96 protein-coding genes, 1 tRNA gene, 1 pseudogene and 2 riboswitches (2 of these 100 cut by a window edge) are annotated in these 113,143 nt (G+C 71.7%); of the genes and pseudogenes, 56 read left to right on the forward strand and 42 right to left on the reverse strand.

All coding sequences use genetic code 11. The annotated features are described in order from the left end of the window. The 3 genes from ACFVS8_RS13310 to ACFVS8_RS13320 all read left to right on the forward strand — a co-directional run. Positions 1-352: the 3' end of an FAD-binding protein gene (locus tag ACFVS8_RS13310; protein ID WP_387062907.1), read on the forward strand. It extends 1,094 nt beyond the left edge of the window; only the last 352 of its 1,446 coding nucleotides appear in the window; its start codon lies beyond the left edge, outside the window; it ends in the stop codon at positions 350-352. A gap of 301 nt (positions 353-653) precedes the next feature. After that, a complete protein-coding gene (locus ACFVS8_RS13315) occupies positions 654-2,006 on the forward strand; it encodes a DUF4407 domain-containing protein (protein WP_387062910.1) in 1,353 nt (450 codons plus the stop codon). 98 nt (positions 2,007-2,104) lie between these two features. Then, a complete protein-coding gene (locus ACFVS8_RS13320) occupies positions 2,105-3,283 on the forward strand; it encodes a hypothetical protein (RefSeq protein ID WP_387062913.1) in 1,179 nt (392 codons plus the stop codon). A gap of 9 nt (positions 3,284-3,292) precedes the next feature. On the opposite strand, the gene ACFVS8_RS13325 is transcribed toward ACFVS8_RS13320, so the two are convergent. Next, a complete protein-coding gene (locus ACFVS8_RS13325; protein ID WP_387062916.1) occupies positions 3,293-3,685 on the reverse strand; it encodes a hypothetical protein in 393 nt (130 codons plus the stop codon). Positions 3,686-3,823: 138 nt separating this feature from the next. Between ACFVS8_RS13325 and ACFVS8_RS13330 the strand changes: the two genes are divergently transcribed. Both ACFVS8_RS13330 and ACFVS8_RS13335 read left to right on the forward strand, forming a co-directional pair. Then, positions 3,824-4,825, forward strand: coding sequence for an LLM class F420-dependent oxidoreductase (locus tag ACFVS8_RS13330; protein ID WP_387062920.1), 1,002 nt, complete (start codon positions 3,824-3,826; stop codon positions 4,823-4,825). 31 nt (positions 4,826-4,856) lie between these two features. Beyond that, the gene (locus ACFVS8_RS13335; RefSeq protein WP_387062923.1) at positions 4,857-5,774 is read left to right on the forward strand and encodes a hypothetical protein; all 918 of its coding nucleotides are present in this window, start codon (positions 4,857-4,859) and stop codon (positions 5,772-5,774) included. Between the two features lie 170 nt (positions 5,775-5,944). Here ACFVS8_RS13335 and ACFVS8_RS13340 read toward each other — a convergent pair whose 3' ends face one another. Continuing rightward, complete coding sequence (locus ACFVS8_RS13340) at positions 5,945-6,220, reverse strand: glutaredoxin family protein (RefSeq protein WP_387062926.1); 276 nt, start codon at positions 6,218-6,220, stop codon at positions 5,945-5,947. A gap of 331 nt (positions 6,221-6,551) precedes the next feature. On the opposite strand from ACFVS8_RS13340, the gene ACFVS8_RS13345 reads away from it, so the two are divergent. After that, positions 6,552-6,983 carry a YdeI/OmpD-associated family protein gene (locus tag ACFVS8_RS13345; protein ID WP_387062929.1) on the forward strand — a complete coding sequence of 144 codons (432 nt, stop codon included), beginning with the start codon at positions 6,552-6,554 and terminating at the stop codon, positions 6,981-6,983. A gap of 330 nt (positions 6,984-7,313) precedes the next feature. Here ACFVS8_RS13345 and ACFVS8_RS13350 read toward each other — a convergent pair whose 3' ends face one another. From ACFVS8_RS13350 to ACFVS8_RS13360, 3 genes are all read right to left on the reverse strand, one after another. Further along, positions 7,314-10,994 carry a TM0106 family RecB-like putative nuclease gene (locus ACFVS8_RS13350; RefSeq protein WP_387062932.1) on the reverse strand — a complete coding sequence of 1,227 codons (3,681 nt, stop codon included), beginning with the start codon at positions 10,992-10,994 and terminating at the stop codon, positions 7,314-7,316. 81 nt (positions 10,995-11,075) lie between these two features. Beyond that, complete coding sequence (locus tag ACFVS8_RS13355; protein ID WP_387062935.1) at positions 11,076-12,092, reverse strand: zinc-binding alcohol dehydrogenase family protein; 1,017 nt, start codon at positions 12,090-12,092, stop codon at positions 11,076-11,078. Positions 12,093-12,094: 2 nt separating this feature from the next. Continuing rightward, a complete protein-coding gene (locus ACFVS8_RS13360) occupies positions 12,095-12,748 on the reverse strand; it encodes a TetR/AcrR family transcriptional regulator (RefSeq protein ID WP_387062937.1) in 654 nt (217 codons plus the stop codon). A 106-nt stretch (positions 12,749-12,854) separates the two neighbouring features. On the opposite strand from ACFVS8_RS13360, the gene ACFVS8_RS13365 reads away from it, so the two are divergent. From ACFVS8_RS13365 to ACFVS8_RS13380, 4 genes are all read left to right on the forward strand, one after another. After that, positions 12,855-14,384, forward strand: coding sequence for a purine-cytosine permease family protein (locus ACFVS8_RS13365; protein ID WP_387062940.1), 1,530 nt, complete (start codon positions 12,855-12,857; stop codon positions 14,382-14,384). Next, complete coding sequence (locus ACFVS8_RS13370; protein WP_387062942.1) at positions 14,381-15,415, forward strand: agmatine/peptidylarginine deiminase; 1,035 nt, start codon at positions 14,381-14,383, stop codon at positions 15,413-15,415. Before ACFVS8_RS13365 ends, ACFVS8_RS13370 begins: the two co-directional genes overlap by 4 nt. Then, entirely contained in the window at positions 15,412-17,157 is a 1,746-nt protein-coding gene (locus ACFVS8_RS13375; RefSeq protein ID WP_387062945.1) for an amidase, read from the forward strand. The genes ACFVS8_RS13370 and ACFVS8_RS13375 overlap by 4 nt, the downstream gene beginning before the upstream one ends. Before the next feature lie 94 nt (positions 17,158-17,251). After that, a complete protein-coding gene (locus tag ACFVS8_RS13380; RefSeq protein WP_387062948.1) occupies positions 17,252-17,479 on the forward strand; it encodes an RNA-binding S4 domain-containing protein in 228 nt (75 codons plus the stop codon). Between the two features lie 42 nt (positions 17,480-17,521). On the opposite strand, the gene ACFVS8_RS13385 is transcribed toward ACFVS8_RS13380, so the two are convergent. Further along, complete coding sequence (locus ACFVS8_RS13385) at positions 17,522-17,677, reverse strand: hypothetical protein (RefSeq protein WP_387062950.1); 156 nt, start codon at positions 17,675-17,677, stop codon at positions 17,522-17,524. Between the two features lie 147 nt (positions 17,678-17,824). Between ACFVS8_RS13385 and ACFVS8_RS13390 the strand changes: the two genes are divergently transcribed. Beyond that, entirely contained in the window at positions 17,825-18,580 is a 756-nt protein-coding gene (locus ACFVS8_RS13390; RefSeq protein WP_387062953.1) for an SDR family NAD(P)-dependent oxidoreductase, read from the forward strand. Positions 18,581-18,652: 72 nt separating this feature from the next. Here ACFVS8_RS13390 and ACFVS8_RS13395 read toward each other — a convergent pair whose 3' ends face one another. Beyond that, complete coding sequence (locus tag ACFVS8_RS13395; protein WP_387062956.1) at positions 18,653-20,308, reverse strand: molybdopterin-dependent oxidoreductase; 1,656 nt, start codon at positions 20,306-20,308, stop codon at positions 18,653-18,655. Between the two features lie 52 nt (positions 20,309-20,360). Here ACFVS8_RS13395 and ACFVS8_RS13400 point away from each other — a divergent pair, with 52 nt between their 5' ends. After that, positions 20,361-22,637 (forward strand): ATP-binding cassette domain-containing protein, encoded by a 2,277-nt coding sequence (locus tag ACFVS8_RS13400; RefSeq protein ID WP_387062959.1) that lies wholly within the window; start codon positions 20,361-20,363, stop codon positions 22,635-22,637. 70 nt (positions 22,638-22,707) lie between these two features. Next, positions 22,708-23,508 (forward strand): SDR family oxidoreductase, encoded by an 801-nt coding sequence (locus ACFVS8_RS13405; protein ID WP_387062962.1) that lies wholly within the window; start codon positions 22,708-22,710, stop codon positions 23,506-23,508. A 126-nt stretch (positions 23,509-23,634) separates the two neighbouring features. Here ACFVS8_RS13405 and ACFVS8_RS13410 read toward each other — a convergent pair whose 3' ends face one another. From ACFVS8_RS13410 to thiM, 11 genes are all read right to left on the reverse strand, one after another. Next, a complete protein-coding gene (locus ACFVS8_RS13410; RefSeq protein ID WP_387062965.1) occupies positions 23,635-24,396 on the reverse strand; it encodes an alpha/beta family hydrolase in 762 nt (253 codons plus the stop codon). Continuing rightward, entirely contained in the window at positions 24,393-25,547 is a 1,155-nt protein-coding gene (locus ACFVS8_RS13415; RefSeq protein ID WP_387062968.1) for a hypothetical protein, read from the reverse strand. Before ACFVS8_RS13415 ends, ACFVS8_RS13410 begins: the two co-directional genes overlap by 4 nt. A gap of 9 nt (positions 25,548-25,556) precedes the next feature. Next, positions 25,557-27,221, reverse strand: coding sequence for an alpha/beta fold hydrolase (locus tag ACFVS8_RS13420; protein ID WP_387062971.1), 1,665 nt, complete (start codon positions 27,219-27,221; stop codon positions 25,557-25,559). 23 nt (positions 27,222-27,244) lie between these two features. After that, complete coding sequence (locus ACFVS8_RS13425; protein ID WP_387062974.1) at positions 27,245-28,108, reverse strand: tryptophan-rich sensory protein; 864 nt, start codon at positions 28,106-28,108, stop codon at positions 27,245-27,247. Positions 28,109-28,230: 122 nt separating this feature from the next. Further along, entirely contained in the window at positions 28,231-31,302 is a 3,072-nt protein-coding gene (locus ACFVS8_RS13430; protein ID WP_387062977.1) for an aminotransferase, read from the reverse strand. Next, positions 31,302-32,333, reverse strand: a complete 1,032-nt coding sequence (locus ACFVS8_RS13435) for an aromatic acid exporter family protein (RefSeq protein WP_387062980.1) — start codon at positions 32,331-32,333, stop codon at positions 31,302-31,304. The genes ACFVS8_RS13430 and ACFVS8_RS13435 overlap by 1 nt, the downstream gene beginning before the upstream one ends. Positions 32,334-32,337: 4 nt before the next feature. Beyond that, complete coding sequence (locus ACFVS8_RS13440; RefSeq protein ID WP_387062983.1) at positions 32,338-33,009, reverse strand: SDR family oxidoreductase; 672 nt, start codon at positions 33,007-33,009, stop codon at positions 32,338-32,340. 103 nt (positions 33,010-33,112) lie between these two features. Further along, positions 33,113-34,345, reverse strand: coding sequence for an alpha/beta hydrolase family protein (locus tag ACFVS8_RS13445; RefSeq protein WP_387062986.1), 1,233 nt, complete (start codon positions 34,343-34,345; stop codon positions 33,113-33,115). A 94-nt stretch (positions 34,346-34,439) separates the two neighbouring features. Beyond that, positions 34,440-36,041 carry a bifunctional hydroxymethylpyrimidine kinase/phosphomethylpyrimidine kinase gene (locus ACFVS8_RS13450; protein ID WP_387062989.1) on the reverse strand — a complete coding sequence of 534 codons (1,602 nt, stop codon included), beginning with the start codon at positions 36,039-36,041 and terminating at the stop codon, positions 34,440-34,442. Continuing rightward, on the reverse strand, positions 36,038-36,736 hold the full coding sequence (gene thiE / locus ACFVS8_RS13455; protein WP_387062992.1) for a thiamine phosphate synthase: 699 nt from the start codon (positions 36,734-36,736) through the stop codon (positions 36,038-36,040). Before thiE ends, ACFVS8_RS13450 begins: the two co-directional genes overlap by 4 nt. Further along, positions 36,733-37,689 carry a hydroxyethylthiazole kinase gene (thiM, locus tag ACFVS8_RS13460; RefSeq protein ID WP_387062995.1) on the reverse strand — a complete coding sequence of 319 codons (957 nt, stop codon included), beginning with the start codon at positions 37,687-37,689 and terminating at the stop codon, positions 36,733-36,735. Before thiM ends, thiE begins: the two co-directional genes overlap by 4 nt. Further along, positions 37,679-37,792, reverse strand: a riboswitch (TPP riboswitch). Its footprint overlaps the gene before it by 11 nt. A gap of 294 nt (positions 37,793-38,086) precedes the next feature. Here thiM and ACFVS8_RS13465 point away from each other — a divergent pair. The 6 genes from ACFVS8_RS13465 to yicI all read left to right on the forward strand — a co-directional run bounded on the left by ACFVS8_RS13465 (position 38,087) and on the right by yicI (position 46,307). Beyond that, the gene (locus ACFVS8_RS13465) at positions 38,087-39,070 is read left to right on the forward strand and encodes a GlxA family transcriptional regulator (protein ID WP_387062998.1); all 984 of its coding nucleotides are present in this window, start codon (positions 38,087-38,089) and stop codon (positions 39,068-39,070) included. A gap of 275 nt (positions 39,071-39,345) precedes the next feature. Then, positions 39,346-40,368 (forward strand): LacI family DNA-binding transcriptional regulator, encoded by a 1,023-nt coding sequence (locus tag ACFVS8_RS13470; RefSeq protein ID WP_387063001.1) that lies wholly within the window; start codon positions 39,346-39,348, stop codon positions 40,366-40,368. A gap of 150 nt (positions 40,369-40,518) precedes the next feature. Further along, a complete protein-coding gene (locus ACFVS8_RS13475) occupies positions 40,519-41,811 on the forward strand; it encodes an ABC transporter substrate-binding protein (protein WP_387063004.1) in 1,293 nt (430 codons plus the stop codon). A 196-nt stretch (positions 41,812-42,007) separates the two neighbouring features. Beyond that, entirely contained in the window at positions 42,008-42,919 is a 912-nt protein-coding gene (locus ACFVS8_RS13480) for a carbohydrate ABC transporter permease (protein ID WP_387063885.1), read from the forward strand. Beyond that, a complete protein-coding gene (locus tag ACFVS8_RS13485) occupies positions 42,919-43,962 on the forward strand; it encodes a carbohydrate ABC transporter permease (protein ID WP_387063007.1) in 1,044 nt (347 codons plus the stop codon). The genes ACFVS8_RS13480 and ACFVS8_RS13485 overlap by 1 nt, the downstream gene beginning before the upstream one ends. 80 nt (positions 43,963-44,042) lie before the next feature. Then, entirely contained in the window at positions 44,043-46,307 is a 2,265-nt protein-coding gene (gene yicI, locus ACFVS8_RS13490) for an alpha-xylosidase (RefSeq protein ID WP_387063010.1), read from the forward strand. A 297-nt stretch (positions 46,308-46,604) separates the two neighbouring features. Here yicI and ACFVS8_RS13495 read toward each other — a convergent pair whose 3' ends face one another. After that, complete coding sequence (locus ACFVS8_RS13495; protein ID WP_387063013.1) at positions 46,605-47,633, reverse strand: LacI family DNA-binding transcriptional regulator; 1,029 nt, start codon at positions 47,631-47,633, stop codon at positions 46,605-46,607. Positions 47,634-47,798: 165 nt separating this feature from the next. Between ACFVS8_RS13495 and ACFVS8_RS13500 the strand changes: the two genes are divergently transcribed. The 4 genes from ACFVS8_RS13500 (at position 47,799) to ACFVS8_RS13515 (ending at position 53,112) form a co-directional block, all read left to right on the forward strand. After that, positions 47,799-49,097, forward strand: coding sequence for an ABC transporter substrate-binding protein (locus ACFVS8_RS13500; RefSeq protein WP_387063016.1), 1,299 nt, complete (start codon positions 47,799-47,801; stop codon positions 49,095-49,097). Between the two features lie 111 nt (positions 49,098-49,208). Next, complete coding sequence (locus ACFVS8_RS13505) at positions 49,209-50,141, forward strand: carbohydrate ABC transporter permease (RefSeq protein WP_387063019.1); 933 nt, start codon at positions 49,209-49,211, stop codon at positions 50,139-50,141. Continuing rightward, positions 50,141-51,106, forward strand: coding sequence for a carbohydrate ABC transporter permease (locus ACFVS8_RS13510; RefSeq protein WP_387063022.1), 966 nt, complete (start codon positions 50,141-50,143; stop codon positions 51,104-51,106). The genes ACFVS8_RS13505 and ACFVS8_RS13510 overlap by 1 nt, the downstream gene beginning before the upstream one ends. A 2-nt stretch (positions 51,107-51,108) precedes the next feature. After that, on the forward strand, positions 51,109-53,112 hold the full coding sequence (locus ACFVS8_RS13515) for a glycoside hydrolase family 127 protein (RefSeq protein WP_387063025.1): 2,004 nt from the start codon (positions 51,109-51,111) through the stop codon (positions 53,110-53,112). A gap of 84 nt (positions 53,113-53,196) precedes the next feature. On the opposite strand, the gene ACFVS8_RS13520 is transcribed toward ACFVS8_RS13515, so the two are convergent. After that, complete coding sequence (locus ACFVS8_RS13520; protein ID WP_387063028.1) at positions 53,197-54,636, reverse strand: hypothetical protein; 1,440 nt, start codon at positions 54,634-54,636, stop codon at positions 53,197-53,199. A gap of 154 nt (positions 54,637-54,790) precedes the next feature. Beyond that, entirely contained in the window at positions 54,791-55,192 is a 402-nt protein-coding gene (locus ACFVS8_RS13525) for a MerR family transcriptional regulator (protein WP_387063031.1), read from the reverse strand. Positions 55,193-55,272: 80 nt separating this feature from the next. Between ACFVS8_RS13525 and ACFVS8_RS13530 the strand changes: the two genes are divergently transcribed. Then, positions 55,273-56,523, forward strand: coding sequence for an MFS transporter (locus tag ACFVS8_RS13530; protein ID WP_387063034.1), 1,251 nt, complete (start codon positions 55,273-55,275; stop codon positions 56,521-56,523). A 131-nt stretch (positions 56,524-56,654) separates the two neighbouring features. Then, a complete protein-coding gene (gene gap, locus ACFVS8_RS13535) occupies positions 56,655-57,650 on the forward strand; it encodes a type I glyceraldehyde-3-phosphate dehydrogenase (protein ID WP_387063037.1) in 996 nt (331 codons plus the stop codon). A gap of 54 nt (positions 57,651-57,704) precedes the next feature. On the opposite strand, the gene ACFVS8_RS13540 is transcribed toward gap, so the two are convergent. Then, positions 57,705-59,099, reverse strand: coding sequence for an MFS transporter (locus tag ACFVS8_RS13540; RefSeq protein ID WP_387063040.1), 1,395 nt, complete (start codon positions 59,097-59,099; stop codon positions 57,705-57,707). After that, a riboswitch (TPP riboswitch) is annotated at positions 59,093-59,200 on the reverse strand. Its footprint overlaps the gene before it by 7 nt. 90 nt (positions 59,201-59,290) lie before the next feature. After that, complete coding sequence (locus tag ACFVS8_RS13545; RefSeq protein WP_387063043.1) at positions 59,291-59,677, reverse strand: hypothetical protein; 387 nt, start codon at positions 59,675-59,677, stop codon at positions 59,291-59,293. 50 nt (positions 59,678-59,727) lie between these two features. On the opposite strand from ACFVS8_RS13545, the gene ACFVS8_RS13550 reads away from it, so the two are divergent. Both ACFVS8_RS13550 and ACFVS8_RS13555 read left to right on the forward strand, forming a co-directional pair. Next, complete coding sequence (locus ACFVS8_RS13550) at positions 59,728-60,684, forward strand: DMT family transporter (protein ID WP_387063046.1); 957 nt, start codon at positions 59,728-59,730, stop codon at positions 60,682-60,684. 56 nt (positions 60,685-60,740) lie between these two features. Next, complete coding sequence (locus tag ACFVS8_RS13555) at positions 60,741-61,157, forward strand: helix-turn-helix domain-containing protein (protein ID WP_387063048.1); 417 nt, start codon at positions 60,741-60,743, stop codon at positions 61,155-61,157. A gap of 34 nt (positions 61,158-61,191) precedes the next feature. Here the strand turns inward: ACFVS8_RS13555 and ACFVS8_RS13560 are convergent, their stop codons facing one another. Then, positions 61,192-61,800 (reverse strand): ClpP family protease, encoded by a 609-nt coding sequence (locus ACFVS8_RS13560; protein ID WP_387063051.1) that lies wholly within the window; start codon positions 61,798-61,800, stop codon positions 61,192-61,194. Continuing rightward, positions 61,797-62,480: a ClpP family protease gene (locus ACFVS8_RS13565; RefSeq protein WP_387063054.1), complete on the reverse strand. Its 684-nt coding sequence runs from the start codon at positions 62,478-62,480 to the stop codon at positions 61,797-61,799. The genes ACFVS8_RS13560 and ACFVS8_RS13565 overlap by 4 nt, the downstream gene beginning before the upstream one ends. Before the next feature lie 253 nt (positions 62,481-62,733). Here ACFVS8_RS13565 and ACFVS8_RS13570 point away from each other — a divergent pair, with 253 nt between their 5' ends. Then, positions 62,734-64,065, forward strand: coding sequence for a hypothetical protein (locus tag ACFVS8_RS13570; RefSeq protein ID WP_387063057.1), 1,332 nt, complete (start codon positions 62,734-62,736; stop codon positions 64,063-64,065). Between the two features lie 102 nt (positions 64,066-64,167). Here ACFVS8_RS13570 and ACFVS8_RS13575 read toward each other — a convergent pair whose 3' ends face one another. Beyond that, a complete protein-coding gene (locus ACFVS8_RS13575) occupies positions 64,168-65,061 on the reverse strand; it encodes a LysR family transcriptional regulator (RefSeq protein WP_387063060.1) in 894 nt (297 codons plus the stop codon). Positions 65,062-65,301: 240 nt separating this feature from the next. Here ACFVS8_RS13575 and ACFVS8_RS13580 point away from each other — a divergent pair, with 240 nt between their 5' ends. Genes ACFVS8_RS13580 through ACFVS8_RS13595 form a run of 4 tightly spaced genes read left to right on the forward strand, consistent with a single transcriptional unit; the run spans position 65,302 to position 67,641 of the window. Next, positions 65,302-65,700, forward strand: a complete 399-nt coding sequence (locus ACFVS8_RS13580; protein WP_387063063.1) for a PadR family transcriptional regulator — start codon at positions 65,302-65,304, stop codon at positions 65,698-65,700. A gap of 2 nt (positions 65,701-65,702) precedes the next feature. Continuing rightward, entirely contained in the window at positions 65,703-66,077 is a 375-nt protein-coding gene (locus ACFVS8_RS13585) for a DUF1048 domain-containing protein (protein ID WP_387063066.1), read from the forward strand. Further along, positions 66,074-66,880 (forward strand): ABC transporter ATP-binding protein, encoded by an 807-nt coding sequence (locus ACFVS8_RS13590; RefSeq protein ID WP_387063069.1) that lies wholly within the window; start codon positions 66,074-66,076, stop codon positions 66,878-66,880. Before ACFVS8_RS13585 ends, ACFVS8_RS13590 begins: the two co-directional genes overlap by 4 nt. Next, a complete protein-coding gene (locus tag ACFVS8_RS13595; RefSeq protein WP_387063072.1) occupies positions 66,877-67,641 on the forward strand; it encodes an ABC transporter permease in 765 nt (254 codons plus the stop codon). The genes ACFVS8_RS13590 and ACFVS8_RS13595 overlap by 4 nt, the downstream gene beginning before the upstream one ends. A gap of 99 nt (positions 67,642-67,740) precedes the next feature. Here the strand turns inward: ACFVS8_RS13595 and ACFVS8_RS13600 are convergent, their stop codons facing one another. Further along, a complete protein-coding gene (locus tag ACFVS8_RS13600; protein ID WP_387063887.1) occupies positions 67,741-68,433 on the reverse strand; it encodes a cation diffusion facilitator family transporter in 693 nt (230 codons plus the stop codon). Further along, positions 68,430-68,762 carry an ArsR/SmtB family transcription factor gene (locus tag ACFVS8_RS13605; RefSeq protein WP_387063075.1) on the reverse strand — a complete coding sequence of 111 codons (333 nt, stop codon included), beginning with the start codon at positions 68,760-68,762 and terminating at the stop codon, positions 68,430-68,432. The genes ACFVS8_RS13600 and ACFVS8_RS13605 overlap by 4 nt, the downstream gene beginning before the upstream one ends. A gap of 169 nt (positions 68,763-68,931) precedes the next feature. Here ACFVS8_RS13605 and ACFVS8_RS13610 point away from each other — a divergent pair, with 169 nt between their 5' ends. The 3 genes from ACFVS8_RS13610 to ACFVS8_RS13620 all read left to right on the forward strand — a co-directional run bounded on the left by ACFVS8_RS13610 (position 68,932) and on the right by ACFVS8_RS13620 (position 70,957). Then, entirely contained in the window at positions 68,932-69,525 is a 594-nt protein-coding gene (locus ACFVS8_RS13610; protein WP_387063078.1) for a DUF6611 family protein, read from the forward strand. 54 nt (positions 69,526-69,579) lie between these two features. Continuing rightward, positions 69,580-70,134, forward strand: a complete 555-nt coding sequence (locus tag ACFVS8_RS13615) for a dihydrofolate reductase family protein (RefSeq protein ID WP_387063081.1) — start codon at positions 69,580-69,582, stop codon at positions 70,132-70,134. 124 nt (positions 70,135-70,258) lie between these two features. Then, positions 70,259-70,957, forward strand: a complete 699-nt coding sequence (locus tag ACFVS8_RS13620; RefSeq protein WP_387063084.1) for a hemerythrin domain-containing protein — start codon at positions 70,259-70,261, stop codon at positions 70,955-70,957. A gap of 171 nt (positions 70,958-71,128) precedes the next feature. On the opposite strand, the pseudogene ACFVS8_RS13625 reads toward ACFVS8_RS13620, so the two are convergent. The 4 genes and pseudogenes from ACFVS8_RS13625 to ACFVS8_RS13640 all read right to left on the reverse strand — a co-directional run. Beyond that, positions 71,129-71,377 (reverse strand): annotated as a pseudogene (locus ACFVS8_RS13625) (DUF4442 domain-containing protein); the annotation flags it as partial. Positions 71,378-71,386: 9 nt separating this feature from the next. Then, positions 71,387-72,196: an MOSC domain-containing protein gene (locus tag ACFVS8_RS13630; RefSeq protein ID WP_387063087.1), complete on the reverse strand. Its 810-nt coding sequence runs from the start codon at positions 72,194-72,196 to the stop codon at positions 71,387-71,389. A gap of 150 nt (positions 72,197-72,346) precedes the next feature. Beyond that, positions 72,347-74,113, reverse strand: a complete 1,767-nt coding sequence (locus tag ACFVS8_RS13635; RefSeq protein WP_387063089.1) for a S8 family serine peptidase — start codon at positions 74,111-74,113, stop codon at positions 72,347-72,349. A 245-nt stretch (positions 74,114-74,358) separates the two neighbouring features. Next, positions 74,359-75,228 carry an SDR family oxidoreductase gene (locus tag ACFVS8_RS13640; RefSeq protein WP_387063091.1) on the reverse strand — a complete coding sequence of 290 codons (870 nt, stop codon included), beginning with the start codon at positions 75,226-75,228 and terminating at the stop codon, positions 74,359-74,361. Between the two features lie 99 nt (positions 75,229-75,327). Here ACFVS8_RS13640 and ACFVS8_RS13645 point away from each other — a divergent pair, with 99 nt between their 5' ends. Further along, on the forward strand, positions 75,328-75,711 hold the full coding sequence (locus ACFVS8_RS13645) for a winged helix-turn-helix transcriptional regulator (protein ID WP_387063094.1): 384 nt from the start codon (positions 75,328-75,330) through the stop codon (positions 75,709-75,711). Positions 75,712-75,812: 101 nt separating this feature from the next. Here ACFVS8_RS13645 and ACFVS8_RS13650 read toward each other — a convergent pair. Then, positions 75,813-75,884 (reverse strand) — tRNA-Gly (locus ACFVS8_RS13650). Positions 75,885-76,137: 253 nt separating this feature from the next. Between ACFVS8_RS13650 and ACFVS8_RS13655 the strand changes: the two genes are divergently transcribed. Together ACFVS8_RS13655 and ACFVS8_RS13660 are read left to right on the forward strand one after the other, a co-directional pair. Next, positions 76,138-76,878, forward strand: a complete 741-nt coding sequence (locus ACFVS8_RS13655; RefSeq protein ID WP_387063097.1) for a glucose 1-dehydrogenase — start codon at positions 76,138-76,140, stop codon at positions 76,876-76,878. A gap of 78 nt (positions 76,879-76,956) precedes the next feature. Next, on the forward strand, positions 76,957-77,568 hold the full coding sequence (locus ACFVS8_RS13660) for a TetR/AcrR family transcriptional regulator (RefSeq protein ID WP_387063100.1): 612 nt from the start codon (positions 76,957-76,959) through the stop codon (positions 77,566-77,568). Positions 77,569-77,610: 42 nt separating this feature from the next. On the opposite strand, the gene ppk2 is transcribed toward ACFVS8_RS13660, so the two are convergent. After that, on the reverse strand, positions 77,611-78,441 hold the full coding sequence (gene ppk2 / locus ACFVS8_RS13665; RefSeq protein WP_387063102.1) for a polyphosphate kinase 2: 831 nt from the start codon (positions 78,439-78,441) through the stop codon (positions 77,611-77,613). A gap of 55 nt (positions 78,442-78,496) precedes the next feature. Continuing rightward, the gene (locus tag ACFVS8_RS13670) at positions 78,497-79,525 is read right to left on the reverse strand and encodes a LacI family DNA-binding transcriptional regulator (protein WP_387063105.1); all 1,029 of its coding nucleotides are present in this window, start codon (positions 79,523-79,525) and stop codon (positions 78,497-78,499) included. Between the two features lie 165 nt (positions 79,526-79,690). Here ACFVS8_RS13670 and ACFVS8_RS13675 point away from each other — a divergent pair, with 165 nt between their 5' ends. From ACFVS8_RS13675 to ACFVS8_RS13700, 6 genes are all read left to right on the forward strand, one after another. After that, entirely contained in the window at positions 79,691-80,674 is a 984-nt protein-coding gene (locus tag ACFVS8_RS13675) for a carbohydrate ABC transporter permease (RefSeq protein ID WP_387063108.1), read from the forward strand. Beyond that, complete coding sequence (locus ACFVS8_RS13680; protein WP_387063111.1) at positions 80,671-81,633, forward strand: carbohydrate ABC transporter permease; 963 nt, start codon at positions 80,671-80,673, stop codon at positions 81,631-81,633. Before ACFVS8_RS13675 ends, ACFVS8_RS13680 begins: the two co-directional genes overlap by 4 nt. 65 nt (positions 81,634-81,698) lie before the next feature. After that, on the forward strand, positions 81,699-82,991 hold the full coding sequence (locus ACFVS8_RS13685) for an ABC transporter substrate-binding protein (protein WP_387063113.1): 1,293 nt from the start codon (positions 81,699-81,701) through the stop codon (positions 82,989-82,991). A 96-nt stretch (positions 82,992-83,087) separates the two neighbouring features. Continuing rightward, positions 83,088-84,800 (forward strand): hypothetical protein, encoded by a 1,713-nt coding sequence (locus ACFVS8_RS13690; RefSeq protein WP_387063117.1) that lies wholly within the window; start codon positions 83,088-83,090, stop codon positions 84,798-84,800. A gap of 140 nt (positions 84,801-84,940) precedes the next feature. Beyond that, complete coding sequence (locus tag ACFVS8_RS13695) at positions 84,941-87,550, forward strand: ADP-ribosylglycohydrolase family protein (RefSeq protein ID WP_387063120.1); 2,610 nt, start codon at positions 84,941-84,943, stop codon at positions 87,548-87,550. Between the two features lie 74 nt (positions 87,551-87,624). Then, entirely contained in the window at positions 87,625-88,797 is a 1,173-nt protein-coding gene (locus ACFVS8_RS13700) for a hypothetical protein (protein WP_387063122.1), read from the forward strand. Positions 88,798-88,826: 29 nt separating this feature from the next. Here ACFVS8_RS13700 and ACFVS8_RS13705 read toward each other — a convergent pair whose 3' ends face one another. After that, positions 88,827-90,449: a glycosyltransferase family 39 protein gene (locus tag ACFVS8_RS13705; protein ID WP_387063125.1), complete on the reverse strand. Its 1,623-nt coding sequence runs from the start codon at positions 90,447-90,449 to the stop codon at positions 88,827-88,829. 94 nt (positions 90,450-90,543) lie between these two features. Here ACFVS8_RS13705 and ACFVS8_RS13710 point away from each other — a divergent pair, with 94 nt between their 5' ends. Next, positions 90,544-91,266, forward strand: coding sequence for a M23 family metallopeptidase (locus ACFVS8_RS13710; RefSeq protein ID WP_387063127.1), 723 nt, complete (start codon positions 90,544-90,546; stop codon positions 91,264-91,266). 66 nt (positions 91,267-91,332) lie between these two features. On the opposite strand, the gene ACFVS8_RS13715 is transcribed toward ACFVS8_RS13710, so the two are convergent. Beyond that, positions 91,333-92,277 carry a DUF1254 domain-containing protein gene (locus tag ACFVS8_RS13715; RefSeq protein WP_387063130.1) on the reverse strand — a complete coding sequence of 315 codons (945 nt, stop codon included), beginning with the start codon at positions 92,275-92,277 and terminating at the stop codon, positions 91,333-91,335. Positions 92,278-92,378: 101 nt separating this feature from the next. Between ACFVS8_RS13715 and ACFVS8_RS13720 the strand changes: the two genes are divergently transcribed. The 3 genes from ACFVS8_RS13720 to ACFVS8_RS13730 all read left to right on the forward strand — a co-directional run bounded on the left by ACFVS8_RS13720 (position 92,379) and on the right by ACFVS8_RS13730 (position 95,185). Further along, the gene (locus ACFVS8_RS13720) at positions 92,379-92,843 is read left to right on the forward strand and encodes a pyridoxamine 5'-phosphate oxidase family protein (protein WP_387063133.1); all 465 of its coding nucleotides are present in this window, start codon (positions 92,379-92,381) and stop codon (positions 92,841-92,843) included. Between the two features lie 386 nt (positions 92,844-93,229). Continuing rightward, positions 93,230-94,453, forward strand: coding sequence for an RtcB family protein (locus tag ACFVS8_RS13725; RefSeq protein ID WP_387063136.1), 1,224 nt, complete (start codon positions 93,230-93,232; stop codon positions 94,451-94,453). 252 nt (positions 94,454-94,705) lie between these two features. Further along, complete coding sequence (locus ACFVS8_RS13730) at positions 94,706-95,185, forward strand: VOC family protein (protein WP_387063138.1); 480 nt, start codon at positions 94,706-94,708, stop codon at positions 95,183-95,185. Between the two features lie 60 nt (positions 95,186-95,245). Here the strand turns inward: ACFVS8_RS13730 and ACFVS8_RS13735 are convergent, their stop codons facing one another. Next, positions 95,246-96,109: an NAD-dependent epimerase/dehydratase family protein gene (locus ACFVS8_RS13735; RefSeq protein WP_387063141.1), complete on the reverse strand. Its 864-nt coding sequence runs from the start codon at positions 96,107-96,109 to the stop codon at positions 95,246-95,248. Positions 96,110-96,314: 205 nt separating this feature from the next. Between ACFVS8_RS13735 and ACFVS8_RS13740 the strand changes: the two genes are divergently transcribed. Further along, positions 96,315-98,102, forward strand: coding sequence for a hypothetical protein (locus tag ACFVS8_RS13740; RefSeq protein ID WP_387063144.1), 1,788 nt, complete (start codon positions 96,315-96,317; stop codon positions 98,100-98,102). A 24-nt stretch (positions 98,103-98,126) separates the two neighbouring features. On the opposite strand, the gene ACFVS8_RS13745 is transcribed toward ACFVS8_RS13740, so the two are convergent. Further along, a complete protein-coding gene (locus ACFVS8_RS13745) occupies positions 98,127-99,041 on the reverse strand; it encodes a DUF2510 domain-containing protein (protein WP_387063147.1) in 915 nt (304 codons plus the stop codon). A gap of 416 nt (positions 99,042-99,457) precedes the next feature. Here ACFVS8_RS13745 and ACFVS8_RS13750 point away from each other — a divergent pair, with 416 nt between their 5' ends. From ACFVS8_RS13750 to ACFVS8_RS13760, 3 genes are all read left to right on the forward strand, one after another. Continuing rightward, complete coding sequence (locus tag ACFVS8_RS13750) at positions 99,458-99,859, forward strand: YciI family protein (protein WP_387063150.1); 402 nt, start codon at positions 99,458-99,460, stop codon at positions 99,857-99,859. 41 nt (positions 99,860-99,900) lie between these two features. After that, complete coding sequence (locus ACFVS8_RS13755; RefSeq protein WP_387063153.1) at positions 99,901-101,280, forward strand: RNA polymerase sigma factor; 1,380 nt, start codon at positions 99,901-99,903, stop codon at positions 101,278-101,280. Between the two features lie 74 nt (positions 101,281-101,354). Continuing rightward, positions 101,355-102,698 (forward strand): hypothetical protein, encoded by a 1,344-nt coding sequence (locus ACFVS8_RS13760; RefSeq protein ID WP_387063155.1) that lies wholly within the window; start codon positions 101,355-101,357, stop codon positions 102,696-102,698. A gap of 16 nt (positions 102,699-102,714) precedes the next feature. On the opposite strand, the gene ACFVS8_RS13765 is transcribed toward ACFVS8_RS13760, so the two are convergent. From ACFVS8_RS13765 to ACFVS8_RS13775, 3 genes are read right to left on the reverse strand one after another with little or no spacing between them, the layout of a single operon-like run. Next, entirely contained in the window at positions 102,715-104,235 is a 1,521-nt protein-coding gene (locus ACFVS8_RS13765; RefSeq protein WP_387063157.1) for a hypothetical protein, read from the reverse strand. 14 nt (positions 104,236-104,249) lie between these two features. After that, the gene (locus ACFVS8_RS13770; RefSeq protein WP_387063159.1) at positions 104,250-104,954 is read right to left on the reverse strand and encodes a ThuA domain-containing protein; all 705 of its coding nucleotides are present in this window, start codon (positions 104,952-104,954) and stop codon (positions 104,250-104,252) included. Next, the gene (locus tag ACFVS8_RS13775) at positions 104,951-106,015 is read right to left on the reverse strand and encodes a hydroxyacid dehydrogenase (RefSeq protein ID WP_387063162.1); all 1,065 of its coding nucleotides are present in this window, start codon (positions 106,013-106,015) and stop codon (positions 104,951-104,953) included. The genes ACFVS8_RS13770 and ACFVS8_RS13775 overlap by 4 nt, the downstream gene beginning before the upstream one ends. A 231-nt stretch (positions 106,016-106,246) precedes the next feature. Between ACFVS8_RS13775 and ACFVS8_RS13780 the strand changes: the two genes are divergently transcribed. The 4 genes from ACFVS8_RS13780 to ACFVS8_RS13795 form a co-directional block, all read left to right on the forward strand. After that, entirely contained in the window at positions 106,247-109,753 is a 3,507-nt protein-coding gene (locus ACFVS8_RS13780; protein ID WP_387063164.1) for a right-handed parallel beta-helix repeat-containing protein, read from the forward strand. A 350-nt stretch (positions 109,754-110,103) separates the two neighbouring features. Then, on the forward strand, positions 110,104-111,390 hold the full coding sequence (locus tag ACFVS8_RS13785; protein WP_387063167.1) for an ABC transporter substrate-binding protein: 1,287 nt from the start codon (positions 110,104-110,106) through the stop codon (positions 111,388-111,390). Between the two features lie 2 nt (positions 111,391-111,392). Continuing rightward, the gene (locus ACFVS8_RS13790; protein ID WP_387063169.1) at positions 111,393-112,514 is read left to right on the forward strand and encodes a carbohydrate ABC transporter permease; all 1,122 of its coding nucleotides are present in this window, start codon (positions 111,393-111,395) and stop codon (positions 112,512-112,514) included. Then, positions 112,514-113,143 carry the 5' portion of a carbohydrate ABC transporter permease gene (locus tag ACFVS8_RS13795; RefSeq protein WP_387063172.1) on the forward strand. Its footprint extends 213 nt past the window's final position, so the window shows 630 of its 843 coding nt (coding positions 1-630); its start codon is at positions 112,514-112,516; its stop codon lies off the right edge, out of view. Before ACFVS8_RS13790 ends, ACFVS8_RS13795 begins: the two co-directional genes overlap by 1 nt.

Here is a 113,143-nt window from a genome sequence, read left to right on the forward strand (position 1 = left end):
CTCGGCGGAGATCCGCCACCTCGGCGGCGCGGTCGACCCCGACGCGGCGCTGGCCCTTGCGGCCGAGCACGACGTGCCCGTCCCGGGCGTGGTGTCCGGGTTCGACGCGCAGTACCTCGTGTACGCGGTGGGCATCCCGATGCCCGGCATCGGCGACGCGCTCGTGATGTCGCTCGGCCGCCTGTTCTCGCGCATCGAGCCGTGGCGCGCCCCGGTCGAGTACGTGAACTTCGCCGAGCACGCCCGCAGCGCCGAGCAGCTCTGGGGCGATCGCGTGCACCGCCTGCGCGCGGTCAAGCACGAGGTCGACCCCGAGGGTCTCATCCGCTCGAACCACCCGGTTCGCCGCTGAGTCCCCGAACGGCGGATGCCGCGGCCGGCACGCTCTCCCCCCGGGGCGTGCCGGTCGAGGCATCCGCCGTTCGGCACGTTCCGGCGGAGTCGGCCGGGTGGCCGGGGTCGCCGGGTGGCCGGGTCGCCGGGCCGCCGTGCCGCGCGGTCTCCGGGCCGCCGTGCCGCGCGGTCGGCCGGGTCGCGGGTCAGGCTCAGGGTCCGTTCGGGGGATTCCCCCAGTGACGTCGATCGGGTCGCGGAGTATCGTGGCCAGCCGGACGGACCGGGGTGGGCCGATCCGGCAACGGATCGGGGGACCGATGAGTCGACTCGGCGACAGGCTCGCGACGTTCGGCGGGGCGAGGCCCGACGCGCTCGCGCTCGCACCGGGGCAGCGCCAGCGCTACCTCGCGATGGGTCTCGTGCTCATCGCCACGGCGGCCGTCTCGGCAGCTGCCGCGTCGTTCGCGCTCGCGATGGCCTTGCGCGCTCCCGTCTGGATCGCGATCGTCGTCGGCCTCTGCTGGGGGCTCGTGATCCTCGCCATCGATCGCATGCTCGTCGTCGGCATGCCGAGGCAACCGAAGCCCTGGGCGAACGTCTGGCTCGCCCTGCCGCGCGTCGCGCTGGCCCTCGTGATCGGCGTCGTCGTCGCGACCCCGCTCACGCTCGCGGTGTTCGAGCGCGAGATCACCGCCGAGACCGAGGTCATGGCGCTCGAGGCGAAGCAGGCCTTCGAGGAGGAGCTCGCCGCCGACCCCCGCTACGACGAGATCCCGGCGCTCACCGCGAGCGTCGCCGAGCAGCGCGCGCTCATCGCCGACGGGGGGCGGGCCGCGCTCGAGGCCGACGCCGACTACGTCGCCGCGCAGGCCGCGACCGCGGCCGCGCAGGCCGCGTACGACGAGGCGAACCGGGTCTGGCTCTCCGAACTCGACGGCACGGGCGGCACCGGCATCGTCGGCGACGGCCCGATCACCCAGTCGAAGAAGCTCGACCGCGACGGCAAGCTCGCCGCGCTCGACGCCGCGAAGGCCGCCGAGGCCGAGGCCAAGGCGCAGGCCGAGGCGCGCATCGAGGCCGGGTCGGTCGAGGCGGTCGCCCAGGCCGAGCAGACGCTCGCAGACGACGGCGCGAGGCTCGAACGACTGACCGCCGCCCGCGACCTCGAGGCCGCCCGATACGACGCGGCCGCCGACGAGAGCGACGGCATGCTCGCACGACTCGACGCGCTCTGGCGCATCGGCGAGCGGAACGGCATGCTCGCGTTCGCGCACCTCATGATCGCGTTGCTGTTCGTGTGCATCGAACTCATGCCCGTGCTCACCAAGACGCTCCAGAACCTCATGGCTCCGACCGCCTACGACGAGGTCGCGAAGATCACCGACGACACCATCGTCGCCGCCGAGCGCGAGCGTGCGGCCGAGCGTCTCCGCGTCGCGCGCGACGAGTCGGCCCCGCGTCTCGACGTCGCCGAGTACCGCGCAGGCCTCCGGCGGGAGTCGGGCAGGCGGGTCGCGGACGTGTTCATCGCGAAGCAGGAGGAGGCCGAACTCGCGGCCGTCGACGAGTGGGCCGACCAGCGAGCCCCGTTCATCGCGACCCGGGCCGTGCGCGAATGGGAGCACGAGGCCGACGGAGCCCCGATCACGTCGTCGCCCACCCGCGGCTGAGCGACGCTTCGGGCTCGGGGGGTGTCGCGCGACCGCCTCGCTTCATAGGCTGGGTGATGCGACATCGTCGTCGCACGATTCCACTGGGGAGGGAACGAATGACGGTCCATCACGAGCTGCCCACGAGCGCCGACTTCGCCACGCTGGCGGGTCCGCACCTGCCGGCGATCACCATCTACGCGTCGACGTCGCCCGTCGTGAACGAGCGCGAACGTGCCGAGGTGGCCGTCAAGAGCGCGTTCGACCACGCGATCGACCAGGTCAAGCTGGGCGGCGCCGCGGCATCCGAACTCGATGCCCTCCGACGCGAGCGCGACGGCGTGCTGGGCGATCTCGCGCTCTGGGGCGGGCTCTCCCGGTCGCTCGCGATCTTCGTCGCACCGGGATTCACCGAGGTGTTCGTGCTGCCGAACCGGCTCGACGACGCCTGGCACGTCGGATCCCACTTCACGCTCGGCCAGCTGCTGCGCGCGCCCAGCCAGGACCAGGAGGCCTTCGCCCTCACGCTCTCGTCGAACGAGTGGGCGCTCTGGCATGCGACGCCGGCGGCCCGTGCCGCCCGCCTCGAGACCGATCCGACCCACCCGGCGAACCTCGAGGCGGCCACCAACCGCGAGCCGGGCGAGAACAGCCCCCGCGGCGGACAGCACGGCGACCGCGGCGAGGTCGGCGACGAGCGTGGCAAGAAGCTGCTCGACATCTACGCCAAGCGCATCGCCGACGCCACCCGCCACGAGCTCGCAGCGATCGACCCCGACTCGCACGTGCCGATGTTCGTGTTCGCGGCCGAGCCCCTGCTCAGCGCGTTCCTCGATCGTGCACGCAACCATCGCCGGGTGGTCGGCGTGCCGGGCTCCCCAGACCGTCTCGGGTCGTCGGAGATCGACGCGGCGCTGCGCGAACAGCTCGCCAAGCTGAACGTCGCCGAAGCCTCGCAGGCGCTGGGCGTGCTCGCCGAGGGCACTGCGGGCCGCGTCGAACGCGACCTCGCGGCGATCGCCCGGCTCGCCGCCGACGGCGCGGTCGAGACGCTCTGGTTCGACTTCACGACGTCGGTCAACGGCACGCTCGACCGGTCGTCGGGCGCCGTGGAGTTCGCGGGCGCCAACGGCGACGGCGACGCGCTCGCCGACGGCACCCCGGCCGGCGACCTGCTGGCGCAGCTCGCGCTGCTCGTGATCGCGAAGGGCGGCAAGGTCGTCACCGTGCGCGGCGAAGACCTCGGCGAGGGCTGGAACGAGCCCGCGGTGGCCGAGCTCCGGTTCGCGCTCGCCTGAGCAGACCCCCTACGAACCGGCGACGGATGCCGCGGCAGCCCGCCCCGCGGCATCCGCCCATCGCCGGTCGGTGAACCGGTCGAACTCGAGCACCGGGATCACGAAGGGCTCGCGCCACGAGAACCGCACGACGATCTCGGTCGCCCGCTGATCCTCGATGATCGCCTCGACGGCAGTGTCGACGAGCACGCGGCCGCGACCGTGCGGCACGCGCTCGCGCAGCTCGAGCCACAGGCTCTCGGGGTGCGGCACGACACCCGGATTCGACGCCACGAGGGCGAGTTCCCACCCCGCAGACGGGCAGAGTCCGAAGCCGGACACGCGGATCACGCGCCCGGCGGAGTTCGTGAGGGCGGTCGCGGTGAAGTCCTCGGGGGAGAATTCGCAGTGAAGGCCGTTCATCCCGGGCACGTTACGCACGGGCCGGGGGCCCGGCATCAGGGCCAGCGCTGAGAGCGGTCGATGCCCGGCGATGCCGCGGCCGAGCGTTCGCCCGCGGCATCCTCCCCTCCGCCGGCGCACCGCCATAGGCTGGCTGGCATGCGTTTCGGAATGTTCATCCCCCAGGGCTGGCGCCACGACCTCGTCGACATCGATCCGGCCGAGCACTGGCAGACCATGCACGACCTCGCCGCGCACGCGGATGCGCCCGACTCCGGTTGGGAGTCGATCTGGGTCTACGACCACTTCCACACGGTGCCCGTGCCGAGCGCGACCGAGGCCACGCACGAGGCGTGGACCCTGATGGCGGCCTACGCGGCGTCGACGACGCGCGTGCGCCTCGGGCAGATGTGCACGTGCGTCGCCTACCGCAATCCGGCCTACCTCGCGAAGGTCGCCGCGACCGTCGACCTGATCTCGGGCGGACGCCTCGAGATGGGCATCGGCGCCGGCTGGTACGAGCACGAGTGGCGGGCCTACGGCTACGGGTTCCCCGACGCACCGGCGCGCCTCCGCATGCTGCGCGAGGGCGTCGACGTCATGCACCAGGCGTGGACGACCGGCAGCGCCACGCTCGACGGCGAGTTCTGGCAGATCGACGGGGCCGTCGTGCAGCCGAAGCCGTTGCAGGAGGGCGGCATCCCGATGTGGATCGCCGGGGGAGGCGAGAAGGTCACGCTGAAGATCGCCGCGCAGTACGCCTCGTACACGAACTTCAACGGCGGCACCGAGGTGTTCGCCGAGAAGAGCGCGATCCTGCGCGGGCACACCGACCGCCTGGGCCGCGAGTTCGACTCGATCGTGCGGTCGGCCAACTTCAACACGATCGTCGGCACCGACGCCGCCGACCTGGCGCGCCGGCTGGCCGCCGTCGAGGCGCGCGTCGCGCCCCACCTCGGCCCCGACGGCACCGCACGGTACATGGCGCACTACTCCGCCCCGGAGGCGCTCGTCGGCACGGTCGACGAGGTCGTGGCGAAGCTCTCGCAGTACCGCGACCTCGGCCTGGGGTACGCGATCCACGTCTTCCCCGAGGCCGCCTACGACCGCAGCGGGCTCGAGCTCTTCGAGCGCGAGGTCATACCGGCGCTCGCGGAGTAGCCTGAGTCGATCGATGAGGTTGGGGGCGCCGATGAAGTGGCAACCGGACGTGTCGCGCGGAACCTGGATCGGCGAGCGGCTCGACCGCGGGTCGCTCACCGCGTCGATGCACTCGGTCGTGCCGCACGGGTTCGAGGCCTACGCGCGCGTGTTCCATCCGATCGAGGGGCAGCGGCCGATCGGCTCGACCTGGGACGAGATCCGGCGCGATCCCGAGGCGTGGCCGCGCGGCTGGGAGGAGCGGTCGGCCACCTGGCACTCGCTCGCCGACGAGTTCGGCGTGACGTGGCATCCGCTCGTGCAGTGGGGCTCCATCGCCCGCGCGAGCGGCGAAGACGGCAACTGGAACGGCATCCCCGGACCAGACGGATGGCGCTTCTCCGAACCCGATCAGGGTTCCATCGATCCGGGCCTGCTCGCCGCGATCTCGCGGGTGCTCGCGCGGTTCACATCGACACCCGAGGCCGGCCAGGTCGCCGTCTGGGAGGGGCACGGCGGCCTCTTCTCGAACGACGGGTTCGCGAGTATCACGCTCTATTCCGATGACGAGCTGCAACCCGAGACCGGCGCCATCGGCATCGTCGACGTCGAGGCGCAGGTGATCACGCCGCCCCCGCCGCTCGGCCCCGAGGTCGACGCCGGTCCGAGGCTGCTCCTGCCGGGTCGCGCGCATGTGCTGTTCGATGCCGGGATCCGCGAGCTGGCCGACGATGCGTGGCCCGACCGGGCTCCGTGGGTGCGCGAACCGGGCTTCGCACCCGTGACGCCGAGCCTCGTCTGGCCCGAGGATCGCGCCTGGGTGCTCGTCGGCGAGATCGACTACGACTCGACCGTCATCGGCGGCAGCGCCGAGCTCGTCGCGGCGCTGCGTGCGACGCCCGGGCTGGAGGTCGAGGCGATCCCCGAGGGCGCCGACCTGAGCTCGCTCGGCGACCGCCTCAACGCCTGAGCGCGGCGTCGGGGAGCCGGCCAGGTTCCGCCGGATGCCGGACGCCGGATGCCGGTCAGCGGCCGGCAGTCGGCGTCGGCTGGTCGCTGGCGGTCATGTCGCACGAATCGTCGGCATTCCGTGTCGGGTGCGGCGATTCGTGCGACATCACGGCGTGAGCGAGCCCGAGGTTACGCGGCGACGGCCTCGTCGAGCTTCGCGCCGAGCTCGGCGTCGGTCGGCTCGGTGAAGTGCGTGCCGTCGGGGAACACGACCACCGGGATCTGGGTGCGGCCCGAGATCGCCTTGGCGCGGTCGGCGCCGTCGATCTCGACCTCGAGGTCGACGTACTCGTAGTCGACGCCGCGGGCGTCGAGCAGCGCCTTCGAGCGGCGGCAGTCGATGCACCATTCGGCGCCGTACATCGTGATGCGGGCAGGGTACAGGTCAGACGAGGGGGAGGTCATACCGAGAATCTACGTTGCGAGGCTGCACGGTATTCCCAGCTTTCGCGTGAGCCGGGCGCGGCACCCGCACCGCCCGCACCTGCCCGCGCGCCCCGCCCGCCCCTGCCCGCTCGGCTGGGCCGCCTTGGCCGCCCGCGCCGGCCGCCTGGCCGCGCCGCCGCGCCGGCCGCCTCTGCGGCCCGGCCTGAGCCGCCCCGCCCGCAACGCACGGAAACAGGAAGACAGGCCGCCCCCGTGCCAGATACAGGAACGGATGCCGCGTGGCGCGCGTCCGTTCCTGTATCCGAAAGGCGTGCTGGTCGACGCCGCCGCCCAGTGGCAGACTCGCCGCATGCGATTCGAGACGACCATGAGCCAGTCGGGCAACAACACGGGCATCGAGGTACCCGAGGAGGTCATCGAGGCGCTCGGCGCCGGGCGCAAGCCGCCGGTCGTCGTCACGGTCAACGGCTACGAGTACCGCAGCACCGTCGCCGTCATGGGCGGGCGGTACATGATCTCGTTCAGCTCCGACAAGCGCGCCGCGACGGGCATCGGCGGGGGCGATCCGATCGTCGTCGATCTCGAGGTCGACACGGAGCCCCGCACCGTCGTGGTCCCCGCCGATCTGGCCGATGCCCTCGCAGCCGCGGATGCGCGGGGGGCGTTCGATGCGCTGTCGCCGAGCGCGCGCAAGGCGCACGTGACGAACGTCGAGTCGGCCAAGGCTCCCGAGACGCGACAGCGCAGGGTCGAGTCGATCGTCGCGAAGCTGGCCTGCTGAGCGCGCGGCCGTGGGCGCCGCCGAGTGCACCGACCAGAGGCCGGCCGAGGCGACTTCGACGTCCTGAGGAGAGCTCGACCGGCGCCCTGCGCCTCGAACCATCCGCAGACGCGGCGGAACCCTGCACGTGGCGCGCGCTGACCCGCTCGGGCGCGACGGTCGCCTTCCGCAGACGCGGCCGAACCCGGCACGTGGCGCGCCGACCCGCTCGGGCGCGACGGTCGCCTTCCGCAGACGCGGCGGAACCCGGCACGTGGCGCGCCGACCCGCTCGGCCGCGACGGCCGCCGTCGCCAGACGATGCGCGGCCTCAGGCCTCAGGCCTCAGGCCTCAGGCCACGGGCCGGAGCACGGCAGTGCGGTCGGCGGGCGTGCGGTCGGCGGGCGTGCGGTCAGCGCCGACGAGGCGCACGAACCCGCTGAGCTGGGCGACTCCGGCGGGCGTGTGCGGCAGGGTGTCGAGCAGAGCGGGGGAGTAGAGCAGGTACGCCGCCCACTTGGCGCGCGAGATCGCGACGTTGAGCCGGTTCTTCAGGAGCAGGAACTCGATGCCCCGAGGCGCAGAGGCGGCGCTCGACGCGGCGAGCGAGACGATCGCGACCGCGGCCTCCTGGCCCTGGAACTTGTCGACCGTGCCGACCGGAACCTCGGGGAACCCGGCATCGTCGAGTGCCGTGCGCACGAGCGTCAGCTGGGCGTTGTAGGGCGTGACCACGATGAGGTCGCGCTGGGCGAGCGGGCGACCGCGCGCGGCGTCGGCGGCGTTCGTCTCGGTCGGATCGATCCAGGTGCGCCCGAGCAGCGCCTCGACGTGGGCGACGACCGCGGCGGCCTCTTCGGGCGAGGCGACGGTGTTGCCCTCGTGCGCGATGGGCACGGGTGCGAGGCCGGGGTGCACGCCGTCGAGCGAGCGGGTCGCGGCGACCTCGTGCGAGTGCAGTTCGCCGTCGTACGACAGTCGGGAGACCGGCGCGGCGACCGCGGGGTGCATGCGGCGACTCTCGGCGAGGAAGAACCCGAACTCGGCGGGCAGCACGTCGTGGCCGTCGGCGATCCAGCCGAGGGCCGAGGTGTCGACGGCTTCGAGGTGGATGCCCTGGCTCACCTGCGGCAGCTGCTGCGGGTCGCCGAGCAGCAGCAGGTTGCGGGCCGCGACCGATGCCGCGATGGTCGAGGCGAGCGAGAACTGGCCCGCCTCGTCGATCACCAGCAGGTCGAGCGACCCGCGCGGCACGCGGTCGGCGTTGGCGAAGTCCCAGGCGGTGCCGCCCACGACGAAGCCCGTGGAGGCGTGCGCCTCGGCGAACTGCGCGAGTCCGTTGCGCCGTTTGTCGAGCAGCGTGTACCCGTGGTCGCCGGGATCGGATTCGTCTTTCGGCGCCTTGCCGACGAGATCGGGCGCCAGGCCGGCCCGGATCGTCGCGTCGAGCACGTTCTCGACGACCGCGTGCGACTGGGCGACGACGCCCACCTTCCACGCGTGCTGCGAGACGAGCGCCGCGATGACGTGCGACGCGACGTAGGTCTTGCCGGTGCCGGGAGGTCCCTGCACGGCGAGGTAGGAGTCGTCGAGCCGCTGCAGGCCGCCGATGACGACTGCGACGTAATCGGGATGCGCGGCGCGCGATGAGCTCGACCCCGACCCCGACCCCGACCCCGACCCCGAACTCGAGCCCGTGCCGACGTCGACCCCGAGGCCGTGCCCGTCGCGCGTGCGCGGTGCGCTGCGGCGCAGGATGTCGACGGCCGGGTTCTTCGGCCAAAGGGGCTGGCTGCGGGCGACGTGCTGCGCCCAGTCGGCGATCGCGGTCTTCTGCCGGCCGGCGTGCGGCGGCGGCCCGGGCACGATCGCGACGGGCAGCGTCGACCACAGGTCGCCGGCGACGGCGCGCTCCTCGACCACGACGCCGTCGTCGAGCACCTCGACGACCTCGACCGGGTTCGGCACGCGGGCGCCGGGCCGGCTGGCGCGCCTCGCGAACGGGGCGGGCGAGTCGTAGAGCGCGAAGACGCCGCCACCCACCGAGAAGCGCGAGCCGGGGCCGATGCGCCCGCGCAGGCGCACGCGGCGCCGGTCGACCTGCTGTCCGTCTTCGCGGTACCAGGGCTGGGCGATGCCGGATGCCGCGGGGTCGACGACGAGCACGTCGCGCTGCTCCTCCCAAGTTTCGAGCGGCTGCTCGAGGCGGAAGAAGTGGGCCCACCAGAAGCTCTTCGCCTCGCGATCGTGGTAGTCGATCGCGGCGGCGGCGAGGGCGAGCGCCGTGCGGTCGGCGTCGCGCGATGGATCGTCGCGCGGACCGGCGAGCTGCTGCAGGTGCAGGGCGATCGGCGAGGGCTCGTAGACCCGGCCCTCGGCCTTGGCAGCCTCGACGAGCTGCGAGTCGGGCACCGAGGGCACCCCGGCCGCGCGAGCGAGGCCGAGCAGCCAGTCGCGCAGCCGCAGGGTCGAGACGCAGTCGTAGCGGTTGTAGTCGGCGAGGTCGTCGAGCACCAACTGCGCCGCGGCCTCGCCCGAGAGCCCGGTGTCGGGGTCGATCTCGTCGCCCGTCGCGGCGAGGGCCCGTGCGCGCACGTACTCGAGGATCGAGTCGCCGCCCGACTTGACCTCGGCCTCGCGCAGTTCGTCGCCCATGTAGAGCGGCTCGAGCTTCTTGATGGAGTACGAGCGCGTGCCGACGCGGACCGCGCGCTTCACGATCGGGTACAGGTCGACGAACACGCCGTCGGAGAGGAGCTGGTCGACCTCGGCCTCGCGCACGCCGTGCCGGGCGGCGATCGAGAGCAGGTGCGCCTTCTCGTAGTTCGCGTAGTGGTAGATGTGCAGGTTCGGATGCGCTGCGCGTCGCGCGGCCACGAGGTCGAGGAACCGTTCGAGCGCGATCTTCTCGTCGGCGAAGCTGTGCGCCCACAGGGCGGTGAACCGCTCGTCGACGTCGACCATGCCGAACAGGTAGTCGATGCCCCACTCGCGGGCGGGCCCCTCGGTGTAGAGCGGGTCGCCCTCGAAGTCGAAGAACAGGTCGCCCGCATCGGGCTCGGGGATCGCGGCGAGGGCCGACGGCTCGCGGAGTGCGACGGGCGGCGGCAGCGGCGGGTCGTCGGGCGAGCGGGTGCCGGCGGCGTCCGCGGCCAGCAGTGCTGCCTCGGCCTCGAGCTGCAGGCGCGCCTGCACGCGCAGGTTGGCGAGTGTCGCGTCGAGCACGCCGGGCACGGGGGCGTCGGACGCTGCGAGCTCGTCGATCGTCGTGATGCCGGCCTCGGCGAACGGGGTGCGCTGGGTGACGCGGAGCCCGGCGACCAGCAGGACGTCGCGGTGCGCCTGCACCTCGAGGTCGCACGTGGCGCAGCGCCCGTCGAGCCCGTAGCGGGGGTCGCCCCAGGCGACGGGTGCGCTGTCGGCCAGGCGCTCGGCGATGATGCGCTCGAGCCGTTCGCGGCGCAGGCGGTAGACCGGTGCGATGTCGTCGAGGCGGTGCGTGCTCGTGGTGCCGTCGCCGAGCAGCAGCTCGACCGTCTCTGCGCACGGCACGCCGATGCGGTCGAGCTGCTCGGCGTAGGCGGCGAGCTGCAGCAGCGCGGTGACCTTGGCGCGACGGGCGAGCTTGCTGTCTTGGACCAGGTAGCGGCCGTCGGGCTGCCGCACGATGAAGTCGGCGAAGCCGATGAAGCCGTCGTCGGCGAACGTGGCCTGGAACACCACGGGCGCCCCGGCGGCGAACGCGGCGTTGGTCGCCTCGACCGCGGCGGCCACGGCCCCCGCGTCGCGCACGGAGGGGCGCTCGATCTCGACCACGCCCGCGCCGAACTGCTCGCGGTAGCGCTCGAGCACGCGCAGTTCGTGCGCGTCGCCCATGCGGCCCGACCGCTCGAGCATGGCGTCTTCGGGGTCGGGCACGGCCTCGATGCGGCCGAGCTTCGCGTCGAGGGCGCGCAGGAACGCGAACTCGCATTCGGACGCCTTCTTGAGGTCGCTCGCGCTCGTGACCACCGTGCCGTCGACCAGGTACATCGGGCTCCCTCCGACCGTTGCCGTGCTCTCACGGTAGCCGCGGCATCCGACATCGGGGCAGGCCCCGAAGGGGTGGGCGGATCAGCGCGCGACGACGACCTTGCCGATGCTGCGGCCCGAGGCGACGATGGCGTGCGCCTGGCGGAGGCCCGCGGCATCCAGCCCTGAGATCTCGCGCGTGAGGGTCGTGACCAGCGTGCCGTCGTCGAGCAGGCCGGCCGCGGCGTCGAGCAGGTCGTGCTGCCCGATCATGTCGGGCGTCTCGTAGACGCCGCGCGTGAACATGGACTCCCAGTGCCAGGCGATGCTCTTGCCCTTGAGCACGCGCAGGTCCATGTCGGGGTCCTCGTCGATCGCGACGATCTCGCCGAACGGCCGCACGATCTCGGCGAAGAGCGGCACTCGGTCGGCGGTCGAGGGGGTGAAGACCCGGTCCACGCCTCCGGGCGCGATCGCGAGCACGGATGCCGCGAGGTCGCCGTGGTGGTCGACGACGTGGTGGGCGCCCATGCGCCGCGACCACTCCTGCGTCTCGGGGCGCGAGGCGGTGGTGATGACGTCGACTGCGGTGAGCCGGCGCGCGAGCTGGGTGAGGATCGAGCCGACGCCGCCCGCGCCCGCGAGGGCGAGCAGCGTGCCGGTGCTGTCGGCGCGCAGGCCGAAGCGGTCGAAGAGCGACTCCCACGCGGTGATGGTCGTGAGCGGCATCGCGGCCGCCTCGGCCATCGAGAGCGTGGCAGGCTTGCGGCCGACGAGGCGTTCGTCGACGGCGTGGAACTCGGCGTTCGTGCCCTGCCGGGTGATGACGCCCGCGTGGAACACCTCGTCGCCGACCGCGAACAGCGTGACGTCGGGGCCGACGGCGACGACGGTGCCCGCGGCGTCGTACCCGAGCACGACGGGCCCGGCGTCGGTCGCGCGGCGGGCGCGCGTCTTCAGGTCGACGGGGTTCACCGACACCGCCGCGACCTCGACGAGCACGTCGCGCGGGCGCAGCTCGGGCAGCGGCAGCTCGACGTCGACGAGCGCCCGTTCGTCGTCGAGCGGAACCGTCCCGGTCGCGGCGACGGCGTGCATGGTCTTCGGCAGCGTGGTCATGCTCAGGGCAACCGCGTGATCGCCGACGGGTATTCCCGCGACAGCGCGCCGCGCTCGAGCCCGAGCAGTCCCTCGACGGCGGTGCCGATCATGGATCCGCGGCGGCCGGAGTCGCCCCATCTCACGAGCGCCTGCGCGTTCAGGCCGTCGATCATGCCGAGGGTCTGCCAGGCGACGCCCGCCGGGTCGTCGGTCGTGAACGCCCGCGACGCGACGCCCGCCTCGACGATGCCCTGGATGAGGGCCTGCCAGTCGTCCATCTCGTCGCGCACGGCGGCGCCGAGCACCTCGTTGCGGCGGCCCATGGCCCACGCCTCGACCCAGACCGTGGTGACGTCGTCGCGCTCGCCGTCGAGCAGCGTCTCGAGCAGGAGCGCGAGCTGCGCGCGGGGCTCCTCGGCGGCGAGCACGAGCGCGGCGACCTCGCGGAGCTCGGACGAGACGACGGCGCGGAACGTGCGGGCGACGAGGGCGTCCATGTTGGGTTCGTAGTGCGCCACGAGCGCGGGCGCCACGTCGATGCGGGCCGCGACGGCCCGCATGGTGACGGCGAACAGGCCCTGCTCGAGGGCGACGGATGCCGCGGCATCCGCGATCTCGGCCGACCGCTCGGCGGGGCTCTTGCGTTCGGCCTTCTTGCGGACCGGTCTTGACATGGTGACCTCGGATGGGTAGCGTCGCTGCAACTTGTTGATCGTATGATCAATAGTAGATCGAGTCCCCGATCCTGTCGAGAGATCGACCGACAGAAAGCCCTCAACGATGAGCAACACCACCGCGACCACGGATGCCGCGACGACGCCGCAGTCCGCCGCGCACGCCCCCGCCGCCGACCGCGTCGGCCACGTCGAGACGCACGGCACCGAGCACATCCCGGCGTCGGAGCGACACGGACGCCCCTCCGGCCTCTTCTGGGTGTGGATGAGCGCGAACGTCGGTTACCTGTACTTCGTCGTGGGCGGCGTGCTCATGCTGCTCGGCCTGCCCCTCTGGGAGGCGCTCGCCATCACGGTGGTCGGCAACCTCTGGTGGGCGCTCGTCGGCTTCCTCGCGGTGAGCGGCCCGGTGTCGGGCTCGCCGAGCGTGTCGATCATGCGCGCCATGTTCGGCGTCCGCGGAAACAAGGTCTTCGGCGCCGGCCTCGGCGTGCTGATCGGCCTGTTCTACGAGATCATCAACGTCGCGTTCGCGACGCTCGCCGCGATCGCGCTGCTCGGCCACTTCGGAATCACCCTGCCCGCGGGCGGGGAGTGGGTCGCCCTCGCGGTGGTCGGCGTGCTGAGCTTCGTCATCGGCGTCTACGGCCACGCGACGATCATGGCGCTCGCGCCCTGGTTCTCGGCCGCGCTCGCCGTGGTGTTCGTGCTGCTCGCGGTGTTCGTGTTCGGCGCGGCCGACTTCGCCTACACGGCCGAGCCGCTGCCGGTCGCCGACCACTGGGCGCTCGTCATGCTGGGCTTCGCGATCGTCGCGTCGAGCCCGCTGAGCTGGGGCACCGGCGCCGACTACGCGCGCTACCTGCCGGCGGATGTCTCGAAGCGGGCGGTCGCCTGGTGCACCGCCCTCGGCGGGTTCATCCCGGCCGTGCTCATCGGCGGCCTCGGAGCCATCGCGGGCACCGCGATCGACATGACCGACCCGCAGCTCACCATCGGCGAGATCGTGCCGGCCTGGTTCACGCCGATCTTCCTCGCGATGATCGTGCTCTCGTCGATCACGAACAACGTGCTCGTCTCCTACACGACCGGCTTCTACGCGCAGGCGCTCGCCGCACGCGTCTCGCGGGCGGCGACCACCGTCGTCACCGGGTTCATCGCGACGGCGGTCGCGGGCTGGCTGCTCTTCCTCTCGCCGAGCTTCCTCGACACGCTGAGCGCGTCGCTCGAGCTGTCGGTCACCGTGTTCGGTCCGCTCGTCGCGATCTACGCCGTCGACATCGTGCTGCGCCGCAACCGGTACGACGGTGCCGCGCTCGACGACGCACGCCCGGGAAGCCCGTTCTGGTACCGCGGCGGCGTCTTCCTGCCCGGCGTGGTCGCGATGCTCGTCGGCATGACGGTCGCCGTGCTCATGGCCAACACCACGCTCTACGTGGGGCCCATCTCGGCCGCGCTCGCCGGTGCCGACTTCTCGGCACTCGCCGGCCCCGTGCTCGGCGCCGGCGTCTACGCACTGCTCTGGCTCACCACCGACCCGTACCGCGACCCGGCTGAGCGCCCGGCCGCGGCATCCGCTGCCATCATCGAAACGGATGCCGCGGCATCCGACCGAACCGAAGGAGCCCTCGCATGACCTGGCGCATGCCCGCAGAGACCGCACCGCACGAGCGCACGTGGATGGCGTTCCCGACCGCCGGGACCACCCTCGGGGAGTCGGCCGCCGATCACGAGGAGGCGTACACGGCCTGGACCGCGGTCGCCCACGCGGTCGCCGAGTTCGAGCCCGTGACGATGCTCGTCGACCCGACCGAGCGCGAGCGCGCGGCGCAGCGGCTCGGCAGCGGGATCACCCAGGTCGAGGCGCCCGTCGACGAGTACTGGATGCGCGACCACGGCCCGACCTTCGTGGTCGACGACGAGCGCCCGGGCGTGCTCGGCGCGGTCGACTGGATCTTCAACGGGTGGGGCGACCACGAGTGGTCCGACTGGCGCAAGTCGGCCGAGCACGCCCGCATCATCGCCGAGCTCGTCGGCGCCGAGCTCGTGTCGAGCACGCTCGTGAACGAGGGCGGCGGCATCCACGTCGACGGCGAGGGCACGGTGCTCCTCACCGAGACCGTGCAGCTCGACCCGCGCCGCAACCCCTACGCCGACCGCGCGCGCGTCGAGGCCGAGATGGCCCGCACGATCGGCGCGACGAAGGCCGTCTGGCTGCCGCGCGGCCTCACGCGCGACTACGACGACTTCGGCACGAGCGGGCACGTCGACATCGTCGCGACGCTCGCCTCGCCCGGTCGCATGCTCCTGCACCGCCAGGACTCGCCCGAGCACCCCGACTTCGAGGTGACGCGCGACCTGCACGCGCTGCTCTCGCAGCAGACGGATGCCGCGGGCCGCACGTTCGAGATCCTCGACCTGCCCGCGCCCTCCGAGATCCGCGACGACGAGAGCTTCGTCGACTGGAGCTACGTGAACCACCTCGTCGTGAACGGCGGCGTCATCGCGTGCGGCTTCGGCGACGAGCGGGCGGATGCCGCGGCGCGCGACATCCTCGAGGCGGCCTACCCGGGGCGGAAGGCCGTGACCGTCGACGCACGTCCGCTGTTCGCCCGCGGCGGCGGCATCCACTGCATCACGCAGCAGCAGCCGGCGGTGGCGCGATGAGTGCGGCGGACGGCGGCGGTTCGACTGCGTCCGGCTTCGACGTCGTCGAGGCGTCGATCGCCGAGCTTCGCGCGGCGCTCGAGTCGGGCGCCGTGACGAGCGTCGGCCTGCTCGACGCGTACCTCGCGCGCATCGCGGCGTATGACGCGCCCTCGACGGCCACGGCGCTGAACGCGGTCGTCGTGCACAACCCCGAGGCGCGCGCCGACGCGCTCGCCTCTGACGAGCGTCGTGCCCGTGGCGAGGTGCTCGGTCCGCTCGACGGCATCCCGTACACCGCGAAGGACAGCTACCTGGCCCGCGGCCTCACGGCGGCGGCCGGCTCGCCCGCGTTCGAGCACCTCGTCGCCCAGCGCGACGCGTTCACGATCGAGCGCCTGCGCGCGGGCGGCGCCGTGCTCATCGGCCTCACGAACATGCCCCCGATGGCCAACGGCGGCATGCAGCGCGGCGTCTACGGCCGCGCCGAGTCGCCGTACAACGGCGACTTCCTGACCGCCGCGTTCGGCTCGGGTTCGTCGAACGGCTCGGGCACCGCGACCGCCGCGTCCTTCGCGGCGTTCGGCCTCGGCGAGGAGACCTGGTCGTCGGGCCGCGCGCCCGCGTCGAACAACGCGCTCTGCGCCTACACGCCGTCGCGCGGTGTCATCTCGGTGCGCGGCAACTGGCCGCTCGTGCCCACGATGGACGTCGTCGTGCCGCACACGCGCAGCATGGCCGACCTGCTCGAGGTGCTCGACGTGATCGTCGCCGACGACGCCGACACCCGCGGCGACTTCTGGCGCGTGCAGCCGTGGGTGCCGATTCCCCTCTCCTCCGAGGTGCGGCCCGAGTCGTACGTCGGGCTCGCTCCCGCCGACCTCACGGGCAAGCGCTTCGGCATCCCGCGCATGTATGTCAACGCCGACCCCGAGGCCGGCACCGCCGAGCCCGGCCGCGAGCCCGGCATCGGCGGCTCCACCGGGCAGCGCATCGAGACCCGCGCCTCGGTGATCGACCTGTGGGAGGCCGCGCGGCGCGACCTCGAGGCCGCGGGCGCCGAGGTCGTCGAGGTCGACTTCCCGGTCGTCTCGAACTACGAGGGCGACCGCGTGGGCGCACCCAAGATCGACACGCGCGGACTCGTCTCGCCCGAGTACCTGCACCGCGAGATCGTGGACCTCTCGGCGTGGTCGTGGAACGACTTCCTGGCCGCCAACGGCGACCCCGCGCTCGACACGCTCGCGGGCGTCGACGGCGCGACGATCTTCCCGGCCCCCGAGGGCGCCCTGCCTGACCGGTACTTCGGCTTCGACGACGATGTCGTGACGTACCCGACCTGGGTGCGCGAGCACCCCGACGCGACGTTCGACGACATGCCCGAACTCGCCGACGGGCTGCGCGGGCTCGAGGAGACGCGCCGCGTCGACCTCGAGCAGTGGATGGACGGCCTCGGCCTCGACGCCGTCGTCTTCCCGGCCGCGGCCGACGTCGGCCCCGCCGACATGGACGTGAACGAGGCGTCGGCCGACCTCGGCTGGCGCAACGGCGTCTGGGTCGCGAACGGCAACCTCGTGCCGCGCCACCTCGGCATCCCGACCGTGACCGTGCCCATGGGCACCATGGCCGACATCGGCATGCCCGTCGGGCTCACGTTCGCGGGCCGCGCCTACGACGACACCGCGCTGCTGCGCCTGGCCGCCGCGTTCGAGGCGACCGGCTCGCGCCGCACGGAGCCCACGCGCACGCCGCGGCTGGGCTGAGCCGGGCGACTCGCCCGGAATCGGCCGCCCGCGACACCGGGCGGCCGATCCCGGACCTCGCCGACCGCTCCGGCGCCTCGGCTAGCATTCGGGGATGACGAATCCGGGCTCGATCGAAGACGTGCCGATCGGCGGCGACATGATCCGCCTCGGGCAGTTCCTGAAGTTCGCTGGTCTCCTCGACTCGGGCGGCGAGGTGAAGGAGGTCATTGCCGAGGGCATGGTGACCGTGAACGGCGAGGTCGACCTGCGCCGCGGGCGGCAGCTGCACGACGGCGACGTCGTCGAGTTCGAGGGGCATCGCCGGCGCGTCCGCCCGTAGCAACTGGCGTTCAGGCGTTCGGGCTGACCGGCTCGACGCGACTCAGTGCATCGAGTGCCTGGACCGCTCGAGCTCCAGCAGCTCCTCCGTCGCGTCGGCCGTGCGCTCCGACGACTCGCGCATCGCGCGCAGCGAACCCGTGACACTGATCGCGGCGAGCACGAGAACGACGATCACGCCCATGAGAAGGAAATCCACATGGGCACACTATCGGTGCTGCCGGCGCGGTACGGCGCCGAAGCAGTCAGGCTTGACCGGAATCGCCATTCACTTGTTAGATGGTGCCCGGACGGGCCGTCCGCGAAGGGTTCCCGGCCTCGAGCCCGCCCGGATGGGAAAGCTGCAATGGCGCAGTACGACGTGGGAGACCGTTCGGCGATCGTGACCGGGGCTGGCAGCGGCCTCGGCCGGGCCACGGCCCTGCTGCTCGCCGCGAACGGGGCATCCGTGCTCGTGAACGATGTCGACCCCGACAAGGCGAACGCGGTCGTCGACGAGATCCGGGCGGCGGGCGGCATCGCCGAGGCATCCTCTGGCGACGCATCGGATGCCGCGTGGATCGCGTCGTCGATCGAGCAGGCGAACGCCCTCGCCCCACTCCGCATCGCGGTCGACAACGCGGGCATCGGCGGCGCGGCCGCCCCGATCGGCGACTACCCCGACGACAGCTGGGAGGCCGTGATCGAGCTCAACGTGAACGCGACATTCCGCAACCTCAAGGCCCAGCTGCCCGCGATCGCGGCGAACGGCGGCGGCTCGGCCGTCGTCATGAGCTCGGTGTTCGGCACGGTCGCCTTCCCGGCGCAGTCGGCCTACGTCACCTCGAAGCACGCGCTCGTCGGCCTCACGAAGACCGCCGCCGCCGAGTACGCGCCCGCCGGCGTGCGCGTGAACGCGGTCGGCCCGGCGTTCATCAAGACGCCCATGCTCACGGCGCACGCCGATGACGCGCTCGTCGAGTTCCTCACGACCAAGCACCCGATCGGTCGCCTCGGCGAGCCCGAGGAGGTCGCCGCGCTCGTCGCGTTCCTCGCGAGCGACGCGGCGAGCTTCATCACGGGCAGCACGCACGTCATCGACGGCGGGTACGCAGCGGTCTGAAGCCGCGGCGTGCGGCTGCGGCATCCGTTCGCCCACCGGGCGCTGACGTGGAGCGGATGCCGCGGCGGGCCGTCAGCCGACGGTCACGGTGCGCGAGTGCAGGCCCGTCGCACCGTCGGGCACCACGCCCTGCACCTCGGAGGTCTGCACCTCACCGTCTGCGCTGACCGTGCGAACCTTGAGCGTGTGCGAGCCCGCCGTGGCATCCGTCCAGTCGAAGCGCCACTGCACCCACGTGTCGGCCGAGATCGCGGTGGCGAGCGTCGCCGGGCGCCACGGCCCGGAGTCGACCTGCACGTCGACGGCCGCGATGCCCGTGTGCTGGTGCCACGCGACGCCCGCGACGGTCACCGTGCCGGCCTGCAGCGGCTGGCCCGTGCGCGGCACGTCGATGCGGGACTGCAGCTTGATCGGGCCGCGCGGGCTCCAGCCGCGGTCGGTCCAGTAGGCGGATGCCGCGTCGAACCGGGTCACCTCGAGCTCGGTCACCCACTTCGTCGCCGACACGTATCCGTAGAGCCCCGGCACCACCATGCGCACCGGGAACCCGTGCTCAGGCGGCAGCGGCTCGCCGTTCATGCCCACCGCGAGGATCGCGTTGCGATCGTCTTCCTGCAGCACCTGCAACGGCGTCGAGGCCGTGAACCCGTCGACGCTGCGCGAGAGCACCATGTCGGCGTCGGCGGTCGGCACGGCCCGCTTCAGCAGCTCGCGGATCGGAAACCCGAGCCACACCGCGTTGCCGATGAGCCCGCCGCCGACCTCGTTCGAGACGCACGCGAGGGTCGTGACCGACTCCTCGAGCGGCAGCGCGAGCAACTCGTCCCAGGTGATGACGACCTCGTGCTCGACGTCGCCGTGGATGCGCAGGCTCCAGTCGGCCGGCTCGACCGCCGGGATCGCGAGCGCCGTGTCGATCCGGTAGAACTGCGCGTTCGGCGTGACGACCGGCGAGAGCCCCTCGATGTCGAGTTCCGCCCCGGCCGGAATCGCCGCGGGCGCCGTCGGACGCGGTAACCGGATGGTCTGGCGTGCAGCCGTGACCGCGCGGGATCCGGCCTGCAGGGCGTAACCTCCGATGGCGGCGAGCGCGCCGATCGCGGCGGCGCCCCCGGCCCAGCCGAGGAAGCGCCTGCGGTCGATCGCGCGCCCGCCAGCGGCATCCGCTCGCCCTTCGCCGGTCGCGCCCTCGGCGGCGTCGGCGGCTTCGACCGCGTCGGCCTCGTCGACGGTGTCGGCTTGAAGCGCGGCCGGGGCATCGGCGGGAGCGGGAGCAGGCGCGGGCAATCGCTGCACGAGCAGGCGCAGCGCGACGACGCCGGCGACCGCGGCCAGTGCCGAGGGGGCGAACGCGAGCATCGACGCGTTGGCCCTGGTCGTCGCGGCGAGCACCCCGACCCCGCCGAGCACCCAGAAGAACACCTGGCCCCACGGCGGCCTGCGCGCCTCGAGCACCCCGGCGCCCGCGGCGACGGCGAGCAGCACGAGGCCGATGCCCACGAGCAGCGCGGCCTTGTCGGCGGTGCCGAACAGGCCGATCGCGGCGTCTTTCGCCCACGGCGGCGCGAGGTCGATCAGCAGCGACCCGACCACCGCGAGGGGGCTCGACGCCGATGCGAGCAGTGCCGCGGCGAGCTCGCCGACGCCGACGGCCACGACGGCGGATGCCACGCCCGCGCACGCGGGCAGCACCCAGCGGGCGGCGGACGTGCGGCGAGGAGCAGCCATACGCTCAGGCTACGCGCGCGGATGTCGGAAGTGCCTGCCAGAATCGGATCCCATGAGCGAGCACACCGCAGACGCCCACGATCTCATCGAGGTGCGCGGTGCGCACGAGAACAACCTGAAGGGCGTCTCGCTCGACATCCCGAAGCGGCGCATGAGCGTCTTCACCGGGGTGTCGGGCTCCGGCAAGTCGAGCCTCGTGTTCGGCACCATCGCGGCCGAGTCGCAGCGCCTCATCAACGAGACGTACTCCGCGTTCATCCAGTCGTTCATGACCACCCAGCCGCGCCCAGAGGTCGACAGCCTGCGCAACGTCTCGGCCGCGATCATCGTCGACCAGGAGCGCATGGGCGCGAACTCCCGCTCGACCGTCGGCACGGCGACCGACGTCTACGCCCTGCTGCGCATCCTCTTCTCGCGGCTCGGCGACCCGTACGTCGGCCCGAGCTTCCACTTCAGCTTCAATGTGCCCGCCGGCATGTGCCCCCGCTGCGAGGGCGTCGGGCAGGTCAACGACGTCGACCTCGACGAGCTCTTCGACCGCGACAAGTCGCTCGCCGAGGGAGCGATCACGATCCCGGGCTACACGGCCGACGGGTGGATGGTGCGCATCTACTCCGAGGGCGGGTTCCTCGACCCCGACAAGAAGATCCGCGACTACGACGAGACCGAGCTGCACGACTTCCTGCGCAAGGAGCCCACCAAGGTCAAGGTGCAGGGCATCAACATGACCTACGAGGGGCTCGTGCCGAAGCTGCAGAAGAGCATGGGCTCGAAAGACCGCGACTCGCTGCAGCCGCACATCCGCGCGTTCGTCGATCGAGCGTTCACCTTCACGACCTGTCCCGAGTGCGGCGGCGCCCGGCTCAACCGCGAGGCGCTCTCGTCGAAGATCAAGGGCATCAACATCGCCGAGGCCGCGTCGATGCAGATCTCCGACCTCGCCGACTGGGCCTCCGACATCGACGAACCCGGCGTCGCGCCCCTCATCGCCAACCTCCGCCAGAACGTCGACTCGTTCGTCGAGATCGGCCTCGGCTACCTCAGCCTCGACCGCCCGGCGGGCACGCTCTCGGGCGGTGAGGCCCAGCGCGTCAAGATGATCCGGCACATCGGGTCGGCCCTCACCGATGTCACGTACGTCTTCGACGAGCCGACCGTCGGCCTGCACCCCCACGACATCCAGCGCATGAACCGCCTGCTGCTGCAGCTGCGCGACAAGGGCAACACGGTGCTCGTCGTCGAGCACAAGCCCGAGGTCATCGAGATCGCCGACCACATCGTCGACCTCGGCCCCGGCGCGGGCTCGCACGGCGGCGAGATCCAGTTCGAGGGGGATGTCGCGGGGCTCCGCGCCTCCGACACGCTCACCGGTCGCCACCTCGACCACCGTGCGAAGCTGCGCGACGCCGTGCGTTCGGCCTCGGGTGCGCTCGAGATCCGCGACGCCCGCCAGCACAACCTCACCGGGGTCGACGTCGACATCCCGCTCGGGGTGCTCACGGTCGTCACCGGCGTCGCCGGGTCGGGCAAGTCCTCGCTGATCCACGGCAACGTGCCGCGGCACGACCAGGTCGTGGTCGTCGACCAGTCGCCGATCCGCGGGTCGATCCGCTCGAACCCCGCGACCTACACCGGCCTGCTCGACACCATCCGCAAGGCGTTCGCCAAGGAGAACGGCGTGAAGCCGGCGCTCTTCAGTGCGAACTCCGCGGGCGCGTGCCCCAACTGCAAGGGCATCGGCCTCGTGTTCGTCGAACTCGGACCGATGTCGACCGTCTCGAGCGTGTGCGAGGAGTGCGGCGGCAAGCGGTTCACGGCCGAGGTGCTCGACTACCGGCTCAACGGGCTGAACATCGCCGAGGTGCTCGCGCTCTCCGTCGACGCGGCGCTCGAGTACCTCACCGACAAGACCGCCCGCGTCATCCTGCAGCGGCTCTCCGACGTCGGGCTCGGCTACCTCGGGCTCGGCCAGGCGCTCAACACGCTCTCGGGCGGTGAGCGGCAGCGGCTGAAGCTCGCCATCAACATGGCGAAGAAGGGCACGGTCTACGTGCTCGACGAACCGACGACCGGCCTGCACCTGGCCGACGTCGATCGACTGCTCGCGCTGCTCGACCGGCTCGTCGACGACGGCAACTCGGTCATCGTCATCGAGCACCACCAGGCGGTCATGGCGCACGCCGACTGGATCATCGACCTCGGTCCGGGCGCCGGTCGCGACGGCGGGCGCATCGTCTTCGAGGGCACGCCCGCCGACCTCGTGGCCTCGGCGTCGACCGACGGTGCGACGCTCACCGCCACGCACCTCGCCGCCTACGTCGGAGCCTGATTCACAGCTGGAAATCAGTTCCATCTGCTCTTCGAGCGGGGCCCTCCGCGACCCGCGTAGCGTCGAAGGCATGAGCAGAACGTATGTCATCACCGGAGCCGGATCGGGCATCGGAGCGGCCGCAGCGGCCCTCCTGTCGGAGCGCGGCGACCGGGTCATCGGCGTCGACCTCAAGGGCGCCGACATCACCGCAGACCTCTCCACCGCCGAGGGCCGTGCGGCCGCAGCCGCCGCGGTCGTCGAGGCCTCGGGCGGGGCCATCGACGCCGTCATCGCGGCCGCCGGCATCTCGGCTCCGATCCCGCTGACCGTCGCCGTGAACTTCTTCGGGGTCACGGAGTTCCTCGACGCGCTCGCCCCGACGCTCGCGGCATCCGATGCCCCTCGCATCGCCGTGGTGAGCTCGATGGCGAGCCTCCAGCCGAACTCGCCCGACCTCGTCGACGCGCTCCTCGCGGGCGACGAGGCGAAGGCGCTCGAGATCGGCGGCGCACTCGCCGAGCAGGGGCCGGAGGTCGGCTACCTGAACTACTCGTCGTCGAAGCGGGCCCTCAGCCGTTGGGTGCGCCGCGAGTCGATCGCACCGCGGTACGCGGGCGCCGGGATCCCGGTGAACGCGGTCGCACCCGGCACCGTCGTGACCCCGATGACCGCGCCGCTGCTCGCGACCGAGGAGGGCCGCGCCATGGTCGACGCCGCGGTGCCGATGCCGCTGAACGGGCACTCCGACGCGGTCGTCATCGCACGCCTGCTCGCCTGGCTCACGAGCGAGGAGAACTCGCACGTCACGGGCCAGACGATCTACATCGACGGCGGCGCAGACGCGACGCGCCGCGGCGACGACATCTGGAGCGCGCTCGACGCCGAGTGATGCGGCTGACCGGCCCGCGGTCGAACTGCGGGCCGGTCTGCAGTCGAGCGCGGGCAGGTCGCCGGTCGGGATGCAGGCCGGTCCACGGGGCGCAGCAGGCGGGCGCGCGCTCGTGGTGGCGGTTGGTCAGCCGGGCGCGTTCGCGCGCATGAACGCGACGACGGACGGCGCGAGCGAGGCCCCGATCTCGTGCGCGGGCCGCTTGCGCCCCTTGATCTCGAACGAGTGGTTGGCGTCGTCGACCCATTCGAGCCCGACGGCGTGCCCCGTGCCGCCGTCGGCCCCGCGCAGGCGGGCGACGAGTTCGTCGAGTTGGTCGTTCGGCGTCGCGAAGGGGTCGTTGCGTCCCTGCAGGAACAGCATCGGGGCGGCAACGTCGGGCAGGTGCTCGTCACGCGCCTTCTCGGGGCGGCCCGGCGGGTGCAGCGGGTAGCCGAGGAACGCGAGGCCCGCCGCAGGCAGTCCCTCGGCGACGGCCATCGACGCCATGCGCCCGCCGAACGACTTGCCCGAGGCCCAGATCGGCTCGTCGGGTGCGCCGGCGTCGACGGCGCCGGCACGCGCGGCATCGAACGCGGCCCGCCAGGTCGCGACGGCGACGGGCGGTCGATCGGGGAACTTGCGCCCCACCTCGCGGTACGGGAAGTCGAAGCGCAGGGTCGCGACGCCGAGCGCCTGCACGGCCGTGCAGAAGCCCTCGAGGAACGGATGCTCCATGCCGCTGCCCGCGCCGTGCGCGACCACGAGGGTGGCCCACGCGTCGTCGGGCCTGCCCGCGAGCGCGGAGACCGAGGCCACGCCGCCGAGGAGCCCCGCCGCGTCGGCGACCGGCGCGCCCGCGGCATCCGTCGTTCCGGCGAACTCGATGCGCACCGCGTCGTCGGTCATTCGACGATCCTGAACAGTTCGCCGACGCCCTCGGCGAGATCGATCGCGGCACCCTTCACGTCGACGAGGTCGCCGAGGTCCATCGCGAGCCGCGGGCCGTGGGCGAGCAGCAGGTCGAGCGCGTCGAGGTGCACCGCGAGTTCGGCGGCTTCGGCGGTGGAGTCGACCAGGTCGTCGATCGTCGCGCGGTTCGTGCGGTGCAGCTCGCCCAGGTCGAGCCTCAGGGCGGAGATCCACGCCTGCTCGACTCCGAACAGCACGGCGTAGGGCAGGAGGCGCTCGTGCAGGTGGAACCTGGCGAGGGCGTCGCCCGCCGCGGGTCCGGCGGCGGGCGTCGCGGCGGCGGCTGCCGTGGCGGCAGGAACCGTGGAGGCGTGTGCCGCGGCATCCGTCGTCGTCGGCACCGGCACGAGCGGGGCGCCCGTCGGCGACTGCAGGACACGGAGGCGATCGGCCTCGGCGAGCTCGAGGTACTCGTGCAGCCCGTCGAGATGTTCACGGGGCTGCCGTGCCGGTTGCAGGAACCGGCGCCACGACGCGGGCGTCACGACGATGGTGGCGACCGTCACGGCCAGGGCGGCGACCGTCGCGATCAACGCCGGCCAGTCGGCGGCGCCGAGGGAGGCGACGATGAACAGGGCCTCGACGAGCATGCCGAGGTAGGCGAGCACCGTGAGGGTCGTGCCCGGCCACGACATGCGCGCCTCGGCGACGAGCCCGGCCCGGGCGAGCGCGTAGTGGGCGTCGCGGACCACGCCCTTGAGCCGGGCCGACAGTGCTCGCCGATCGGCCGAGAACCGGCGCAGGCGCCCGTTCGTGTGCTCGGGGCCGAACACCGCCTCGAGCACGGCGAACTCGTCGTCGGTGAACGCGACGCCGGGCTGCAGCTCGACGCCGATCGGGTCGCGGTCGGTGCCGTTCGCGATGATGCGGATGCGTCGGGAGACCGCCAGGTCGACGAGCACCGCGGCCGCGGCGCGCCGGTCGGCCTCGACGAGCAGGGCGTCGTGCAGCACCGATGCGCCGCGCGCCCGGGTGTACTGCACGACGGGAGAGTGCACGCGCTGACGCGACGCGATGCGTGCGACGACCCCGAGAGCGAAGATGACCAGCGCCGGGGCGATGGCGAACACGATGACGGTGGCGAGCACGCGCCCAGTCTAGGGATCGCCGTGGACGGCCTGCGGGAGGGCCTCGCCCTGCGTCTGCGTATGACGGGCGAGGTCGGCGACGGCATCGATCACGGCACGATGCGCTGCGGGCGACCCGGTCAGGCGGAAATGCCCGGCCGCGGGCACGATCACGTTGGTCGCGCCGGCGAGCGCGCTGCCCTCGGTCACATGGGCGTCGAGCGTGCCGAAGATCGAGACGATGCGCGCGTTCACGGTCGCGTCGCGCTGGAGTTCGACGATGGTCGCGTCCGTCGGCAGGAAGGCCCGCATGCTCGGATCGAGGAACCAGCGGGCCCGCGCCGAGCCGGAGTACGGCGCGGCGAGGGTCACGGAACCGCGAACGTCGAGTCGGGTCGCGCCCTCGGCGCCGAGCGGTCCGGTGCCGCGCTCGAGGTCGGTGAGCAGGTGCTTGGCGATCAGCCCGCCCTTGCTGTGCGCGACGATCACCCGACCGGCGGGCGGGGCGGGCACCCTCGCGAGCGCGCGCTGCAGTCGTCGAGAGGTGTCGGGCACGGGTCTGCGGTTCATGCCGAGGCCGCGCACCACGGTGATGCGGTGCCCCGCCCCGTTGAGCGCGTCGGCCAGACGCGTGAGGAAGCTCCAGTGCTCGTGCACGCCGGGCACCAGCACGACGTCGGGCAGGTCGGGGTCGCCGTCGCGCCATCGCGCCGGGGGGTCGCCGGCCACGAGCTGGGCGAGCCGCCAGCGGATGCCGTAGCCGTAGTCGCGCAGCACCCATCCGATGCGCGCCGTCGTGCTGCCGCCGAGCGACCGCGACAGCGCCAGTCGGCGCTCGTGGGGCGCGAGCACCCGCCCGGGCGAGTCGCCGCGTGCGTGCGCGGCGATGAGGGGGCCCAGCGGGCCGGCGTGACGGGCGACCACCTCGTGTCCCCGGCCCGGCACCTCGGCGTACCGCGCGCGCGGCGCCAGCGAGGCCACCGCCTGCGCCCAGGCGCGCGGCACGACGCGGTCGTCCTCGCCGCGGATCACGAGCACCTCGGCGCGCACGTGGGGCAGCACGAGCTCCATCCGGTGCTCGAGCATCGGGCGCAGGTTCGCGAGGACCCAAGACGGGCCCGCCTCGGCGTAGGCCCGTGCGCCCCGAGCGAGCGCGATCGGATCGACGACGGCGATGTCCTGCAGCAGGCGCGCGGTCTGGCGCGCCAGGGTGCGCTCCCGCGGGTTCACCGACGGGTCGACCAGCACGATCCGGTCGACGAGCTGCGGATGCCGCGCGGCGAGGTCTGCGACGACCTGCGCGCCCGAGGAATGCCCCACCAGCACAGGGGCCCGGCCGACCGTGTCGAGTCCGTCCTGCTCGAGGAGTTCGGTGAGGAGTTCGGCGATGAGGTCGGCGCTCTCGGGGATCGTGAGCGGTCGTGACGGTTCGGGTGCGTCGCCGAATCCGGGCAGGTCGAGCGCGAGCACGCGGGCGTTCGACGAGAGCCGTTCGGCGAGGTCGCCCCAGTACTCGGCGGCCATGCCGAGGCCGTGCACGAGCACGAAGACCCGTTCGTCGTCCGCGCCCGGCGCCGTGCCGGGTTCAGCGCCGCGCGGCACGACGGATGCGGCGGGCGGCCGGCCCGCGGTCGCGCGCGGCGTCTCGTGGACGACGATCGTGCGATCGCCCCGACTGAACGCGCGAGCGGGCATCCCCGCAGCCTACCCGCGCCTCGTCAGCGGGCGCGCGCTCGCACCGCGACGACGCGCATCGCCGCGGTCGTGAGCACGACGGCGATCACGGCGATGATCGCGGTGATGCCGGTGACCGGCGAGTACGGTTCGTCGGTGAGACGGGCGACCGCGATCCACGCGAGCCCCCAGCTCAACGTCAGCGCCGGGGCGATGCGGCCGTGGTCCCACACGGCGAGGGCCATGCCGAGGAGCCCGGCGATCGCGACGAGTGCGACGGCCCACGTCTCGGGCGGCAGGCCGAACCCGTCGAACCCTGCGGCGACGAGCGCGGCGGCCGTGTTCGCGATGGTCGCCACGCACACCCAGCCGAGGTACAGGCCGAGGGTGCCGTCGGTCGCGATCGCGTCGATCACGCCCTTCGGCGGAAGCGCGAGGCAGATCCGGAACGCGACGACGAGCACCGCGAGGAGCGCCACGATGATCGGCACGCTGAGCCAGAGCAGGTCGGCCTGCACGCTGAGGATCCAGGCCGCGTTCAGCAGCATGGACGCCGCGACCCACGGCCCGACCCGTCGGTGCCGCTCCGCGGCGCGCTGTGCGGGCAGGAACTGCCACACCGCGTAGGCGAGCAGCCCGAAGTAGATGAGCGACCAGACCGCGAAGGCGCCCCCGCCGGGAGCCACGAGCGTCGCGTCGGCCGCGAGCGCCCCGCCCGCGGCATCCTGCACCCGCTGCCCGCCCGCTGCGCCCGACCCGACGAACGACCCGACGACGGCGATCACCGCGCTCACGGCGACGGCGACCTGCCTGGCCAGGTCGGCACCGCGCGTGGCGGTGCCGCGCGAGGCGGTGTCGTGCGGTGCGGGCTCGCTGGGCGCGTGGCCCGTGCGTTCGCGGTTCGTCATCGAGGCTCCTGCCGTCGTCGTCGGATCCCGGTCGGATATCCCCACCCTAGGCAGCGCGCCCGTCACCCGGCGTCGAACTCCCATCTGACGCGCGGGGCTTGACAGGCACGGCAGGCGACGTGCTACCAGCCTTCGGCGAGCACCCGGTCGAGCATCTCGACGAAGAAGTCGGCCGAGGCATCGTCGAGGCAGAGCGGCGGCTTGGTCTTCAGCACGTTCTGATGGTCGCCCGTGGGCTGCATGATGACGCCGAGGTCGCGCAGGCGGTCGCAGATCGCCGCGGTCTCGGCGGTCGCCGGCTCGAGCGTGTCGCGGTCGCGCACGAACTCGACGCCGAGGTACAGGCCGAGCCCGTGCACGGCTCCGATGAGCGGATGCCGCGTGGCGAGCGCCTCGAGCCGCCGCTTCAACCGTGTGCCAACCTCGAGCGCGTTGCGCTGCAGGCCCTCGTCGCGGAACGCGTCGAGGACGGCGAGGCCCGCGACGCTCGACGCGGGACTGCCGCCGGTGGATGAGAAGAAGTACCCCTGCGTGCGGAACCGCGCCGCGATCTCGCGCGTCGTGATGACCGCGCCGAGCGGGTAGCCGTTGCCCGCGGCCTTCGCGACGGCGATGACGTCGGGCACGACGCCCTGCTGCTCGAAGCCCCAGAACCAGTGGCCGAGGCGGCCGAACCCGGCCTGCACCTCGTCGGCGATGGCGAGGCCGCCGGCCGCGCGCACCGCGGCGTAGACCTCGGCGAGGTATCCGTCGGGCAGCGGGATGCCGCCGGCGTTGCCGAAGAACGTCTCGGCGATGAACGCGGCCGGCGGACGTCCGGTGGCGGCGAGCTCCGCGATGCGCGCCGCGGCCTCTGGCGCGTAGCGCGCGGCATCCGCCCCCCGATGCACCCCGCGGAACGGGTTGGGCGCGTCGACGCCGTGCACCCAGTCGGGTCTGGTCTCGAGCGCGTTCGGGTTGTCGGCGACCGACGTGCTCACGGCGTCGGAGGCGTACGTCCAGCCGTGGTAGGCCTCGAGGATCGCGACGACGTCGCGCCGCCCGGTCGCCGCGAGGGCCACGCGGATCGCGAGGTCGGCCGCCTCGGAGCCCGAGTTCACGAGGAACACGGTGTCGAGCGGGTCGGGCGCGAGGGCCGCGAGCCGTTCGGCGTACTCGACGACCGCGCCGTAGTGGAACCGCGAGTTCGTGTTCAGGCGGCGCAGCTGCCGGCTCACCGCATCGGCGACGCCGACGTGCCCGTGGCCGAGCGGCGTCACGTTGTTCACCATGTCGAGGTAGGCGCGGCCGTCGACGTCGACGAGGTGCTCGCGCCATCCGCGCTCGATGCGCGGGGGAGCGTCGTAGTAGTGCTCCTGCACCTCCGCGAAGCTGGCGCCGCGGCGGGCGAGCAGGGCGGCAGGGTCGGGCTCGGCGCGTGCGCCGTCGTGTCGGTCGCTCGTCGGAGTTGCAGAGTGAGCGGATGCCGCGAGCCCGAGCAGCGGCGCCGGGTCGATCGTCTGCGCGAGCCACCCCGCGGCGTATTCGGCGCGCACGAGGTGCGGCACGGCAGGGCCGTCGACGCGCTCGATGCGGATGCGCACGCGCGTGCGCGCGGGGAGCGGCGAGTCGTCGGCCCCGGCGTCGATGCGGGCATCGGCGGGGGTCTCGGCCTCGGCCGGGGTCTCGGGCTCGACGGCGAGCTCGGGCTCGACGACGGCCCGCAGCCCGGCCGAGCGCGACTCGACGATCTCGAGCACAGGCGGCGAGGCGAACCACACGTCGATGCCCGTCGGTACCGTGGCGGGCGACTCCGCCGATCGGATGCGGCTCTCGGTGAGGCGCGGCGTCGCCCGAGGCAGCCAGGCGGCGGATGCCCCGGCGTCGAGCGCGGCGAGGGCGAGCCGCTCCTCGAGTCCCGCCTCGAGCCAGGCGCCTCCGTCGACCTCGTCGGACTCGGGCGAGACGTCGAGGCGGGCGACGCGGGCCGTGTCGAGCCCGATGGCCGTCAGGTCGAACGACCCTCGGCCGGAGCTGTCGGCGCCGGCGTCGAGGTCGACCCCGAGCTCGGCCGCGATCAGCGCCGTCATGACCTCCGTCGGCACCGACACGGCCTGCTCGAAGATGCGCCACTCGCGCTCGATGCCGTCGGCGGCATACGCGTTCTCGCCGCCGTCGAGCTGCACCTGGTGCTCGCCGCTCACGACGAGCACGGCGCCACGCACGACGACGAGCGGCCAGACCGCCGCGACCTCGGCCAGCGAGAGCGGCCGCAGCGCATGGAAGGCACGGATCGCCGGCAGCACCGACACCGGCTCCGCGCCGGCGTGGTGCAGCACCGACGAGATGGTGATCGCGAGCTCGGCCACCGCCCACGACCGGGTCACGTCGCCGAAGTCGATGAGCCCGTCGGGCAGGCCGGAGCCGGAGCCGGAGCCGGAGCCGGGGACCACGACCTCGGCGTCCGGGCCCGCCGCGCCGGCCTGCCGCACGGAACGCACGACGTTGTCGTCGGTGAGATCGAGGTGCACGGCCTGCACCGGCAGCGCGTCGGCGACGGCGGTGACGGCCGCCCACGCGGCGGCCGCGGCATCCGTCACCCGTGCCCGCTTCTCGGCGTCGGGATGGTGCGGGGCGAGCAGGTCGACCACGCGGTCGGCGAAGCGCGGGTCCCACTGCAGCACGCGGTCGAGGCCGTCGTGCTCGAAGCCGTCGAGGGCCAGGCTCACGCGGGCCGCGAGCTCGCCCATGCGAGCGACCGTATGCGGCGAGAGGTATGCGCTGCCGTGGAGGGTTCCGCCGTCGAGGAACGAGATGAGGCGGATGCTCAACGGGCCCTCGCTCGTATCGGCGGCGATCGAGCGGGGTTCGCCCGCGGCATCCGTCGTCGTGGTCGCGATGCGGAGCGTCGGCGCGTGCGCGGCGATGCGGGAGGCCGCGGCGTCCTGCGCGGCGAGCTCGGCCGCGGTGAACGCCGGGTTCGTGATCTTCACGACGCCGATCGGGGTCTTCGCCGACCACGACCCGGGCACCGAGGCGGCTCGCAGGGCGAGGAAGTTCTGGTCCTGCTGGCTGCCGAGCGACCGCAACTCGACGTCGAGCCCCCAGTGCCGGCGCAGGATCGCGGCGACCTCGTCGGCCGGCAGGCCGGGCGCGGGGAGCTCGCCCGCCCCGAAGAAGTCGAACCCGAGGGGCAGGCGGTGCTGGTCGGTCATCAGGATTCGGCTCCGAGTTCTTCGCGGATGCGTCGCAGGTCCTCCATCAGCGAGCCGATGAGGATCCAGTGCGACGAGGTCGGGGGGTGCACGACGAGCGCCGACGTGAGTGCGGGCACCATCGAGGTCATCGGCTCAGGCTCGGGCTCGGCCACGCGCGCCGCCAGCCGGATGTCGTGCGCCACGCGGTGCAGCTGCTCGGCGATCGCCCTCACCGTCGGCTCGTCGTGCAGCGACGCGTCGTAGTGGTCGGCGAAGGCGCGGGTCATGCCGATGAGCTGGGTCACGATCGGGCCGAGCTGCTCGAGCAGTTCGCGGAGCTGCGCGAGCTCCTCGCGGTGCGCCGACCGACGAGGGTTGAGCGTGAGCGACTCGGTGCCGGCCGCGATCGCCGCGTCGGCGGCGTCGCGCATCGGGCGCAGCAGGCGCGCCTCGATCATGAGGGCCTCGATCTCGGCACGCGACTGCCTGCGCTCGAGCGCCGCCGCCAGGCGATCCGCGGAGGCCGCGAGCTCGGCGCCGAGCAGCGCCGCCTCGCGCCGGGCGGGGGCGATCGCGACCGGCGGCACGATCGCCGCGTTCACGATGATGCCGATCGCCGCGCCGATGAGGGTCTCGAGCACCCGGTCGAGCGCGTAGTTGGGCGTCGACGCCCCGAGCACGAGTGTGAGCATCGCCGAGATGGCGACCTGGTTGCCCGTCGCCGGACTCACCTTCAGCACCCAGGCGATCGCCATCGCGACGAGCACGGCGACGAGCACGGTCCACGAGCTGTCGCCGAACGCGAACGCGAGCGTCGACGCCACGATGACGCCGAGCAGCACGCCGATCGACCGCTCGATGCCCTTGCCCAGCGACTGGTTGACGCTCGGCTGCACGACGAGCAGGGCGGCGATCGCGGCGAACACCGGCAGCTGGGCCGGGATCAGGGTGCCGGCGATGAGCCACGCGGCGATCGTCGCGACCGACGTCTTCGCGACCTGCAGCACCGGCAGGCGCTTCGACGTCCGCAGGGTGTCGAGGACGGCCATGGGTTCAGGCTGGGTCGGGCAGGGCCGCGAGCGCGCCGGTGATCGGCAGCCCGCCCTCGGTGAGTTCGAACTGCCGGTGCGAGGCCGCACCCGTCGTCAGGATCGCCGCGACGGTCGCCGCGACATCAGCTCGGCTGATCGAACCCTTCGGCAGGGTGGTGTCGGCCACGACCAGGCCGGTCGCCGGCTCGTCGGTCAGCCCGCCCGGCCGCACGATCGTGTAGTCGAGCCCGCTCGCGCGCACCGCGGCATCGGCCTCGCTCTTGGCCCGCAGGTAGATCTGGAACACGTCGTCGGATGCCGCATCGAAGGCGTCGGCGCGCATCGCGGAGATCACGACGATGCGCGGCACGCCCGCAGCACGCGCGGCCTCGGCGAGCAGGACGGCGCCGTCGCGGTCGACCGTGAGCTTGCGCTCGGCCGTGCTGCCCGGGCCCGCCCCCGCGGCGAACACCACCGCGTCGGCGCGATCGCCGGAACCGGAGAGCACCGCGGCGACCTCGTCGACGGATGCCGCCTCGAGGTCGAGCACGACCGGAACCGCCCCGGCGGCCTCGACGTCGGCCGCGTGGTCGGGGTTGCGGATGAGCGCGACCGGATCGTGCCCGCCGTCGGCGAGCAGCCGTTCGAGCATGAGGGCGATCTTGCCGTGGCCTCCGGCGATGACGACGCGCATGGCACCAGTCAACGCGGATGCCGAGCCGCGCGCAACCGCGCGGAGCTCCACCGGTCGCGGCGACCGCCCCGCTCGATCAGGGCGCGGCGACCGACGCGCTCGATCAGGTCGCGTTCGCGTTCACCCGTTCGTCGAGCCAGTCGAAGACGCGCGCCGCGACGAGCGCGTGGCCGAGCGGTTCGCAGTGCACGTCGGCGCCTTCGGCGGCGGTGAACGGCACGAGCGTCGACATGCTCGGCGTCATCGCGGCCAGCTTCGCCGACTGCCCCGGCCAGAACTGCTCGTGCTCGGGCTCGGTGATGAGCAGGGGAGTCGTGATCGCGGCCGCGTCGTCGTCGCCCAGCCGGTACTTCAGCACCTCGGCCACGACGGATGCGGCGTCTCCTCCGCCGTACGGCCGCGCACGGAACCGCCATGTGTGCTGCAGGTCTGGCGAGAGCTTCATGCCCCACTCGAGGTCACGGTCGAACTTCGCGCCCTCATCGTGCTCGACGAGATCAACCATGCTCTTCGGCAGGTGCTCGAGCCACGACGTCGACACGTCGACGACGCCGGGATCGAGGATCGCGGCGGCGAACCGGTGCTCATGGGCGAGCGCCCGGGACACCCAGTAGCCGGCTTGGCTGAAGCCCCAGACGGCGAGGCGGTCGGCGTCGACGTCGTCGCGGGCGATGAGCGCGTCGACGACCGGAGTCAGCACGGCCTCCCAATCGCTGCGGAACGACGTGTCGTGTTCGAAGAGCATCGACTGCTGGCCCGGACCCTCGAACAGGAGCACGTGGTAGCCGCGTGCGAGGGCATCGGGACCGGCCGCGGCCCAGGCATCCGCGAACGACTCGTCGGAGCCCAAGTTCAGCACGAGCACCGGACGGCGGCCGTCGCCCGAGCGGAACAGGACCGCGGGCAGCGTCGACCCCTCGTACGCGATCGCGAGCCGTTGCGCGTCGGCCGCCAGATCGACGAATCGGTCCCAGGCCGCCTGCTGCGCGCGGAACGTCGGCACGAGTGCGCTGTCGTCGGCGAGGCCGGACACCGCGTTCACCGCTCGCCCGAGGTAGTGCGCGGCACGGAGGTACGCCGAGGACGCGGTGACGTCGTGGCCGACGCTCGCCGCTGCATCCGCCGCCGCCGCGGTGCGTTCGCCGAGCTGCCGCCAGGCCTGGAACCAGCCGGCGTGGTCCTTCGGGCCGACCTCGCGCACCGCGGCCAGGACCTCACCGATGTCGGCCGCCCCGTTCGCCGCCGCCCCGATCGCGCAGCGGACCTCGAAGTCGAAGTCGGGATTCTTCGCGAATGCTCCGGCGAACACGGCCGCCGTCTTCGTCTCGTGTGCCACTTCGTTCCCCTCGACGAGCCGCCGTTGACGCCGATCACGTTAGCGAACCGACACCCAACCGTCGAGACCGGAACCTCGACGCGGCGCAGCCCGCCTACGCGAGCGGCTCCGCGAAGAACGCCAGCTCGTGCTCGGCCGAGGCGCGGAACGCACGGCGCATCGCCTCGCGTCGCGCCGGCGTCGCCGAGGCGGCCTCGCGGGCGACCAGCTCGATCGCCGTGCGGGTCGCGACGGCGAAGGCCGGGTCGGCGTACGTCACGAGCCACGAGGCGTACGGATGCCCCGGGTCGAGGGCGGCCGCGCCGAACTCGCCTGCGGCGAGGCGTTCGCCGAGATCCACGTAGATCCAGAAGCACGGCAGCACAGCGGCCGCGAGCACGGCGTAGTCGCCGCGCGCACCCGTCGCGAGCAGGTGGTCGAGGTACGCGGTCGTCGTGGCATCCGGTTCGGCCGTGAAGGTCTCCCCGGCGAGCCACGAGGTGTGCAGCTCGAGCTCGCCGACGAGCGACCCGTGCGCGGAGTCGGCCCAGAACGCCTGGCCCGCGGCATCCGGGGCCAGGCGCGACGCCTCGGCGAGCACCCGCGCGTAGTCGCGCAGGTAGAGCGCGTCCTGCGCGAGGTAGTGCATGAACGGCCCGCGTTCGAGCGACCCGTCGGCGAGCCCGCGGATGAACGGCAGGTCGTCGATCGCGTCGCGCACGTCGGCGATGCCGCCCCACCACTCGGCCTCGATCTCGGCGGGCGTCGGGGCGGTGCGCACGCCGCCGCGGGACCACAGGCCGGCGAAGTGGCTCACGGGGCCGTGGCCGCTGCCGACCTCGAGTGCCTCGCCGTGGCGCAGGGACTCGCGCAGCCAGAGTCGGGCCTCGGCGACGGCCGCGTGCCAGTCGTCGAGCTCGGCCTGCAGGGTCGCGACGGCCGACGAGAGCGAGCAGCCGGTGCCGTGCGTGGAAGTCGTGGCGATGCGTTCGCCGCCGAACTCCACGACGGTGGCGGATGCCGCGTGCACGAGCGCGTCAGGCGCCTCGCCGCCCGCCAGGTGCCCGCCCTTCGCGAGCACGCGCGCCCCCGTCGCGGCCGAGAGCGCCTCGGCCTGGGCGATCGCCTCGGCCCAGGTCGTCGCCGGAGCGATGGGCGCGTCCGGCGCATCGCGGGCATCGCGCTCGTCGGCGACGGCGTTCGCGACGGCGGTCGCGAGCACCGCCAGTTCGAGCAGGTTCGGCGTGATGAGGTCGGCGAGCGGCAGCAGGTCGTGCAACGCCCGTTCGGCGGCGGGGTCGAGCAGGCGGTCGCCGCTCGTCGCGACCATCACGGGATCGAGCACGACGACCGTCGGGCGGGTGCGTCGCAGCCATGCGGCCACGACCTCGATCACCTCGGCGTTCGCGAGCATGCCGATCTTGACGGCGTCGATCGCGATGTCGTCGGAGATCGCGTCGAGCTGCTCGGCGAGGAACGTCGCGGGCGGCACGTGCACGCCGCGGACGCCGAGCGTGTTCTGCGCGGTCAGGGCGGTGATCGCCGACATGCCGTAGCCGCCGACCGCGGCGATCGACTTGAGGTCGGCCTGGATGCCCGCGCCGCCCGACGGGTCGCTGCCCGCGATGCTGAGCACGCGCGGCACGCGGCGAGCGGTCGGCGCGCCAGGAACGGCTGCGGCGGCTGCGGCGACATCCGCGGTGGCCGCGGCGCTCATCGGGCGCTCCAGGCCGCGGCGAACGCAGCCGCCGCGTCGCGCGGGCGGTCGGCGGCGCAGATCGCCGAGACCACGGCCACCCCTGCCGCGCCCGCCTCGCGCAGCGCCGCGACATCCGCGAGCCCGATGCCGCCGATCGCCACGCACGGCAGCTCGACCTCGGCCGCGGAGGCCGCGAACCGGGCGAATCCCTCGACGCCGAGGGCCGGCGGGTGGTCGGGCTTGGTGGCCGTCGGCCGGATCACGCCGACGCCCAGGTAGTCGACCTCGCGCCGCGGCAGCGCTCGCACGGCGGCGAGGTGCTCGGGCGAGTTCGCGGTGACGCCGACGATCGCGTCGTCGCCGAGCAGGGCACGGGCAGCGGATGCCGCGGCGTCGCCCTGTCCCACGTGCACGCCGTCGACGGGCAGGCCCCGTTCGCGCGCAGCCGCGGCCACGTCGACCCGGTCGTTCACGAGCAGGGCCGCACGGCCGTCGATCGCGGTCGAGAGCGCCTCGAGCTGCCGCAGCAGGTCGTCGATCGACGCCGTCTTGTCGCGCAACTGCACGACCCGCACGCCGCCGTCGACGGCGTCGGCCACGACGGCGGCGACCCCGCGTTCGCCGCAGAGCGCGGCATCCGTCACGAGGTAGACCGACAGGTCGAGCGCGATTCGGGCGCCCGCACGCCCGGTCGTCGTGGCGCCGGCGCTCATGCGCGCACCGCCTCGGCCCCGGCCGCCGCCGGTGACTCGACGGCGGCTGCATCGGCGGCGGACGCCTCGGCATCCGTGACGGTGATGCGGGCCCGTGCGGTCACCTCGGCCGGCGTGACGAGCGCGAGCGCGTCGAGGAACGCCGGCGCGAACGAGCCGGGGCCGTCTGAACGCGCCGCCGCCAGCTCGGCGGCGATCGTGTACACGACCGTCGCCGCGAGGGTCGCGACGAACGGGTCGTCGAGCGGCGCACCGCCATGGGCCTCCGGTTCGGCGACCGCGCCCGCCGCGTCGCGGCTCGCCCCGAGGAACGCCGCCGTCACCGCGCCGAGCGCGCATCCGCCGCCCGTGACGCGGGTGAGCAGGGCATCGCCGTTGGCCACGCGCGCGATGCGGTGCCCGTCGGTGATGAGGTCGACCGGGCCCGAGACGGCGACGACCGACCCGTGCGCGAGGGCGAGGGCGATCGCGGCGTCGGCGGCGGCTTCGGTGCTGTCGGCCGCATCGACCCCGCGCCCGCCCGCGCCGGCGCCCGCGAGCGCGATGACCTCGCTCGCGTTGCCGCGGATCGCCGTCGGCCGCGCCGCGACGAGTTCGTGCGCGAGCGCGGTGCGCACGGGCAGTGCGCCGATCGCGACCGGGTCGAGCACCCACGGCGTGCCGGCGACGGATGCCGCGGCGACCGCCTCGCGTGCGGCGTCGCGCTGCTCGGCGTGCGGCGTGCCGAGGTTCACGAGCAGGCCGCCCGCGATGCCGGCGAACATGCCGGACTCCTCGGGGATGTCGACCATCGCCGGCGCGGCGCCGATCGCGAGCAGGGCGTTCGCGGTGAAGTTCGTCACCACGGCGTTCGTGATGCAGTGCACGAGCGGCGGATGCTCGCGCAGCCGGTCGAGCAGTGCGGCGCTCGCCGTGGAGAGGTGGGCAGGGTCGATACGCAGACGTTCGCTCACGCGACATCCCTTCGCTAGTCCGAACTAGATCAGGTTCGACGGGTGTGTTCTCAGCCGCGCGCGCCCCGGTCGGAGCACGTGCGCGGCACCCCGTGTCACTGCCCGCCAGCCTAGCCCCCGACGGCGACGCCGCATGGGACGGCATCGTGCAGGCTGGCGAGCCTCGTCGCAGCCCGCTCCCACCCCAGTTCGGGGCGCGGCCAGGACCGGGCTCTGGCGGACCGGCGCCGCGCAGGCTAGCTTGCTCGCAACGACCCGCCGGGCACGCGGTCGAGTCGCCGGACGACCTCCGAATGCGCCGGGCGCACCGTGAACGTTCCTCCACGGGCCCGGCGGGTCCGTCTTGCTCGAGGCGGATGCCTGGCGAGAACATTGCGCAACGTGGCAGTCTGGCCTCATGGCCGCCGACATCGACCGCACTGCCCGGGTGCAGCGCCCGCACCGGGTCGCCGTGCTCGTGCTCGAGGGCGCCAAGCCGCTCGACGTCGGGATCCCGGCGCAGATCTTCACCACTCGGGCGTCGATGCCGTACGAGGTGCGCGTGTGCGGCGCTGCGCCCGGCCCGGTGACCGGCGGCGACGGCCTCTCGTACCACGTGGCCGACGGCCTCGAGGCGTTCGAGTGGGCCGAGACGATCTTCATCCCGGGCTACCGGCATCCCGATGTCGAGCCGCCGCCTGCGGCGGTCGTCGACGCCCTCCGTGCCGCGCACGAGCGGGGTGCGAGGCTCGCCGCGATCTCGACGGGGGCGTTCGCGCTCGCGGCGACGGGGCTGCTCGACGGACGCCGGGCCACGACGCACTGGCACTACACGAAGGCGCTCGCCACGCGGCATCCGCTCGTGCAGGTCGACGAGAACGTGCTGTTCGTCGACGAGGGCCGGGTGCTGACCTCGGCGGGTGCGGCCTCGGGCATCGACCTCTGCCTGCACCTCGTGCGCCGCGACCACGGCGTGGCGCTGTCGAACCACGTCGCGCGCCGGCTCGTGGCGGCGCCGTACCGCAGCGGCGGCCAGGCGCAGTACGTGCCGCGGGCCCTGCCCGACGACCTGGGCGAACTGTTCGCCGCGACCCGGCACTGGGCGCTCGAGCGCATCGAGGAGCCGCTGACGCTCGCCGACCTCGCGCGCAACGCGAACGTGTCGACCCGCACGTTCTCGCGCAGGTTCGTCGAGGACACCGGGTACACGCCCATGCAGTGGATCCTGCGCGCGCGCGTCGACCTCGCGCGCGAGCTGCTCGAGCGCACCGACCTCGGCGTCGAGCAGATCGCCGCCCGCGTCGGGCTCGGCACGGGTGCCAACCTGCGGTTGCACTTCCACCGCGTGCTCGGCACGTCGCCGATCGAGTACCGGCACACGTTCCGGTCGCCGGTCGAGTAGGGCGCGCCCGACCGCGAACCGCTGCCCGACGACCGCCGACCGCGGACCGCAGACCGCGGCTCGCTGCCCGGCGCCCGACCGCGGCCCGCGTGTCCGGCGCCCGACCGCGGCCCGAGAGCCCCACGCGCGCGGCATCCAGAACCGAATTGTGGTTCATTCCAACAAAACACTTGCGCGCGGCGCATCGCATCACGTACTCTCGCTGTCACATCGTCGAAGCGCTTCGAAACCATCGGGTGCCGACGACACCGAGGGGTCCAAAGGGGGGTGCCGAGATGGCGACGATCAGTGATGTTGCGAAGGTCGCGGGCGTCTCCATCTCGACCGTCTCCTACGCCCTCTCGGGCAAGCGCACGATCGCGGCGTCGACCCGCCAGCGCATCGAGGCCGCCATCCGCGAACTCGACTACGAGCCCAACGCCGGCGCGCGCATGCTCGCCGGCACGACGACGAACATCCTCGCGCTCTCGGCGCCGATCCACACCGACGGGCACCTGCCGACGCACATGCGGTTCGTCACCGCGGTCGTCGACACGGCGCGCAAGCACGACTACGACGTGCTGCTGCTCGCGACCGACGACGACGTCTCGGGCATCCGCCGGGTCGCGGCGTCGTCGCTCGTCGACGGGGTCGTGGCCATGGGCGTCAAGGCCCACGACGAGCGCGTCGACATCGTGCGCCGCGCCGCGCTGCCCGCGGCCTTCATCGGCATCCCCGGAGAAGACGGGCACAGCGGCGACGGCGTCGCGTGCGTCGACCTCGACTTCGAGCGCGCGGGGCGGCTCGCCGTTTCGACGCTCGCCGAGGTCGGACACCGCTCGATCGGGGTCGTCGGCCACCCGCCGACGTACCTCGCGCGCGGCACCGGCTTCGTGCAGCGGTTCAACGTGGGGCTCGAGGCCGAGGCGGCCGCCCGCGGCATCCGGGTCGCCGTCGTGTCGCCCACGCTCGCCCGCGGCGACGCCGAGCGCTCGTTCGACAGCCTGCTCGAGCGCTCGCCCGACCTGACGGCCGTGATCTTCCACTGCAACGAGCCGGTCGTCGAGGCGGTGCTGCGTCGCGTGCGCGAGCGCGGCCTCGACGTGCCGGGCGACCTGTCGCTGTTCGCCGCGTGCGCGAGTTACGACACCTCGCACCTCGTGATCCCGCTCAGCTGCATTCCCCTGCCACTCGACCAGATGTGCCGCATCGCGGTCGAGTCAGCCCTGCGCCAGGTGCGCGGCGCGGACGCCCTCGGCGTCGAACTCATCACCCCCGTCGCAGAGCACCGCGGTTCGGTCGCACGACCGCGGAACTGAGGCATCCGACCACCCATCACCGAAGCACGGCCCGTCGACGCATCGTCATCATCGAAGCGCTTCGACACCTTCCGCACGACCACCGGATCGCATGCGACCACCGATCCGGATCCCCCCACACCGACTGCACCACACGAGAGGAAACGCACCATGGGAATCACCAAGCGCGGCATCGGCGCCGTCGCCGCACTGGCCGCGACGGCCGCACTGCTCACCGGCTGCTCGACGGGCGGCGAGTCCGACCCGAACACCCTGAAGCTCTGGCACTTCGAGGGCACCGACAGCGATGTCGGCATCGCCTGGAACAAGGCCATCGAGATCTTCGAGGAGGAGACCGGCGCCACCGTCGAGTACGAGGACAAGAGCTTCGAGCAGATCCGCTCGACCGCCAGCCAGGTGCTCAACTCCAACGAGGCACCGGATGTCATGGAGTCGCCCAAGGGCAACGCCACCGCCGGCCTGCTCGCGAGCCAGGGCCTGCTCGCCGACATCACCGACGCGGTCGAGGAGTACGGCTGGGACGACATGCTCGCCCCGTCGCTGCAGACCACCGCGAAGTACTCCGACGAGGGCATCATGGGCTCCGGCCCCTGGTACGGCGTGCCGAACTACGGCGAGTACGTCACCGTCTACTACAACAAGACCGCGTTCGACGAGAAGGGCCTCACCGAGCCCACCACGTACGCCGAGTTCGAGGACATCCTCGACGCGTTCGCGAAGGACGGCACCACGCCGCTCGCCGAGGCCGGCGCCGAGTACCCGCTCGGCCAGCTCTTCTACCAGCTCGCGCTCTCGCAGGCCGACCGGCAGTTCGTGAACGACTACCAGCTCTACGAGAACCCGGTCGACTGGCAGGGCCCCGAGCTCACCTACGCCGCCGAGAAGCTCGTCGAGTACGTCGACAACGGCTGGATCTCGCAGGACTCCACCGGCCTCAAGGCCGAGGACATGGGCGTCGGCTTCATGAGCGGCGAGTACCCGATGATGGTCTCCGGCTCCTGGTGGGCCGGCCGCGTCATCAACGAGGCCACCACGTTCGAGTGGGACACCTTCGCGTTCCCCGAGTCGCCGCTCGTGCCGGGCTCGTCGGGCAACATCTGGGTCGTGCCCGAGAACGCGGCGAACAAGGACCTCGCCTACAAGTTCATCGACATCACGATGCGCCCCGAGATCCAGGCCCTCATCGGCAACAACGGCTCGATCCCCGTCGCGGCCGACCCGGCCGACATCACCGACGAGAAGTCGGCCGCGCTCATCACCGAGTTCAACGAGGTCGTCGCCGAGGACGGACTCTCGTTCTACCCCGACTGGCCCACGCCGAACTTCTACGACCAGCTCGTCGGCGCCCTGCAGGAACTCGTGAACGGCACCCTCACGCCCGAGCAGACGCTCGAGCAGCTCGGCACCGAGTACGACGACGGCGTCGCCGACATCATCGGCTGACCCGCACGCCTCCGGCCGGCGGCGCGGTGCGGTCTGCGCATGACGCGCACCGCGCAGCACGCGCCACGCGCACCGCCCGCCGGCCGGAGGCCCCGGCCGAACCCTCGAACGGTTCGGCGCGACATCTCCACCGAAAGGAACCACCGTGGTTTCCACCCTCGCCGCACGGCCCCGCGGGTCGCGGCGCACCGACGGCATGAGTGCCATCTCGGGCGTGCGATCGAGCGGGTTCTGGTTCTACCTGATCCCGGGCCTGCTGCTCTTCACGTTCATCATCCTCATTCCGCTGGTCTGGAACGTATACCTCAGCTTCACCGACTGGCGGGGCGTCCGCCCGCCGGAGTTCATCGGCTTCGAGAACTGGATCGAGCTGTTCCAGGACCAGAAGTTCTGGGCGTCCTTCCGCAACTCGCTCTCGATGATCGTCGCCATGGTGATCATCCCGACGCTGCTCGGCCTCGTGCTCGCGGCCCTGCTGTTCGACGTCATCGGCCGCAAGTTCGGCGGCCGCCTCGCGAGCTTCCTGCGCGCGACCTACTACCTGCCGCAAATCCTGCCCGTCGCGATCGCCGCGATCGTCATCGGGTGGATCCTCCGCCCCGAGAACGGCGCGCTCAACACCATGCTCGAGACCATCGGGCTCGGCGCGCTCCAGCACAACTGGCTCGGCAGCCCCGACACGGCGATGCTCTCGATCATGGCCGTCATGGTCTGGGTGCAGATCGGCTACCCGGTCGTCATCTTCATGGCCGCACTCCAGCGCGTCGACCCCGAGCTGTACGAGGCCGCCGAGCTCGACGGCGCCGGGTGGTTCCAGCGGTTCCGCTACATCACGGTCTCGGCGATCCGCCCCGAGATCTTCGTGGTGACGCTGACCTGCACGATCGCCGCGCTCAAGGTGTTCGGCCCGATCTACGCCCTCACGGGCGGCGGGCCCGGCACGGCGACGATCGTGCCCTCCTACTACTCGTACATCCAGTTCTTCCAGAGCCAGCAGGTCGGCTACGGCGCGACCATCGCGACGGCGCTCACGGTCGTGGTCGTGCTCGTCGCGATCGGCTTCATCCGGCTGCAGGCCCGTGTCGAACGACAGGAGGGTGAGCGCTGATGTCGCCCACGAACGCAGACATGCACACCGCGCGCACGCACACCGAATCCATCACGACCCGGGATGCCGCGCCCCTCACGCCGCTCTCGGCGGCGGGCGCCGGCACCGTGCCGCTCGTCGGCGCCGACCGGGTGCTCGGCGACGGGCGAGGAGGGCCGCGCCTCGGCATCCGTCGCCCGAACCGCACCGGCCGGCCGCCGCGCGACCGCTCGCCCCAGGCGAAGAAGACCGCGAAGGACTGGATCTGGCTGGGGCTCGCGATCGTGTTCGGCCTGCTCGTGGCCGTGCCGTTCATCCTGATCCTGATCAACTCGTTCAAGTCGCCGGCCGACTACAACACGTCGGGCCCGCTCATGCTGCCGAAGGAGCTCTACTTCGACGGCATCGTGACGTTCTGGGAGCGCGTCGACTTTCCGCAGAAGCTCTGGAACAGCTTCATCATCTCGGGGTCGGTCGCGGTGCTCGCGGTCGCGCTCTCGGTGCTGAACGCCTACGCGCTCGGCATCGGGCGGGTGAAGTACCGCACCGGCATCCTGCTGCTGTTCCTGCTCGCCGACCTCATTCCGCAGGAGGCGCTGCTCTACCCGCTGTACTACATGTTCAAGGGGGTGGGCCTCTACGATACGCAGCTCGCGATCATCATCATCTTCACGGTGATCCAGGCCGCGTTCGGCACCTACCTGCTCTCGAGCGTGTTCGGCACGTTCCCGAAGGAGGTGCTCGAGGCCGCGGCGCTCGACGGCGCCGGCAAGCTGCGCACGCTCGTGAAGGTCGTGCTGCCGATCAGCAAGGGCACGCTCTCGGTGCTGCTCATCTTCTTCTTCATCTGGACGTGGAACGAGTTCCTCATCCCCCTCACGTTCCTGATCTCGAACGACAACCAGACGGTGCCGGTCGCGATCACGACGCTGCAGGGCGACCGGCTCATGGACGTCACGACGACGAGCGCCTCGGCGCTGCTCGGCGTGATCCCGACGCTGATCTTCTTCCTCATCTTCCAGCGCACGCTCACGCGCGGCATCACCGCCGGCGCGGTCAAGTAGCGCGCGCCGGCAGCGCGACACCACCAGTACGAACAGCGGATGCCGCGGCAGCGGCCCGTGCGAAAGGAACACCTGCTCCCATGAAGTTCACCGACGGGTTCTGGCAGATCAGGCCGGGCATCGAACCCCTCTACGGCCGGGAGGCGTACGACATCCGGGCCGACGGCGAGCACCGCCTGCAGGTCTTCGCGACGACCGGGGTCATCGCCAAGCGCGGCGACACGCTCAACCGGCCGCTGCTCACCGTGACGCTCTGGTCGCCGCTGGCCGACGTCATCGGCGTGCGCATCGAGCACCACTCCGGTGGGCCGAAACCGCTGGGCTTCGACCTCGTCGGCGCGCAGGACGGGCACGGCGTCGTCGTGGTCGACGAGACGGGCGGCCGGCTCACCTCCGGCCGTCTCTCGGTGCGCGTCGCACCGGGCGCGCCGTTCGGGCTCGCATTCGAAGACGACGGCCGCACGATCGTCTCCGCCGGCGACAAGTCGATCGCCAACATGCGGGTGCGCCCCGACGCGCAGCTCGACGGCGTGCCAGTCGGCAACGCCCGCGAGGGCACGGCGCGCGCCGCGGCATCCGCCTACACGCTGCAGCAGCTCTCGCTGGGCGTGGGCGAGCTCGTCTACGGCCTCGGCGAGCGGTTCGGGCCGCTCGTGAAGAACGGGCAGACGGTCGACATCTGGAACGCCGACGGCGGCACCTCGTCGGAGCAGGCGTACAAGAACGTGCCGTTCTACGTGACGAACCGCGGGTACGGCGTGCTCGTGAACGACACCGGGCACGTGTCGTACGAGATCGGCTCCGAGGCGGTCGAGCGCGTGCAGTTCTCGGTGCCGGGGGAGTCGCTGGAGTACTTCGTCATCGCCGGCGGCACGCCGGCGGGCGTGCTCGAGCGGTACACCGAGCTCGTCGGCCGGCCTGCGCAGGTGCCCGCCTGGTCGTACGGACTCTGGCTGTCGACGTCGTTCACGACCGACTACGACGAGGCGACCGTGAACCGCTTCGTCGACGAGATGGCCGCGCGCGAGCTGCCCGTGAGCGTGTTCCACTTCGACTGCTTCTGGATGCGCGAGTTCAACTGGTGCGACTTCGAGTGGGACCCGCGCACGTTCCCCGACCCCGACGGCATGCTCGCGCGACTGCACGACAAGGGCCTGCGCGTCTGCGTCTGGCTGAACCCCTACATCGGGCAGCGCTCGAAGCTGTTCGCCGAGGCCGCCGAGCGCGGCTACCTCGTGAAGCGCCCCGACGGCTCGGTGTGGCAGTGGGACCTCTGGCAGGCGGGCATGGGCCTCGTCGACTTCACGAACCCCGACGCGACGCGCTGGTACCAGGACCACCTGCGGGCGCTCGTGGCGCAGGGCGTCGACTGCTTCAAGACCGACTTCGGCGAGCGGATCCCGATCGAGGTCGAGTACTTCGACGGCTCGGCGCCCGACCGCATGCACAACCGCTACACGCAGCTCTACAACGAGGCCGTGTTCGAGGTGCTCGAGCAGGAACGCGGGGCGGGTGAGGCCGTGCTGTTCGCACGTTCGGCGACGACCGGCGGGCAGCGCCTGCCCGTGCACTGGGGCGGCGACTCGACGTCGACCTACGAGTCGATGGCCGAGACGCTGCGCGGCGGCCTGTCGCTCGCCCTGTCGGGCTTCTCGTTCTGGAGTCACGACATCGGCGGCTTCGAGGGCACTCCGGATGCCGCGGTGTTCAAGCGCTGGGTCGCGTTCGGCCTGCTCGGCACGCACTCGCGGTTCCACGGCTCGGGCTCGTACCGGGTGCCGTGGGCGTTCGACGAGGAGGCCGTCGAGGTCACGCGCGTCTTCACGAAGCTGAAGCTCTCGCTCATGCCGTACCTGTACCAGCAGGGCCTCGACGCCTCGGCGACGGGCGTGCCGGTGATGCGGCCCATGGCGCTCGAGTTCCCCGACGACCCGGGCGCGGCGTACCTCGACCGGCAGTACATGCTGGGGTCGTCGCTGCTCGTGGCACCCGTGTTCTCGGAGTCGGGCGAGGTGGAGTTCTCCCTGCCCGCCGGGCGCTGGACGAACTGGTGGACCGGCGAGGTCGTCGACTCCGCAGGCGGCTGGCGGCGCGAGGTGCACGGCTTCGACACCGTGCCGCTCTACGTGCGCGAGGGCGCGGTGCTGGCGATCGGCGCCGACACGACGCGGCCCGACTCGGACTACTTCGACGGGCTCACCGTGCGCGTCTACCCCGGGGCGACGGATGCCTCGGGCACGACGGTGACGGCACCGGACGGGCGGTCGGCACGGTTCACCGTGTCGGGGGAGACCGTCGCCGCCGAGGGCGATGCGGGCGACGCCTGGGGGGCGGAGTTCGTCTGAGCCTCGCCTCGGCGGGTGCGGGCGCCCGGCGGCTTCGGCTGCCGGGCGCCCGTTCGCGTGCGGGGCCGCGCGCCCCATGCGCAGCGCGTGCTCGCCGCGTCCGCCCCGCGTTCCTCGAATCGTGTGGCCTTCGCAGGATGAACTCCGCGACACGCCGACGTGGGTCGCTGCGGCACCGCGTGTCGTCCCGTTCATCCTGAATTGCCGACGGCCGACGGCCGACGGCCGACGGCCGACGGCCGACGCCGACGGGTGACGGCCGACGGCGGTGGTCGGGCGCCGGAACGCGGGAACCGCTCAGCGACGCTCGATCGTCGACCCGCGGATCACGAGCCGCACGGGCAGGTGGTGCACCCCGCGGTCGGGCTCGCCGCCGTCGATCGCGTCGAAGATGCGCATGGCGGCGGTGCGGCCGAGCTGCTGCAGGTTGGCGTCGATGCTCGTGAGCTCGGGCCGCGAGTTCAGCGCGAGCACCTCCCAGTTGTCGTAGCCGATGACGGCGACGTCTTCTGGCACCCGCTTGCCGAGGTCGCGGAGCGTGTCGATGACGCCGCGGGCGATCTGGTCGGAGCCCGCGACGATGCCGTCGATGTCGGGGTGCTGCGCGAGCAGCATGCCCGCGGCGGCGCGACCCCAGTGCTCGCTCCAACTCGAGGTCATGACATCGCCGACGAGGTCGAGCCCGGCCTCGGCGAGGGCGGCGCGAACGCCGACGACGCGATCTTGAGCTGCCGCGTACTCGGGTTCGCCCGTGATGTGGGCGATGCGTCGTCGGCCGGTCGAGAGCAAGTGCTCGACGGCCAAGCGCCCGCCCGCGACGTTGTCGGGCGTGACCGAGACGTCGGCGGGGTCGTCTGACGGAGCGTAGGCGTAGACCACGGGCACCGGCAGGCCCTGGCCGAGCGACGGGCGCGGATCGGTCTGGCGGCCGACGACGATGATGCCGTCGACGCGGCGGTTGAGCAGCGCCTTGAGGTGGTGCTGCTCGCGGATCGTGTCGCCGCGCGCATCGCAGAGGAACACGTTGATCTGGCCGGCGCCGAAGGCGTCTTCGGCGCCCATGAGGATCGGGATGACGAAGCGGCCCTCGAGGTCGCTCGTGAGCAGGCCGACGGTGCCGGTGCGGCCCGCGATGAGGCTGCGCGCGAGCGAGTTGGGCGTGAACGAGAGCTGTTCGGCGGCCTCGATCACGCGCTGACGAGTGGCCGGGGCAACCTGGTCGCGGCCGTTGATGGCCTTCGACGCGGTGGCGAGGGAGACGCCGGCCATGCGCGCGACGTCGTTGAGCGTCGCGGCCTTCTGGGCCCCCGCACCGCTGCGTGCCATGTGTCGCCTCCTCCACTGAAACGCTACCGGTCGTCGCTCTTGACGGCCGGGAGATTCACACTGTAGCGTGCCGAAAGGCCTTTCGGGAATTTCGGAAAGCCAGCACCAGCACCCCACATTCCGGGCGTCGCGGCGCCCGCTCAAGGACGAGCAAGGAGAACACGGATGAGATCACGCAATCGCCGGATGACGCGGGTCGGGGCTCTGCTCGCGGCCGGCGCCCTCACGATCGGGCTGGCCGCCTGCTCCGGCGGCGACAGCGGCGGCGGCTCCTCGAGCCTCGCCGACGCCGGCGCCGAGGGCGTCGACGACGGTACGACCCTCACGCTCTGGACCCGCGCGCCCCTCGAGAAGCAGGCCAACCTGCTCGTCGACGCGTACAACGAGACCCACGAGAACCAGGTCGAGCTCACGGTGGTGCCGAACGACGACTACGTCGCGAAGGTGGGCGCCGCCGCCGGTTCGAACGGCCTGCCCGACCTGTTCGCGGCCGACATCGTCTACGTGCCGAACTGGGTGAAGCAGGGGCTCTTCCAGGACATCACGGCGAACATCGACGGCTTCGACTTCAAGGACTCGATCAACAAGGGCCACCTCTCGGCCGGCACGCTCGACGACAAGGAGTACGTGCTGCCGTTCGTGCTCGACCTCTCGATGCTGTTCTGGAACAAGGAGCTCGCGACCGAGGCCGGGCTCGACGCCGAGGCGGGCCCCGCGAACCTCGAGGAGTTCGCCGAGTGGGCGAAGGCCATCCAGGGCCTGAACAAGCCCGACACCTACGGCACCGCGACGGGCCTGAACTGCGGCGGATGCCTCGTGTTCACCTGGTTCCCGAGCGTGTGGGCCGACGGCGAGGAGGTCATGAACCCCGAGGGCACCGAGTCGCTGCTCGCCAGCGACACGTCGAAGGAGATCTACTCGACGTGGAAGGACCTCTGGGACTCGGGCGCCGTGCTGCCCGCGTCGAAGGACGAGGCCGGCCCCACCTGGACCGCCGCGTTCACCGAGGGCAAGGTCGGCATCATGCCGTACCCGGCCACGCTGCTGAGCTCCACGCCGTTCGACGTCGGGGTCTCCGGCCTCGTCGGCCCCGAGGGCGGCGCGTCGACCTTCGTCGGCGGCGACGGCATCGGCGTCTCGAAGGACTCGAAGAAGGCCGCGCAGGCGTGGAACTTCCTCAGCTGGATGATGAGCGAAGACGCGCAGGTCGGCGTGCTCGCGAAGGACAACGACGTGGTCTCGCGGTCCGACCTCGCCGACAACGAGTACTCCTCGAAGGACCCGCGCCTCATCACGATCAACGAGGTCGCCGGCCAGGGCGACACCCCGGTCGCGATCAACTTCCAGCAGGCGTTCAACGCGCCGAACAGCCCGTGGCTCACGATGGTGCGCAACGCCGTGCTCGGCGACGCCTCGACCATCGACGCCGACAACGACGAGATCACGGCGGTGCTCTCGCAGTGACGGTGGCCCGGTCTTCGGTGCCCTGAGTCGCCGACGACCGAGCGGATGCCTCGTGCGACCGCCGCACGAGGCATCCGCCCCACCCCGAACCGCCGACCGAAAGGCCCCACCATGACCGCCACGCTCCCCGCCGCGGCATCCGCCCCGGAGAGACCACGGCCGAAGCCGCGGCGCAGCCGCCGCGCCAGGCGCAGTGCGCTCACCGGCTGGCTCTTCGCCCTGCCGACCGCGCTGTTCGTGCTGCTGCTGTTCGGCCTCCCGCTCCTGCTCGTGCTGCAGATGTCGGCGAGCGACTGGCCGCTGCTCGGCGGCAACCAGGGCTGGAACCTGCCGCAGAACTACGTCGACGCAGTCGACAACCGCTTCTTCATGGACTCGGTCTGGTTCACCCTGAAGTACACCGTGCTCACCACGGTGATCCTGCTCGCGCTGAGCCTCGGGCTCGCCATGCTCGTGCAGGAGTCGACCAGGTGGAAGGGCCTGCTGCGCACCTCGTTCCTGGTGCCGAGCGCGCTCGGACTGGCATCCGCCTCGCTGCTCTTCTACGTCATCTACTCGCCGATCGCCGGGCCGTTCGCCGACCTCATGAAGGCGTGGGGCTTCACATTCCTCGGCACGCCCGACGGCGCGCTGTGGTCGACGATCTTCCTCATCGTCTGGCGGTACGCGGGCTTCTACATGCTGCTCATGCTCGTCGGGCTCCAGGGCATCCCCGACGATGTCTACGAGGCCGCGCGCATCGACGGCGCCTCGCGGTGGCAGACCTTCCGCAGCGTGACCATTCCGCTGCTGCGCCCGACGCTCGCACTGACCACGGTGCTCTGCGTCACGGGTTCGCTGCTCGCGTTCGAGCAGTTCTACATCCTCACCAAGGGCGGGCCGGACAACTCGACCATCACGGTCGTGCAGCTCATCTACGGCATCGCGTTCCAGGGCCAGAACGACCTCGGAGTCGCGGGGGCGCTCTCGGTGATCGTGCTGCTCGCCCTCGTGGTGATCAACATCGCGCAGATCCGCGCGTTCGGGAGGAAGGCGGAAGACTGATGTCGACGACCATGCCGCGCCGCTCGCGCGACCCGCTCGCGGCCGTGCCGCCCACCGACTCGACGATCGCGCTGACCGCGCCGAACCACCGAGGGGGCTCGCGCAGCGGGGCGGGGGCGCCCGGCCGCCGGAGGCCCCCGACCACGTTCGCCGGCATCGCGATGCGCACGCCCTACTGGGTGGTCACCGCCGCGCTCGCGCTGCTGTTCCTCTACCCGCTCATCTGGACCGCGATCTCGTCGGTCTCGCCGCTCGCGGGCACGAACCAGACCGACGGGTGGGGCTTCGGCAACTACGTCACGCTCGCGAACTACCAGGCCGGCATCTGGGTGTACCTGCTGAACTCGACGTTCGTGTCGCTGCTCACGGTGCTGCTCACGCTCACGGTGTCGCTGCTCGGCGGCTACGCGTTCGCCCGGTTCAGCTTTCCGGGCAAGGACCTGCTGTTCCTCTCGACGCTCGCGATCCTCATGGTGCCGTACGCGACGCTGCTGATTCCGCTGTACGTGCTGCTGAACACGGTCGGGCTCTCGAACTCGCTCGTGGGCGTGGCGCTCGTGCTCACGATGTTCCAGCTGCCGTTCTCGATGTTCATGATGCGCATCTCGTTCGAGTCGGTGCCGCGCGAGCTCGACGAGGCCGCGATGGTCGACGGATGCTCCGCCTGGACGGTGCTCTGGCGCGTGCTCGTGCCGGCAGTCAAGCCCGGGCTCATCACGGTCGGGCTGTTCGCCTTCCTCGCGGCGTGGAACGACTTCATGGCCCCGCTGATCCTCATCAACGACTCGAACCGCATGACGCTGCCGCTCGCGATCTCGAACCTCCGCGGCCAGGTGCAGGGCGTCGTCGACTACGGCGCCACCGAGGCCGGCGTGGTCGTGCTCGCGCTGCCGTGCATCCTGCTGTTCCTCATTCTCCAACGTCACTACGTGCGCGGCTTCATGTCGGGCGCCTTCAAGGGATGACCATGACCACTGCTCCGACGACCACCACGACCCACGCCGTCCCCGTCGCCCCGTCGACCGGCGCCCTGCGCCCGCTCGGCCTCGACGAGGTGCGCATCACCGGAGGGCTCTGGGCCGATCGCCAACGCGTGAACGGCACGGCCACGCTCGATCACATCGAGGGCTGGCTCGAACGCGAGGGCTGGCTCGCCAACTACGACCTCGCGGTCTCGGGCGGGCTCGTCGACGGTCGGCGCGGTCGCGAGTTCAGCGACTCCGAGGTCTACAAGTACCTGGAGGCGCTCTCGTGGGAGATCGGCCGGCTTCGAGCGGTGGCGGATGCCGCGGGCGGGCACGATGCCGCAGGCGAACCCGGTTCCCGGGCCGGCCGCGAGGGTGACGACGAGGCGGATGCCGCGGCATCCGTCGACCGTCTCGAAGCCCGCCTGCGCGCGATCGTCGCGCGGATCGCCGCCGCGCAGGAGGCAGACGGCTACCTGAACACGCGGTTCGGCCGCCCGGGGCAGGAGCCGCGCTGGAGCGACCTCGAGTGGGGGCACGAGCTGTACTGCCTCGGGCACCTGTTCCAGGCGGCGGTCGCCCGGGTGCGAACGCGCCCCGACGCCGACGACGGCCTCGTCGAGGTCGCCCGCCGCGCCGCCGACCTCGTGTGCGAGGTGTTCGGCGAGGGCGGCGACGAACGCATCTGCGGGCACGCCGAGGTCGAGGTGGGCCTGGCCGAGCTGGGGCGCGCGTTGGGGGAACCGCGCTACCTCGACCAGGCCCGCCTCTTCGTCGATCGTCACGGACGAGGCACTCTCGCCGACATCGAGTGGGGCCGCTCGTACTACCAGGACGACGTCGCCGTGCGCGACGCCGAGGCCCTTCGCGGCCACTCGGTGCGGGCCAACTACCTCGCCGCGGGCGCGACCGATGTCGCCGTCGAGTTCGACGACCTCGAGCTGTTCACCGCGCTCGACCGCCAGTGGCACCGCACGCGCGAGCGGCGCACCTACGTCACGGGCGGGCAGGGCTCGCACCATCAGGACGAGGCGTTCGGCGAGGACTGGGAGCTGCCGAGCGACCGCGCCTACTCCGAGACCTGCGCGGGCGTGGCCTCCGTCATGTTCAGCTGGCGCCTGCTGCTCGCGAACGGCGACTCGCACTACGCCGACCTCATCGAGCGCACGCTCTTCAACGTGATCGAGACGTCGCCCGATGCCGACGGCACGGCGTTCTACTACGCGAACACCCTGCACCAGCGCGTGCCCGGCGCGCCCGCCGACCCCGACGTGGTGTCGCCCCGTGCGCACTCCTCGCTGCGCGCGCCCTGGTTCGACGTGTCGTGCTGCCCGCCGAACACGGCCCGCACGTTCGCGAGCCTCGCCGCCTACCTCGCGACAGCGGATGCCTCGGGCGTGCAGCTGCACCAGTACGCACCGTCGATCGTGCGCACCGCGCTCGAGGGCGGCCGCGAGGTCGCGTTCGAGGTCGGCACCGAATACCCGAGGTCGGGCTCGATCGTGGTGCGCATGCTCGAGGATTCGCCCGAGCCGTGGCAGCTGTCGCTGCGGGTGCCGTCGTGGGCCGTTGGTGCGCAGCTGTCGTTGCGCCCGGCCGACGGCGAGCTCGAGCAGCACTGGTCGGCCGCGCCGGGCATGGTGTCGGTCGAGCGCGCGTTCGCCGCGGGCGACGAGGTCGTGCTCGACCTTCCGATCGCGCCGACGTTCGTCTCGCCCGACTCGCGGGTCGACGCGGTGCGCGGTTGCCTCGTCGTGGAGCGCGGCCCTGAGGTCTTCGCCCTCGAGTCGGTCGACCTGGCCGGAACACCGCTCGAGGCATCCGACTTCGCCGACCTACGGGTCGACGCGTCGGCGGAGCCGGTCGACGCCGGCTCGGGGGCGGGCGTCGTCGTGCGCATCGTCGACGCGCGAACGGATGCCGCGGCCGACGTCTCGCTCGTGGCGTACCACGCCTGGGCCGAGCGCGGGCCGTCGACGATGCGGGTCTGGGTCCCGGCGCTCTGACGGTCGCGCGTCGGGATCGAACACGGAACGGGCGCCCGGTGGAATCCCACCGGGCGCCCGTTCGTGCGTGCGCTGGGCCGTGCGTCAGCCCTTGACGCGGATCGCGCGGCGGGCGCCGAAGGCGATGCCTGCGAGCGCGAGCATTGCGGCCGCGAGTGCGGCGAGCGGCAGTGCGTCGAAGCCGGTCGAGGCGAGGCCGGCCTTGGTACCGGTGTTCGACGTGGCTGCCGAGCCGGTGCCGTCGGTGATGCCGGCGCCCTCGTCGGTGGTGCCGGTGCCCTCATCGGTCGTTCCGGTGGTCGCGGCTGCGGTGACGGTGACGTCGGCGCTCGCGACCTCCTCGCCGTTCTGCAGCACCACGACGCGGTGGGCGCCGGCGGGGGTGGAAGCAGCGATCGTGCCGGTGCCCGAGAACGCGCCGTCGCCGTCGGTCGTGACCGAGGCGAGCGCCTGCGGGGTCGAGTGCAGCTCGATCTCGTAGGTCGTGTCGGCCTCGAAGCCGGTGCCCGAGACGGTGATCGCGCCGCCGGCCTTGAGCGAGCCGGTCACCGTGATGGCCGGGTCGGCGGGGTCCACCGGGTCCACCGGGTCGATCGGGTTCACGACGCAGTCGGAGTCGACGGTGACGCTCGCGAGCAGGGTGTCGCCGTGCGCGGGGCCGGTGCGGACCTCGACGACGTGCTCGCCCGAGTCCTCGGCGAACGTGTAGGTCTTCGACACGGGCTGGTTCTCGAAGACCGCGACGATGTCCTTGACGGCGCCGTCGACCGAGACGATCGCCGAGTAGGTGCCGTTGACCTTCGAGGCGAGCAGCTCGTCGTTCGTGAGGGTGACGACCGCGGTGCCGCAGGTCGTGGCGGTGTCGACGGTCGCCGCCGCGGCGAAGTCACCGGTCTCGCACGAGGTGCTGTCCGAGCCGACGACGCTCGTCGTCGGCTCGACGCCGAAGCCCTCGTAGGCGGTGACGCTCACCGAGTAGGTGTGCGTGCCGTAGGTCTCGGTGCCGGGCTCGCCCTTCTCGAGCGCGAAGGCCGCCGGGGCGTACTCGGCGCCGAACGACTCGCCGTCGACCACGGTCTCGCCGTCGATCACGACGGTCACGGTGTTGGGCGTCGCGTCGGCGGGGATCGCGGGGGTGACCTCGCGCTCCTCGGTGACGGCGTCCTTCGCCTCGACCTCGACGTGCTTGGAGGTCTCACCGGTGAAGTAGTACCAGCGCCAGTCGTACCAGAGTTGCCAACCGGAGTCCTTGTGCGAGACGTGCTCCTTGCCGAGGATCGTCCGGTACACGTAGTCGGTGTGGCTGACCTCGGCGACGGCGGGCGAGATCTCGACGGTCTCGGTCACCGCGTCGGCGCCGGGCTCGACGGTGTAGCCCGAGAGGTCGATCGAGAGGGCGTCGCAGGTGCCCACGACGGAGTTCGTCGTGGGTTCGGTCGTCGCGGAGGCCGGGGCAGCCGCGCCGGCGAGGGCGAGGCCGGCGCCGAGCACGGCGACGACCAGCGCGGGAAGGGTGCGCTTCATCGGGTTCCTTACACGTAGGGGTGGGTGCACGCGAGACGGAACGTCTCGCTGACGGGTTCCACCGAGCCTACGGAGCAGGAGGGGCCCGACCGCCAGGAAACGGAGCGATCACCCCCGGATTGGGGGAAGGCGCGAGACCCGGCCGCGCGCCGTCTCAGCCCGCGGCGTGCTCGCGCTCGTGCTCGGCCTCCGACAGCACCGCGGCGTGCTCGGTGCGCGCGAGGAAGTCGCGGATCGTGTCGCGGCTGCGGGTGAGGCAGGCGATGCGCGACTCGATGCCGACGAGCTCAGCTGCGAGCTTCTCGGCGACGTCGCGGGGGCAGCTCGGGCGCGCCTCGGCCACGGCGTCCTCGAGGCCCATGAGCTCCTTCACGAGCTTGGTCGTGACGCCCGACTGCACGAGGCTCGCGATGCGCTGCACGCGCTCGAGGTCGGCCTCGGAGTAATCGCGGTACCCGTTGGACTCGCGGGTCGAGCTGAGCAGTTCCTGCTGCTCGTAGTACCGCACGAGTCGGGTCGACACGCCCGCCCGCGTCGCGACTTCGCCGATGCGCATGAGGCCTCCGAGGTCGAGTTCGAACCGAGTCCGCCAGGCCGCTTGACCTTGACATTGATGTCAAAGTTTAGCGTCGAAGCATGAGCGACACCACGATCACCTCGAGCCGGTCGGCCACCGGGCCGCAACCGGCATCCGCACTGCCCTGGCCGGCCCTCATCGTGCTCGGCGCCGCGACCTTCGTCATGGTCACCGCCGAGATGCTGCCCACCGCCGTGCTGCCGCAGATGTCGGTCGGGCTGGGGGCGACGGAGGCGCAGACCGGCCTGCTCGTGTCGATCTGGGCAGGGGTGGTCGTCGTCGGGAGCCTGCCGCTCGTGCGGTTGACCCGGCACCTCGACCGGCGCACCGTCGTCGTCTGGAGCCTGGTCGCGCTCGCCGTGTCGGCCGCGGCGACCGCGCTCGCGCCCGCCTACGGGTTCGTCGTCGCGGCTCGCACCGTCGGGGCGCTCGCGGTCGGGCTGCTGTGGGCCACCACGAACGCCCTCACCGCCGACCTGGTCCACGACCGCGACCTGGCGCGCGGCGTCTCGATCGTGCTCGGCGGCGCGACGCTCGGCATGGTCATCGGCACCCCGATCGCGAACTTCGTCGCGCAGGGCGTCGGCTGGCGGGCGACGTTCGCGGGGCTCGCCGTCGCGACGCTCCTCTCCGCTGCGGCGGTGCGCTGGGCGGTGCGCCCGGCCGCACGTGAGGCGATCCCGGCGATGCCGTCGAGCACCGGGCAGACGGATGCCGCGCCGCGGCCCGGTGCGCCGGCCGCCCGGTCACGCGGCATCCGTCCGATGCTCGCCGTGGTCGCCCTCGTGGGACTGTTGCTCGTCGGCCACTACGGCGCCTACACGTTCATCACCCGGATGCTCGCCGACGCGGCCGCGCCGCTCCCGGGCGGCGTCGGCACCCTGCTGCTCGTGTTCGGACTCGCCTCGGCCGGCGGCGTCGTGCTCGCCGGGCGCTTCGGTGCTCGCACGGGCCGCGCCCTCGTGGTCGCGGCCGTCGCGACCGGGCTCGCGCTCGCCGCCCTGGGGGCGGTCGGGGCGAGCCCGGCACTCGGCGTGGCCGTCGTCGTGGTGTGGGGCGTCGTGTCGGGCGCGGTGCCGCCGCTCGCACAGACCCTCATGCTGCGACTGGCGGGCACGCGTCATCGCGATCTCGCGGGCGCACTGATCCCGGTGGTGTTCAACCTCGGCATCGCCGTCGGAGCGGGCCTCGCCTCGGGGCTCGTCGGGGCGTCGGGCACGGCGCTGCTCCCGGCGTTCGGGGCGACGGTCGTCGCGGCATCCGCAATCGGGCTGGGGTTCGCGGTGCGAGCCGGTCGCGTCGTCCGGTGAGCCCTGGCGAGAAGCTTTCGCCAAGTGGCTTGCACGCCACTGTCGCCGAATCGCGGGCCGGGGCATCGTTGAGGGATACCACCGGGAAACCGGTACCACCGGGAGACCGGACCCTGAAAGGACCAACACGCATGACCCGCATCGCCATCAACGGCTTCGGCCGCATCGGCCGCAACGTCGTCCGCGCCCTCGTCGAGCGCGGCTCCGACCTCGAGCTCGTCGCCGTCAACGACCTGACCAGCCCTGCCGAGCTCGCGCGCCTGCTGAAGTACGACACCGCGGGCGGCCGGTTCGGCAAGTCGGTCGAGGTCGACGGCGACGTGCTCGTCATCGACGGCCGCCGCGTCAAGGTCCTCGCAGAGCGCGACCCCGCGAAGCTCCCCTGGGGCGAGCTCGGCGTCGAGCTCGTGCTCGAGTCGACCGGCCGCTTCACCGACGCCGAGGCCGCCAAGGCGCACATCACCGCCGGCGCCAAGAAGGTGCTCGTCTCGGCCCCCGCGAAGGGCGCCGACTCCACGCTCGTCTACGGCGTCAACACCGACGCGTACAACGCCGAGACCGACGTCATCGTCTCGAACGCGTCGTGCACCACGAACGCGCTCGCACCGCTCGCCAAGGTCCTCGACGACCTCGCCGGCATCGAGCACGGCTTCATGACCACCGTGCACGCCTACACGCAGGACCAGAACCTGCAGGACGCCCCGCACTCCGACCCGCGTCGTGCACGCGCGGCCGCCGAGAACATCGTGCCCTCGTCGACCGGCGCCGCGAAGGCCATCGGCCTCGTGCTCCCGAACCTCGACGGCAAGCTGAACGGCGACGCCATGCGCGTGCCGATCCCCGTCGGCTCGATCGTCGAGCTCAACGCGACCGTCTCGAAGGAGGTCACGCGCGACGAGGTGCTCGCCGCGTACAAGGCCGCCGCCGAGGGCCCCCTCGCGGGCGTGCTCGAGTACTCCGAGGAGCCGCTCGTCTCGAGCGACATCGTCGGCAACCCGCACTCGTCGATCTTCGACTCGGAGCTCACCCGCGTCGACGGCAAACACATCAAGGTCGTCTCCTGGTACGACAACGAGTGGGGCTTCTCGAACCGCGTCATCGACTCGCTGACGCTGCTCGCGGGCTGACCTCGCGCTGAACTCCGAAGGGCCCTCCGTCGACGCGGAGGGCCCTTCGGCATGTCATGCGCTCGGCAGGACCGATCCGGACGCCGCGGCCGGCACGCGCGAGCCCGCGGGATCCGTCCCGGCGACGGGCCGGGCGAGCGCCGCACCCGCGATCGCGAGCGCCGCCGCGACGACCATGAGCGCCGCGACGGGCCACCAGTGCCCGGTCGCCGCCACGAGCGCAGCGGCGAGCAGTGGCGCGAGCCCGCCGCCGACGATCGCGCCCGCCTCGCGACCGATCGTGAGGCCCGAGTAGCGCACGCCGGGCTCGAAGAGCGAGGCGAACCAGACCGGCTGCACGCCGTCGGCCGCCGAGTTCACGACGCCGATCGCGAGCGCGACGGCGCCGATGACGAGCGCGGCCGATCCGCTGCCGAGCGCCAGGAAGAGCGGCACGGCCAGCACCGCGAGCCCGACGAGGGCCGCGATCGTGAGCCGGGCGGGCCCGATGCGCTCGCCGACCGTACCCCACCACGGGCACAGCACGACCGCGAAGGCCGCGCCCGCGAGCAGGGCCGTGAGCGTCACCCACCGCTCGAAGCCGAGCGTCGTCGCCGCATAGCTCAGGCAGAACACCGAGACGACGTAGAACGTCGTGTTCTGCCCCGCCCGCACGAGGAACACCGCGAGCACGTTGCGCGGCGCGCTCCGCAGCACCGAGACGAGCGGATGCCGCGTGGTGCGGCGCTCCTCGAGGAGGGCCATGAACTCGGGCGACTCCTCGACCCGTCGGCGCAGCACCACGCCCACCGCGACGAGCACGATGCTGACGAGGAACGGCACGCGCCAGCCCCACGCGAGGAACGCGTCTTCGGCGAGCACCGCCGTGAGCACCGTGAACGCGAGGTTGCCGACGATGAGGCCCGCGTAGAGCGAGCTCTGCACGAGCCCGCCGCGTCGCCCCGCGCCGCCGGGTGCGGCCTCGACCGCGAGCAGCGCCGCACCGCCCCACTCGCCGCCGGTCGCGGCGCCCTGCACGAGGCGCAGCAGCACGAGCAGCAGCGGGGCGACGACGCCGACCTGCGCGTAGGTCGGGAGCAGGCCGATGAGCGTCGACGCGACGCCCATCACCACGAGCGTGCCGAGCAGCACCGGCCTGCGGCCGAACCGGTCGCCGAGGTATCCCGACACGAGACCGCCGAGCGGCCTGGCGAGGAACCCCGTCGCGAACACGGCGAACGAGAGCAGCACGCCCGTCGCGGCGTCCTCGGCGGGGAAGAACACCGCGGGGAACACGAGCGCGGCCGCCGTGCCGTACAGGAAGAAGTCGTACCACTCGAGTGCGGTGCCGATCGAGGCGGCGGCGACCGCGCGTCTCGCTCGGGCCCGCACGGCGGGTTGCAGCGCCTCCGCGTCGGCCGGGCCGGTCTGCACCGGCGGGTGGGCATGGTCGATTCGGGCGCGATCCATCATCGCGACATCCCTTCGCTAGTCCGAACTAGATCAGGTTCGACGGGTGTGATCTCAGCCGCGGGCCCGGTCGGGCAGGTGCGGCACCCCGTGTCACTGCCCGCCAGCATAGCCACGCGGCACCGATCGCCGTTCCGTACGTCAGGACATGACGACGAGCGGATGCCGCGTGGCCGACCTCGGTGCTCGGATCAGACGTCGACGCTCGGCACGAACACGCCGGGGCCGGGCGTTCCCGCGATCCAGTTCGGTGCCATCGGCAGCACGACCCCGGTCTCGAACGCGACGATGAGCGCGACCATCGCGTAGGCCATGATCGCGAACGTCGTGACGCCGAGCACGAGCCCGGTCGTGGCGACCCATGACCGGGGCTGTTCCGCGTCGCGGAACCGCTGCGCGCCCATGAGCGCGAACCACACCGCGAAGCCGCCGAAGAAGGCGACTCCGGCGACGCGCCCGAACTCCGCGGCGAGCGGAACGGTGAACGCCACGATCAGCGAGGCTGCGCCGAGCACGAGCCCGACCCACGCGAAGAAGCGCGCCCATCCGACGCCTGCGGTGTGCTCGTAGGGGATCATCCCCTCGATTCCACCATGCCGATGTCGGCGGAATGCGCCAGACTGACCCGGTGACGCGCCGTGGCTTCTTCCTCTTCGCCGCGCTCGGCATCGCGTGGGGCATCCCGTACCTGTTCATCAAGATCGCGGTGAGCGAGCTCGAGCCGGCGATGGTCGTGCTCGGGCGGTCGGGCCTGGCGGCCGTGCTGCTGCTGCCGCTCGCCCTGTTCCGGCACGAGGTGCTCGCGGTCGTGCGGCGCTGGAAGCCGATGCTCGCCTACACCCTCGTCGAGATCGTGCTGCCGTGGTACTTCCTGAGCTCGGCCGAGCAGCACCTGCCCAGCTCGACCGCCGGACTGCTGCTCGCCGCCGTTCCGCTCGCCGGCGTCGGCATCGCGTTCATCATGGGCCGCCCCGAACGCCTCTCCGGCTCGAACTGGCTCGGCATCGCCGTCGGCATGCTCGGCGTCGCCGCGCTCGTGGGCCTCGACGTCGCGGGCTCCGACCTCGGGGCGGTCGCCGAGATGGCGGTCGTGGTCGTCGGCTACGCGCTCGGCCCGGCGATCCTCGCCCGGTGGATGCCCGACCTGCCCGGCATCGGCGTGGTCGCGATCTCGCTCGCCGCGGCGGCCGTCATCTACGTCCCGGTCGTGTTCGCGACCTCCGCGTGGCCCACGGCCTGGCCGTCGACCGAGGTCGTGGTCTCGATCGTCGTGCTCGCCGTCGTCTGCAGCGCGCTCGCGTTCATCCTGATGGTCGCCCTCATCGGCGAGATCGGGCCGGTCAAGGCCACCGCCATCACGTACGTCAATCCGGCCGTCGCGATCGCCGCCGGCGTGCTCGTGCTCGGCGAGCGCATCACGGTCTGGACCGTGGTCGGCTTCGTGCTCGTGCTGGCGGGGTCGTACCTCGTCACGCGGCATCGACGCGAGCCCGACCCGGCACCGGGGCCCGAGGGCGTGTCGGCGGCGTCGACCGACCTGGCGGAACCGCCCGAACCGGCGTCCGACCGGCAGGCAGACGGGTGATTCTGCTCTCAGCGGATCCGCGCGACATCCGGGCGACCGCTGGGTAGCCTCGCGACATGGACGCGAGCCTGCTGCAGACGACCGAGCGGATGACGCGGCGCGGCGCCGAACGCGAGCGCACGCCGCTCTGGCGCGAAGCGCTCGGGGCGTTCCTGCGTCGCGAACGACTCGAGCAGCAGCGGATCCTCGCCGACGTGGCCGGCGCGGCCGACGTGTCGACCCAGTACCTCTCCGAGATCGAGCGGGGCCGCAAGGAACCCTCGAGCGAGATCCTCGCCGCCGTGGCCGAGGCGCTCGGGCTGACGCTCCTCGACATCGCCGCCGGCGTCGCCGACGAGCTCGCGCCCGACGAGGCCCGCCGGTCGCCGCGCCCGCTCGTGGTGCTCGACCTCACGGCGGGCGACCGGCGGTTCGGCGTGCAGACCTCGGCCCCCGTCGCCGGGTCGACGCACGCCGTCGTGCTCGCGGCGTAGCCCCCGCCTGCGCGGGCCCGCCTGCGACAGCCCGTCAGCGCTCGAGCACCGGCACGCGCTGCGCCGCGACGACGCGGTCGACGAGCCCGTACTCGACGGCCGCGGGGGCGTCGAGGATCAGCTCGCGATCGGTATCGTGCCGCACCTGCTCCGGCGTGCGCCCGGTGTCGTGCGCGAGCACCTGCTCGAGCTCGCCGCGCACGCGCAGCACCTCGTCGGCGTGGATGATGAGGTCGGGGATCGAGCCGCGACCCTGCGTCGACGGCTGGTGCAGCACGGCCCGCCCGTGTCGCAGCATGCCGCGCATGCCCGGCGCCCCGCCGGCCAGCAGCACCGCGACGGGGCCGCCGGCCTGGCCGACGCACGTCGTCGCGACCGGCGGGCGGATGTGCTGCATGGTGTCGTAGACCGCGAGCGCCGCCTGCGGCGAGCCTCCGGGCGAGTTGAGGTAGAGGTGCACGGGCGACTCCTGGCTCTCGGCCTCGAGGTGCAGCAGCTGGGCGATCAGCACGTTCGCGACGCCGTCGTCGATCTCGGTGCCGAGCGTGATGATGCGCTCGCCGAGCAGGCGGCTGTACACGTCGACCGTGCGCTCGGCGTTGCCGCGCCGTTCGGTCACGTAGGGAATGGTGTAGCTGCTCATGCGAGTGCCTCCTGTGCGGCAGCGGCGGCGGGGTCGGCGAGGCGGTGGCTCGCGGCATCCGTCTGGAAGCCGGGGCCGAGCATGCGCCCGCGCGCGCCGGGGTAGATGTCGATCGCGTCGTGCACGACCCGGTCGATGAAGCCGTACGCGACCGCGTCGGTCGCCGAGACCCAGCGGTCGCGCAGCGAGTCCTCGGTGATGCGCTCGAGCGGCTGGCCCGTGTGCTCGGCGAGCAGGCCGAGCATGGTGTCGCGCGTCTCGCGGAGGTCGTCGGCCTGCAGCTCGACGTCGACCGCGGTGCCGCCGATGCCCGCCGAGCCCTGGTGCATGAGGATGCGCGCGTGCGGCAGTGCGACCCGCTTGCCCGGCGTGCCGGCCGAGAGCAGGAACTGGCCGGCGCTCGCGGCCATGCCGATCGCGACGGTCGCGACGTCGTTCGGGATCGCCTTCATCACGTCCATGATCGCGAGCATGGCGGTCACCGAGCCGCCGGGGGAGTTGATCCAGAAGGCGATGTCGCGCTCGGGGTCCTCGGCCGAGAGCAGCAGCAACTGGCTCGTGAGCCGGTTGCCGAGGTTCTGGTCGAGCTCGGTGCCGAGCACGACGACGCGCTGGCGGAACAGCAGGGTCGAGAGGTCCGCATCGATCGGATGCAGCGGGGCCGGGGTGTCTTCGCTCATGCCCCCAGCGTGCGCCGATCGGATGCCGCGGGCGAGCGTTTCCGCCGTGGGCAGTGCTGCCGTCGGCTGAACGCCCTTCGGTCCGCATCGGTGCAACCTGCTCTGGCGGGTTCGCGCGGCGGGCGGAACCGGCTCAGGTGGAACCGGGGGCGACTCGCCGAGCGACCGGGGGATGCCACGGCGCCGGGCCTCTCGTAGGATCGTGGGTGCGCTTCGGCGCCGCCCCCAACCGCCCCCACGGCCAGGAGCCCGAGTGACGACTTCCGTTGACGAACCGACCCCAGGTCGTCGTGCGGCCGCACGCGCGTCATCGGCGATCCATCGCCATGCCTCCGACGCCGGCCGCTTCCGCTACCACGTGTGCTCGCTCGAGCCGGGCGGCGAGTACGAGGAGACGATCGTCGAGGTCGTCGGAGCCGGCGGCTCCCGCTACTTCGCGACCGACGACGGCGCGCGCATGACCGAGGTCTCCGAGCGGTACGTCGCCGTGCGGCGCATGAGCGAGATCCGGTCGATGCACGAGCTCGACATCGACGAGATGGCCGAACTCGAAGACGAGCTCGGCTTCGAGCGGCAGGTCGCGGGGCACGACCCGCTCGCGGATCCCGGGTGGACGGAGTTCCTCGACGAGGCCGACCCGGCCCGACCGACCGGGCCGGTGACGCCGATCCGCGCGACGGTGCCGGTCGTTCCGATCACGCCGATCCCGCCGGCCCCGGTCGTCGCGGTCCGCGCGTCCGAACCCGAATCCGCGGCTGCGGCCGAACCCGCGGCCGCCGCTGAACACGAACCCGCCACCGAACCCGATACCGAGCCCGATGAGCGCATCGTGCTCGGCGCCATACCGGATGCACCCGAACCGGCACCCGCCGTGCCGACGAACACCGACCCTGCACGCAGTACGAGAGACGAGCACATGACGATGGATTCCGACGCCGACTGGACCTTCGAGCAGTTCGAGGCGGTGGTCGCGGGTTCCGCGGCGCCCGCTCCGGCTCCGGCCCGCCAGGCACCCACGGCCCCGGTCGCCCCCGTGGCGCCCGTGACGCCGATCGCGCCCGCTGCGCAGCCCGTCGTGCCAGCCCCGTCGGCGGCCCCGGCTGCGGCGCCGGCGCCGGCATCCGCTCGTCCGGTCGCCTCGGGTGCCACCGCGGCTGCCCTGCAGATCGGCCTCGCGCAGGGCATCGCGTTCGTCGCACATCGCGGGCAGACCGACCAGCTCGGGGCCGAGTACATCGACCACCCCGGTCGCGTGGCCGAGACGTTCGACCCGCAGACGCAGTCGGTCGAGGTGGCCGTCGCGTGGCTGCACGACGTGCTCGAAGACACCGACCTCACGGCGCAGCGGCTCTCCGAGGCGGGTGTCGCGCCCGAGGTGATCGAGGCCGTGCGGCTGCTCACGCGCACGCCCGACGTGCCCGAGGCCGACTACTACGCGCGCATCCGCACGAACGAGGTCGCGCGAAGCGTGAAGCTCGCCGACATCGCCGACAACACGGCGCCGTGGCGCCTGCGCAAGCTCGACCACGAGACGCAGACCCGGCTCACCGAGAAGTACGCACGGGCGCGCGCCGCGCTCTCCTGATCGCCGTACGCTCCTGAGCGTCGCGCTCCATCGATGGGCGCACGCTCCTGACTGGCGCCGTCGCCGCGTCGCTCGCCGTCGTGCGACGCTCGGCGCGCCCGTTCAGGCGCCCTCGAGCTCCTGCCGCACGCGCTCGGCGATCGCGATGAACGTGCGAGTGATCGGCCGGGGCGTGCGGGCGGTGCGGCGCAGCAGCGCCCAGCGCACCGGGGGCGCGTCGCGGATGGGCACGTACCTCACGCCCGGCCACGGGTAGTAGCGCCGCCCCTCGTCGGGCACGGGGCAGACGACCTCGCTGTCGGCGACCACGGCGAGCACCTCGGAGTACGTGGAGACCGTCGGCCCGCGCCGGATCGGGCGTCCGGAGGGCGTCTCGGTGGGCATCGCGCCCGCGAGCCACGTGTCGGGCGCCACGATGTCGGGCACGGCGAAGTCGCCGAGGTCCTCGAGCGAGACCGTCTCCCGCCCCGCGAGCGGATGCCGCGACGAGACGGCCAGGTTGAGCGGCTCTTCGCGCAGCACGCAGCCGACCGAGAGATCGGGTTCGTCGACCGGCAGCCAGTTGATCATCAGGTCGACCTCGTCGTGCCGCAGCGGGCCGAACGGGTCGCCGTAGAACGCCTCGCGGAACCGAACCTCGGCGAGCGGATGCGTCGCGCGCAGGGCCTCGAGCACGGGAACGAGGTCGTGGGCCTGGGCGCCCATGACCCCGATCGTGAGCGTCTGCGAATCCTCGCGCGCCGCGGTACGGGCCTCCGAGACGGACGTCTCGATGCGGTCGAAGGCCGGCCGGAGCCCGGCGCGCAGCGTCTCGCCGACCCGGGTGAGGGTGACGCGACGGCTCGTGCGGGTGAACAGCGGTGCGCCTATCTCGGCCTCCTGGGCGCGGATCGCCTGGCTCACGCGCGAGGGGGAGACGTGCAGCCGCTCCGCGGTACGGCCGAAGTGCAGCTCATCGGCGAGCGTGAGGAAGATCTCGATGTCGCGGAGTTCCATGTGGCCTTTCGACCGTGAATGCAGGGCTCATCGATCGTAGTGCGATCGGCCGTTGATCGCGTTCGTGGGCCGCGGGATGCTTGGCGACGCCCGGCTTCGACCGGGCCGGTGCCGGGTTCCGGCAGGCCGAGCGGCTCGTGGAAAGAAAGTTGGTATTCGGTGTTGCTAAGTACTGGTACTCAGTGTTACTTTGTAGTGGTACTCAGCAACACTGAATAGCAATTCGAATGGAGGTGTTCCATGGGCAAGCAGATGACCGAGATGCTCAAGGGCACGCTCGAGGGCATCGTCCTCGCGATCCTGTCGGATCGGGCCGCGTACGGCTACGAGATCACGACCAGGCTTCGCGACGAGGGCTTCACCGACATCGCCGAGGGCACCGTGTACGCGCTGCTGATCCGCATCGAACAGCGCGGACTCGTCGACGTCGAGAAGGTGCCTTCCGAGAAGGGCCCGCCGCGCAAGGTGTTCTCGCTCAACGCGCAAGGACGCGACGTGCTCGAGGAGTTCTGGGGAACCTGGGACTTCCTGGCCGAGCGGCTCGCACATCTCCGCGGCGGGACCGCGGACGCAGCGCAGGCGACACACGCATCACCCGCAGTACACGAATCACACGACGACGAATCAGAAGGAGCATGACCATGGCCGCGAAGTGGATCGAAGTCCTCACCGGATCGCTCGAGCAGAAGAAGCAGTACCGCCAGTACAAGGCCCGCATCGCAGCGCTGCCCGAGCCGTATCGCACGGCCGCGAGCGCGTTCGAGCGGTACTTCATGTACAACGGCGGCATCACCGACGGCGACAGCGACCTGATGATCACGATGCTCGGCGACTTCGCCGACCTCTGGGAGCGCGCGGTCGCCGACGGGACGCCCGTCGCCGAGATCGTCGGCGCCGACCCGGTCGCGTTCGCCGAGGACTTCAGCGCCGCCTACGAAGGCAAGCGCTGGATCGACAAGGAGCGCAACCGCCTCACCAAGACCATCGAAGACCTCGAAGGGAAGAACGGACGATGACCACCGCAACCCTGCCCGCACCCGCCATCCGGGTGCAGGGCATCGAGAAGTCCTTCAAGGACCTCCAGGTGCTGAAGGGCGTCGACTTCGACGTGCAGGCCGGCAGCATCTTCGCCCTGCTCGGCTCGAACGGCGCCGGCAAGACGACGCTCGTGCGCATCCTGTCGACGCTCATCCAGGCCGACGCCGGCAGTGCCACCGTGCACGGCTTCGACGTCTCGGCGAAGCCCGGCGACGTGCGCGAGTCGATCAGCCTCACCGGGCAGTTCGCCGCGGTCGACGAGGTGCTGACCGGGCGCGAGAACCTCGTGCTGGTCGCGAAGCTGCGGCACCTGAAGAACCCGGGTGCGATCGCCGACGACCTGCTCGCCCGGTTCTCGCTGACCGACGCGGGCGGCCGCAGGGCCGCTACGTACTCGGGCGGCATGCGCCGCCGGCTCGACATCGCGATGAGCCTGATCGGCGAGCCGTCGATCATCTTCCTCGACGAGCCGACCACGGGCCTCGACCCGCAGGCGCGCATCGAGGTGTGGCAGACCGTCAAGCAGCTCGCCGACGGCGGCACGACCGTGCTGCTCACCACGCAGTACCTCGACGAGGCCGAGCAGCTCGCCGACCGCATCGCGATCCTGCACGAGGGTCGCATCATCCAGAACGGCACGCTCGCCGAGCTCAAGCAACTGCTGCCGGCGGCGAAGGTCGAGTACGTCGAGAAGCAGCCCTCCCTCGAGGACGTCTTCCTCACCCTGGTCGGCGCGGGCGCAGCCCCGCAGGCCGCTGACACCGGAAAGGACGCATCATGACCACCCACGTCCTCGGCGACACCCGTGTGCTCACGGGGCGTTCGCTGACGCACATCCTCCGCAGCCCCGACACGATCATCACGACCGCGGTCACCCCGATCGCGCTCATGCTGCTCTTCGTCTACGTGCTGGGCGGGGCGATCGACACCGGCTCGACCGGGTCGTACATCGACTACATGCTCCCGGGCATCCTGCTCATCACGATCGCGTCGGGCATCGCCTACACGGCGTACCGGCTGTTCCTCGACCTGCAGGGCGGCATCTTCGAGCGCTTCCAGTCGATGCCGATCGCGAGGTCGAGCGTGCTCTGGGCCCACGTGCTCACCTCGGTGGTGGCGAACCTCGTCTCGGTGGCGATCGTCATCGGGGTGGCCCTGCTCATGGGCTTCCGCACCGGGGCGAGCTTCGGCGCCTGGCTCGCGGTCGCCGGCATCCTCGCGCTCTTCACGTTGGCTTTGACCTGGCTCGCCGTGGTCGCCGGCCTCTCGGCGAAGACGGTCGACGGCGCGAGCGCGTTCAGCTACCCGCTGATCTTCCTGCCGTTCATCAGCTCGGCCTTCGTGCCCACCGACACGATGCCGGCACCGGTCGCCTGGTTCGCCGAGAACCAGCCGGTGACCTCGATCGTCGACACGCTGCGTTCGCTGTTCGCGGGTCAGCCGGTCGGCGGTGACATCTGGGTGGCGCTCGCCTGGCTCGTCGGCATCCTCGTGGGCGCCTACATCTGGGCGATCGCGATCTACCGCCGCAAGTTCAGCTGAGCGGATGCCTCGCGGCCGACCGGTCGCGTCGCATCCCGAATCGCCGAATCGCCTCGTCCTCCCCGAACGGGAGGCGGGGCGATTCGGCGTTCCACGCCATCATCCGTGGTCGTGGTCGTGGTCGTGGTCGTGGTCGTGGTCGTGGTGCTCGTGCGCGTCGTCCTCGAGGAGCATGCCCACCGAGGTGGCGCAGGCGTCGCCCCGCCATGCCTCGATGCCCTCCCGGATCGCGAAGACCGCGATGATGAGCCCGGCAGCCGGGTCGGCCCACCACCATCCGAACGCGGTGTTGAGCACGAGCCCGACGAGCACGGCGGCCGAGAGGTAGGCGCAGATGAGGGTCTGCTTGGAGTCCGCCACCGCGGCCGCAGAGCCGACCTCACGACCTGCGCGGCGCTCTGCGTACGAGAGCACCGGCATCAGCGCCACGCTGATCGCGGTCAGCACGATGCCGATCGGGCTGTGCTCGGCCTCGCCGCCGGTGACGAGCGTCAGCAGCGCCGAGACGGTCACGTACGTTGCGAGGGCGAAGAACGCGATCGCGATGACCCGCAGGGTCGGCTTCTCCCATCGTTCCGGCTCGCGTCGGGTGAACTGCCAGGCGACCGCCGCAGCGGAGAGCACCTCGATCACGGAATCCAGGCCGAACCCGATCAGTGCGACCGACGAGGCCGCGCCTCCGGCCGCCAGCGCGATGATCGCCTCGAGCACGTTGTAGCCGATCGTGATCGTCACGATCAGTCTGATGCGGCGATGGAGCACATCGCGGCGCTCGGCGTTGAGGGTCGTCAGCACGCGCACGTCTCCCCGTCGCAGCAGTCGGGTTCGACGCGGAGCACGACGCGCAGGAGCTCGTCGAACGCCGGGGCGAGATGCGGGTCGGCGAGGCGGTACCAGGTGCGGCGCCCGTCGGGAACGGCCTCGACGAGACCGCAGCCGCGCAGGCACGCCAGGTGATTCGACATCACCTGTCGCGAGACCGCGAAGGCATCGGCCAGTTCTGAGGGGGATGCGGGCGCCTCGCGCAGTGCCAGCAGTACCCGCGTGCGCGTGGGATCCGCGAGGGCGTGCCCGAAGCGCGCGAGCGCCGCGGTGTGGGTCAGGGTCGCGGTCGTGGGCATGGCCAGATAGTACAGCGAATCGTGTATCGACCGCGAGCCCGTAAGGAGACCGTTCGGATCGGGACCCGGGGCGTTTCGGAACCGTGCGGATCGGCATCGCCCGCAGCCGCAGCGCGTAGACCGGGACCGTGACCGAGATCGAACCCGTCCGAAGGCCCGGCAGGGCGTCATGAACGTCCACAGCGCCTGCGCTCGCGAATGGCTGGCCGTCAGGGACGGGCGCCATCGCTGGGGCGACACGTCGGCCGTCGTCGGCAGGTACGGCGTCGTCGTGCACACCGTCGTGGTGTACCCGCCGGGCTGCTCGACGGTCGATCGCCGGTGGATCCGCGCCTGGCGCTCGCTTCCGATGATCAGCATCCTCGCCTTCTGGATCTGCCTCGCCGGCTTCTCGACGCTGATGCCGATCGCCGGCGCCTTCGCCGCGACGATCGGCGTGATCCTCGTGCTCGTCGCGGCGCTCGCCTACCGGTGCCGCGATCTCCGCCGCGCCGTCGCCGAACTCGTGACCGAGATTCCGCCGGGCAGCACCGATGCCGGACTCCACGCACGCGAAGCGCGCGCGCTGAGGCTCGCGGCGAGCCTGGACGTCGCCGAGAAGCGACTCGCCGAAGGCCGCCTCGATGAACTCGAGTTCCAGGCACGCTGGCACGCCGCATACGACAGCGTCAGGACGCGGCCCCTGCGCTCGCGCGCACGAACCGTCGCGAGCGGATGTCGAGCGGATGTCGATTCCGCCCTCGCCCGTTCGACGCTTGAATGAGAGCGGATGTCGCGTCTCACCCAGAACGAACCCCGACCGGAAGCGAGCAGCACCATGCGTCCCATCATCATCACCGCGTTCGTCAGCCTCGACGGCGTCATGGACTCCCCCGGCGGCGGCGACCACCCGCGCGCCGGATGGACCTTCAAGGAGGTGCCGTTCGTCGCGGAGGCGTACGAGCTCAAGGGCACCGAGCAGCTCGAGGCATCCGCGATGCTGATGGGCCGGCAGAGCTACGACGAGTTCGCGCCGGTCTGGCCGAGCATGGTCGAGGACTTCGCCGAGTACAACGCGATGCCGAAGTACGTCGTGTCGTCGACCCTGACCGACCCCGAGTGGCACAACACCCGGGTGCTGCGTTCCCTCGACGAGGTCGCCGAGCTCCGACAGGGCGAGGGCGGCCCGATCATCGTGCACGGCAGCGCCAGGCTCGGGCAGGCTCTCGCGGCCGCCGGCCTGGTCGACCGCTACCACCTGCTGATCTTCCCGGTGACGCTCGGCTCGGGCAAGCGCCTCTTCGACGGCAACGCGACCGGCTCGCTGAAGCTCGTCGACCAGGCCGCGTACTCCAACGGCATCATCAAGGCCGTCTACGACGTCGAGTACTGAGCGCCGGGCATCCGGTGGCCGACGGGCGAGCGGATGCCGCGGGCGGGCGTCTGCGGATCCCTTGCCGGAGGGCGGGCGGGCGGAGTAGCCTCCGTTCGCCCGCCCAACGTCGATCGGAGCCCTCGTGCCTGCTGCCGCACTTCCCTCGAGCGGTGACGCGCCGCGAGACGACGAGGCCAAGACCTGCGATGCGCGCGGCATGGCCGAGATCCACCGGCTGTTCAAGGTCGGGTTCGGCGAGGCGCCGTCACTCGTCGACCACGTGAGCGACTCGGACGCCGCGCACGCCGAGGTCGTCGGCGAACACCTCGCGATGCTCTCGACGAGCCTGCACGCCCACCACGAGGGCGAGGACTCGATGCTCTGGGACCGGCTCGAGCAGCGGGCGCCGGGCTGCGCGATGCACGTCGAGCGCATGAAGCAGCATCACGCCCAGTTGCTGGTGCACCTGACGGCGCTCGACGCCGCGCTGCCGGCCTGGCGGGCGAGCGGGTCGCGTGCCGACGCGGCATCCGTGCTGTCGGCGATCGATGGGGTGAATGAGGCGCTCGACGTGCACCTGCCCGACGAGGAAGCGAACATCGTGCCCGTCATGGAGCGCACCTTCACCCAGAAGGAGATCGAGTGGTTCGGCGAGCACGGCCGTGCCGCCACGCCCAAGGGCAAGACGTTCGTGATGCTCGGCTCGATCCTCGCCGCGCAGCCCGACGGCGGCGACGACTGGATGCGCCGCAACCTGCCGGCTCCGGTGCGCGGCATCTGGCGGGCGTTCGGGCGCCGCACCTACGAGAGGAACCGGGCGCAGCTGCTCGGCACGCGCTGAGACCGCCGCGCCGCTCGGCCCTGGCCGCGAGCCGCGGTCAGGCAGCGGGCGTCGCGGACTTCGGCCGCTTCTCGCGCACGTAGACCTCGCGGCGCACCCGCGCGACGACGTCGCCCTCGGCACGGCGAAGTGGGCCGTGAGCACGCCGCGGCCGGGCTTGACGAACTCGATCTCCCCGCGCGTGTCCCAGACCACGTACCCGCGGCCGAGCTGGTGCATGACGAGCATGAAGAAGTACGGGTCGGTCATGGCCGACATCGATCCGCCGAACGCGGTCTTCACGTAGTTGCGGGTGAGGAGGTTGACGTGCAGCTCGACGGTCGCGCTCGTCCAGTCGTCGGCGAATCGCCGCACGCGGATGCCGCTCCAGAGGTTCGGGGCCCAGAGGCTCATGCCGATCGCGAGCCGGCGAGGGGTCATGCGCACGGCTCAGCCGATCGCGACCGGGTCGCCGACGGCGACGGCGCCCTCGTTCTGCGGCACGAGCAGCACGCCGAACCAGGTCTTGCCGTCGCGGCGGCGGAATTTCGAGAGCGTGCGGATCGGCTCCAGTCCGCGCTGGAGCGTGACCGGATCGATGCCGGTCATCATGCAGCGGTCGCACCCGCCGGCCACGCGGAACCGCACGTCGCCGATGGTCACGAAGCCCCAGTCGTCTTCGGCGAACGGCTCGTCGCCGTCGACCACGAGGTTCGGGCGGAAGCGCAGCATGTCGAGCGCGGCTGCGCCCTCGTCGGTCCAGCCGTTCAGGGCGGCGAGCGACGCCTCGGTCGTGAGCAGCAGCGGGGCCGCGTCGGCGAGCGACATGCGGTCGCCCTCGAGCCCGCCGAGTTCGGTCTTCACGGGGCGCACGGCCGGGTCGGGCTGCCAGACGAGCCGCACCGACTGGCCGATGCGCGAGCTCAGCCAGTCGTCGGCCTCCGTGCCCGCCGGCAGGGCGGTCTGCTGCCGCGAGATGCCGACGGCGACGGGCTCGGCATCGAGCGGCGGGTCGACGCGGAGCGGGTCGGATGCGGGCTCCGAGGCCGCGCCGCTCAGCAGCACGCCGCCGTCGGCGAGCGGCTCGGCTCCGAGGCCGAGCATGACGTTGCGTTCGCGGGCCGTGACGTTGCGACCGTTCTCGTCGACGACGGCCCACCGGCGATCACCGGCGAGCCCCCACGGCTCGACCCGCGCGGAGGCGAGGTCGAGGCCGGCGAGCGACTTCACGGGGTAGAGGCGAACGCGGGTCAGGTGCATGCGAACACGCTACCCCGGCCCCGGGCGCGCGCCAGCGGCATCCGCTCGCCGGCGCATGAACAGCGGGGCCGGCCTCTGAGGAGGCCGGCCCCGCCGGTGCTGTCGTGCTGGTGTTGCCGTCGGGTGTCGCCGCCTAGCGGCGAGCGGTGCCTACCGCCCCACCGCCTTCAGGGCGTTGACGATGCCGTTGCCGTAGAACCCGTTCTGCGAGAGCTTGCCCTCGCAGGTGTGGGTCGCGGTGATCGTCGCGCCGGCCGGGGTGATGCGCGTATAGGTGAACGCCGGCGGGGTCGGGCAGGCCGTGTCGACCGCGGTCTGGCGCAGGCGGGCATCGACGATGGCCGGAGGCAGGTACTTGCCGCCGCGGATGATGTCGGGGATGCCGTACTTGCTCACGATGAGCGCGGCGACGCCCGTGGCGTGCGGCGAGGCCATCGACGTGCCCTGGAGGTACTGGTAGTACCCGCAGGTCGTGCCGGCGGCGTCGCAGCTCTTGACCACGTACTCGACGGTCGGGTTGCCGTCGGCGTCGATCTCGCCGTTCGCCTCGGCGAGCGACTTCGGGTATGCCGCGAGGATCGCCTTCGTGATGTCGCGCGTGTTCGTCGGCGTGTCGTAGACGTCGCCACCGGGTGCTGCGACGTCGATGTAGCCGTTGCCGTAGTCGGAGTAGTACGCCTTGCGCTTCGAGACGCCGGTGCTCGACACCGAGATGACGCCCTTGCCCTCGCTCGGCATCGACGTGCAGGTCGCGGGGTCGAGCAGGTCGCGGGTGTAGGCGATCTCACCGGGAACGTCGGCGAAGTCGGGGCTGCCGGTGTCGCTGATGACCTTCGTGTAGTCGGTCGCGCCGTTGCCGGCCGCCGAGACGAGCGTCACGCCGCGGTTGCGTGCGAAGTCGAGCGCTCGCTGCATGGCCTTGACGATGGTCTGCTGCTCCTGCTGGTCTTCGGGGGAGTCGGCCGGGTGGCTCGCGCAGTTGAACAGCCACGGGTCGACGTAGTAGCTCATGTTCACCACGTCGACGCCGATCTTGCCCGCGTAGGTGAGGGCGTCGACCGAGGGCTGCAGGAAGAAGTACCCCGAGTCCTGGCCGGCCCGCAGGTTCACGAGGGTGACGTTCGGTGCGACGCCCGCCATGCCGATGCCGTTGATCGGCGAGCCGATCGTCGAGGCGACGTGCGTGCCGTGGCCGTCTTCGTCGACGTCGGCCGGGTCGTTGCACGAGCCGTCGGCCTCGTCTTCGCACGGGCCGTCGATGACGTCGCCGTTCGCGTCGAACGGGATGTCGACCGTGAAGTTGCGGCTCTTCTTGGCGTCGAAGTTCGGGGCGATGTCGGGGTGCGATCCGTCGACGCCGGTGTCGAGGATGCCGACGAGCACCTTCTTGCTGCCCGGCTCCGTCTTGTACGAGCCGTCGACCGTGGCGCCGATCTGCTGCATGTCCCACTGGAGCGGGGCGAGCGGCTCGGCGGTGAGGGTCTTGCCGTTGCCCTTCTTCGCCGACGAAGCGGCCGATGCCTTGCCGCTGTGCTGGCGCACCTCCGCCTCGGCGGCGTCGAGCTTCTTCACCTGCTCGCCGGTCAGGGCGTCGTCGGGCGCGTCGGCGATGACGCGGTTCTGCGCGGTGCCCTCGATGGCCCCCTGCGCGAGCGCCTGCGCCTCGAAGTCGGAATCGGTGGTGCGGACCGTCGCGACACCCACGTCGGTGTTCTCGCTGACGATCGTGCCGCCGGCGGCGGTGACGGCGGCCTTCGCGGCGGCCGATGACGTGCCGGCGGTGAAGAGCACGACGAACTCCTGTTCGCCCGACTCGTCGCCGACGGCGGTCGTGAACGCGCTCGCCGGGGCGGCCGCCAGGGCCGTCAGGGCGAGCGCGAATGCGGATGTTACGGCGATGGTGCGGAATCTACGCATGGTTCTCCTTCGCATCGAGCGTGATTTCGCGAGCCTGTCACCCGGTCGGGGGCCGGGGCAAGGGGTTGCCCGACGATCGCAGGAATCGAGCGAGGGATGCAGCGGACGTGCGCGTGCGAGGGGGCGCGACGCGCGACAGGGGGCGTGCGGCGCGCCGATCGCGCACGGTACGTGCTGCAAGGTCCGCGGATGCCGCGGGCGACGGTTCGCCCGCGGCATCCGATTCGGCGTGGTGGCCGTGCTCCTTACGCGGCGGCCGGCGCGAGCGCGGCGCGCAGGCCGTCGACGAGCGTGGTCGCGGGGCGGCCGGTGAGGCGCGAGACGCCGCCGGTCGGCACCTCGAGCACGCCCCGCGCGATGCCGGCGTCGATGCCCGCGACGAAGCCCGCGAGGCCCGCGTCGAGCCCGGCGGCCTCGAGGGCGGCGACGTGCTGCTCGGTCGTGAGGGGCGTGTACGCGACCTCGCGGCCGAGGATCTCGGATGCGGCGACGGCGAGGTCGGCGTAGGTCCACGCCTGGTCGCCGGAGAGCTCGTAGACCTGGCCGAGGTGGCCGTCTTCGAGCAGCACGACCGCGGCGGCGTCGGCGAGGTCTGCGCGCGTGGCGCCCACGATGACGCCCTCGCCCGTCGAGGAGGCGACCACGCCCGACTCGGCGGCGCGCGCGACGTCGCCCGCGTAGTTCTCGAAGTACCAGTTGTTGCGGACGATCACGGCGGGCACGCCCGACGCGACGATGAGCTCCTCGGTGGCCTTGTGCTCGGGCGCGAGCGGGTAGTCGGCCGTCGTGGCGTTCGGCGCGCTCGTGTAGACGAGCTTGGCGACGCCCGCGGCCTTGGCGGCGTCGATGACGTTGGCGTGCTGGGGCACGCGCTGCCCGACCTCGGAGCCCGAGATGAGCAGCACGGTGTCGACGCCCTCGAGGGCGGCCGTGATGGTGTCGGGCTTGGTGTAGTCGAGCTCGACCGTGCGCACGCCGCGAGCCGCGGCATCCGCCAGCTTCGAGGTGTCGCGTGCGCCGGCGACGATGCTCGACGGCTCGGCCCCGCGGGTGAGGAGTGCGTCGACGACGAGGCGGCCGAGCTGGCCGGAGGCGGCGGTGACGAGGATGGTCATGAGGAGCGGTTCCTTCCGATCGGGTACGCCGGGTGCAACGGGCGGATGCGGCATCCGCATTCCCTTTCGGTGGTACCCACTTTCACGTAAGGTACGCACATGACGGTAAGTCTTGCGGAAATCCGGCGTTCGTCCGGAGAGGTGTTCACCGAGGGGTGCCCGACCCGGGTCGTGCTCGACCACATCATGAGCAAGTGGGGCGTGCTCGTGCTCCTCGCGCTCAGCGAGGGCACGCTGCGCTGGGGCGAGCTCCGGCGCGAGGTGGAGGGCATCAGCGAGAAGATGCTCGCCTCGACGCTGCGCACGCTCGAGGCCGACGGCCTGGTCGTGCGCACCAGCTACCCCGAGGTGCCGCCGCGCGTCGAGTACGCGCTGTCCGACCTCGGCGAGGGGCTCATGGAGCGGATGCTGCCGCTCGTGCAGTGGGTGGCCGTGCACGCCGGCGAGATCGTGCCGGAGCGAGAGGCGCGCCCGGTCGCGTAGGCGCGCGACCTCGCGCAGGCTCGTGACCTCGCGCAGGCGGTGAGGCGCACCCCGGGGAACGAAGAAGGCGGGCACCTGATCGGTGCCCGCCTTATGTGCTGAGCGGATGACGAGATTCGAACTCGCGACCCTCACCTTGGCAAGGTGATGCGCTACCACTGCGCCACATCCGCGTTGCCCGCGTTTCCGCGTGCTCGACAACTCTACCCGAGAGCAGGGGCCTCCGATGACCACCGGCTGTGGATTGAGCTCCAAACCCGGGCCGGCGTGTACTGCCGGGCGGGCCGGTGCATCTAATCGACAGGTGTAGATTAGATGCATCAGACACCGGAGTCGACACGCCCCGCGGTCCTTTCCGCGCTCCATGCCGACCCGCTCGCCTCGAGCACTCCCGCACGGGGCGCGAGACACACGAAAGGTCACACCATGGCACGCGTCAACGGCAAGGTCGCACTCATCTCGGGCGGAGCCCGCGGCATGGGGGCGTCCCATGCCCGACTGCTCGTCGAGGAGGGCGCCAAGGTCGTCATCGGCGACCTGCTCGACGCCGAGGGCGAGGCGCTCGCGGCGGAACTCGGCGAGAACGTCCGCTACGTCCACCTCGACGTCACCGACTACGCCCAGTGGGAGCAGGCGGTGAAGGTCGCCGTCGACGCGTTCGGCGGGCTCGACATCGTCGTGAACAACGCCGGCATCGCCAACTTCAGCCCGATCGAGGACTACACGCTCGAGGCGTGGGACACGATCATCCGCATCAACCTGACGGGCGTCTTCTACGGCATCAAGGCCGCGATCCCCGCGCTCAAGGAATCGGGCAAGGGGTCGATCATCAACATCTCCTCGACCGCGGGCCTGCAGGGCTACGAGGCGCTGCCCGGATACAACGCCGCGAAGTACGGCGTGCGCGGCCTCACGAAGAACGCCGCGCTCGACCTCGGTCGCTACAACATCCGCGTGAACTCGGTGCACCCCGGCGCCATCCGCACGCCGATGACCGAGGGCCTCGACGCATCGCAGAGCCATGTCGCGCTGCACCGCCAGGGCGAGCCGATCGAGCTGTCGAACCTCGTGCTCTTCCTCGCGAGCGACGAGTCGAGCTTCTCGACCGGCGCCGAGTTCGTCGCCGACGGCGGCGAGACCGCAGGGCTCGCGCACTACGAGTCCTGAGTCGAGCGGCGGGCGGATGCCACGCGGCACCCGCCCGTCCGTCGGCCACCCGTCGCCGGCAACGTTAAGGTGAAGGCCATGCGCATCGATCCTCGGCAGCTCCGCACGAGGCACGCGCTCGCCGACGCGCTCGTGCGGCTGCTCGAGACGAAGCCCCTCGACGAGATCGGCGTCGCCGAGCTCTGCCGCGAGGCGGGGGTGCACCGCACCACGTTCTACGGCCACTTCGACGGGGTCGCCGAGTTCGCGCTCGCCGAGTTCAGTCAGGGCATCGATCGCATCGCCGCCGTCGAGGTGCGCCCTGGGGTTGAAGCGCCCGCCGACGTCGCCCGCCGGTACGCCGAGTCGATGCGCGAGATCCTGGCGCACACCGCCGAGGAGCGCCTCGGCTACCGCACGCTGCTCGGCCCGGCGACCCGAGGCCTGTTCCGTACGGTGCTGGAGGAGCGCATGCGGCACCGCGCCAGGCTCGCGCTCGAGGTCTGGCGCGAACAGGGGGTGCCCGGAGCGCCCGTCTCCGACGGCGCGATCGATCAGGCGGCCGCGTACATCTCGGGCGGGCTCGTCGGGGCCATCGAGGTCTGGGTGCTCGGCGACGAGACGGATGCCGCGGCATCCGCAGATCGTCTCACCGACCTGCTGCCGATCTGGTGGCCGCGCGGGCCGCGCACCGGGGCCGGCGCGAGCTGACTCGGCTCGGGCTCCGGGAGCGGCCGGTGGCGCCGCCTGCGCTCAGTCCTTCGCGTGCTGCTCGGTCTCGTGGCGCTCGGTCTCGTGCCGCTTCACGACCTCGGCCGCATGGTCGGGCACGAGGTTCGCCCACTCGCGGGGAGGCCGCTCGTAGCCCCCGGCCGCCGGGCGCGGCGGGATCACGATCTCCTCGCGCTCGACCGGCTCGTACGGGATCTTCGAGAGGAGGTGGGCGATCATGTTGATGCGCGAGGTGCGCTTGTCGTCGCTCTCGATCTCGAACCAGGGAGCCTCGGCGATGTCGGTGTTGGCGAACATCGCGTCCTTCGCGCGCGAGTAGTCCTCCCACTTCGTGATCGAGAGCACGTCGTTGGGGCTCAGCTTCCAGCGGCGCATGGGGTCTTCGAGGCGGGAGCGGAACCGCTCCTCCTGCACGACGTCGGACACGCTGAACCAGTACTTCAGCAGGATGATGCCGTCTTCGACGAGCATGCGCTCGAAGATCGGCGCCTGGTGCAGGAACCGGTGGTACTCCTCGTTCGTGCAGTAGCCCATGACGCGCTCGACGCCCGCCCGGTTGTACCAGGAGCGGTCCATGAGCACGATCTCGCCCGCGGCGGGCAGGTGCGGCACATACCGCTGGAAGTACCAGCGGGTCTTGTCGCGCACGCTCGGCGTCGGCAGTGCGACGATGCGCGTGACGCGCGGGTTGAGGTACTCGCTGACGCGCTTGATCGTGGAGCCCTTGCCCGCGGCATCCCTCCCCTCGAAGATCACGACGATGCGGGCACCCGACTCCTGCACCCACGCCTGCATGTCGACGAGCTTCGCCTGCAGGTCGTGCAGCTCGCGTTCGTAGAGTCTCTTCGGCATCCGCTTCGGCATCGTGAACCTCCTGCGCTGAAGCCTATGTCGACGGATGCCGCGATCAGGCGCGCGTCGACTCGCGCGCCACGAGTGTCGCGGGCACGCGCACGACACCGCCGACGAGTGTTTCGCCTCGGGATGCCGCGAGCACGCGTTCGCCGGCCATGCCGCCCATCTCGAGCAGGGGGAGCGCGATCGTGGTCAGCGGCGGGCGCTGGTGCACGGCCATCGACCGGTTGTCGAAGCCGATGACCTTGACGTCGCCGGGCACCGACCGGCCAGAATCGGCGATGGCGGCGAGCGCGCCGCTCGCGAGGTCGTCGCTCGCGCAGAACAGCGCGTCGAGGTCGGGCTCGGCGGCGAGCAGGTCGGTGACGACGCGGTAGGCCTCGTCGGGGTTCCAGCTGCGGGTCTCGCGCACGCGCCGGGGGTCGAGGGCGAGCCCCCGATCGGCGAGCCCCGACTCGAAGCCGCGACGGCGATCGACCGTGGCCTCCCACTCGTGCGGGCCGTTGACGAGCGCGATGCGCTGCGCGCCGACGTCGGCGAGGTGCAGGGCGGCGATGCGCCCGCCGTCCTCATCGTCGGGGAGGATCGAGAGCACCGAGTCGTCGCCGTACTCGTAGAGGTAGACGTAGGGCACGTCGGGCGGAATGGGCAGGGCGGGCGAGGGGCGAGGCCCGACCCGGTTGCCCGACATGAAGATGAGCGCGTCGACCTGCTTGTCGAGCAGGCGGCGCAGTTGCGCACGTTCGCGCTGCGGGTCGCCGTAGCTGTTGCAGAGCAGCACGCCGCTGCCCGCGAGCTGCGCCGCGTCCTCGACGCCGCGCATCATCGTGTTCGTGAAGATGCCCTCGAGGTCGTCGGTGACGATCGCAATGGTGTCGCTGCGCTGGATGCGCAGGCTCCTCGCCATGGTGTTCGGGCGGAACCCCATGGCGTCGATGGTCGCGAGGATGCGCTCGCGCAGTTCGGGCCCGACATCGTGGCGGTCGTTGATGACCTTCGACACGGTCGAGACCGAGACGCCGGCCTCGGCGGCGACGTCTTTCAGCGTGAGACGCCGATTCGCGTTCGCGATCTGATTCATTCATACTCCCGGGGTCGTTCACGAGTATACGAAATCGATATTTGACATCAATCCCCGTTCGTGAGTAACTATCTGCAGCCCAATCACGATAACGATTTCGAACGAACGTCGCGAACGGCTCACCACCAGAACAGATCGAAGGAATCCATGGCAACGGTGCCGGCAATGCCGATCGTCCCGAGCGACGCGAGAGCCCCCGCGGGCTCCCGCGGCGGTCGCCCCCTTCGCGGCTCGCGGTTCAACCGCAGCGCGCACAACGGCTCCCGCAACCGCAACCCGCTGCGAGCCCGCCAACGCGCCGGCCTGCTCTACGTGCTGCCCGCCATCGCGCTCGTCTTGCTGCTGTTCGTGGCGCCCACCATCTGGACCGTCGTCATCTCGTTCTTCGACTATTCGCTGCTCGGCGACCTCACCTTCATCGGCGTCGACAACTACGTGCGGGCGTTCAGCGACCCGGCGCTCTACCGGGCGATCGGCTTCACCACGCTCTACACCGCGGTCGTCACCGCGGTGCTCTTCTTCGTCGGCTTCGGGCTCGCGCTGCTGGTCTCGTCGAAGCGACGCGGTGCCGCGGTCTTCCGCACGGTCTTCGTGGTGCCGGTCGTGATCGGCTTCGCGACGGCCGCCTACATGACGCTCTGGATCCTCGACGGCCGCATCGGCGTGGTGAACGCGGTGCTCGGCCAGCTCGGCGCGATCGAGTCGCCGATCTCGTGGTTCAGCGACTTCGGCCTCGCGTTCACGATCGTGATCGTGCTCGTCGTCTGGAAGACGGTCGGCCTCACGATGCTGCTGCTGATGTCGGGCATGAACGCCATCTCCGAGGACCTCTACGAGGCCGCCGAGCTCGACGGCGCCGGATGGTGGCGCAAGCTCAGCTCCATCACGATGCCGCTCCTGAAGCCGACGATCGCCCTCGTGCTGATCCTCACCGTCATCTCGAGCTATCTCGCGTTCGACCAGTTCTTCATCCTCACGCAGGGCGGACCCGACTCGTCGACGGTCACGGTCGTCTACCTCATCTACCGCGCGGGCTTCATCGACTTCGACCTCGGATACGCCGCAGCACTCAGCGTGATCCTCATGGTGATCCTGCTGCTCCTCACGATCGTGCAGTTCCGCGTGCTCCGGAAGGGAGACGACCAGTGACCGACACGCTCAAGGCCGCGTCGATCGAGGCGATGGACATCGACGAGACGGATGCCGCGGCCGGGCGCACCGCCCCAGCCGAAGCCTCGACCGGCTCGCAGCCCGACCGGCCCGGCCGCAGCGGTCGCCGCCGCAACTTCTGGACCTCGTGGACGTTCTACGTCGTCGCCGGGATCCTCGCCCTGCTCTTCGCCTCCCCGCTCGCCTGGCTGTTCCTCAGCTCGTTCAAGAGCTCGGCGGAGTTCGCGCAGGTGCCGCCGACCTACCTGCCCGAGACCTGGAGCCTCGAGAACTACACGGCGCTCGCCGATGCGGGCCTCTGGACCTACACGCTGAACAGCGTGTTCGCCGCCGCAGGAACCGTGGTGCTCGCGACCGTGCTCTCGACGCTCGCCGGCTACGGGTTCTCGCGCTTCCGGTTCCGCGGATCGGGCGTGCTGTTCATCGTGCTGCTCTCGACGCTGATGATCCCGTTCCAGTCGATCATCCCGGCGCTCTACGCGATCCTCGACTCCCTCGCGCTCACCAACTCGGTGCTCGGCCTGATCCTCGTCTACACGAGCTTCGTGCTGCCGTTCGGCGTCTTCACGATGCGAGCGTCGTTCCAGGCGATCCCGGGCGGCATGGAGGAGGCCGCGATCATGGACGGCGCCTCGAGCTGGCAGACCCTGTGGCGCATCATGGCCCCGATGGTCGTGCCGGGCATGGCGACGGTCGGCATCTTCGCCTTCTTCAACGCCTGGAACGAGTTCCTCGCCGCCCTCATCTTCACCACCCAGCAGGAGTCGTTCACGCTGCCCGTCGCCCTCGCGAACCTGCAGTCCGGCGCCTTCGGCACCTTCGACTGGGGCGTGCTCGAGGCCGGCGCGATCGTCTCGGCCGTGCCCTGCATCCTCGTCTTCCTCCTGCTCCAGCGCTACTACGTCGCCGGGCTCACGGCCGGCGCCGTCAAGGGCTGACCCGCACCACCGCATTGCACACCCGAACCGGCTCACCGCTGAGTCGCTCACAGAAAGGCATTCGGATGCCACGCACCACCGCACGCCGCACCCTCCGCACCGTTGCGATCGGCGCCACCGCGCTCGTCGCCCTCGGCCTCACCGCCTGCGCCTCCGGCGGGGCCGCCGACTCCGTCGAGGGCGACGGCAACGGCCCCGCCACCCTGTGGGTGCGCGCCGCCGACGCTCCACTCGACGAGCAGCTCGTCAAGGCGTGGAACGCCGACAACCCCGACCGCAAGATCAAGCTCGTCGCGATCCCCGACGCCCAGTACGTGCAGAAGTACATCCAGGGTGTGCGCTCGGGCGACGCCCCCGACATCGCCGTCGTCGACGTCGCCAACGCGCAGGCGCTCGTGACCGAGGGGCTGCTCGCCGACATCACGAGCCAGGTCGAGGGCCTCGACTACGCCGACCAGCTCGCTCCGGGAGCGATCGACATCGCGTCGGCCGACGGCAAGATCTACGGCGTCCCGCACCAGCTCGACGTCTCACTGCTGTACTACAACACCGACCTCTTCGAGCAGGCGGGCCTCGACCCGGCCTCGCCCCCGACGAACAGCGAGGAGATCCTCGACGCCGCACGCAAGATCACCGCGCTCGGCAACGACACCTACGGCTTCTACTTCGCGGGCAACTGCGCCGGATGCAACGCCTACGGCACGCTGCCCTGGGTCTGGGCCAACGGCGGCGACGTGCTCGACGAGACCGGCACGCAGGCGACCCTCGACGACCCGGCCGTCGCCGAGACGTTCGACCTCTACCAGACCATGTGGGACGAGGGCCTGATCCCACCGTCGGCCAAGGATGACAACGGCGCCACCTGGGTGACGAGCTTCCAGTCGAACAAGATCGGCATGCTCTCGCTCGGCTCGTTCGGCGTCGGCATCTACGGCGCCGACGACGGCCCCGCGTTCGACGTGACCCCGATCGTGGGCGCCGACGGCGACACCGCGGCCTTCCTCGGCGGCGACGTCGCCGGTGTCTCGGTGAAGGCGAAGAACCCGGGCACGGCCTGGGACTTCATCGAGTGGAGCATGTCCGAGGAGGCGCAGACCGACATCGTCGCCACCGCCGGCTCGCTCGTCGTGCGCAGCGACCTGATCGACAACCCGGTGACCATGGCCGAGCCGCGCCGCGCAAAGGCGAACGAGCTCATCGCGACCGCGCAGGTGCCGAACACGCCGAAGTACAACTCGGTGTTCATCGACGCCACCGGCCCGTTCCTGCAGCTGATCCGCAACTGGGTCTTCGAGGGCCAGGGCGAGGGCGCGATCGAGACCACGCAGTCCGCGTTCGACGAGCGCCTCGGCAACTAGTCCCACCGCGGCGGGCGGGCGAGTCGCCCGCCCGCAGCAACCACCGCACCACCGCACGACCACCCACGACCCATCCTTCGAATCGGAGCACCACCCATGATGGATCTCAGCTTCCGCTGGCCGCACCCGCGGTTCGACACCCCGCTCGGCGCGGTGAGCGTCCGGCTGCACACCTTCGAGAACGCCTACGGCATCGACGCCGACCTCGCGAGCGTCGACACCGACGCCGACGGCGTGCTGCACGTCGAAGCGGCCGGGCTCACCTGGGCCGGCGGTCAGCAGAAGGCCGACGGCAGCCTGTCGCTGACCATGACGTCCACGGCCGACGGCATGCGCATCGACACCGCCGGACACCACGCCGACGGCATCCGCTCGATCGCGGTCACGCTGCACGACCTGTCCACCGGAGACGTCGGCGGCGTGCGCGAGGGGCGCCTCGAGGTGCCCGCGAGCGGGCGCCTGCTGCGCTACCCGAACGGCTGGTTCGACCTCGCGAGCCCGTCGTTCACCGTGGAACCGCGCAGCGGCGCGGCATCCGGTGCTCCTGACGAGGCCGGTTCGCCCGAGGCATCCGCCGCTCCGAATGCGCAGCGACTGCACGTGCGCTCGCTCGACGTGAAGGCCCAGCCGAAGACGTTCGCGTTCATCCCGCACTTCGCCGACCCGGCGACCATGGACCTCGAGCTCATCGTCGAGGTCGACGCGACGACGCCGACCACGACGTTCACGGCGCCCGGCTGGGTCGTCTCGGCGGGCGACCGCGTCGAGCACGCCGTCGTCGCGCACCGCGAGCACGTCGAGGCGGCCTACGGCGTGCGCTCGTGGGAGGAGCGCGACGACGTGCCCGAGTGGATGCGCGAGACCTCGCTCGTCATGACCCTGCACGGGCAGCACTTCACGGGCCGCACGTTCCTCGACTACGACGCGATGCTCGCGTCGATCCGCCACGTGGCCGAGCGCATCGACGGCCGTCGCGTGCTCGCCTACCTGCCCGGCTGGGAGGGCCGGTACTACCGGTTCTACGGCCGGTACGCGGCCGAGCCGACGCTCGGCGGCGAAGAGGGCTTCCGCCGACTCGTCGACGAGGCGCACGCGCTCGGCGTTCGCGTCATGCCGATGTTCGGCGCGAACATCGCCGCCCGCGACGTGCCCGGCTTCGAGCGTTGGGCCGAACCCGGCATCCTGCGTCGCCCGTCGGGCCACCGCGACGCCGGCTCCGTCGACTGGGACGGCTCGCGCCACTACGACTTCGGCGGCGGCGCGCTCATCAACCCGGCGTACGCGCCGTGGCGTGCGCACCTCGTCGAGCAGATCGCGGTGAACCACCGCCGCTACGGCTTCGACGCCACGTTCCTCGACATCACAGCGATGCACGCCAATGACCCCAACGGCGACACGAGCGAGGGCCTGCTCGCCCTCGTGCGCGAGCTGCGCGAGGCGATTCCTGGCCACCTGGTTGCCGGCGAGGCGTGGTTCGACGCGATCGGCGCGGCGACCCCGCTGCTGCAGACCGGTCACCGCGACACTTTGCCGGTCTACCACGACCTGCCCGACGAGGAGCTCTTCACCCGAACCAACCGGTCGTTCGGGCACGTGTGCCTCGGCGACCCGGCGTTCGGCTCCTCGGGTGTTCACGAAGCCGGCTACGTGCACGAGTGGCGCCTGCCCGTGCGCCGCGGCGTCATCCCGACGCTCGGCGTGGTCGACGGCACGATCGCGACCGCACCCGAGCGCGTCGATCTCATCATCGCCGACGCGCACGAGTACGCCGAGCGGTTCCTCACCCCGGCCGACGTCCTGCGCGCCTGACCGGCTCCCTCACGGTCGGGCGGATGCCGCGGCATCCGCCCGACCGTTCCCGCACCCCTTTCGACGCACGACCTGCAGTTCCGATCCACCGCACCTCCCGCACCACCTCCTGCACCGCCCATCTCTCGACGAGGAGCACGATGAAGGCATGGAAACGGCGGGTCGCGATCGTCGCGGCATCCGCACTGGTCACCGCGGCGCTGCCGCTCACGCTCGGCTCGTCGCCGGCACTCGCCGCGACGGTCACGATCTCGAAGGCGACCTACCTCGACAAGACGCTCGCAGGAATCCTGGGGCAGGTCGGCGGGGTCGTCACCGGCTACGAGTTCGCCTCGCCGAATCCCTACCCGACCGACGTCTGCTTCGACCCGGCGAAGGGCCCGTACTCGGGCGATGCGCCGCTCTCGTGCTGGACGCCGAACTCGTACCCAGGGTACGACCGGGTGGGGGCACCCAACTTCGCCTCGAACGAGGTCGGCGGTGACGACGACTACCACGTCGACTTCTTCAATCAGCACATCCTCGACGAGCACGGGCCCGACGCCACGTTCCAGGACATCAAGGACGAGTGGGTCGCCCACGACATCGGCGACTGGGGCCCCGGTGAGGTGGCGAACGCCGCGATGCGTACCGACGGACTCATCCCGCCGCTCACCGGCTACGCCGAGAACAACCGTTTCTCGTGGCTGACCGAGGCCTACATCGAGAACGACACGATCGGCATGGTCGCACCCGGCATGCCCGAGACGGCGCGCGACCTCACGGCGAAGTTCGCCTCGGTCACGACGCAGGGCGACTCGGTCGTCTGGGCCGAGCTGTACGGGGCGATGTACTCGCTCGCGTACACGGCGACCGACATCCGCGACGTGCTCGCCGAGGCGTCGAAGACGCTGCCGCGCAACGGCTGGCCCTACCAGGTCTACGAGAAGGTCGTGGCGCTGCACGAGCAGAACCCGACCGACTGGCGGTGGGCGCAGGGCCAGCTCATGGCGTTCGTGCGCGACGTCTACGCGCAGGACAATGCGCAGGCGCTCCCCGACCGCAACAACGGCTCGTTCATCATCTCGATCCTCTACGGAGGCAACGACTACCTGACCACGCTGAAGATCGCGTCGCTCATCGGCAACGACGCCGACTGCACGGCCTCGGGGGTGGCCGGAATCCTCGGCATCATCAAGGGCATGGGCGGCACGCCGCAGGCCTTCAAGGACGTGATCTACCAGAACGGCAACGGTCGCTACATCAACGACCTGACCACGGGGTTCCCGCCGAACATCAAGAACGACTACCCGCGCAGCCAGTCCTGGGACTCGCTCGCCCAGCTCTACCTCGCGAATGCGAGCGACCAGGTCGTCGCCCGCGGCGGATCGCAGGATGCCACGAACCTCTACGTGAACCAGCAGACGCTGCAGCCGCCCGCGGTCGTGCTCATCGACAACGCCGACTTCGAGCGCGGCACGATCGACGGCTGGACCAAGTGGACCTCCGCCACCGACACGGGCAGCCCCAACGCGTTCGCCGAGCAGAACGGCACCGCGCAGTCGGGCAAGTGGAAGGGCACGGTCTTCACGGATGCCGCGATCGACCAGGTGCGCCTGTCGACGACGGTGCGGGGCCTGACCGCCGGCGCGACCTACCGGGTGCGCGCGTACGTGCAATCCGACCAGGCCGCGCGCCTCTACGTCAGCGGATTCGGGGGAACCGAGCTGTACCAGTCGGTCGTCGGCTCGTACGTGAACGCCAACCACCAGTGGGTCGTGCGCAGCGTCGAGTTCACGCCGACCGGAAGCTCGGCCGAAGTCGGGCTGCACATGCCGTCGGGTCCCGACGGGTTCGCCGCGATCGACGATCTCGTCGTCGAACGGATCACGGCGCCGACCACGGTCGTCGCGCAGGCCGAGAGCGGTTCGACCGTGGGCGGCACGACGAGCACCTCGGCCTCGGCATCGGGCGGGTCGTACGTCGGCGGGCTCGACGACACCGGCGATTACGTGCAGGTCTCGGTTACCGTGCCGACGGCCGGCGAGTATCGCGCGAGCGTGGCCTACGCGAACGCGTACTCCGCGCCCGGTCGGCTCGCGCTCGCGACGAACGGGGCGGCGAAGGCGACGATCCCGTTCCCGCGCACCGAGTCGTGGGGCACCTTCTCGCGGAACGTCGTGAACGTGCCGGTCGTGCTGAACGCCGGCGCGAACACCATCCGCCTGACGAAGCCGGCGGGCGGCGGATTCGTCGAGCTCGACGCGATCACGGTCTCGTCTGAGCCTCAGGTGGTCACTTCGCCGATCACCGAGATCGCCGTGGTGAACGCGGGATTCGAGTCTGGCGGTGCCACGCAGAACCCGGCGTCGTGGTCGACCTGGGCCGGCACCGCCGGCACGAGCGGCGATGCCGACTTCTCTGAGGCGGGCGGCTTCGCGGGCGGCTACCGACTGACCCACGCCAAGGGTTCGGCGCATCAGGTATTCACCGAGCAGACCCTCAGCGGGCTGGCGAACGGCACCTATACAGTGACGGCCTGGTCGGTCGGCGGCGGAGACCAGTCGAGCGCGTTCCTGTCGGTGAAGGGCTATGGAACCTCGGTGCCCGAACTGACCTCGCGCGCGTCGACCCTCGGATGGCCCGAGTGGCGACGGCTCTCGGTGAGCGGCGTCCAGGTGACGAACGGCCAGCTCACGCTCGGCATGTACACCGACTCGGCCGGCGGCACTTGGTCGTCGTACGACGCCGTTCGCGTCTGGCGTCAGTAGGGGCTCGAGCCGCCGGGTCGAACACCGGCCCGGCGGCTCTGTCGGCGATAGCCCGGCGGGAGTACTGTGCGCGCATGGGTTTCGCCGACGCCGCGCTGCCGCTCCTGTCGTTCCTCGCCGCACTGGTCGCGGCGCTGGCCGTCGGATCGATCGTGCTCGGGTGGCTGCGCACCCCCGGCGACGACCTGTTCACGGCGACCGACCCGCTCACGGTGGGGCTCGGCGCGGTCGCGTTCGTGTCGGGTTCGGCGGCCGCCAGGTGGCTCGCGGCGGCGGTGCTGCAGCTCGCGGTCGAGGGCGTGCTCGTGATCCGCGACGAGCGCGAGTCCGGCGAGGCTGGGCACCCGTCGGCGCGCCGCATCCACCTCGGACTCGTGAGCGGTGATCCACGCACCGCCGGAGGGATCGACGACGAGCGGGTCTTCGCCGACGGACTCATGGTCGCCGTGTTCTCGCCCGCGAACACGGGAGGGTCGACGCAGTTGCGACCGGGGGCCGTCATCGACGTCGACCGCGTCGTGCCGGGGAACGTCGTGCTGCAGTCCATCACGCGTGCGCGCTTCGACGATGCGGCGGTCACGTACCGCGAACCCAAGCCGCGGATCCGCCTGCGGGTGGCGACGGTCGCCGGGCTGATCGGCCTCGCCCTCGGCCTGCTCGGGCTCCTGCTGCCCGACGAGACCTCGCGGTCGGTCGTCTGGAGCTCGGCGATCATCGCCGCGCTCGCGCTCGCCGTGCGTGCGGTGCTGCCTCGGTTCATCCCCCTGAATGCGGCAGGAGTCAAGCTGCGCACGCGCTCGAACGAGTTGCACGCGTCGCTCGGTGAAGCCGGCCCGGCTGCCGAGGAGCTGCTGCCGTGGGCGGTGCTGTTCGACGAGGCATCCGTCATCGACCGCTTCGCCGCCCGGGCCGAGGCCGAGCGGCGCGCACCGGACTGGTATCACGCCACCGCGCCGTTCTCGGCCGAGCGGTTGGCCTCGTGCCTGGCCGTGCTCGTCGCCGAACTGTCGCAGCCGATCCGCATCGCGGGGGGCTTCTTCGCCCGCGCCGACGACTCCAGGTTCGGCCTGCCGCTCATGTACGACACGAAGGGGTTCGGCGGCGGATACCTCGCGGGCGGCGAGCCGGGCGCGTGGGGCAGCGGCGGCGGATTCGGCAGCGGGTACGACGGCGGGGGCTTCGACGGAGGCGGCGGGGGGTTCGACGGCGGCGGCTTCGGCGGAGGCGACGGAGGCGGCGGCAACTGAGTCGCACCATGCGGCGTGCGGTGGCGACCTCAGCTGAGGTGCGCGAGCCGTGGCCAGAGCTCGTCCCAGCCGGTGTGCCGGCCGGTGCAGAGCGTGATGGGCACGCCCTGCTCCTCGTTGTCGACGTCGAGCCCGTTGTCGAGGCGGTCGAGCGTGGTGCACGAGGCGAAGTCGCCGGCGACCCGGCGCGACAGTTCGCCGACGAAGACGACGTCGGTCGCGGCATCCGACGGCCTGGCCTGGAACCCGAGCGCGTTGTGCCCGCTGTAGACGGCGTCGGGGTCGAGCCCGTGATCGGGTCCGTACCGCGCGATCGCGCCGGCCTCGCCGTAGTTCGAGGTGATCACCACGGGTGCGGATGCCGCCTCGGCGCCGTCGCCCGCACCGGCACCGTCGACGACCGCCGCGACCTGCGCGACGTACGCCGGCCAGCCGATCGAGTCGCCGACGGTCTGGTTCATGGCGGCGAACGGGCTCGCGCCCACGAGCGGGAGCGGCAGCAGCGGCAGGGCGATGAGCGCGGAGACGAGGGCGTTCAGCGCGATGCCCGCCCAGACGAGCACGCGTCGTCCGGTCGTTCGCATCCACTCGGCCGTCGGCACGGCGCCGAGCGCGAGCAGCACCTCGACGACGCCGATCGGGTAGTACGGCTGCGCCCCGCCCGCGATCGTCGCGAGCACGACGACCGCGAACGCAACGGCGAGCACCCTGATCGGGCGCCATCCGGGGCGCCGGAACAGTCCGACGAGCCCCGCGATCCAGATCGGCACGAGCGGCGGGCCCGCGAGCAGCAGCAGGAACGGCAGGGTCAGCACGCGCCCCTCGCCGTCGGAGTCCTCGGCCAGAGCGGCGCCCATGCGCAGCTGCGGCAGGTCGTTCGCGACCTGGTAGGCGAGGTTCGGCAGGGCGACGACGACCGCGATGCCGACGCCCGCCCACGGCCATCCCGACCGCAGCACCCGCCACGGCCCGACCGCGAGCAGTCCGATGCCGATGCCCGCGACGAGCAGCACCACGAGCAGCTTGTTGTACGTCGCGAGGCCCGTGACGAGTCCGACGGCGAGCCACCAGCGGCCGGCGTCGCGTCCGCCGCGCAGCAGGGCTCGCATCGTGAACAGGGCGACGAGCGGCCACGCCACGAGGTCGACCGAGGCGGTGAGCAGCACGTGCCCGAACACCATCGGGAACGAGGCGGATGCCGCGGCCCACGCCGCGACCGACTGCGCGCGCCGCCCGCCGCCGGCCTCGCGTGCGATGAGCGCGAGCACGAGCACCGCGGCGACGGCGGCGAGCACCGCGGGGATGCGCAACACCCACGGCTCGTCGACGACCGAGGTGATCGTGCGCGCGAGCCACGGCGTGAACGGCGGCTGGTCGACGTACCCCCACGCCGGATCGAGCATGCGGAAGTAGAGCTCGTCGCGGTGGAACCCGTACCACTGGCTCGTCGCGCCGAGCAGCACCGCGAGGGCCGCCATCGCGCCGAACACCGGTCCGCGCGCGAGCGGGGCGAGGCGTTCGGCCCGGGGCGTTCCGGCGCGGGTGTCGGCATCGGCGCCGACGCGGTCGGCATCGGGGGCATCGCGGATGTCGCGCCCCGGCGCTTCGCTCGACGGTCGCGTCGGTGCGTGCCCGCCCGCGGCCTCCGACATGCGGCTCACCCTAGCGGCGCCACCGGATGCCCGCGAGGACCGATCCGCCTCGCGAGGGAGGCGGCGCGCCGCTCGCCCGGGTACCGTGCGACGCATGCATGCCGAACTGCGCGACGCGATCGTGGTCGACTTCCCCCTGCGGGGCGAGGGCTGGATGGCCGTCACCACGCCCGCGCACCGCGTGCCGAGCCACGGCACCGACATGCTCGGGCAGCGCTTCGCGTACGACTTCGTGAAGGTCGACGGGCGTCGCGGCGTGCATGTGCACCCGGCGTCGGCGTGGCAGACCGAGACGTTCGGCGGCCGCGCACGCGACTGCTACGCGTGGGGCCAGCCGGTGCACGCGCCGTTCGCCGGCGTCGTGGTCGCGGCATCCGACGGCGTGGCCGAACGCGAGTGGGTGAACCCGTTCCGCGAGTTCTTCCTCGCGGCGCGGAACGCCGTCACCTTCACGCCCGAGAAGCTCAGGTCGATCCTCGGCAACCACGTGCTGATCAGGGGCGAGGTCGCCACGGCGGGTGCGGAGCGCGGCCCCGGGCGACGCGAGGTGTTCGCCGGCTTCGCCCATCTCGTGCCCGGGTCGGTGGCCGTGGCATCCGGTCAGCGCGTCGAGGTCGGCGACGTGCTCGGGCGAGTCGGCCACACGGGCAACTCGACCTCGCCGCACCTGCACTTCCAGCTCATGGACGGGCCCGACCTCATGACCGCGAAGGGCCTGCCGTGCGCGTTCCGCGCGTACGAGGTCGAGCAGGGCGGCGCGTGGCATCCGGTGACCGACGGCGTGCCCGGTCGGCGCGAGCGGCTGCGCTCGACCTGACGCGCGGGTGCGGCATCCGCCTGCTCGAGGAGCGGATGCCGCGGCGCGCCGTTCCCCGGCCGGCGCCTACGCGACCGGCGCGACCGCCGGGAACGTCCAACTGCCGTCGGCGACCTCGGGATGCGGGCGGTAGTACCGCACGAGGTAGTTCCAGCCCTCCTTGATGCCGAGTCGGTTCGGGCGGCCGTCGTCGGGTCCGCCGAAGTGGATCGTGACGGTGCCGTGGTCGTTGCGCGCAGCGGTGACGCTGTTCACGCTCACCAGCCCGCCGTCGACCTCCTCGAAGTACCCCTCGGCGTTGTAGAGGGAGACCGACCAGAAGGCGTCGGTCGGCACGTCGCCCACCGTGAGCGCGTAGGCGCCGACCGGCAACCGGGGCTCGACGTTCACGTAGAACGCCTCGGACTTGGGCAGCCCGCCCCATCCGGCCGCCGTGCCGATGAGGTGGCGAACCGGGTCGACGTCGGCGGCCGCGCCGAACGCCCCGGCGAATCCGCTGAGCCCGCGCGCGAGCGTGAGCAGCGCGGTGCGGGTCTCGTCGAAGCTCGCGGTGTCGTAGTCGGGAAGCACGAACGGCTCGGCGGCGCCGGCCTCGACGGCGAATCCGTCTTGGAGGGCGTTCACGGCCGCGACATCCGCGGGGTCGGCAGGGTCGACGAGGATCCGCACGGCGAGCAGCACGTACCGCGAGCCGAGGTCGTCGGCGTGCAGGCGGTGCTCGCCCGGGTCGCGCAGCACGACCGGGATGTAGTGGTCTTCAGTGACGACCATGACCGACAGGTACCGGCCGCCGCTGTCGGGGATCGTGAGCGTCGCGCCCGCCGAGGCGTCGAGCAGGTACGTGCTGTAGAGCGTGTCGCGATTCTGCCGGATCACGGGCTGCTGGTCGAGCGGCGTCGGCTCGCGGAAATGCTGCCAGCGGCCCACCCCTCCGGCGTTCGCGGCGAGCGCGGCGAACATCCTCGCGGTCTCGGCGTGTGCGAAGTTGTCGACGTCGACGTGCTCTGCCATCGGTGGTCCCCCCGGATCGTGAACGGTAGCGACGTCCAGCCTATTGCCGCCGCGCCGCCGGCGCCCCGAGCGCTCGCGACTGCGTCTGGTAGCCATGGGGCATGGCCACCGATGCATCTTCGTCGCCCGTGGCGGCCTCCGCCCGGCGGATCCTCGACGCGAACGCCTACTTGACCCTCGCGACGGCCGACGCCGCCGGTCGGCCGTGGGCGACGCCCGTGTGGTTCGCCGTGCGCGACCTGCGCGAGTTCGTGTGGGTCTCGCGCCCCACGCGTCGCCACTCCGACAACATCGCCGCCCGCGCCGAGGTCGCGATGACCGTCTTCGACTCGACGACCCCTGTCGGCGACGCGACCGCGGTCTTCGCCGAGGCACTCGCCGAGCCTGTGCCCAACGACGCGCTCGACGAGGCGCTCGCCGTGTACAACGCGCGCTGCGCGGCGACCGGCCTGCGCCCGTGGGCGATCGGCAGCGTCACGGGCGCCGCGCCGCACCGCCTGTTCCACGCGATCGCCTCGCAGGTGTGGGTGCTCGACGAGCGCGAGGACCGCGTCCCGGTCTTCTGAACGAGCGGATGCCGCGGCGCGGCGTCGACCCGCGAGGGCGGCGTCCGCGAGAAACCGTTGACCCCGCGGCATCCGCACCGCTAGTGTTCGAAGGCTGCGCAGTCCGCGCGGCATCCCCGGAGCCTGGAAGGAAGGTCGGCCATGAGCACGCAGCTGCAGCGCCTGAGCAAGCCCGCCTTCGTCGAGCCCGCATCCGAGCCGCGCACCATGCGCGACCTCAATCGCGAACTCGACCAGGCTCTCGAGCCGGCACCCTGACGCCGCGGCATCCGCCGTTCTCCGTCACCCCGTGCCGCTCGAGGCCCGGGGTGTTTTCTTGTCTGCGCGCGCGACGAGACCCTCGGGCCCTCGGAACCATCGCAATGCGAACCAGACAGGAAAGGACCATGGAGAAGATCTCCGACCGGCTCGTCTCGTGGGCGAGCCTGATCGACGAGCAGACCGTCGAGCAGGCCCGCACGTCGTCGACCATGCCGTTCATCTACCCGCACCTCGCGCTCATGCCCGACGCCCACCTGGGCCTCGGCGCGACCGTGGGATCGGTCATCCCGACCCTCGGGGCGATCATCCCCGCGGCCGTCGGCGTCGACATCGGCTGCGGCATGATCGCCGTGCAGACGCAGTTCGAGGCATCCGACCTCCCGGCCGACCGGCGGGAGGTGCGGGAGCAGATCGAGCGCGCCATCCCGCTCTCGGCCGGACGCCACAACCGCAAGGTCGTCGCGACCGCCGAGCCCAGGGTGGCCGAGCTCGAGGCACTCGCCGAGACGAAGGGCTTCGACCCGGCGAAGTACGCAGGCAACTGGCGCGAGCAGCTCGGCACGCTCGGCAGCGGCAACCACTTCATCGAGGTCTCGCTCGACGAGGACGACCGGGTGTGGCTGTTCCTGCACTCGGGCAGCCGGGGCGTGGGCAACAAGATCGCGCAGCACCACATCGGGGTCGCCAGGCGGCTCGCCAAGCTGGGCCCACGCGACCGAGGCTCCGCGCAGCGCGAAGCGATGCGTGGAGAGGAGCGGGGATGGTGGATCGACCTGCCGCACCCCGACCTCGCCTACCTCGTCGAGGGCTCGCCCGAGTTCACGACGTACATCCGCGAGCTCCGCTGGGCGCAGCACTTCGCGCTCCTCAACCGCGAGGAGATGATGGACCGTGTGATCCGGCAGGTGTCGGAGTGGGTGGGCACACCCGTCGAGGAGCGGGCGCGCATCAACTGCCACCACAACTTCACCGAGAGCGAGGAGCACTTCGGCACGCGGGTCTGGGTGTCGCGCAAGGGCGCCATCCAGGCGGATGTCGGACGGCTCGGCCTCGTGCCAGGGTCGATGGGCACCGCGTCGTACGTCGTCGAGGGCCTCGGCGACAAGATGTCGCTCAACTCGTCGCCGCACGGCGCCGGGCGGGAGTACTCGCGCACGAAGGCGCGGCAGACCTTCACGCACGAGCAGCTGCGCGAGGCCATGGTCGGCATCGAGTACCGCGACACCGACGCGTTCCTCGACGAGATCTCGCAGGCCTACAAGCCGATCGACCGGGTCATGGCCGACGCAGCGTCGCTCGTGAAGGTTCGGCACACGCTGCGCCAGATCGTGAACGTGAAGGGCGACTAGGTCATTCGGGCCGGTTCGGGCCGGGTGGGCGGATGTCGCGGCTCACACGCTCGGCAGCGTACAGGTCGCGGCATCCGCCGTTCCGATATCCGTATGCCAGTTCCGCCTCATCAGTGAGGCAGAACTGGCATACCCGCAGCGCGACCACCCGCCCGTCGTGCCGGCCGCCCCGGTGCATGGCCGACTGGCTCAACCCTTTCGGCGGTCAGCGGTCGGCAGTACCGTCGACCGACCGGATGCGAAGGAGCCCCCATGCCCACGACCGCCATGACCTGCCTGCTCATCGAGGGGCCGCTCGACGAGATGGCCGAGTTCTACGTCTCGCTCGTGCCCGACTCGGCCGTGCTGAGCGTCGAGCGATGGCCCGAGGGCTCCGAACGCGCGGGCGAGCCGCTCGCCGTCGACTTCACGGTCGCGGGCGCGCCGTTCCAGCTGATCGCCGGTGGTCCGGATGTGGCGCTCACGCAGGTCGTCTCGATCAAGCTCGAGGTCGACACGCAGGCCGAGATCGATCGGCTCCGGGACGCACTGCTCGCCGACGGCGGCGAACCGAGCCAGTGCGGCTGGCTCACCGACCGCTACGGCCTCTCGTGGCAGCTCATCCCGCGCGGATTCACCGAGCTCATGTCCACGACGGATGCCGCTCTGAAGCAGGAGCTCTTCGCCGCCATGCTCACCATGAGCAAGCTCGAGATGCCCGTCTTCGACGCGATCGCGGCCGGTCGCAGCTGACGCCGGACGCCCGGACCGCCGCCGCAGTCACGGTTGGGCCGGCAGCGCGACCCTCGACAGCTACCAGGTTCCGCCGAGCGGGTGCGCCTCGTCGGTGAAGGCGCCGCCGACCGGGCCGCCGGCCGCGGGCGGTGTCGTCTCGAAGCCGCGCGCACGGACGATCGCGAACCCGTCGTCCTGCGGTTCGAAGCCGATCGCGCGGCCGGCCGTGAGGTCGCAGACACCGGGGGAGTTCGCCGAGACGCCCCACACGATGTGGTGGCGGCCGTCGTCGAGCGCGAGCGCCGCCTCGACGAGTCGGGCTGCGTCGCCCGGCGAGAACCAGTGGGCGAGCCCGTGGCGCGGGTCGGGTTCGGCGGCGAACGCGCAGATGCGTGCCGAGACGATGCTGAGCCCGTACCGGTCGGCGTAGACGCTGCCGAGCGCCTCGACGGCGGCCTTGCTCACGCCGTAGAACGTGTCGGGGCGCGGCACCAGCACCGGGGTCGCGGCGACGTCTGAGACATCCGCGAATCCGACCGCGTGCACGCTGCTCGCGAGCAGCACCCGGGTCGCCCCGCCGAGCCGCGCGGCCTCGAGCACGCGCTGGGTGCCGTCGATGTTCGCGTGCAGGATCTCGGCCCACGGCCGCTCCGACGACTGTGCGGCGAGGTGCACCACGGCGTCGACCCCGTCGAGGGCCGAGCGGATGCCGTGCTCGTCGTCGATCGACGCCCGCACGAGTTCGATGCGGTCGGCCATGCCGGTGACGTCCGAGCCACCGCCCGCGTCAGCCCACGGTCCGTCTTCGACGTGCTCGGGCAGGTCGGTATCGATGAGGCGGAGCACCCGGCCGGGCCGATCGAGCAGCGGAACGAGGTGGCGCCCGATGCGTCCGGAGGCACCGGTGATCGCCACGATGTCGGGTCGGTCGGGCTGGGGCATAGGTCGATCTTGGAGCGCTGGCAGCGTTTTGTCGACGGTCAGGTCGAGGCTGACGTCGACGGCGGTCGCAGCGCAGGTCGCGGCGCGGATCACGGCCTGAATCGCACCGTGGATCGCACGGCTGAGCGGGCGCACGGTTCACTGCCCGATCGGGCAGACCGGGCGCGCCTGCGCGGGCGCGGAGTTAGCGTCGGAGTCAGAAGGAGTGAGCGGGCGAGCCCCGGCTCGCCTGCACGCGCACATGCGGCATCGCAAGGTCACCGACGAAGACCCGGACGACGCCGGACGGCACCCCGCACACGGCCGGCCGGCGCAGGCCGTGCTGCCCGCGGCATCCGTGGTTCCGGCGCAAGATCACGCGCCCGTCACGCTCGCCGACGTGCAGCGCACGGCCGGCAATCGCGTGGCGGCGGGGCTTGTGGCATCCGATTCCGTGTCAGCCGGGGGTGCCGGCGGGCTCGTGCGCCTGCAGCGCCAGCCGACCGATGCCGGGGTCGAGGAGGATGCCGGCTCGGGCGCCGACGCGGGCGTGACGCAGACCCCGCAGACTCCCCAGACGCAAGGCACGCAAGGCACGCAGGGCACGCAGGGCACGCAGGGCACCCAGACGCCCCAGACCGCGCCCGGCCAGGCGCAGGCCGCGCCGGTCGACACCGACACGACGGATGTCGCGTACCCGCCCGCGCGGCCGAGCCTCACCGTCACCCGCGGCACCCCGGTCGTCGTGGCCGGCGCGGCGCCGCCCGCCGCGGAGGTCGCGCCCCCGCACGGCATCGACACGACCGTCGAGTTCTGGGGCGTCGCCGGGGTGGCGACCTACGTCGACGTGCTGGTCGACGGCTGGCGGGCGCGCCGTGCCGCCGCCGGGCAGACGACGGATGTCGCGGGCACGCGCGCCTCGTTCGTCACCGACTTCGACGAGACCATGCAGGGCTGGTACAAGCGCAGCACCTTCAGCACCCCGTTCGCGGGCATCGACGCGGCGATGCTGCGCAAGCTCAACGCCGAGAAGGCGAAGCTCACCCGGGCGATCGCCGCGCGTCGCGTCGTCGAGAACGGCAAGCGTCGCGTGCTCACGCCGGCCGAGCGCAGCGCCACCCTCGAGGCCGAGCTCGTGGTGTACCGGCAGTACATCATCGACAGCGTGAACTCGCACCTGACCCAGGGAGCCTGGGGGTGGATGCTCGAACGACGCGAGCACCTCGACTTCGTCACAACGACGCAACGCGGGGTGCGCGAGCTGCGCAACTTCGCGCCTGGCGCGCTGCCGAACGTCGACGCCGTCGCGCTCGTGCGCGGCCAGTTGGCGGCGCGCAACCGGTCGCTCACCGATCGCGAGCGCGCACGGGCCATCGCGCAGGCCGAGTCGGCGCTGCGTCGGCGCCTGCGCGATCCGAAGGCGACTCTGGATGCCGCGGCCGAGGAACAGGCGGTCGTCGCCGCCGAGACGCGCAAGTTCGGAGGGCAGGGCGCGGTCGACGCCGCGGTGCGCACGGCCGCGATCGCGATCGAGGAGCGCGGATGGGAGAACGTGCGCGAGCTCGACCAGAACGGGCGGCCCGTTTGGGGCCCGGTGTGGGACCGGAACAGCATCGGCGTCATGACGAACACGGCGATCTTCGTGCTCTTGCTCATCGACGCCTACGGCACGGGCTTCACGGCGAGCAACTACGGCGGTCACGGCGGCGGGGGGTTCGAGGGACGCGGGCGCTCGCTCGACCTCACGATCCCGCAGCGCCGGGCCGACGGGTTCTTCGACGCAGCGCAGGCGATCTCGTTCGCGCTCGCGATCGACCGGGCGGCCTCGGCGGTCGGCGTCGAGTGGCGGGTCATCTACGACGACTTCTCGGTGGCCCGTGCCGTCAACGAGCGTCTCGGCCAGCGTCGCATCATCGAAGTCGCGAACACCAGCCGCAACCGCACGGGCGACATCACGAACATCAACTGGCACGGCCCGCTCGTGACGCACTTCCACCTGGACCTGGCGTTCTGAGGCGCACGGCCCGTTCGGCGGGCCCTACTGCAGGTTCGTGAAGATCGCGTCCTCGTAGTCGAAGTTCGGCGAGATCTGCATGGTCAGCGAGTTCGGGTCGGCGACCGACCAGGCCTCCTGCCACGTCACCGACTCGCCGGGCAGCACCACCGTGGTCGGCGGAACGCCGATCTGGGTGCCGTCGGGCGGCACGTCGAAGATCTGGCTGGCCTCCTGCCCGGCCGACGAGAGGCGCGAGAACACGACCGGCTCGAAGTTCTCGGTCGTGTCGTTCGTGATCGTGAGGGTGAACACCAGGTTCGCCGCCAGGTCGGCGCCCGCGGCGAACTCGGTCGGAGTGTAGGCCTCCGGTGCGCTGACGGTCAGCTCGAGCCCGTTCTCCCACGCCCAGGTCTCGCCGAACGCGAGGGTCTCGCTCGCGGGCGGCGGTTCTTCATCTGCGGGTTCCTCCGAGGCATCCGCTTCTTCGGATGCCTCTGCGATGGCGCTCGGCAGTTCGTCGACGGCTTCGTTGATGGTGACCGACGCGACGAGGAAGAACACCACGATTCCGGCGATGGTGCCCAGAATCGACACGATGAGGGCGGTGATCGCCGCCCACTTCGCGCCGCGCATGAACAGCCCGACGATCGCGAGCACGAACGCGATCGGCAGCAGCACCCAGCCGACGACGAAGGCGAACGGAATGCACGCGAAGACGAAGCCGACGGCGGCCACCACGAGCGCGATGATGCCGAGCACGTGCGGCTTGCCCTTGCCGCCGGGCGGCGTCGCGCCGGGTGGCGTCGCGGTTCCGGATGCCGCCGCCGGTTCGGCCGCACCGGCCGGTTCGGTCGGTGCGAATCGGTCGGTCCACTGCTGGCCGTCCCAATAGCGCTGACAGCCACTGCCGTCGTCGTACCACCCGGCCGGCGTGCCGGTGTTCGTCGGATCGCTCATCGGTTCCCCCTCGAGGTGCGACGCCACGTGCGACGCGTGTCTGCCTGCGCAGCCCGTCGCTACGCGCATCGTAGGGCGGGGCCGGCCTCGCCCGCCGGGCCGATCGGTTGCCCGAATGGGCCGACGCTGCCTCGACTGCACGAAATCGCGTATGCCAGTTGCGCCTCATCGATGAGGCGCAACTGGCATACGCCACGGCGGAGACCCACCGAGTGTCCGGCGAGCGACCGTGTGCCGTCGTGAACCCACTCGGGCAAGAGTGTCGATCGGCGCCGACTTCGGTCGTCATCGGAGTGAGGGCCGATCTCCGGCCCGACTCGCTCGGCCGACGGCCCGGGGGAGACGACGAGAACGATCCGGGCGGCGGCCGGGGTGCGCGAGTACCCTGTCGCTGGTCGGGCCGAAAGGGGAACGCCATGCGGTACACATTGCTGCTCCACTATCCCGAGATGACGGCCGAGGAGCTCGGCCCCGAGGCGCTCGAGCAGGGCCAGGAGGCCTTCGCGAGCTACGCGGCCACGCTGCACTCCGCGGGCGTGCTCATCGGCGCCGAGGTGCTGCAGCCGTCGTCGAACACGACGACCCTGCTCAGCGAGGGCGACGGCCGTGGCGGAGCCACCGGCATCCGGATTCAAGACGGACCGTTCGCCGATACGAAGAACCAGCTCGGCGGCACGTTCGTGATCGACGTGCCCGACCTCGACGCGGCGATCGACTGGGCGAAGCAGGCCCCGTCGATGCAGTACGGCGCGGGGGGCGTCGAGGTGCGCCCCGGTGCCGTTTACACGATCGACGGCGTCTGGAACGCCAACGGGTGAACTCCGACGACGCACGGGCCGGCGCGTCGGCACGGTCGGCGATGCCGACGACGAACGATGCTGCGGCGGCCCCGACCGGGAGATCCGCGCCGACGGATGCCGCGGCATCCGCCGCGGCATCCGTCGAGTTGGCGGCCCGTGCGTCGTACGGCCGGTTGGTCGCGCTGCTCGCGTCGTCGACCGGTGATCTCGCGCTCGCCGAAGACGCGCTCTCGGGCGCGTTCGAGCAGGCGTTGAAGCACTGGCCGGATGCCGGTGTGCCCGACAATCCCGAAGGGTGGCTGTTGACCGTGGCCCGCAATCGTCAGCGCGATGCGTGGAAGTCGGGCGAGCGCCGGTTCACGACGCGACTGCCCGACGGCGCGCGTGCGGCCGCCGATCCGAGCGACGACCCCGGCGGTTCGGGCGACCCGTACGACGCGGGTGCGGTGGCCGCGGCATCCGTCGACCCGCTGGCCGAGCTCGACCCGTTCGCGATCGGCGACAAGCGGCTCGAGCTCCTGTTCGTGTGCGCGCACCCGGCGATCGACCCGGCCGTGCGCACGCCCCTCATGCTGCAGGTCGTGCTCGGATTCGAGGCCGCGCAGATCGCTGCGGCATTCGCCGTGCCGCCGGCGGCCATGGCGCAACGACTCGTGCGGGCGAAGCGCCGCATCCGCGACGCCCGCATTCCCTTCGAACTGCCCGACCGACGCGACCTGCCCGAGCGGCTGGACGCGGTGCTCGAGGCGGTCTACGGATGCCACGCCCTCACCTGGCGCGCCCCGCGCGACGCCCCCGACTCGCTCGCGGGCGAAGCGCAGTACCTCGCGGTGACGCTCGCCGCGCTGCTCGAACGCGAGACCGAGGCGTGGGGGCTCGCGTCGCTCGTGACGCTGTCGCTCGCTCGGCGGACGAGCCAGACTCAGGGCGAGCAGGGTGACGGGAGCGAACCGCGCTTCGTACCCCTCGACGAGCAGGACGCCTCGGGGTGGGATGCCGCGCTGATCGCCGAGGGCGAGGAGTACCTGCGTCGCGCCTCCGCACCGGGGCGACCGCCGGGCCGCTTCCAGCTCGAGGCCGCGATCGAGGCCGTGCACTGCGCCCGCCGCCGCACCGGCGTCACCGACTGGGCGGCGCTGCGCACGCTCTATCTCGCGCTGAACTCCGTCGCCCCGAGCCTCGGCGCCGAGGCGGCGCTCGCCGCGGTGATCGGCCGGCTCGACGGCGCCGAGGCCGGGCTCGCGGCGCTTCCTGCCGCGACCTCGGAGACCGAGCGGTTTCAGCCGTGGTGGGCCGCCCGCGCGGACCTGCTCGCCCGTGCCGCGCGCGGCGCCGAGGCATCCGCCGCCTTCGAACGCGCCGCCGAGCTCGCCGACGACGATGCCGTGCGCGAGTACCTGCTCGCCCGTCGGGACGACGTTCGACGGTCGCCGGGCTGATCGCCGCGGCATCCGACGTTCCACAGGACGAATCTCACGGCAAGCGCGAAGCGTGACGCCCATAAGATCGAGGAATGGCCGGATTCTGGGGCAAACGCAAACGTGACGCGCTCGAACAAGCCCAAGACGCCGATCTGGCGAAGCGGGCGGGCACGGCGCTGGTCGCGGCCGACGAGCGCGTGCGGGTCACTACAGACGAGCTGCTCTTCGCCGAGGCCGAGCTCGGCCACGACGCGACCGCCGAGCTGGGCGCTGCGCTCGCCGCGGTGAAGCAGCACCTGGGCGAGGCGTTCCGGCTGAACCAGCTGAACTTCGACGAGATCCCCGACACGGCCGAAGAGCTGCGCACGCGCAACGCGCGCATCGTGCAGCTGAGCGAGTGGGCCGAAGACCTGCTCGACGAGCAGACCGCCGCGCTCGCCGACCGCATCGCGAAGGCGCGCCGCGCCCCCGAGATCATCGCGGGAGTGCGAGCGGATGTCGCGCGCCTGCGCAACCGCATCCCCCACGCGCGCGAGACCATCGAACGGCTCGCCGCCCGGTACGCGCCCGAGGCGCTCGCCCAGGTCGACGCCAACCCGGCCGAGGCCGACCAGCTGCTCGGATTCGCCGAGCACGGCGCCGGCGTGGCCGAACGCCGCCGCGAGGCCGGGCAGCGCGAGCAGGCCAACCTCGCGCTCGAGGCCGCGACCGAGTCGGTGCGCCGCGCGGCGACCCTGCTCGACGCCGTCGAGACGTTCGAGGTCGAGGCCCTGCGCGCCGAGTCCACGCTCGCGGCGATCGTCGAAGACAGCCGCGGCGACCTGGTCGTCGCCCAGCAGGAGCCGCCGTCGCCTGGCGTCACGACCGCGATGGCCGACCTGCGCGTCGCGCTCGCCGCGCTGCCGGCCGCGGGCATCAACACCGACCCGTTCGCGCTGCTCACGCGCCTGCGCGACGCGAACACGGCACTGGATGCCGCCATCGCCGCCGCTCGCGAGCGCGCGGCCCGCCCGATCCCTCCGATCGAGCACGTGCACCACGCGATCGACGACGCCGACCGCCAGCTCGCGGTCGCGCGCGACGTGATCGCCGGACACCGCGGATGGATCGGCGCCGACGCCCGCACCCGCCTCGCCGAGGCCGAGCGCGTGCGCATCGACCTCGACCAATTCCTCGGCTCGTCGGCGGCGACCGTCGCCGTCATCGGCGAAGACCACCGCGAGCAGGCCATGGCCATGGCCCGCCGTGCCGCCTCCCTCGCGGGCGAGGCGCTGCAGCTCGCGAAGCGCGACATCGACTCGTCGCGCCCGCCGCAGGGCCCCGACCAGTGGGGCGGCGGCTACGGCGGCGGTCGCCGCGGCGGCGGCAACGACCTCATGGGCGGCATCCTCGGCGGGCTCGTCATCGGCAGCGTGCTCGACGGCATCTTCGACTGACGCGCGAGCGCCGCGGTCAGGGTGCCGGGTCTGGCGCCCCCACGCGCCCGCGGTACGGCACCGGCCCGAGCGTCGTGACATCCATGGGCCGTGCCGGCTCGCCGACGAGGTAGAGCCCGTCGTCGGCGGCGAAGAACACCGGGGCGTCGGCGAACTCGAGGTCGGCGGGCAGCGGCTTCTTGTCGGTCCACGCGAAGAACGCGCGGCCGAACTCGTCGCGGTCCTTGCGGCCGTAGATGCTGAGGTCGCCGGCCGTGAGGGGGCTGAGGATGCACCAGTGCACGCCGTCCTCGACCCAGTAGGCGCGGTCGGAGAGCAGCACCGACTGGCGGTCGGGCTCGGCGAACACGCGGTCCCAGAAGTCGGCGGGGGTGTCGAGGCCGTGCACGAGCGCCATCAGGTCGTGGGCGTGCCAGGCGGTGCTGGGCGCGACATCCGCCTCGTTGTGCCATCCGGTGGCCGACGCGAAGTAGCCGGCGGGGGTCTGGTACGCGGCGTAGGTCTCGAGCACGCGCGCGCGGAACTCGGCGAGCTCGGCATCGGGCCCGTCGGCGAGCACCTCGTCGATGCCGCGCAGCGACAGCCCCATGCCCGCGATGAGCATGGGCGTCGTCGACAGGTGGCGCACGTCGCCGTCGAGGTACCAGTAGCGGTGGTAGCGGGTGAGGCCGCGGTCGTCGATCCAGGCCGAGCGGGCGACGTGGCGGCAGATCGCGCGCGCCTCCTCGAGGAAGTCGGGTCGGCCGTAGCGCCGGGCGGCGAGCGCGAGCGGCACGATCATGAGCCCGTAGTACTCGGCCGGCTCGAGAATGCCGCCGCGTTCGCGATCGGCCGCGACGCGGAAGGTGCCGACCGACTCGGCGTCGGGCACGCCGCGCACCGAGCTCAGGCGGATGAGGGTCTCGAGGTCGTCGACGATCTCGTCGACGTAGCGGTCGTCGCCCGAGAGCTCGGTGTAGCGCAGCTTCACCCAGACGCGGGCGTACTCCTGGTTGCACGTGCCCTCGAACGACGGGCGGCCGCCGCCGTAGACGACGCACGCGTCGAGGTTCGCGCGCACGGCGGCGAAGACCTCCTCGCGCTCGTCGGCCTCGAGCAGGTGCCCGGCGTGCACGAGTCCTTCGAGCAGTCCGATGCTGCCCGCCATGTTGTGGATGAGCCCGGATGTCGCGGACTCGCCGACCTGGAAGCCGATGTGCTTGTACTGGCCGTCGGCCTGCACGGTGCGGGCCTGGAAGCGCACCATGCGCCGCCAGAGCTCGAGGCCGCGCGGGTCGGGCCGGCGCCCGAGCGCCTCGCCGAACGCCGCGGTCGCGGGTGCCGAGAAGGCCTGGTGCCCGCTCGTGAAGTCGATGAAGGTGGCCGGGTTGGTGCCCCACACGCTGTGGTTGTGGAAGCCCCTGATCTGGCCGCCGTCACCGACCCACGAGCGCATCCAGCGCGCGAGCGCGGCGACATCCGGCTGCCGATCGTGGCCGATGGGGGTCGCGTCGTCGGCTGCATCGGGCAGGGCGACGGATGCCGCGGCTTCGGTCATTTCGCTGATTCCGTTCAGGTGCGGGCGGCCCAGAGCAGGCCGCGTTCGATCATGGCGGCCGTCTGCGGCACGTCGAAGTCCTCGACGCGGTGGCCGAGCGTGCAGACGAACACGCGGCCGTCGCCCCAGCGGCGGGTCCAGGTGACGGGCATCTCGACGGGGCCGTTGCCGTCGGAGTCGGCGGGGAACACGCTCGTCGCGAGCACGGTGTTCCACGCGTCGGAGAACACCCAGTACTGCTCGGTGGTCACGTCGAAGTCGTCGAGGCCCGCGATGAGCTCGCCGTCGCGGGCGGGCTCGTCGCCGAGGTGCACGGTGTAGTCCTGGAACCCCTCGGGGTGGTACAGGAAGCGCCCGCCGACCATGCGCAGGTACGCGGCGTTGGCGACGTTCGTGCCGATCACGCCGCCGTGCCATCCGGCGAAGCCGGTGCCCGCGCGGACCGCCGCGACCAGGTTGGCCTCCTGCTCGAGGGTGAGCGCGCCGCCCGACCAGCAGTGCACGACGAGGTCGAAGCCGGCAACGGCCGACGCGTCGTCGTAGACCGCGAGGTCTTCGGCGACGGTCACCTCGAAGCCATCGGCGAGGAGCACCGGGATGAACCGCTCGGTCGCCCCGATGGGGTGGTGGCCCTCCCATCCGCCGCGCACGACCAGGGCGCGACGCGTGGCCGGGCCTGCGTTCGGGGTGCGCGTCGCCGTGGCATCCGTGCCGGTCATGCGAGGTCCTCTCGGTGGGCGAACGGCCGTCCGTCGACGAACCGCCGCACCTCGTCGAGCGCGGACGCGCCCATGCGGTACAGCTCGGTGCCCATCGACCCGGCGAGGTGCGGTGTGAGCACGGTGTTCGGCGTCGACCACAGCGGGTGGTCGTGGGGGAGCGGCTCGGGGGTCGTGACGTCGAGGATGGCGCGGATGCGCCCCGACCGGAGTTCGCGCACGAGCGCGTCTTGATCGACGACCTCGCCGCGGGCGGTGTTCAGCAGCGTCGCCCCGTCGCGCATCGAGGCGAGCAGCGCCGCGTCGATCTGGCCCACCGTGGCGGGCGTGACCGCCTGGTGCAGCGACACGACGTCGGCGGTGGAGACGACCTCGGCGAGGGTGCCCATGCGCACGCCGAGTTCGGCGGCGCGGTCGGGCGTGAGCGAGGGGGAGTACACGACGACGTCGAGGTCGAAGGGGCGCAGCAGCTCGATGAGCACCTGTGCGATCTGCGAGAGGCCGACGATGCCCACGACCTTGCGGTAGTTGCCGACGTCGGTGAGTTCGACGGCGCGGTCGGGCATGCGTCGCACGTCGCGGTAGCGCTGCTCGGCGAACGGGGCGTCCTTGCCGGCGAGCAGGATCATGGCGAGCGCGAACTCGGCGACGGGCACGGCGTTCGCCGCGCGGGCATTCGAGGCCACGAGCCCGCGCGCGGCCCAGGCGGCGGGATCGTCGAGGCAGGTGGCGGCCACGCCGCCGAGGTACACGACCCCGCGCAGGTTCGGCGCGTCGGCGACCCCGATGCGCGGGGCGCCCCAGCCGGCGATGAGCAGTTCGGCGTCGGCGAGGGCGGTTCGCGCCGCGCGGGCTGCGTCGCCGCCGCCTTCGCCGCCGGCGTCGGATCCTACGTCGCCGCCAGCGCCGTCACCGCCGCCAGCGCCCTCGTCCTCGAGCGAGGTGATCACGAGGTCGGTGTCGACGTCGACCGCCTCCCTGAGGTCGGCGAGCATCTGCGGGGTGAAGAGCTGCGCGAGCAGCGACTTCGGGCTCATCGCGATGACGGCTGCACGGCTCAAGCGGGGCTCCTGATTCGAGTGGATCGGGGTTGAGCTGCGTGGCCGGGCGTCGATCGCGGCGGTGCAGCACGACAAACATAAGATATCAGACCAATTTGGGAAAGCGCTTGCCTGATGTCACACATCATACGTACGCTGCACTGGTCAGATGTTCCAGCGCACTCGCCCATCGAGCCCGAAACACTGCGAACGGCCGATCGAGGGGTGCGACGGCAAACGAGGAGAATCTCGATGAAGAGAACAGCATCCAGCAGGCCGCGCAGCGCGTGGCCGGGCCTGGCGATCGTCACCGTCGCGGTGACCGCCGCCGCGGTCTGCGTCGCCCCATCGGCGTGGGCCGCGACATCCGTGCCGGTGACCGGGGCCGTGTCGGCCACGGCCGGCGCGGGTGACGTGGCCGGCGCGAGTGACGCGACCGCGGCCGACGGCCCGGTCGTCTTCGTGTCGCCCGACGGCGACGACGCGAACGACGGAAGCGAGTCGGCGCCGTTCGCCACGATCACCGCGGCGCGCGACGCCCTCGCGGGCCGCACGAGCGAGGCCTCCCCGGGCACCGTGTGGATCCGCGGCGGCCAGTACGTGCTCGACGGCGGTATCTCGCTCGCAGGCGAGGCGAACTCGTGGGTCACGTACGCGGCCTACCGCGGTGAAGACGTGCAGATCACGGGCTCGCACGAGCTGCCGACCGACGGCTGGCGCAAGCTCGCCGACCTCGGTGCCGACGAGCTCGCCGAGCCGCGCTTCTCGTCGAACACGCGCATCGCCTCGCCCGAGGCGCGCGACGACGTGTGGGTGTACGACCTCGGCGCCGCAGGGGTCGACCCAGGAACCCTGTACAAGAACGGGTTCAACTGGATGCAGCAGCCCTTCGCCCCCGAGCTCGCGGTCGACGGGCAGATCGAGGAGCTCGCGCAGTTCCCGAACCCCGACGACTGCACGACCTCGTCGGTCGACTGCCACCTCATGGGCAGCGGCAGCAAGTGGGGCGCCACGGCGACGAGCCCGAAGGACCTCACCCAGGTCGACCTGCTCGGGCGGTTCGGCGTCGAGAACGACTGGCAGTCGAGCGGCACTTCGCCCCGCGCCCAGTTCGAGGACAAGAAGCAGCAGCTGCCAGAGGGCGAGTCGCGCGACACCTGGAGTCAGGAGGACCTGCGCACCATGACGCCGTCGATCTTCACGGTCGGCGGCCGCGCGCGCGAGGGCGACCGCTATCAGTCGTGGGCGCCCGAGGCGGTGCCGACGGTCGTCGACAAGGGCACTCGCGGCTTCGGCAAGTACACAGACATCCCGGTGCAGGCCGACCCGCAGTGGATCGACGACATCGACAACACCAAGTACGAGACCGAGGGCTGGCTCACCGGCTACCTCGGCAACAACTACGCCAACGAGATGGTGCGCATGCTCTCGTGGAGCGGTGACACGCTCTATACGAAGTACGCGTCGATGTACATCCCGGTCGACGGCTACACGCGGGTCAAGGCGAGCAACGTGCTCTCCGAGCTCGACACCGCGGGCGAGTACTACATCGACCGCTACCACGACAACGACGTGCTCTACTACCTGCCCGAGGGCGGCACCGTCGAGGGCAAGCAGGTCACGCTCTCGGCGTTCGACCAGAACTTCTTCCACCTCGAGGGCACGACGGGCGTCGTGCTGCGCGACCTGCACCTGGCGAACTCGCTCGTGAGCGGCATCCAGCTGCTCGACGCGGAGCGCACGCTCATCGACGGCGTCGAGATCTCGAACGTGAGCATGGACGCCATCCGCATCGGCGAGACATCCGAATCGATCACCGCCCTGCCCGACTACGAGACGACCCGCGGCGGACACGACAACGTCGTGCGCAACTCGTACCTGCACGACCTCGGCGGCGGCGGCGTGCTGCTCGGCGGCGGTGACCGTGCGACGCTCGAACGCGGCGACAACGTCGCGCACCACAACACCATCACGCGCTTCTCGAAGCTCGCGACCTACACGCCCGCGGGCTACCTCTACGGCGTCGGCAACTCGTTCGAGTACAACGACGTGTCGGATGCCCCGCACATGGCCGTGCAGATCATGGGCAACGACATGCGGGTGAACCACAACGCCTTCCGCGACCTCGTGAAGAACGCGGGCGACCAGGGCGTCGTCTACACCGGACGCGACTACACGTACCTCGGAAACGAGATCGCGTACAACCTGTTCGACGGCATCGGCGGCAAGAACGACGCGTTCTACATGGACGACGGCGTCTCGGGCATGCGGTTCCACCACAACGTGGTGAAGGACGCGCACTCGGGCGTGTTCTTCCAGTCGGGCCACAGCAACACCGCCAACGACAACGTCTTCATCGACGTCGCCCAGACCGGTCACGACCAGCAGTACTCGAGCAAGGGCGAGAAGGGCCTGCCGGTCTCGAACGCCTGGGTCGTGCAGAGCCGCTTCAACACGTTCCTCGACGTGCGCGAGGGCGAGAAGTACACGGCCACCCCCGAGACCGTCGCGACGTGGAAGGACCACTACACGTCGGGCGAGTTCGAGTACACGGATGGCACGCCCATCGCGTTCCCCGAGATCGACGACTGGTACGTGCCGCGCGTGACCGCGACGGGCGAGGACTGCAAGGCCGCGCACTACGCGACCGATGCGACCAACGGATGCTCCCGCGCCACCGTGTGGGAGAACCCCGACTCGCTCTACGTGCCCGCCCGCAACCAGCTCGACCACTCCGTCATCATCGGCGGCGGCGAGTTCAAGGGCAGCACGATCAACTTCGCGAACCCGGCGTCGGCGCAGTCGCTCGCACGGTGGAGCGACAAGATCAACACCAACCTCGTGAAGCCCGCCTCGGTCGAGGCCGCGGGGCTCGACCTCACCACGCTGAAGTTCTCGGCCGGGGGAGACGTCGCCGAGGCATTCGGTGCCGAGTGGGTCGACGAGTGGAACTCGCTCGTGTCGATCGACGGCGCCGGGCAGCCCGAGCGCGGCGACGCGGGCGAGCTGTGGGCCCAGGTCGACCGGGCGCGTGCGCTGCTCGCCGAGCTGTCGGGCGACGACGCGACCTCGCTGGCTGATGCGCTCGCATCGGCGGTTACCGTGGCCGACGCGACGGATTCCGACCAGGGCGCGCTCGACGACGCCGAGGCGGCGCTCGCCGAGCTCGTCGACGAGCTGACGCCGCCCGCGCCGGGCGTCGCCGTGCTGAGCGACGACAACGCGAACGACGGCCTCAGGGGCGGCTCGTTCACGATCACCGCGAACCTGTGGTGGGGTCAGAACGGCACCTCGTTCCGGCTGTTCGAGAACGGCGAGCTCGTGAAAGAGGTCGCGCTGACGAACGCCACGCCCGCCGCCCAGCGCGTCGACGTGCCGATCGCAGACCGGCCGAACGGCGAGTACACCTACACGTGCGAGCTCGTGAACGCGGGCGGTGCGACGCCGTGCCGCGAACTCGTCGTGAAGGTCGACGCCGCGTCGCCCGCGAAGCCCGTGCTCTCGCACGACAACTGGGACGGCGACGGGGCGTACACCGTCACGGCGAACCTCTGGTGGGGCACGAACGCCACCACCTGGTCGCTGGCCGAAGACGGCGTCGAGATCGCCACGGGCGAGATCACCTCCGCGACGCCGGCCGCCCAGCGCGTGGCGGTGCCCGTGAGCGACCGCTCCGCGGGCACGCGCACGTACGTCATCACGTTCGCGAACGCCCTCGGGCAGACCGCGAGCGCGCCGATGACGGTGACCGTGCGCTGATCCAGCCCTGCCGATGACCGATCGGGGCGTCGCCGAGTCCGGCGGCGCCCCGATTCGCGTGCGGATGCGGCATCCGTTCCCTTGCAGCTTCGGTGCGGATGCCGCGGCCGCCGTCTTGCGAAGGCCGGTCGGCTGCGGCATCCGCTCGTCTTCGAATTCGTGCGGATGCGACATCCGCTCGCCTGCTGCATCCGCTCGTCCGCCCGCGGTCGTCGCATCCGGCTCGATGGCCGACAATGGAATGACATGTGACGAATCGCTACATAGTATGTATGATGTATCGCGGAAAGCCCTTTCCCAACCCGGATCACCCTCGTGCCGCGCAAGAGGGTTTCGACAAGGAGACAACGATGTCTGTTCCCTCACGACGACGAGCCGCTTGGCTGACCGCGCTGACCGCCGTGCCGCTGCTCGCGCTGACGGCCTGCTCCTCGGGCGGCTCCGGCTCGGCTTCGACCGACGGCGAGGTGGGCGGCGAGCTCCGCATGCTCGTCAACATCACCGACAACCTCACGCAAGACAAGTGGGACGCCCTCGTCGCCCCCTTCGAGGAGAAGACCGGCGTCGACGTCAAGATCGAGGGCCCCACGGGCCAGTCGGTCGCCGAGTCGTTCCCGTCGCTGCTCGCCGCGGGCACCGCGCCCGACGTGATCGAGTCGATCTTCCCGACGGCCGACACGGCCCCCGAGATCCTCGATCTCACCGACCAGCCCTGGGTCGCCGACACCCCCATGGTCGACACCTACTCGACCGACGGCATGACGAACGTCGTCGGCGTCGGCACGCAGGCGCAGTCGGTGCTCTACTACAACAAGGACCTCTTCGCCGCGGCCGGCATCACCGAGACGCCGACCACGTGGGACGAGTTCGACGCCGCCCTCAAGGCGCTCGCCGACTCGGGCGTGAAGACGCCCATCGCGTTCGCGGGCGACTGGGCGACGGGCGTGCAGTCGCAGCAGATCTGGCACCCGCAGCAGAACCTCACGACGCCCGAGTGGCAGGCCGCGGTGGCCGCGGGCGACAGCAGCCTCGGCGAGCAGTTCGAGCCGCTGTTCGAGCACATCACCGACTGGGTCGACGCCAGGTACTCGACGGCCGACGACGTCGCCACCGACTCGGGCACGCAGGAGGCGAACTTCATCGCCGGCACCGTCGGCATCTACCCGATGGGCTCGTGGTTCACGACCACGCTGAAGAACTCGCCGCCCGAGTTCGAGGTCGGCGTCTTCTCGCCGCCGGTCGACGAGTCGGCCGACTACCCCGGCCCCATGGGCGCCACGCTCGCGTTCCCGTACATGGTGTGGAACGGCTCGAAGAACGTCGCCTCCGCCACGGCGCTCGTCGAGTACCTCGCCACCGACCCCGACGCGATCGCGCTGCAGGCCGAGATGGACTCGTTCAGCCGCCCCGGCATGGATGTCTCGACCGACGAGTACGCCTCGCTGGTGCAGGGCCTGGTCGACGAGGCGCCCTCGCTCGTCGTGCCCGGCAACCAGACGGTCGGCGACCTCGCCCTCCCGGTCGCCGGATTCAACGCCAAGTTCACCGAGCTCGTGCAGGGCCTCTGGCAGGGCAAGACCCCCGCCGAGACCGCCGACGCCCTGTCGGCCTGGTACGACGCGGAGAAGACCGAGTAACCATGTCGGGCATCGACACCACACGGGAACGGGCCGCTCGTCTCGACGACGGGCGCCCGGGCGCGGCCGGCGACGGCGGTGCGGCTTCAGCCGACACCGCCGTCGCGGCGGTCGCGGCCGCCCGCGCCGGATGGGCCGCCGGGTCGCAGGCCTCGCCGACGCAGGCCATGGCGGCACGGCCGTCGGGCTCGCGCCCAGGCTCGGAGGCACGCGCTGCCCGCCCCGGCCGCCGTCGCGGTCGCCGCCGCGCGGCCTGGCTCGACGCTGCACTGACCGCCCCGGCGCTCATCGTGTACGTGGGCCTCATGGTCATCCCGGTGGGGTTCGCGGTCTACTACTCGTTCACCCGGTACAACGGCATTCCGTCGCAGGCGCCGCAGTGGATCGGGCTCGACAACTACACCCGCATCTTCGAAGACCCCGCCGGCGAGATGCACTCGGCGATCTGGGTGACCGTGCTGATCGCGGTGGTCGGGTCGTTCCTGGTGAACGGCATCGCCCTCGGGCTCGCGCTGCTGCTGCAGCGCACCACGAAGTTCAACAGCTTCGGCCGGGCGGTCATGTTCTACCCGCACGTGCTGTCGGCCCTGATCGTCGGATTCCTCTGGCAGGCGCTGCTCGGCCCGCAGGGTGCGATCAACTCGCTGCTCGAGCAGTGGCAGGGCGGTCGCCTGCCGTTCCTCTCCGACCCGACGTGGGCGCTGTGGACGCTCATCGGGGTGATCGTTTGGGCCCAGTTCGGCGTGCAGCTCGTGCTGTACATCGCCGGGCTCCAGGCCGTGTCGCCCGAGCTGCAGGAGGCCGCGCGCATCGACGGCGCCAACAAGCGCCAGGTGTTCGCGAACGTCACGTGGCCGGCGCTCGCGCCGACGGTGACGATCACGATCATCACCTCGATCCTGTCGCTGCTCAAGGCGTACGAGGTCGTGCTGGGGCTCACGAACGGCGGCCCTGGCGATGCGACGCAGACCTGGGCCTACGAGATCCTCGCGGTGTCGTTCGCGAACAACAAGGTCGGCCTCGCGTGCGCCCAGGCGGTGCTGCTGATCATCGCCGCCGGCATCCTCTCGTTCTCCATCATCGTCATGCGCCGCAAGGCCGAGTCCGGGGCGGAGGCCGCCTGATGAAACGCGCCGAGAAGATCTCGACGGTCACGCGCGTCGTGTTCCTGTCGCTGCTGTCGCTCGTGATGCTCGTGCCGATGTACATCATGGTCGTCAACGCGTTCAAGCCGCAGCAGGAGATCCTGCTGTCGCCGCTCGGCATCGACCTGTCGACGGCGTCGACGAAGTACCTCGAGGCCGCGTGGAACAGCACGCAGTTCCCGATCGTCGAGGGCTACGCGTTCACCATCCTGCTGGTCGTGCTGTGCAACCTCGTCGCGATCGGGTTCTCGATCCCGGCGGCGTACGTGATCGCCCGCACGCCCGGGTGGGTGTTCGCCGCCATCCTGATGTTCTTCGTGGCCGGCATGTTCATTCCGGCGCAGATCATCGTGGTTCCGGCGATCTTCGTGCTGAAGGCCGTCGGCCTCATGGGCACGGTGCCGGGCCTGGTGCTCTTCATGTCGGCGTCGATGATCCCGTTCACGCTCTTCATGTTCAGCGGCTACATCCGGATGCTGCCGCGAACGCTCGACGAAGCGGCATCCATCGACGGCGCAGGCCGCCTGCGGGTGATCTTCACGATCATCTTCCCGCTCATGAAGCCCATCGTCGCGACGGCGTTCATTCTGAACACGTTGAGCGCGTGG

The sequence above is a fragment of the Agromyces sp. NPDC058110 genome (assembly GCF_042884735.1).
Taxonomy (GTDB): domain Bacteria; phylum Actinomycetota; class Actinomycetes; order Actinomycetales; family Microbacteriaceae; genus Agromyces.

What these genes read in the sequence shown, in the direction of transcription:
- ACFVS8_RS13315 (WP_387062910.1), top strand. Translation starts at nt 654, where the DNA reads ATGAGTCGACTCGGCGACAGGCTCGCGACGTTCGGCGGGGCGAGGCCC.
- ACFVS8_RS13320 (WP_387062913.1), top strand. Translation starts at nt 2,105, where the DNA reads ATGACGGTCCATCACGAGCTGCCCACGAGCGCCGACTTCGCCACGCTG.
- ACFVS8_RS13325 (WP_387062916.1), bottom strand. Translation starts at nt 3,685, where the DNA reads ATGAACGGCCTTCACTGCGAATTCTCCCCCGAGGACTTCACCGCGACC.
- ACFVS8_RS13330 (WP_387062920.1), top strand. Translation starts at nt 3,824, where the DNA reads ATGCGTTTCGGAATGTTCATCCCCCAGGGCTGGCGCCACGACCTCGTC.
- ACFVS8_RS13335 (WP_387062923.1), top strand. Translation starts at nt 4,857, where the DNA reads ATGAAGTGGCAACCGGACGTGTCGCGCGGAACCTGGATCGGCGAGCGG.
- ACFVS8_RS13340 (WP_387062926.1), bottom strand. Translation starts at nt 6,220, where the DNA reads ATGACCTCCCCCTCGTCTGACCTGTACCCTGCCCGCATCACGATGTAC.
- ACFVS8_RS13345 (WP_387062929.1), top strand. Translation starts at nt 6,552, where the DNA reads ATGCGATTCGAGACGACCATGAGCCAGTCGGGCAACAACACGGGCATC.
- ACFVS8_RS13350 (WP_387062932.1), bottom strand. Translation starts at nt 10,994, where the DNA reads ATGTACCTGGTCGACGGCACGGTGGTCACGAGCGCGAGCGACCTCAAG.
- ACFVS8_RS13355 (WP_387062935.1), bottom strand. Translation starts at nt 12,092, where the DNA reads ATGACCACGCTGCCGAAGACCATGCACGCCGTCGCCGCGACCGGGACG.
- ACFVS8_RS13360 (WP_387062937.1), bottom strand. Translation starts at nt 12,748, where the DNA reads ATGTCAAGACCGGTCCGCAAGAAGGCCGAACGCAAGAGCCCCGCCGAG.
- ACFVS8_RS13365 (WP_387062940.1), top strand. Translation starts at nt 12,855, where the DNA reads ATGAGCAACACCACCGCGACCACGGATGCCGCGACGACGCCGCAGTCC.
- ACFVS8_RS13370 (WP_387062942.1), top strand. Translation starts at nt 14,381, where the DNA reads ATGACCTGGCGCATGCCCGCAGAGACCGCACCGCACGAGCGCACGTGG.
- ACFVS8_RS13375 (WP_387062945.1), top strand. Translation starts at nt 15,412, where the DNA reads ATGAGTGCGGCGGACGGCGGCGGTTCGACTGCGTCCGGCTTCGACGTC.
- ACFVS8_RS13380 (WP_387062948.1), top strand. Translation starts at nt 17,252, where the DNA reads ATGACGAATCCGGGCTCGATCGAAGACGTGCCGATCGGCGGCGACATG.
- ACFVS8_RS13390 (WP_387062953.1), top strand. Translation starts at nt 17,825, where the DNA reads ATGGCGCAGTACGACGTGGGAGACCGTTCGGCGATCGTGACCGGGGCT.
- ACFVS8_RS13395 (WP_387062956.1), bottom strand. Translation starts at nt 20,308, where the DNA reads ATGGCTGCTCCTCGCCGCACGTCCGCCGCCCGCTGGGTGCTGCCCGCG.
- ACFVS8_RS13400 (WP_387062959.1), top strand. Translation starts at nt 20,361, where the DNA reads ATGAGCGAGCACACCGCAGACGCCCACGATCTCATCGAGGTGCGCGGT.
- ACFVS8_RS13405 (WP_387062962.1), top strand. Translation starts at nt 22,708, where the DNA reads ATGAGCAGAACGTATGTCATCACCGGAGCCGGATCGGGCATCGGAGCG.
- ACFVS8_RS13410 (WP_387062965.1), bottom strand. Translation starts at nt 24,396, where the DNA reads ATGACCGACGACGCGGTGCGCATCGAGTTCGCCGGAACGACGGATGCC.
- ACFVS8_RS13420 (WP_387062971.1), bottom strand. Translation starts at nt 27,221, where the DNA reads ATGCCCGCTCGCGCGTTCAGTCGGGGCGATCGCACGATCGTCGTCCAC.
- ACFVS8_RS13425 (WP_387062974.1), bottom strand. Translation starts at nt 28,108, where the DNA reads ATGACGAACCGCGAACGCACGGGCCACGCGCCCAGCGAGCCCGCACCG.
- ACFVS8_RS13430 (WP_387062977.1), bottom strand. Translation starts at nt 31,302, where the DNA reads ATGACCGACCAGCACCGCCTGCCCCTCGGGTTCGACTTCTTCGGGGCG.
- ACFVS8_RS13435 (WP_387062980.1), bottom strand. Translation starts at nt 32,333, where the DNA reads ATGGCCGTCCTCGACACCCTGCGGACGTCGAAGCGCCTGCCGGTGCTG.
- ACFVS8_RS13440 (WP_387062983.1), bottom strand. Translation starts at nt 33,009, where the DNA reads ATGCGCGTCGTCATCGCCGGAGGCCACGGCAAGATCGCCCTCATGCTC.
- ACFVS8_RS13450 (WP_387062989.1), bottom strand. Translation starts at nt 36,041, where the DNA reads ATGAGCGCCGCGGCCACCGCGGATGTCGCCGCAGCCGCCGCAGCCGTT.
- thiE (WP_387062992.1), bottom strand. Translation starts at nt 36,736, where the DNA reads ATGAGCGCCGGCGCCACGACGACCGGGCGTGCGGGCGCCCGAATCGCG.
- ACFVS8_RS13465 (WP_387062998.1), top strand. Translation starts at nt 38,087, where the DNA reads ATGGCCGCCGACATCGACCGCACTGCCCGGGTGCAGCGCCCGCACCGG.
- ACFVS8_RS13470 (WP_387063001.1), top strand. Translation starts at nt 39,346, where the DNA reads ATGGCGACGATCAGTGATGTTGCGAAGGTCGCGGGCGTCTCCATCTCG.
- ACFVS8_RS13475 (WP_387063004.1), top strand. Translation starts at nt 40,519, where the DNA reads ATGGGAATCACCAAGCGCGGCATCGGCGCCGTCGCCGCACTGGCCGCG.
- ACFVS8_RS13480 (WP_387063885.1), top strand. Translation starts at nt 42,008, where the DNA reads ATGAGTGCCATCTCGGGCGTGCGATCGAGCGGGTTCTGGTTCTACCTG.
- ACFVS8_RS13485 (WP_387063007.1), top strand. Translation starts at nt 42,919, where the DNA reads ATGTCGCCCACGAACGCAGACATGCACACCGCGCGCACGCACACCGAA.
- yicI (WP_387063010.1), top strand. Translation starts at nt 44,043, where the DNA reads ATGAAGTTCACCGACGGGTTCTGGCAGATCAGGCCGGGCATCGAACCC.
- ACFVS8_RS13495 (WP_387063013.1), bottom strand. Translation starts at nt 47,633, where the DNA reads ATGGCACGCAGCGGTGCGGGGGCCCAGAAGGCCGCGACGCTCAACGAC.
- ACFVS8_RS13500 (WP_387063016.1), top strand. Translation starts at nt 47,799, where the DNA reads ATGAGATCACGCAATCGCCGGATGACGCGGGTCGGGGCTCTGCTCGCG.
- ACFVS8_RS13505 (WP_387063019.1), top strand. Translation starts at nt 49,209, where the DNA reads ATGACCGCCACGCTCCCCGCCGCGGCATCCGCCCCGGAGAGACCACGG.
- ACFVS8_RS13510 (WP_387063022.1), top strand. Translation starts at nt 50,141, where the DNA reads ATGTCGACGACCATGCCGCGCCGCTCGCGCGACCCGCTCGCGGCCGTG.
- ACFVS8_RS13515 (WP_387063025.1), top strand. Translation starts at nt 51,109, where the DNA reads ATGACCACTGCTCCGACGACCACCACGACCCACGCCGTCCCCGTCGCC.
- ACFVS8_RS13520 (WP_387063028.1), bottom strand. Translation starts at nt 54,636, where the DNA reads ATGAAGCGCACCCTTCCCGCGCTGGTCGTCGCCGTGCTCGGCGCCGGC.
- ACFVS8_RS13525 (WP_387063031.1), bottom strand. Translation starts at nt 55,192, where the DNA reads ATGCGCATCGGCGAAGTCGCGACGCGGGCGGGCGTGTCGACCCGACTC.
- ACFVS8_RS13530 (WP_387063034.1), top strand. Translation starts at nt 55,273, where the DNA reads ATGAGCGACACCACGATCACCTCGAGCCGGTCGGCCACCGGGCCGCAA.
- gap (WP_387063037.1), top strand. Translation starts at nt 56,655, where the DNA reads ATGACCCGCATCGCCATCAACGGCTTCGGCCGCATCGGCCGCAACGTC.
- ACFVS8_RS13540 (WP_387063040.1), bottom strand. Translation starts at nt 59,099, where the DNA reads ATGGATCGCGCCCGAATCGACCATGCCCACCCGCCGGTGCAGACCGGC.
- ACFVS8_RS13545 (WP_387063043.1), bottom strand. Translation starts at nt 59,677, where the DNA reads ATGATCCCCTACGAGCACACCGCAGGCGTCGGATGGGCGCGCTTCTTC.
- ACFVS8_RS13555 (WP_387063048.1), top strand. Translation starts at nt 60,741, where the DNA reads ATGGACGCGAGCCTGCTGCAGACGACCGAGCGGATGACGCGGCGCGGC.
- ACFVS8_RS13560 (WP_387063051.1), bottom strand. Translation starts at nt 61,800, where the DNA reads ATGAGCAGCTACACCATTCCCTACGTGACCGAACGGCGCGGCAACGCC.
- ACFVS8_RS13565 (WP_387063054.1), bottom strand. Translation starts at nt 62,480, where the DNA reads ATGAGCGAAGACACCCCGGCCCCGCTGCATCCGATCGATGCGGACCTC.
- ACFVS8_RS13575 (WP_387063060.1), bottom strand. Translation starts at nt 65,061, where the DNA reads ATGGAACTCCGCGACATCGAGATCTTCCTCACGCTCGCCGATGAGCTG.
- ACFVS8_RS13580 (WP_387063063.1), top strand. Translation starts at nt 65,302, where the DNA reads ATGGGCAAGCAGATGACCGAGATGCTCAAGGGCACGCTCGAGGGCATC.
- ACFVS8_RS13585 (WP_387063066.1), top strand. Translation starts at nt 65,703, where the DNA reads ATGGCCGCGAAGTGGATCGAAGTCCTCACCGGATCGCTCGAGCAGAAG.
- ACFVS8_RS13590 (WP_387063069.1), top strand. Translation starts at nt 66,074, where the DNA reads ATGACCACCGCAACCCTGCCCGCACCCGCCATCCGGGTGCAGGGCATC.
- ACFVS8_RS13595 (WP_387063072.1), top strand. Translation starts at nt 66,877, where the DNA reads ATGACCACCCACGTCCTCGGCGACACCCGTGTGCTCACGGGGCGTTCG.
- ACFVS8_RS13605 (WP_387063075.1), bottom strand. Translation starts at nt 68,762, where the DNA reads ATGCCCACGACCGCGACCCTGACCCACACCGCGGCGCTCGCGCGCTTC.
- ACFVS8_RS13610 (WP_387063078.1), top strand. Translation starts at nt 68,932, where the DNA reads ATGAACGTCCACAGCGCCTGCGCTCGCGAATGGCTGGCCGTCAGGGAC.
- ACFVS8_RS13615 (WP_387063081.1), top strand. Translation starts at nt 69,580, where the DNA reads ATGCGTCCCATCATCATCACCGCGTTCGTCAGCCTCGACGGCGTCATG.
- ACFVS8_RS13630 (WP_387063087.1), bottom strand. Translation starts at nt 72,196, where the DNA reads ATGCACCTGACCCGCGTTCGCCTCTACCCCGTGAAGTCGCTCGCCGGC.
- ACFVS8_RS13635 (WP_387063089.1), bottom strand. Translation starts at nt 74,113, where the DNA reads ATGCGTAGATTCCGCACCATCGCCGTAACATCCGCATTCGCGCTCGCC.
- ACFVS8_RS13640 (WP_387063091.1), bottom strand. Translation starts at nt 75,228, where the DNA reads ATGACCATCCTCGTCACCGCCGCCTCCGGCCAGCTCGGCCGCCTCGTC.
- ACFVS8_RS13645 (WP_387063094.1), top strand. Translation starts at nt 75,328, where the DNA reads ATGACGGTAAGTCTTGCGGAAATCCGGCGTTCGTCCGGAGAGGTGTTC.
- ACFVS8_RS13655 (WP_387063097.1), top strand. Translation starts at nt 76,138, where the DNA reads ATGGCACGCGTCAACGGCAAGGTCGCACTCATCTCGGGCGGAGCCCGC.
- ACFVS8_RS13660 (WP_387063100.1), top strand. Translation starts at nt 76,957, where the DNA reads ATGCGCATCGATCCTCGGCAGCTCCGCACGAGGCACGCGCTCGCCGAC.
- ppk2 (WP_387063102.1), bottom strand. Translation starts at nt 78,441, where the DNA reads ATGCCGAAGAGACTCTACGAACGCGAGCTGCACGACCTGCAGGCGAAG.
- ACFVS8_RS13670 (WP_387063105.1), bottom strand. Translation starts at nt 79,525, where the DNA reads ATGAATCAGATCGCGAACGCGAATCGGCGTCTCACGCTGAAAGACGTC.
- ACFVS8_RS13675 (WP_387063108.1), top strand. Translation starts at nt 79,691, where the DNA reads ATGCCGATCGTCCCGAGCGACGCGAGAGCCCCCGCGGGCTCCCGCGGC.
- ACFVS8_RS13685 (WP_387063113.1), top strand. Translation starts at nt 81,699, where the DNA reads ATGCCACGCACCACCGCACGCCGCACCCTCCGCACCGTTGCGATCGGC.
- ACFVS8_RS13690 (WP_387063117.1), top strand. Translation starts at nt 83,088, where the DNA reads ATGATGGATCTCAGCTTCCGCTGGCCGCACCCGCGGTTCGACACCCCG.
- ACFVS8_RS13695 (WP_387063120.1), top strand. Translation starts at nt 84,941, where the DNA reads ATGAAGGCATGGAAACGGCGGGTCGCGATCGTCGCGGCATCCGCACTG.
- ACFVS8_RS13700 (WP_387063122.1), top strand. Translation starts at nt 87,625, where the DNA reads ATGGGTTTCGCCGACGCCGCGCTGCCGCTCCTGTCGTTCCTCGCCGCA.
- ACFVS8_RS13705 (WP_387063125.1), bottom strand. Translation starts at nt 90,449, where the DNA reads ATGTCGGAGGCCGCGGGCGGGCACGCACCGACGCGACCGTCGAGCGAA.
- ACFVS8_RS13710 (WP_387063127.1), top strand. Translation starts at nt 90,544, where the DNA reads ATGCATGCCGAACTGCGCGACGCGATCGTGGTCGACTTCCCCCTGCGG.
- ACFVS8_RS13715 (WP_387063130.1), bottom strand. Translation starts at nt 92,277, where the DNA reads ATGGCAGAGCACGTCGACGTCGACAACTTCGCACACGCCGAGACCGCG.
- ACFVS8_RS13720 (WP_387063133.1), top strand. Translation starts at nt 92,379, where the DNA reads ATGGCCACCGATGCATCTTCGTCGCCCGTGGCGGCCTCCGCCCGGCGG.
- ACFVS8_RS13725 (WP_387063136.1), top strand. Translation starts at nt 93,230, where the DNA reads ATGGAGAAGATCTCCGACCGGCTCGTCTCGTGGGCGAGCCTGATCGAC.
- ACFVS8_RS13730 (WP_387063138.1), top strand. Translation starts at nt 94,706, where the DNA reads ATGCCCACGACCGCCATGACCTGCCTGCTCATCGAGGGGCCGCTCGAC.
- ACFVS8_RS13735 (WP_387063141.1), bottom strand. Translation starts at nt 96,109, where the DNA reads ATGCCCCAGCCCGACCGACCCGACATCGTGGCGATCACCGGTGCCTCC.
- ACFVS8_RS13745 (WP_387063147.1), bottom strand. Translation starts at nt 99,041, where the DNA reads ATGAGCGATCCGACGAACACCGGCACGCCGGCCGGGTGGTACGACGAC.
- ACFVS8_RS13750 (WP_387063150.1), top strand. Translation starts at nt 99,458, where the DNA reads ATGCGGTACACATTGCTGCTCCACTATCCCGAGATGACGGCCGAGGAG.
- ACFVS8_RS13755 (WP_387063153.1), top strand. Translation starts at nt 99,901, where the DNA reads ATGCCGACGACGAACGATGCTGCGGCGGCCCCGACCGGGAGATCCGCG.
- ACFVS8_RS13760 (WP_387063155.1), top strand. Translation starts at nt 101,355, where the DNA reads ATGGCCGGATTCTGGGGCAAACGCAAACGTGACGCGCTCGAACAAGCC.
- ACFVS8_RS13765 (WP_387063157.1), bottom strand. Translation starts at nt 104,235, where the DNA reads ATGACCGAAGCCGCGGCATCCGTCGCCCTGCCCGATGCAGCCGACGAC.
- ACFVS8_RS13770 (WP_387063159.1), bottom strand. Translation starts at nt 104,954, where the DNA reads ATGACCGGCACGGATGCCACGGCGACGCGCACCCCGAACGCAGGCCCG.
- ACFVS8_RS13780 (WP_387063164.1), top strand. Translation starts at nt 106,247, where the DNA reads ATGAAGAGAACAGCATCCAGCAGGCCGCGCAGCGCGTGGCCGGGCCTG.
- ACFVS8_RS13785 (WP_387063167.1), top strand. Translation starts at nt 110,104, where the DNA reads ATGTCTGTTCCCTCACGACGACGAGCCGCTTGGCTGACCGCGCTGACC.
- ACFVS8_RS13790 (WP_387063169.1), top strand. Translation starts at nt 111,393, where the DNA reads ATGTCGGGCATCGACACCACACGGGAACGGGCCGCTCGTCTCGACGAC.